This is a genomic window from Methylobacterium sp. SyP6R, assembly GCF_019216885.1.
Taxonomy (GTDB): Bacteria; Pseudomonadota; Alphaproteobacteria; order Rhizobiales; family Beijerinckiaceae; genus Methylobacterium.
Genome location: NZ_JAAQRC020000001.1, coordinates 2,883,556 through 2,994,957 on the forward strand (window position 1 = coordinate 2,883,556; position 111,402 = coordinate 2,994,957).

106 protein-coding genes and 1 other RNA gene (2 of these 107 cut by a window edge) are annotated in these 111,402 nt (G+C 70.4%); 50 read left to right on the forward strand and 57 right to left on the reverse strand.

The features are described from left to right. The 3 genes from HBB12_RS13260 to HBB12_RS13270 form a co-directional block, all read right to left on the reverse strand. On the reverse strand, positions 1-890 hold the 5' portion of the coding sequence (locus tag HBB12_RS13260; protein WP_236989769.1) for a TIGR01459 family HAD-type hydrolase. Its footprint begins 16 nt before the window's first position; only the first 890 of its 906 coding nucleotides appear in the window; its start codon is at positions 888-890; its stop codon lies beyond the left edge, outside the window. Between the two features lie 153 nt (positions 891-1,043). After that, positions 1,044-2,720: an adenine deaminase gene (gene ade / locus HBB12_RS13265; protein ID WP_236989770.1), complete on the reverse strand. Its 1,677-nt coding sequence runs from the start codon at positions 2,718-2,720 to the stop codon at positions 1,044-1,046. 74 nt (positions 2,721-2,794) lie between these two features. After that, positions 2,795-4,399 (reverse strand): EAL domain-containing protein, encoded by a 1,605-nt coding sequence (locus HBB12_RS13270; protein WP_236989771.1) that lies wholly within the window; start codon positions 4,397-4,399, stop codon positions 2,795-2,797. A gap of 197 nt (positions 4,400-4,596) precedes the next feature. On the opposite strand from HBB12_RS13270, the gene HBB12_RS13275 reads away from it, so the two are divergent. The 3 genes from HBB12_RS13275 (at position 4,597) to HBB12_RS13285 (ending at position 7,912) form a co-directional block, all read left to right on the forward strand. Beyond that, positions 4,597-4,827 (forward strand): heavy-metal-associated domain-containing protein, encoded by a 231-nt coding sequence (locus HBB12_RS13275; protein WP_236989772.1) that lies wholly within the window; start codon positions 4,597-4,599, stop codon positions 4,825-4,827. A 168-nt stretch (positions 4,828-4,995) separates the two neighbouring features. Then, positions 4,996-6,834, forward strand: coding sequence for a sensor histidine kinase (locus HBB12_RS13280; RefSeq protein WP_236989773.1), 1,839 nt, complete (start codon positions 4,996-4,998; stop codon positions 6,832-6,834). A 166-nt stretch (positions 6,835-7,000) separates the two neighbouring features. Then, positions 7,001-7,912 carry a peptidoglycan-binding domain-containing protein gene (locus tag HBB12_RS13285; protein WP_236989774.1) on the forward strand — a complete coding sequence of 304 codons (912 nt, stop codon included), beginning with the start codon at positions 7,001-7,003 and terminating at the stop codon, positions 7,910-7,912. Positions 7,913-7,953: 41 nt separating this feature from the next. On the opposite strand, the gene HBB12_RS13290 is transcribed toward HBB12_RS13285, so the two are convergent. The 3 genes from HBB12_RS13290 to HBB12_RS13300 all read right to left on the reverse strand — a co-directional run bounded on the left by HBB12_RS13290 (position 7,954) and on the right by HBB12_RS13300 (position 12,843). Next, entirely contained in the window at positions 7,954-9,246 is a 1,293-nt protein-coding gene (locus HBB12_RS13290) for an SAM-dependent methyltransferase (RefSeq protein ID WP_236989775.1), read from the reverse strand. A gap of 165 nt (positions 9,247-9,411) precedes the next feature. Beyond that, entirely contained in the window at positions 9,412-10,719 is a 1,308-nt protein-coding gene (gene purB, locus HBB12_RS13295) for an adenylosuccinate lyase (protein WP_236989776.1), read from the reverse strand. 186 nt (positions 10,720-10,905) lie between these two features. Beyond that, positions 10,906-12,843 (reverse strand): autotransporter domain-containing protein, encoded by a 1,938-nt coding sequence (locus HBB12_RS13300; RefSeq protein ID WP_236989777.1) that lies wholly within the window; start codon positions 12,841-12,843, stop codon positions 10,906-10,908. A 534-nt stretch (positions 12,844-13,377) separates the two neighbouring features. On the opposite strand from HBB12_RS13300, the gene HBB12_RS13305 reads away from it, so the two are divergent. After that, a complete protein-coding gene (locus HBB12_RS13305; RefSeq protein WP_236989778.1) occupies positions 13,378-15,378 on the forward strand; it encodes a methyl-accepting chemotaxis protein in 2,001 nt (666 codons plus the stop codon). An 18-nt stretch (positions 15,379-15,396) separates the two neighbouring features. Here the strand turns inward: HBB12_RS13305 and HBB12_RS13310 are convergent, their stop codons facing one another. Beyond that, positions 15,397-16,176, reverse strand: a complete 780-nt coding sequence (locus HBB12_RS13310) for a HesA/MoeB/ThiF family protein (protein ID WP_236989779.1) — start codon at positions 16,174-16,176, stop codon at positions 15,397-15,399. A gap of 121 nt (positions 16,177-16,297) precedes the next feature. On the opposite strand from HBB12_RS13310, the gene dapE reads away from it, so the two are divergent. Beyond that, a complete protein-coding gene (gene dapE, locus HBB12_RS13315) occupies positions 16,298-17,485 on the forward strand; it encodes a succinyl-diaminopimelate desuccinylase (RefSeq protein WP_236989780.1) in 1,188 nt (395 codons plus the stop codon). A gap of 53 nt (positions 17,486-17,538) precedes the next feature. Then, positions 17,539-18,108, forward strand: coding sequence for a hypothetical protein (locus HBB12_RS13320; RefSeq protein WP_236989781.1), 570 nt, complete (start codon positions 17,539-17,541; stop codon positions 18,106-18,108). A gap of 27 nt (positions 18,109-18,135) precedes the next feature. On the opposite strand, the gene HBB12_RS13325 is transcribed toward HBB12_RS13320, so the two are convergent. The 8 genes from HBB12_RS13325 to ffs form a co-directional block, all read right to left on the reverse strand. After that, on the reverse strand, positions 18,136-18,627 hold the full coding sequence (locus tag HBB12_RS13325; protein WP_236989782.1) for a coiled-coil domain-containing protein: 492 nt from the start codon (positions 18,625-18,627) through the stop codon (positions 18,136-18,138). Positions 18,628-18,703: 76 nt separating this feature from the next. After that, entirely contained in the window at positions 18,704-19,456 is a 753-nt protein-coding gene (gene truA / locus HBB12_RS13330; protein WP_236989783.1) for a tRNA pseudouridine(38-40) synthase TruA, read from the reverse strand. Further along, the gene (gene fmt, locus HBB12_RS13335) at positions 19,456-20,388 is read right to left on the reverse strand and encodes a methionyl-tRNA formyltransferase (RefSeq protein WP_236989784.1); all 933 of its coding nucleotides are present in this window, start codon (positions 20,386-20,388) and stop codon (positions 19,456-19,458) included. Before fmt ends, truA begins: the two co-directional genes overlap by 1 nt. A 1-nt stretch (position 20,389) precedes the next feature. Then, complete coding sequence (gene def, locus HBB12_RS13340; RefSeq protein WP_236989785.1) at positions 20,390-20,905, reverse strand: peptide deformylase; 516 nt, start codon at positions 20,903-20,905, stop codon at positions 20,390-20,392. 101 nt (positions 20,906-21,006) lie between these two features. Next, positions 21,007-21,612: a recombination mediator RecR gene (recR, locus tag HBB12_RS13345; RefSeq protein WP_236989786.1), complete on the reverse strand. Its 606-nt coding sequence runs from the start codon at positions 21,610-21,612 to the stop codon at positions 21,007-21,009. Positions 21,613-21,850: 238 nt separating this feature from the next. Beyond that, positions 21,851-22,171 carry a YbaB/EbfC family nucleoid-associated protein gene (locus HBB12_RS13350; RefSeq protein ID WP_236989787.1) on the reverse strand — a complete coding sequence of 107 codons (321 nt, stop codon included), beginning with the start codon at positions 22,169-22,171 and terminating at the stop codon, positions 21,851-21,853. Positions 22,172-22,237: 66 nt separating this feature from the next. Then, entirely contained in the window at positions 22,238-24,217 is a 1,980-nt protein-coding gene (locus tag HBB12_RS13355; RefSeq protein ID WP_236989788.1) for a DNA polymerase III subunit gamma/tau, read from the reverse strand. Positions 24,218-24,281: 64 nt separating this feature from the next. After that, positions 24,282-24,378: signal recognition particle sRNA small type (ffs, locus tag HBB12_RS13360), an RNA gene on the reverse strand. Between the two features lie 112 nt (positions 24,379-24,490). Between ffs and HBB12_RS13365 the strand changes: the two genes are divergently transcribed. Then, positions 24,491-25,480 (forward strand): alpha/beta fold hydrolase, encoded by a 990-nt coding sequence (locus HBB12_RS13365; RefSeq protein WP_236989789.1) that lies wholly within the window; start codon positions 24,491-24,493, stop codon positions 25,478-25,480. Between the two features lie 439 nt (positions 25,481-25,919). On the opposite strand, the gene HBB12_RS13370 is transcribed toward HBB12_RS13365, so the two are convergent. The 3 genes from HBB12_RS13370 to zapE all read right to left on the reverse strand — a co-directional run bounded on the left by HBB12_RS13370 (position 25,920) and on the right by zapE (position 29,026). After that, entirely contained in the window at positions 25,920-26,507 is a 588-nt protein-coding gene (locus HBB12_RS13370) for an NUDIX domain-containing protein (RefSeq protein WP_236989790.1), read from the reverse strand. An 88-nt stretch (positions 26,508-26,595) separates the two neighbouring features. Continuing rightward, positions 26,596-27,732: a M20 family metallopeptidase gene (locus tag HBB12_RS13375; RefSeq protein ID WP_236989791.1), complete on the reverse strand. Its 1,137-nt coding sequence runs from the start codon at positions 27,730-27,732 to the stop codon at positions 26,596-26,598. A 94-nt stretch (positions 27,733-27,826) separates the two neighbouring features. Continuing rightward, the gene (gene zapE, locus HBB12_RS13380) at positions 27,827-29,026 is read right to left on the reverse strand and encodes a cell division protein ZapE (protein ID WP_236989792.1); all 1,200 of its coding nucleotides are present in this window, start codon (positions 29,024-29,026) and stop codon (positions 27,827-27,829) included. A gap of 198 nt (positions 29,027-29,224) precedes the next feature. Between zapE and HBB12_RS13385 the strand changes: the two genes are divergently transcribed. Both HBB12_RS13385 and HBB12_RS13390 read left to right on the forward strand, forming a co-directional pair. Then, positions 29,225-29,809 (forward strand): GNAT family N-acetyltransferase, encoded by a 585-nt coding sequence (locus tag HBB12_RS13385; protein WP_236989793.1) that lies wholly within the window; start codon positions 29,225-29,227, stop codon positions 29,807-29,809. A 196-nt stretch (positions 29,810-30,005) separates the two neighbouring features. Continuing rightward, positions 30,006-30,206, forward strand: coding sequence for a hypothetical protein (locus tag HBB12_RS13390; RefSeq protein ID WP_236989794.1), 201 nt, complete (start codon positions 30,006-30,008; stop codon positions 30,204-30,206). Positions 30,207-30,237: 31 nt separating this feature from the next. On the opposite strand, the gene HBB12_RS13395 is transcribed toward HBB12_RS13390, so the two are convergent. After that, complete coding sequence (locus HBB12_RS13395) at positions 30,238-31,290, reverse strand: phosphotransferase family protein (protein ID WP_236989795.1); 1,053 nt, start codon at positions 31,288-31,290, stop codon at positions 30,238-30,240. Positions 31,291-31,467: 177 nt separating this feature from the next. Between HBB12_RS13395 and HBB12_RS13400 the strand changes: the two genes are divergently transcribed. From HBB12_RS13400 to HBB12_RS13415, 4 genes are all read left to right on the forward strand, one after another. Then, complete coding sequence (locus tag HBB12_RS13400) at positions 31,468-32,067, forward strand: invasion associated locus B family protein (protein WP_236989796.1); 600 nt, start codon at positions 31,468-31,470, stop codon at positions 32,065-32,067. A 463-nt stretch (positions 32,068-32,530) separates the two neighbouring features. Next, positions 32,531-33,838 carry a dual-specificity RNA methyltransferase RlmN gene (gene rlmN / locus HBB12_RS13405; RefSeq protein ID WP_236989797.1) on the forward strand — a complete coding sequence of 436 codons (1,308 nt, stop codon included), beginning with the start codon at positions 32,531-32,533 and terminating at the stop codon, positions 33,836-33,838. A gap of 10 nt (positions 33,839-33,848) precedes the next feature. Next, entirely contained in the window at positions 33,849-34,349 is a 501-nt protein-coding gene (locus HBB12_RS13410) for a hypothetical protein (protein WP_236989798.1), read from the forward strand. A 155-nt stretch (positions 34,350-34,504) separates the two neighbouring features. Next, positions 34,505-36,064 carry a sensor domain-containing diguanylate cyclase gene (locus HBB12_RS13415; RefSeq protein ID WP_236989799.1) on the forward strand — a complete coding sequence of 520 codons (1,560 nt, stop codon included), beginning with the start codon at positions 34,505-34,507 and terminating at the stop codon, positions 36,062-36,064. A 61-nt stretch (positions 36,065-36,125) separates the two neighbouring features. Here HBB12_RS13415 and HBB12_RS13420 read toward each other — a convergent pair whose 3' ends face one another. The 3 genes from HBB12_RS13420 to HBB12_RS13430 form a co-directional block, all read right to left on the reverse strand. Further along, positions 36,126-36,761: a LysE family translocator gene (locus tag HBB12_RS13420; protein ID WP_236989800.1), complete on the reverse strand. Its 636-nt coding sequence runs from the start codon at positions 36,759-36,761 to the stop codon at positions 36,126-36,128. Positions 36,762-36,933: 172 nt separating this feature from the next. Continuing rightward, positions 36,934-38,196, reverse strand: coding sequence for a porin (locus HBB12_RS13425; protein WP_236989801.1), 1,263 nt, complete (start codon positions 38,194-38,196; stop codon positions 36,934-36,936). Between the two features lie 316 nt (positions 38,197-38,512). Beyond that, positions 38,513-39,391, reverse strand: coding sequence for a LysR substrate-binding domain-containing protein (locus tag HBB12_RS13430; RefSeq protein ID WP_236989802.1), 879 nt, complete (start codon positions 39,389-39,391; stop codon positions 38,513-38,515). Positions 39,392-39,515: 124 nt separating this feature from the next. Here HBB12_RS13430 and HBB12_RS13435 point away from each other — a divergent pair, with 124 nt between their 5' ends. The 4 genes from HBB12_RS13435 (at position 39,516) to HBB12_RS13450 (ending at position 42,990) form a co-directional block, all read left to right on the forward strand. Next, positions 39,516-39,782, forward strand: coding sequence for a DUF1127 domain-containing protein (locus HBB12_RS13435; protein WP_236989803.1), 267 nt, complete (start codon positions 39,516-39,518; stop codon positions 39,780-39,782). Positions 39,783-39,874: 92 nt separating this feature from the next. Next, positions 39,875-41,005 carry a zinc-dependent alcohol dehydrogenase family protein gene (locus HBB12_RS13440; protein WP_236989804.1) on the forward strand — a complete coding sequence of 377 codons (1,131 nt, stop codon included), beginning with the start codon at positions 39,875-39,877 and terminating at the stop codon, positions 41,003-41,005. Between the two features lie 591 nt (positions 41,006-41,596). Then, positions 41,597-42,034: a tellurite resistance TerB family protein gene (locus HBB12_RS13445; RefSeq protein WP_236989805.1), complete on the forward strand. Its 438-nt coding sequence runs from the start codon at positions 41,597-41,599 to the stop codon at positions 42,032-42,034. A gap of 80 nt (positions 42,035-42,114) precedes the next feature. Continuing rightward, positions 42,115-42,990 carry an NAD(P)-dependent oxidoreductase gene (locus HBB12_RS13450; RefSeq protein WP_236989806.1) on the forward strand — a complete coding sequence of 292 codons (876 nt, stop codon included), beginning with the start codon at positions 42,115-42,117 and terminating at the stop codon, positions 42,988-42,990. A 19-nt stretch (positions 42,991-43,009) separates the two neighbouring features. Here HBB12_RS13450 and HBB12_RS13455 read toward each other — a convergent pair whose 3' ends face one another. Further along, positions 43,010-43,900 carry an N-formylglutamate amidohydrolase gene (locus HBB12_RS13455; RefSeq protein ID WP_236989807.1) on the reverse strand — a complete coding sequence of 297 codons (891 nt, stop codon included), beginning with the start codon at positions 43,898-43,900 and terminating at the stop codon, positions 43,010-43,012. A 246-nt stretch (positions 43,901-44,146) separates the two neighbouring features. Here HBB12_RS13455 and cpdR point away from each other — a divergent pair, with 246 nt between their 5' ends. From cpdR to HBB12_RS13475, 4 genes are all read left to right on the forward strand, one after another. After that, entirely contained in the window at positions 44,147-44,503 is a 357-nt protein-coding gene (cpdR, locus tag HBB12_RS13460) for a cell cycle two-component system response regulator CpdR (RefSeq protein ID WP_048427828.1), read from the forward strand. 113 nt (positions 44,504-44,616) lie between these two features. Further along, positions 44,617-44,874 carry a glutaredoxin 3 gene (gene grxC, locus HBB12_RS13465; RefSeq protein ID WP_236989808.1) on the forward strand — a complete coding sequence of 86 codons (258 nt, stop codon included), beginning with the start codon at positions 44,617-44,619 and terminating at the stop codon, positions 44,872-44,874. A 75-nt stretch (positions 44,875-44,949) separates the two neighbouring features. After that, the gene (locus HBB12_RS13470; RefSeq protein WP_236989809.1) at positions 44,950-45,789 is read left to right on the forward strand and encodes a carbon-nitrogen hydrolase family protein; all 840 of its coding nucleotides are present in this window, start codon (positions 44,950-44,952) and stop codon (positions 45,787-45,789) included. Between the two features lie 109 nt (positions 45,790-45,898). Continuing rightward, positions 45,899-46,372, forward strand: a complete 474-nt coding sequence (locus tag HBB12_RS13475) for a DUF1178 family protein (protein WP_236989810.1) — start codon at positions 45,899-45,901, stop codon at positions 46,370-46,372. 239 nt (positions 46,373-46,611) lie between these two features. Here HBB12_RS13475 and HBB12_RS13480 read toward each other — a convergent pair whose 3' ends face one another. Then, on the reverse strand, positions 46,612-48,825 hold the full coding sequence (locus HBB12_RS13480) for a cation:proton antiporter domain-containing protein (RefSeq protein WP_236989811.1): 2,214 nt from the start codon (positions 48,823-48,825) through the stop codon (positions 46,612-46,614). A gap of 245 nt (positions 48,826-49,070) precedes the next feature. Between HBB12_RS13480 and HBB12_RS13485 the strand changes: the two genes are divergently transcribed. Further along, on the forward strand, positions 49,071-50,144 hold the full coding sequence (locus HBB12_RS13485) for an alpha/beta fold hydrolase (protein WP_236989812.1): 1,074 nt from the start codon (positions 49,071-49,073) through the stop codon (positions 50,142-50,144). A 91-nt stretch (positions 50,145-50,235) separates the two neighbouring features. Here HBB12_RS13485 and HBB12_RS13490 read toward each other — a convergent pair whose 3' ends face one another. Continuing rightward, positions 50,236-50,424, reverse strand: coding sequence for a hypothetical protein (locus HBB12_RS13490; RefSeq protein WP_236989813.1), 189 nt, complete (start codon positions 50,422-50,424; stop codon positions 50,236-50,238). A 167-nt stretch (positions 50,425-50,591) separates the two neighbouring features. Here HBB12_RS13490 and HBB12_RS13495 point away from each other — a divergent pair, with 167 nt between their 5' ends. Continuing rightward, positions 50,592-50,930: a hypothetical protein gene (locus tag HBB12_RS13495; protein WP_236989814.1), complete on the forward strand. Its 339-nt coding sequence runs from the start codon at positions 50,592-50,594 to the stop codon at positions 50,928-50,930. A 7-nt stretch (positions 50,931-50,937) separates the two neighbouring features. Here the strand turns inward: HBB12_RS13495 and HBB12_RS13500 are convergent, their stop codons facing one another. After that, complete coding sequence (locus tag HBB12_RS13500) at positions 50,938-51,462, reverse strand: disulfide bond formation protein B (protein WP_236989815.1); 525 nt, start codon at positions 51,460-51,462, stop codon at positions 50,938-50,940. Between the two features lie 11 nt (positions 51,463-51,473). Further along, positions 51,474-52,055, reverse strand: coding sequence for a YqaA family protein (locus HBB12_RS13505; RefSeq protein ID WP_236989816.1), 582 nt, complete (start codon positions 52,053-52,055; stop codon positions 51,474-51,476). 293 nt (positions 52,056-52,348) lie between these two features. Here HBB12_RS13505 and HBB12_RS13510 point away from each other — a divergent pair, with 293 nt between their 5' ends. After that, positions 52,349-52,648, forward strand: a complete 300-nt coding sequence (locus HBB12_RS13510) for a hypothetical protein (protein WP_236989817.1) — start codon at positions 52,349-52,351, stop codon at positions 52,646-52,648. Between the two features lie 125 nt (positions 52,649-52,773). Here the strand turns inward: HBB12_RS13510 and HBB12_RS13515 are convergent, their stop codons facing one another. The 3 genes from HBB12_RS13515 to HBB12_RS13525 all read right to left on the reverse strand — a co-directional run bounded on the left by HBB12_RS13515 (position 52,774) and on the right by HBB12_RS13525 (position 57,219). Next, complete coding sequence (locus HBB12_RS13515; RefSeq protein ID WP_236989818.1) at positions 52,774-53,964, reverse strand: MFS transporter; 1,191 nt, start codon at positions 53,962-53,964, stop codon at positions 52,774-52,776. An 88-nt stretch (positions 53,965-54,052) separates the two neighbouring features. After that, positions 54,053-56,239, reverse strand: coding sequence for a protein-disulfide reductase DsbD family protein (locus tag HBB12_RS13520; protein WP_236989819.1), 2,187 nt, complete (start codon positions 56,237-56,239; stop codon positions 54,053-54,055). 68 nt (positions 56,240-56,307) lie between these two features. Further along, positions 56,308-57,219: a LysR family transcriptional regulator gene (locus HBB12_RS13525; RefSeq protein ID WP_236989820.1), complete on the reverse strand. Its 912-nt coding sequence runs from the start codon at positions 57,217-57,219 to the stop codon at positions 56,308-56,310. A gap of 105 nt (positions 57,220-57,324) precedes the next feature. Here HBB12_RS13525 and HBB12_RS13530 point away from each other — a divergent pair, with 105 nt between their 5' ends. Continuing rightward, entirely contained in the window at positions 57,325-58,464 is a 1,140-nt protein-coding gene (locus HBB12_RS13530; RefSeq protein ID WP_236989821.1) for a DSD1 family PLP-dependent enzyme, read from the forward strand. Positions 58,465-58,699: 235 nt separating this feature from the next. Here HBB12_RS13530 and HBB12_RS13535 read toward each other — a convergent pair whose 3' ends face one another. Next, on the reverse strand, positions 58,700-59,803 hold the full coding sequence (locus tag HBB12_RS13535) for an asparaginase (protein WP_236989822.1): 1,104 nt from the start codon (positions 59,801-59,803) through the stop codon (positions 58,700-58,702). A gap of 201 nt (positions 59,804-60,004) precedes the next feature. Between HBB12_RS13535 and HBB12_RS13540 the strand changes: the two genes are divergently transcribed. Then, positions 60,005-60,190, forward strand: a complete 186-nt coding sequence (locus HBB12_RS13540) for a DUF3606 domain-containing protein (protein ID WP_236989823.1) — start codon at positions 60,005-60,007, stop codon at positions 60,188-60,190. Positions 60,191-60,514: 324 nt separating this feature from the next. Here HBB12_RS13540 and HBB12_RS13545 read toward each other — a convergent pair whose 3' ends face one another. From HBB12_RS13545 to HBB12_RS13560, 4 genes are all read right to left on the reverse strand, one after another. Next, positions 60,515-61,804 carry an amidase gene (locus tag HBB12_RS13545; RefSeq protein WP_236989824.1) on the reverse strand — a complete coding sequence of 430 codons (1,290 nt, stop codon included), beginning with the start codon at positions 61,802-61,804 and terminating at the stop codon, positions 60,515-60,517. Between the two features lie 3 nt (positions 61,805-61,807). Next, positions 61,808-62,653 carry a hypothetical protein gene (locus HBB12_RS13550; protein WP_236989825.1) on the reverse strand — a complete coding sequence of 282 codons (846 nt, stop codon included), beginning with the start codon at positions 62,651-62,653 and terminating at the stop codon, positions 61,808-61,810. A 16-nt stretch (positions 62,654-62,669) separates the two neighbouring features. Beyond that, complete coding sequence (locus tag HBB12_RS13555) at positions 62,670-63,350, reverse strand: DUF2848 domain-containing protein (protein ID WP_236989826.1); 681 nt, start codon at positions 63,348-63,350, stop codon at positions 62,670-62,672. A 250-nt stretch (positions 63,351-63,600) separates the two neighbouring features. Next, positions 63,601-64,920, reverse strand: a complete 1,320-nt coding sequence (locus HBB12_RS13560; RefSeq protein WP_236989827.1) for an MFS transporter — start codon at positions 64,918-64,920, stop codon at positions 63,601-63,603. Between the two features lie 242 nt (positions 64,921-65,162). Between HBB12_RS13560 and HBB12_RS13565 the strand changes: the two genes are divergently transcribed. From HBB12_RS13565 to HBB12_RS13590, 6 genes are all read left to right on the forward strand, one after another. Continuing rightward, complete coding sequence (locus tag HBB12_RS13565; RefSeq protein WP_236989828.1) at positions 65,163-65,810, forward strand: GntR family transcriptional regulator; 648 nt, start codon at positions 65,163-65,165, stop codon at positions 65,808-65,810. A 54-nt stretch (positions 65,811-65,864) separates the two neighbouring features. Next, positions 65,865-66,515: an alpha/beta hydrolase gene (locus HBB12_RS13570; protein ID WP_236989829.1), complete on the forward strand. Its 651-nt coding sequence runs from the start codon at positions 65,865-65,867 to the stop codon at positions 66,513-66,515. 113 nt (positions 66,516-66,628) lie between these two features. Further along, the gene (locus HBB12_RS13575; RefSeq protein WP_236989830.1) at positions 66,629-67,498 is read left to right on the forward strand and encodes an aldolase/citrate lyase family protein; all 870 of its coding nucleotides are present in this window, start codon (positions 66,629-66,631) and stop codon (positions 67,496-67,498) included. Next, a complete protein-coding gene (gene dut, locus HBB12_RS13580) occupies positions 67,495-67,974 on the forward strand; it encodes a dUTP diphosphatase (RefSeq protein ID WP_236989831.1) in 480 nt (159 codons plus the stop codon). The genes HBB12_RS13575 and dut overlap by 4 nt, the downstream gene beginning before the upstream one ends. Positions 67,975-67,982: 8 nt before the next feature. Further along, on the forward strand, positions 67,983-68,474 hold the full coding sequence (locus tag HBB12_RS13585; RefSeq protein ID WP_272913268.1) for an RrF2 family transcriptional regulator: 492 nt from the start codon (positions 67,983-67,985) through the stop codon (positions 68,472-68,474). A gap of 174 nt (positions 68,475-68,648) precedes the next feature. Then, positions 68,649-69,698, forward strand: coding sequence for an HD-GYP domain-containing protein (locus HBB12_RS13590; RefSeq protein ID WP_236989832.1), 1,050 nt, complete (start codon positions 68,649-68,651; stop codon positions 69,696-69,698). A 30-nt stretch (positions 69,699-69,728) separates the two neighbouring features. On the opposite strand, the gene HBB12_RS13595 is transcribed toward HBB12_RS13590, so the two are convergent. Beyond that, positions 69,729-70,232 carry a DUF427 domain-containing protein gene (locus tag HBB12_RS13595; RefSeq protein WP_236989833.1) on the reverse strand — a complete coding sequence of 168 codons (504 nt, stop codon included), beginning with the start codon at positions 70,230-70,232 and terminating at the stop codon, positions 69,729-69,731. Between the two features lie 316 nt (positions 70,233-70,548). On the opposite strand from HBB12_RS13595, the gene HBB12_RS13600 reads away from it, so the two are divergent. Further along, positions 70,549-71,319 carry a hypothetical protein gene (locus tag HBB12_RS13600; RefSeq protein ID WP_236989834.1) on the forward strand — a complete coding sequence of 257 codons (771 nt, stop codon included), beginning with the start codon at positions 70,549-70,551 and terminating at the stop codon, positions 71,317-71,319. A 98-nt stretch (positions 71,320-71,417) separates the two neighbouring features. Here HBB12_RS13600 and fabI read toward each other — a convergent pair whose 3' ends face one another. The 3 genes from fabI to fabA all read right to left on the reverse strand — a co-directional run bounded on the left by fabI (position 71,418) and on the right by fabA (position 74,410). Beyond that, positions 71,418-72,245: an enoyl-ACP reductase FabI gene (gene fabI, locus HBB12_RS13605; RefSeq protein WP_272913269.1), complete on the reverse strand. Its 828-nt coding sequence runs from the start codon at positions 72,243-72,245 to the stop codon at positions 71,418-71,420. A gap of 178 nt (positions 72,246-72,423) precedes the next feature. Beyond that, entirely contained in the window at positions 72,424-73,650 is a 1,227-nt protein-coding gene (gene fabB / locus HBB12_RS13610; RefSeq protein ID WP_236989835.1) for a beta-ketoacyl-ACP synthase I, read from the reverse strand. 202 nt (positions 73,651-73,852) lie between these two features. After that, on the reverse strand, positions 73,853-74,410 hold the full coding sequence (gene fabA, locus HBB12_RS13615) for a 3-hydroxyacyl-[acyl-carrier-protein] dehydratase FabA (protein WP_236989836.1): 558 nt from the start codon (positions 74,408-74,410) through the stop codon (positions 73,853-73,855). A gap of 236 nt (positions 74,411-74,646) precedes the next feature. Between fabA and irrA the strand changes: the two genes are divergently transcribed. Continuing rightward, positions 74,647-75,147 (forward strand): iron response transcriptional regulator IrrA, encoded by a 501-nt coding sequence (gene irrA / locus HBB12_RS13620; RefSeq protein WP_165086928.1) that lies wholly within the window; start codon positions 74,647-74,649, stop codon positions 75,145-75,147. Between the two features lie 170 nt (positions 75,148-75,317). Here irrA and HBB12_RS13625 read toward each other — a convergent pair whose 3' ends face one another. Then, entirely contained in the window at positions 75,318-75,893 is a 576-nt protein-coding gene (locus tag HBB12_RS13625) for an SH3 domain-containing protein (RefSeq protein ID WP_442919259.1), read from the reverse strand. A 275-nt stretch (positions 75,894-76,168) separates the two neighbouring features. On the opposite strand from HBB12_RS13625, the gene HBB12_RS13630 reads away from it, so the two are divergent. Further along, positions 76,169-77,173: a 2-hydroxyacid dehydrogenase gene (locus tag HBB12_RS13630; RefSeq protein WP_442919358.1), complete on the forward strand. Its 1,005-nt coding sequence runs from the start codon at positions 76,169-76,171 to the stop codon at positions 77,171-77,173. Positions 77,174-77,214: 41 nt separating this feature from the next. Here HBB12_RS13630 and HBB12_RS13635 read toward each other — a convergent pair whose 3' ends face one another. Continuing rightward, entirely contained in the window at positions 77,215-77,640 is a 426-nt protein-coding gene (locus tag HBB12_RS13635; RefSeq protein WP_236989838.1) for an OsmC family protein, read from the reverse strand. Positions 77,641-77,705: 65 nt separating this feature from the next. Continuing rightward, positions 77,706-78,341: a regulatory protein RecX gene (locus tag HBB12_RS13640; RefSeq protein ID WP_442919260.1), complete on the reverse strand. Its 636-nt coding sequence runs from the start codon at positions 78,339-78,341 to the stop codon at positions 77,706-77,708. Between HBB12_RS13640 and HBB12_RS13645 the strand changes: the two genes are divergently transcribed. The 3 genes from HBB12_RS13645 to relB all read left to right on the forward strand — a co-directional run bounded on the left by HBB12_RS13645 (position 78,324) and on the right by relB (position 80,968). After that, entirely contained in the window at positions 78,324-79,745 is a 1,422-nt protein-coding gene (locus HBB12_RS13645; protein WP_236989839.1) for a TAXI family TRAP transporter solute-binding subunit, read from the forward strand. The two genes, HBB12_RS13640 and HBB12_RS13645, sit on opposite strands and share 18 nt — an antisense overlap. 69 nt (positions 79,746-79,814) lie before the next feature. Next, a complete protein-coding gene (locus HBB12_RS13650; protein WP_236989840.1) occupies positions 79,815-80,279 on the forward strand; it encodes a GNAT family N-acetyltransferase in 465 nt (154 codons plus the stop codon). A gap of 344 nt (positions 80,280-80,623) precedes the next feature. Next, positions 80,624-80,968, forward strand: coding sequence for a type II toxin-antitoxin system RelB family anti-toxin transcriptional regulator (gene relB, locus HBB12_RS13655; protein WP_236989841.1), 345 nt, complete (start codon positions 80,624-80,626; stop codon positions 80,966-80,968). 10 nt (positions 80,969-80,978) lie between these two features. On the opposite strand, the gene HBB12_RS13660 is transcribed toward relB, so the two are convergent. The 3 genes from HBB12_RS13660 to HBB12_RS13670 form a co-directional block, all read right to left on the reverse strand. Then, positions 80,979-82,205 carry an MFS transporter gene (locus tag HBB12_RS13660; RefSeq protein WP_236989842.1) on the reverse strand — a complete coding sequence of 409 codons (1,227 nt, stop codon included), beginning with the start codon at positions 82,203-82,205 and terminating at the stop codon, positions 80,979-80,981. 91 nt (positions 82,206-82,296) lie between these two features. Beyond that, the gene (locus tag HBB12_RS13665; RefSeq protein WP_236989843.1) at positions 82,297-83,538 is read right to left on the reverse strand and encodes a KpsE/RkpR family capsule polysaccharide export protein; all 1,242 of its coding nucleotides are present in this window, start codon (positions 83,536-83,538) and stop codon (positions 82,297-82,299) included. A 90-nt stretch (positions 83,539-83,628) separates the two neighbouring features. Continuing rightward, positions 83,629-84,282: an ABC transporter ATP-binding protein gene (locus tag HBB12_RS13670; RefSeq protein WP_236989844.1), complete on the reverse strand. Its 654-nt coding sequence runs from the start codon at positions 84,280-84,282 to the stop codon at positions 83,629-83,631. 319 nt (positions 84,283-84,601) lie between these two features. Between HBB12_RS13670 and efeU the strand changes: the two genes are divergently transcribed. The 3 genes from efeU (at position 84,602) to efeB (ending at position 87,933) form a co-directional block, all read left to right on the forward strand. Next, the gene (gene efeU, locus HBB12_RS13675; RefSeq protein ID WP_236989845.1) at positions 84,602-85,456 is read left to right on the forward strand and encodes an iron uptake transporter permease EfeU; all 855 of its coding nucleotides are present in this window, start codon (positions 84,602-84,604) and stop codon (positions 85,454-85,456) included. An 88-nt stretch (positions 85,457-85,544) separates the two neighbouring features. Further along, complete coding sequence (gene efeO, locus HBB12_RS13680; protein WP_236989846.1) at positions 85,545-86,657, forward strand: iron uptake system protein EfeO; 1,113 nt, start codon at positions 85,545-85,547, stop codon at positions 86,655-86,657. Positions 86,658-86,667: 10 nt separating this feature from the next. Further along, entirely contained in the window at positions 86,668-87,933 is a 1,266-nt protein-coding gene (gene efeB, locus HBB12_RS13685; RefSeq protein ID WP_236989847.1) for an iron uptake transporter deferrochelatase/peroxidase subunit, read from the forward strand. Positions 87,934-88,202: 269 nt separating this feature from the next. On the opposite strand, the gene HBB12_RS13690 is transcribed toward efeB, so the two are convergent. Both HBB12_RS13690 and HBB12_RS13695 read right to left on the reverse strand, forming a co-directional pair. Then, complete coding sequence (locus HBB12_RS13690; protein WP_236989848.1) at positions 88,203-89,102, reverse strand: polysaccharide deacetylase family protein; 900 nt, start codon at positions 89,100-89,102, stop codon at positions 88,203-88,205. Positions 89,103-89,139: 37 nt separating this feature from the next. Next, entirely contained in the window at positions 89,140-89,559 is a 420-nt protein-coding gene (locus HBB12_RS13695) for a hypothetical protein (protein ID WP_236989849.1), read from the reverse strand. Positions 89,560-89,957: 398 nt separating this feature from the next. Between HBB12_RS13695 and HBB12_RS13700 the strand changes: the two genes are divergently transcribed. The 3 genes from HBB12_RS13700 to HBB12_RS13710 all read left to right on the forward strand — a co-directional run bounded on the left by HBB12_RS13700 (position 89,958) and on the right by HBB12_RS13710 (position 92,829). Further along, entirely contained in the window at positions 89,958-92,087 is a 2,130-nt protein-coding gene (locus tag HBB12_RS13700) for an FUSC family protein (RefSeq protein ID WP_236989850.1), read from the forward strand. A gap of 125 nt (positions 92,088-92,212) precedes the next feature. Further along, positions 92,213-92,407, forward strand: a complete 195-nt coding sequence (locus HBB12_RS13705) for a type II toxin-antitoxin system HicA family toxin (RefSeq protein WP_236989851.1) — start codon at positions 92,213-92,215, stop codon at positions 92,405-92,407. Between the two features lie 11 nt (positions 92,408-92,418). Then, positions 92,419-92,829, forward strand: a complete 411-nt coding sequence (locus tag HBB12_RS13710) for a type II toxin-antitoxin system HicB family antitoxin (RefSeq protein ID WP_236989852.1) — start codon at positions 92,419-92,421, stop codon at positions 92,827-92,829. Positions 92,830-92,832: 3 nt separating this feature from the next. Here HBB12_RS13710 and metW read toward each other — a convergent pair whose 3' ends face one another. Beyond that, complete coding sequence (gene metW / locus HBB12_RS13715) at positions 92,833-93,489, reverse strand: methionine biosynthesis protein MetW (protein WP_236989853.1); 657 nt, start codon at positions 93,487-93,489, stop codon at positions 92,833-92,835. Beyond that, on the reverse strand, positions 93,486-94,658 hold the full coding sequence (metX, locus tag HBB12_RS13720; protein ID WP_236989854.1) for a homoserine O-acetyltransferase MetX: 1,173 nt from the start codon (positions 94,656-94,658) through the stop codon (positions 93,486-93,488). The genes metW and metX overlap by 4 nt, the downstream gene beginning before the upstream one ends. 259 nt (positions 94,659-94,917) lie before the next feature. Here metX and HBB12_RS13725 point away from each other — a divergent pair, with 259 nt between their 5' ends. After that, on the forward strand, positions 94,918-95,760 hold the full coding sequence (locus HBB12_RS13725; RefSeq protein ID WP_236989855.1) for a chorismate mutase: 843 nt from the start codon (positions 94,918-94,920) through the stop codon (positions 95,758-95,760). Positions 95,761-96,247: 487 nt separating this feature from the next. Here the strand turns inward: HBB12_RS13725 and HBB12_RS13730 are convergent, their stop codons facing one another. Further along, a complete protein-coding gene (locus HBB12_RS13730) occupies positions 96,248-97,594 on the reverse strand; it encodes an MFS transporter (RefSeq protein WP_236989856.1) in 1,347 nt (448 codons plus the stop codon). 205 nt (positions 97,595-97,799) lie between these two features. Here HBB12_RS13730 and cyoA point away from each other — a divergent pair, with 205 nt between their 5' ends. Genes cyoA through HBB12_RS13755 form a run of 5 tightly spaced genes read left to right on the forward strand, consistent with a single transcriptional unit; the run spans position 97,800 to position 102,693 of the window. Further along, the gene (gene cyoA, locus HBB12_RS13735; RefSeq protein ID WP_442919261.1) at positions 97,800-98,843 is read left to right on the forward strand and encodes a ubiquinol oxidase subunit II; all 1,044 of its coding nucleotides are present in this window, start codon (positions 97,800-97,802) and stop codon (positions 98,841-98,843) included. A 44-nt stretch (positions 98,844-98,887) separates the two neighbouring features. Continuing rightward, a complete protein-coding gene (cyoB, locus tag HBB12_RS13740) occupies positions 98,888-100,915 on the forward strand; it encodes a cytochrome o ubiquinol oxidase subunit I (RefSeq protein ID WP_236989858.1) in 2,028 nt (675 codons plus the stop codon). A 10-nt stretch (positions 100,916-100,925) separates the two neighbouring features. Next, on the forward strand, positions 100,926-101,558 hold the full coding sequence (gene cyoC / locus HBB12_RS13745) for a cytochrome o ubiquinol oxidase subunit III (protein ID WP_236989859.1): 633 nt from the start codon (positions 100,926-100,928) through the stop codon (positions 101,556-101,558). Next, entirely contained in the window at positions 101,555-101,950 is a 396-nt protein-coding gene (cyoD, locus tag HBB12_RS13750) for a cytochrome o ubiquinol oxidase subunit IV (RefSeq protein WP_236989860.1), read from the forward strand. Before cyoC ends, cyoD begins: the two co-directional genes overlap by 4 nt. Next, the gene (locus HBB12_RS13755) at positions 101,947-102,693 is read left to right on the forward strand and encodes an SURF1 family protein (RefSeq protein ID WP_442919262.1); all 747 of its coding nucleotides are present in this window, start codon (positions 101,947-101,949) and stop codon (positions 102,691-102,693) included. Before cyoD ends, HBB12_RS13755 begins: the two co-directional genes overlap by 4 nt. 418 nt (positions 102,694-103,111) lie before the next feature. Here the strand turns inward: HBB12_RS13755 and ugpA are convergent, their stop codons facing one another. From ugpA to HBB12_RS13790, 7 genes are all read right to left on the reverse strand, one after another. Then, positions 103,112-103,996: a sn-glycerol-3-phosphate ABC transporter permease UgpA gene (gene ugpA, locus HBB12_RS13760; protein ID WP_236989861.1), complete on the reverse strand. Its 885-nt coding sequence runs from the start codon at positions 103,994-103,996 to the stop codon at positions 103,112-103,114. 4 nt (positions 103,997-104,000) lie between these two features. Continuing rightward, the gene (gene ugpB, locus HBB12_RS13765; protein ID WP_236989862.1) at positions 104,001-105,320 is read right to left on the reverse strand and encodes a sn-glycerol-3-phosphate ABC transporter substrate-binding protein UgpB; all 1,320 of its coding nucleotides are present in this window, start codon (positions 105,318-105,320) and stop codon (positions 104,001-104,003) included. A 353-nt stretch (positions 105,321-105,673) separates the two neighbouring features. Continuing rightward, the gene (locus HBB12_RS13770) at positions 105,674-107,350 is read right to left on the reverse strand and encodes a thiamine pyrophosphate-binding protein (protein WP_236989863.1); all 1,677 of its coding nucleotides are present in this window, start codon (positions 107,348-107,350) and stop codon (positions 105,674-105,676) included. A 246-nt stretch (positions 107,351-107,596) separates the two neighbouring features. Beyond that, the gene (locus tag HBB12_RS13775) at positions 107,597-108,769 is read right to left on the reverse strand and encodes a CaiB/BaiF CoA transferase family protein (protein ID WP_236989864.1); all 1,173 of its coding nucleotides are present in this window, start codon (positions 108,767-108,769) and stop codon (positions 107,597-107,599) included. 127 nt (positions 108,770-108,896) lie between these two features. Beyond that, positions 108,897-109,949 carry an ABC transporter ATP-binding protein gene (locus HBB12_RS13780; protein WP_236989865.1) on the reverse strand — a complete coding sequence of 351 codons (1,053 nt, stop codon included), beginning with the start codon at positions 109,947-109,949 and terminating at the stop codon, positions 108,897-108,899. 28 nt (positions 109,950-109,977) lie between these two features. After that, positions 109,978-110,820 carry a sn-glycerol-3-phosphate ABC transporter permease UgpE gene (ugpE, locus tag HBB12_RS13785; protein WP_236989866.1) on the reverse strand — a complete coding sequence of 281 codons (843 nt, stop codon included), beginning with the start codon at positions 110,818-110,820 and terminating at the stop codon, positions 109,978-109,980. 117 nt (positions 110,821-110,937) lie between these two features. Continuing rightward, positions 110,938-111,402: the final stretch of an adenosine kinase gene (locus HBB12_RS13790; protein WP_236989867.1), read on the reverse strand. The gene runs 531 nt beyond the window's last position; only the last 465 of its 996 coding nucleotides appear in the window; its start codon lies off the right edge, out of view — the gene reads right to left on this strand; its stop codon occupies positions 110,938-110,940.

Here is a 111,402-nt window from a genome sequence, read left to right on the forward strand (position 1 = left end):
TCGATCACGCCGTCCGGGTGCACGGCCTGCGCCTCGAGCCAATGGGCGATGTCGCCGATCGGCGCGCCCGCCGCGACGCCGAGTTCCTCGGCGTGGATGCCGCGCGCCACCAGCAGCGAGGCGATGCCGAAGGCCCGCGCGCCGGCGATGTCGGTGCGGATCGCGTCGCCGACGGCAAGCACCCGGTCGCGGGGGAGGGGAGCGCCGTCGTCGAGGCTTTGCGCCGTCGCCAATGCCGCCTCGTAGACCGGGACGTGCGGCTTGCCGGCATAGACCACCGCACCGCCCATCTCCTCGTAGAGCGCCGCGACGGCGCCCGCGCAGGGGATCAGCCGGTCGCCGCGCTCGACCACGAGGTCGGGATTGGCGCAGATCAGGGTCACGCCGCGGGCGGCCCAGGGTTCGAGCACGCCGCGGTAATCCGCCGCCGTCTCGACCTCGTCGTCGAGGAGGCCGGTGACGACGACGTGGGCGGCCTCGTTCGGCCCGCCGCGGGCGAGGTCGAGGCCGTCGAAGATCGGCAGGTCGCGGTCGGGCCCGAGATGATGCATCGGTGCCGAGGCCCGCTCCGCCATCAGCCGGCGGGTGAGGTCGCCCGAGGTGACGATGGCGTCGTAGGCGGTGCGCGGCACGCCGAACGCGTCGAGCATCCCCTGCACGGACTGCCCCGGCCGCGGCGCGTTCGAGAGCAGTACCACCCGGCGGGGCCGCGCACCCGGCAGGGCGCGGAAGCGCGTCAGCGCCTCGCTCGCGCCGCGATGGGCATGGACGCCGTCGTGCAGCACGCCCCAGACGTCGCACAGGATCAGGTCGAAGCCGGATGCGACGTCGGCGATCCCGTCCAGGATCGCCACCTCGCCCGGATGCGTTGCGCGGATCATCTCGGCCATGCCTGCCCCCTGCCCGCCTCTCCCTTGCTGCATCGCAGCGGGAGGTCCGTTCGGGCTTAAAGGCGCTGCGTCCCGAACGCAACGTCTTCCGTGAAATCGATTACACCCTGCTCGAGCCTCTGCCCGTGGAATGGTTTCCGAACAGGACGGCGTTCACAGGATCATCATCCGGTCGACGTCGACGAGGCCGCGATCGGTGATCTTCAGGTGCGGGATCACCGGCAGCGGCAGGAAGGCGACCTGCAGGAACGGCTCGGGCAGGGTGCAGCCGAGCCGCCGGGCCGCCTCGCGCAGGGGCGGCAGCGCGTCGCGCACCGCCTCGAAGGTCCAGTCGCTCATCAGGCCGGCGATCGGCAGCGCCAATTCGGCCAGGATGCCGCTCTCGTCCGCGACCACGAAGCCGCCCTGCAGATCGATCAGGCGGTCGATCGCCCGCGCCATGGCGTCCGGGTCGGCGCCGACGACGCAGAGATTGTGGCTGTCATGCCCGACCGAGGAGGCGATGGCGCCGCGCCTGAGCCCGAAGCCCTGCACCAGGCCGCGGCCGATGCTGCGCGTGCCGTGGCGCGCCACCACCGCCACCATCGCCACATCCTGGGTGAGGTCCGGCACGCCGCCGAGGGTCAGGCGCCGGTGCTCGGTGATGATCCGGCCCGGCACCACGCCGATCACCGAGGTCTCGCCCATGGGCACCGGCACGGCGAGGTCGGCGGCGGTCACCGGTTCGGCCCGCACGCTGTTCCGGCCCGGGGGCGGCGTGACGGTGCGGGTGGCGAACAGGGCCTCGTCGACGAGGCGGCCGGCCGCGATCACGGCGGAGACCGCGCACGTCTCCAGATCGTCGAGGAGCACGATGTCGGCCCGCTTGCCCGGCGCGATCATGCCGCGGTCGCCGAGCCCGAAGGCGCTGGCCGCGCTGAGCGAGGCGGCGCGATAGGCCGCGAGCGGCGGCACGCCCAGCGAAATCGCGGTGCGGATCAGGTGGTCGAGATGGCCTTCCTCGGCGATGTCGAGGGGGTTGCGGTCGTCGGTGCAGAAGGCGAGGAACGGTGCCGTCCGCTCGGTGAGGAGGGGGCCGAGCGCGTGCAGGTCCTTCGAGACCGAGCCCTCGCGGATCAGCACCGTCATGCCCTTGCGGATCTTCTCCAGCGCCTCCTCGGCGCTCGTCGCCTCGTGGTCGGTGCGGATGCCGGCGGCGGCATAGGCGTTGAGCGCACGGCCCGACAGGAGCGGTGCGTGGCCGTCGACATGGCGGCCGGCGAAGGCCGCGAGCTTCGCCAGGCATCCGGGGTCGGCCGCGACCACGCCGGGGAAGTTCATGAACTCGGCCAGCCCCAGCGACCGGGGATGGTCGCGATAGGCCGCGAGGTCGGCGGCCTCGATCCGCGCGCCGGAGGTCTCGAGGTCGGTCGCCGGCACGCAGGAGGAGAGCTGGACCCGGATGTCCATGATCGTCTCGCCCGAGGCCGCGAGCGCATAGTCGAAGGCGGCCTTGCCGAGCACGTTGGCGAGTTCGTGCGGGTCCCAGATCGCCGTCGTGACCCCGTGCGGCAGCACGCAGCGGTCGAATTCATGCGGGGTGATGAGCGAGGATTCGATGTGGAGATGGGTGTCGATGAAGCCCGGGACGGCGATGCGCCCCTTGGCCTCGATCACCCGCGCGCCCTCGTAGCGGCCGTAGGTCCCCACCACCGTATCGCCGCAGACCGCGATGTCGGTCTCCACCAGATCGCCGGTGACGAGGTCGAGGAGGCGGGCGCCGCGGATCACCAGATCGGCGGGCTCGCGGCCCGCGCCTTGGGCGATCCGGCGGGCGATGGGGTCCGACATCGGGGGCCTTGTCTGCTGCGAGGGTCCCCGATGCTAGGCCCAACGCGGATGCGCCGCTACCGCTTCGTCAGCCGTCACACCGCTCTTCGCAGCACGTCCCGGAAGGCGCGGCGCACCGGGGGCTGCGGGTCGTCGGCCGGCGGGGTCGGCTCGGGCTCGGGGGCCGGCGGGGCGGGGGGCGAGAGCACCTCGGGCCGCACGATGCGGGGGGGCGAGAACACGATGCCCTGCGCCAGCGGCAGGTCGAGATCGATCAGGTCAGGCACGTCGGTCTCGCGCTCGACGCCCTCCGCCACCAGCCGGATCCCGGACCGGGCGAGCCCGAGGGCCATCGCCGCGCCGTGCTCGCTCAGCAGCATGTCGACGCCGATCTTGGCGTAGCTCGCCCCGCAGGAGGCCAACGCCGCGGCGTCGAGGCGCGGATCCGTCACCCGGTCGACCGCCAGCCCGATCCGCTCGCGTAAGGAGCGCAACGCGCTCGCCTGCTCGGCGTCGAGGCTGCGCCAGCTGCGCTGCGGCAGCGCCAGGATCAGCCGGCCGGCCAGTTCAGGGTGCAGGTCGATCAGGCGGCCGACCGCCCGCAGGAAGCCCGGCTCGAACAACGAGCCCGGCGACAGGGCGTAGGCCACCGGCGTCTCGCTGCCGCGGGAGGCGAGGTGCTGGCCGATCGCCGTCACGCGGGCGAGCATCAGCCGGTCGAGCTCGGTGGTGCGCCCATGCCGCTCGAGCACCCGCACGAATTCCGCCGGGGACAGGAGGGCATCGCCGACGCGCAGGCGCGCCAGCGCCTCGTAGAACGCGACCTTGCGCTGCGGCAGGCTGACGATCGGCTGCAGGTGGATCTCAAGGCCGTCGTTCAGGGCAGCGAGGATCTCGGCCTCCGGCCGGGCCTCGATCGCGGGCTCGGGCACGAAGGGCCGGCGCGGTGCCGGGACGGCCTCCCGCGGCAGGATCGGGTCGGAGGCCCAGGGGGCCGACGAAGACGCTGACGAAGGCACCGAGGCGGCAGCTGGCGGCGGGGGGGCGGACTCGGTTGGCCGGGACGGGGCGGCCTGCACGGGTTGGGGGGCCGACGGCGCGGGCGCGAAGGTGGGGGCCGCGCCATAGGCGTGCGGTGATGCCGCCGCCGGCATCGCCGCCGCCCCATAGGGTGGCGCCGACGGATACGGAACCGAGGCGGCCTGAACCGGGGGCGCCTGCATCGGCAGCGGAGCCTGGACGGGGGCTGACGCAGCGGGCGGAGCCCCGGCGGACGGCCTGGCCTTGAGGAGGCTCAGATCCTCGTCCTGGGTGGCCACCGCCATGGCGAGTTCGCGCACGATGCCGCCGAGCAGGCCGATCTCGGCCGTGACCTCGGACAGGCCGCTCTCCAGGTTCGCCACCGGCGCGGCCGGCGCCTCCCGCTGCTCCAGGGTCAGCAGGCGGCGCGACAATCCGTCGATCTCGCCCGACAGCGTCTCGACCTGGCGGGCGAGGCGGCCGGCGCGGCGCCAGGCCAGCGCGGTGGCCATCCCGCCGAGGGCGGCCGCCGCCAAAGCCGCTCCGGCCACGGCCCCGAGGAGGGGCGCGGACAGGAAGGCGACCGCGAGGCAGATCCCGCTCGCCAGGAGGACGGAGAGGCTGAGGGCAATCCGGCCCACCGACGACCCGCCGGCGCGCCGGCCGGTGATGAGGGCCATCGCGATTCCTCTTACGCGCCGAGGACAGGCCGGGTTCCGCGAAATCCAGCCTGCCCCGGTTGTCGCCGAGGTGCCGAATACTCGCAAGACTCCGCCTCGGGCTGCCCACGGTTTTCGCGGGACCCTTGTCCGGAATGCCGCTCTACCCGAGATGGCTTGCGCGGCCCTGGTGCGCCGCAGCGGAAGGGAGAGTCAAGATGACGGATCGGTCCGGCGAGCGGATGGAGCTGTTGATGAAGGTCGAGGGCATGACCTGCCAGGGCTGCGTCGCGGCGGTGACGAAGGCGGTCCAGCGCCTCGACCCGGCGGCGCGGGTGAGCGTGGACCTGGAGGCCGGCCGGGTCGCGATCGTCACCGACGCCCAGGCCCTCGACGTGGCCCAGGCGCTGGGCCGCGCCGGGTACGAGACGGAAGCCATGACCGGGTAGGGGCTGAGGTCGCGCCCGCGCAGATGCGACCGGGGCGACGCCACCGGTGGACAAGAATCCCGGCATCGGCGCGCTCTAACGTTCGTTTAAGCCGGCTCTGCGAGGGTTTGGACAGTTCGCAGTGTAGGGGCGCCGGGGCCGCGAGGTCTCCCGCGCTGGCGTGGCGGTGTGCGTATCAACAGTGCCTTTGCGTCCCTGATCGATGCCCGTCTGACGGGCCTCGTCCACGACTCGGTCGCGGGCGACCCGGCCGAGCGGGCCCGCCACGAGCGGTTCCTGATCTCCCGGCTCGCCACCGGCGCCGTGCTGATGGCGATGCTGCCGCCCTATCTCCTCTGGCGCGGCGTCCCGACGCTGGTCGAGGCGGCGGTGGCTTCCTGCCTGGTGCTTCCGGTGGTCGCAGCCCTGCTGCTGGCGCGCACCGGCAACCTCACGCTCGCCCACGGCCTGTCCTCGGCGGCGCTCACCGGGCTCGTGGTCTGCCTGGCGAGCCTCACCGGCGGGCCGACCTCCGCGGCTGCGATCTGGCTGGTGATGATCCCGGTCGAGGCTTTGCTCGCCGGCTCGCATCGCGCCGCCGTGGTGGCGGCCGTCTTCGCGGCTTTGGGGGCTTTGGCCGTGGCGGTGATCGAACCCGCCCCGGGCGTCGGCGTCTTCGCCTGGTCCGCGGCGCTCGCGATGCCGGTCTTCGCCATCACGGCGATCTGCCACGTGCTGGCGCTCTCCGTCGAGCATGTCCGCCGCGAGGGGCGCTGGAGCGACCGGCTGAACGCCGCCTCCCTGCGCGACGCGCTGCTCCTCGACGCCATCGACGACCTCGTGACCTGGCACGACCGCAACGGCAGCGTGCTGCAGGCGAGCCCGGCCGCCCGGTCGCTCGCCGGGACGGTGCCGGATGCGCTGGAAGGCCGCGGCCTGTTCAACCGCGTCCACGTCTCCGACCGGCCGGCCTTCCTGACCGCGCTCAGCGACGCCGCCGGCCAGGCCCAGCCGGTGACGGTGCAGTTCCGCCTGCACGCCGCCGGCGAGGCGGGGGAGGCCGGCCGGGTGATCTGGGCCGAGATGCGGGCCCACCGGGTGCCGGGCGCGATGCGGCCGGCCGCCGGCGAGGCCGCCGTGGTCGCGGTGACCCGCGACGTCTCGGAGCACAGGCGCCGGGCGGAGGAGCTCGACCAGGCCCGGGCCGCGGCCGAGCGCGCCGACGAGGTCAAGAGCCGCTTCCTCGCCACCGTGAGCCACGAGCTGCGCACACCGCTCAACGCCATCATCGGCTTCTCGGAGATGCTGGAGGCCGAATCGACCCTGGCGCTCGGGCCCGAGCGGCGGCGGGAATATGCCGGCATCATCCATTCCTCCGGCCAGCACCTGCTCGAGGTGGTGAACGGACTCCTCGACATGTCGCGGATCCAGAGCGGCAACTTCGACTACGCGCCCGAGCCGTTCGACCTCGGCGGCCTCGCCCGCGGCGTCTGCGACCTGATGCAGATCCGCGCCGACCAGGGCGGCGTGCGCCTGCGGCGCGAGGTCGCCGCCGACCTGCCGGAGGTCACGGCCGATGCCCGCGCCTGCCGGCAGATGCTGATCAACCTCCTGTCGAACGCCGTGAAGTTCACGCCGCGCGGCGGCGAGGTGGTGCTCTCGGTGCGCCGGGTGTTCGACCGGGTCGAGATGGCGGTGGTCGATACGGGCATCGGCATCGCCGAGGCCGACCTGCCGCGCCTCGGCGACCCGTTCTTCCAGGCCGGGCTCGGGGCCGGCGCGGCCTATGGCCGCCCGCACGAGGGCACGGGCCTGGGGCTCTCGGTGGTACGCGGCCTCGTCGGCCTGCATCACGGCGAGCTTGCCGTCGAGAGCAGCCCGGCTTGCGGCACCCGGGTCGTCGTCACCCTGCCGCTCGATTGCCGCGGCGGCCGTGGCGTCCCGGGCGCACCGGTGCCGATCCGGACCGGCGCCCTCGTGCGCAGCGTCGTCGACGAGATGCCCCCCACCCTGCGGCTGACGGGCTGACGTGTCCGATTCACCTCCGGCCCTTCCTTCCCTGGTCCGCGCCAAGGGGGGGCGATCGATGGCGGATCGAACGAAGGCGGACCGTTCCGGAACGGATGGTCCGAGAGCAGACGGCATCAAGGCAGACGGCATCAAGGCGGACCGATCGAAGCCGGAAGGAGAGGCGATGTCCGAGGCGCCGGCCCGGAAACCCGTCGAGGCGACAGCCCGGCGACACGATCCCGACCTGGCGCTGACGGCGGAGTCGCGTCCGGCGCCGCGCGCGCGGCCGGCTCCCCGGGCGCCGCGTGCGCCCCGCAGCGCCCCGCGCCCCGCCGGTCCCCTGGACCGCCTGCGGGTCCGGGCCGACCGGCTCATGCGCCACCCGGCCGGCATCGTCGGCGGGCTCCTCGCCCTCGGGGCGGTGGCGGCGGTGGCGGCGAACGCGCTGAGCTTCCAGACCGGGCGCCATCCGGCGCCGCTCTTCGCCAAGGCGCCGTCCCCCGTGCCTGCCGACAAGGCTTCCCCCACCGCCACGGCCCGGGCCGACGCCCCGCGCGCCGCGAGTGATGCGGCGCGCGCTCCGGACGAGACGGGGCCGCGCGCCTCGGGCGAAGCCGCCCCGCGGGCCGGAAAGCCGGACGGGATCGGCGCACTGATCCGGAGCGAGGACCACGCCACCGCCTCGGTCAGTCCGAAGGCGGCATCCGCGAGAACCGCCAAGCCGGCCCCGGCGAAGGAGGCGTCCGTCAGGGATGCCCCCGCGAAGGAGAAACCTGCCAGGGAGACGGCGACGAAGGTCGCTGCCGGGAAGAGTCCTCCTGCGCCGGTCCGGGAGGCGCGGGCGGAGGAGGCCGTCAAGGCGTCGGCGCTCCACACCGCACCGGCCCCCGGGGCGAAGCCCGACAAGGCGGTCGCCTACGCGCAGCGCGCCCTGGTCAAGCTCGGCTACGGCCCGCTCTCCGTCGACGGCATCGCCGGCCCGAGCACCCGCGCGGCGATCGCCCGCTTCGAGCGCGAGCGCCGCCTGCCCGGCGCCACCGTGGCGCGCCGGACCCTGCAGGAACTCGAGGCGCGCTCGGGGCTCAAGCCGGAATAGGGGGGAGAGCGGCTCCGCGCGAGCGACTGTCCGGGGCCGTTTCACCCCGTCGCGCGCGTCGGCTTTGCCTCCCATCCTGCCTCCCGTGCAGTCTCTCCCGTCGTCTCCTCCGCCCGCCGCAGCCGCGCCTCGGCATCCGCGATGTAGTCCCGCGTCAGCGGCACCACGTCGTTGCGGCGGGTGAGCTGGAGCTGGAACACGACCGCGTCCTCGTAGCGGAAGGCGGCCTCGGCGCTCGCCAGGTACCATTCCCACATCCGGCAGAATCGCTCGTCGTAGAGCGCGGCGGCTTCCGCCCGATGGGCGAGGAAGCGACTCCGCCAGGCGCTCAGGGTCTCGGCGTAGTGCAGCCGCAACACTTCGGCGTCGGCAAGCATCAGCCCGGCGCGCTCGATCGCCGGCATCATCTCCGACAGGGTCGGCAGGTGGCCGCCGGGGAAGATGTAGCGGGTGATCCACGGATTGGTCGGCCAGGGCACGCCGGTGCGGCCGATCGTGTGCAGGAGCATCACCCCGTCCTCGGCGAGGCGGTCATGCGCGGTGCGGAAGAAGGCGTCATAGTGGGCCGGGCCGACATGCTCGAACATGCCGACCGAGACGATGCGGTCGAAGGTGCCGTGGAGCCTCCGGTAATCCTCGAGGGCGAAGCGCACGCGGGCGGACAGGCCCCGCTCCGCGGCCCGGGCCTGCGCCACCCTGTGCTGCTCGGCCGAGAGGGTGATGCCGCGCACCGACGCGCATCCCGCCACCCCCGCGAGGTAGAGGGCGAGCGCGCCCCAGCCGCAGCCGATATCGAGCACCCGCTGGCCGGGACCGGTCAGGAGCTTCGCCGCGATGTGGCGCATCTTGGCGGTTTGCGCCTCCTCCAGGCTCATCCCGGGCCTCGCGTAATAGGCGCAGGAATAGAGACGGTCGGCATCGAGGAAGAGGGCGTAGAGCCGATCGTCGAGGTCGTAATGGCGTTCGACGTTGCGGCGGGCGCGCAACAAGGTGTTGCGGCCGGCGATGCGGCGACCGAGGCGGCGCAGGGCGGCGAGCGCACGCACCTGCCGCAGGGCCGGCTCGCCGCGGTTGCGCCCGAGCAGCACCGTCATCAGCTCCGGCAGGCTGCCGGATTCGAGCACCAGGCGCCCGTCGGTGTAGAGCTCGCCGAATTTCAGCTCGGGATCGAGGAGCAACTCGCGCGCGGCGGCCGCATCCGTGAACCGGATCGCCGCCGCGGGGCCGTCGCCGTCGCCAGCCCTGAAGCGGCGCCCGCCCGCCGTCGCCACCGTCAGGGTGCCGCTCAGGCCGCTGACGCAGAACGCCGTCTCCAGCAGATGATCGAGGACCACGCCGCCACCTCGCGAGACACGCCGATGCTCCCTCGGTGTAAGAGCTTGTCTCGCGGCATCGCGGCGTCAAGGTCGCCGGATCGGCGTCTTCCGTCCGGCCCGACCTGCACCTTTCGCAGGTCGGCCCTGTGGCCGGGCGCCGCCGCTCGGCGCCCGGCCTTCATCTTACGCCTCGCCGAACACCCGCCGGAAGATCGTGTCGACATGCTTGAGGTGGTAGCCGAGGTCGAAGCACTCGGCGATCGCCTCGGGCTTGAGCGCCGCGGTCACGTCCTTGTCGGCCTGGAGCAGGGTGAGGAAGTCGCCCTCGCCGCGCCAGACCGGCATCGCGTTGCGCTGCACCAGCCGATAGGCGTCCTCCCGCGACACGCCGGCTTGCGTGAGCGCCAGGAGCACCCGCTGCGAGTGGACGAGGCCGCCGAGCCGGTCGAGGTTGCGCTGCATCTGCTCGGGATAGACGAGCAGCTTGTCGACCACGCCGGTGAGGCGGGCGAGCGCGAAATCGAGGGTGACGGTGGCGTCCGGGCCGATCATCCGCTCGACCGAGGAATGCGAGATGTCGCGCTCGTGCCAGAGCGCCACGTTCTCCATCGCCGGGAGAGCATAGGCGCGGACCATGCGGGCGAGGCCGGTCAGGTTCTCGGTGAGCACCGGGTTGCGCTTGTGCGGCATCGCCGAGGAGCCCTTCTGGCCCTCGGAGAAGTATTCTTCGGCCTCCAGCACCTCGGTGCGCTGGAGGTGGCGCACCTCGATCGCCAGCCGCTCGATCGACGAGGCGACGACGCCGAGCACCGCGAAGAACATCGCATGGCGGTCGCGCGGGATGACCTGGGTCGAGACCGGCTCGACCGTCAGCCCCATCTGCGCGGCGACGTACTCTTCCACCCGCGGGTCGATATTGGCGAAGGTGCCGACCGCCCCCGAGATGGCGCAGGTCGCGACCTCGGCCTTCGCGGCGACGAGGCGGGCGCGGGCGCGCTCGAACTCGGCATAGGCCTGGGCGAGCTTGAGCCCGAAGGTCACCGGCTCGGCATGGATGCCGTGCGAGCGGCCGATGGTCGGGGTCAGCTTGTGCTCGAAGGCCCGGCGCTTGAGCGCGGCCAGCAGCCCGTCGATATCGGCGATGAGGAGATCCGCAGCGCGGGCGAGCTGCACGTTGAGGCAGGTATCGAGCACGTCCGACGAGGTCATGCCCTGGTGGACGAAGCGCGCCTCGGGCCCGACGATCTCGGCGAGATGGGTCAGGAACGCGATCACGTCGTGCTTGGTGACGCGCTCGATCTCGTCGATGCGCGCGACGTCGAATACCGCGTCGCGGCCCTTCTCCCACACCGTGGCGGCGGCCTCCTTCGGCACCACGCCGAGTTCGGCGAGCGCGGTCGTGGCATGGGCCTCGATCTCGAACCAGATCCGGAAACGCGTCTCCGGCGACCAGATCGCCGTCATCTCGGGCCGGCTGTAGCGGGGGATCATCGTCGGGGCTCCTGCTCACGGGGCGGGGGGTGATGCCGCGACGGCTATGGGATGCGGGCCGAGAAGGCAAGGAAGGGGAGGGCGGCGGCCACAGCGCCCTTGGCCTGCGGCCCGGGGCCGGGCCGCGCGGAGTCAGATCGAGGCCAGCCCTTTTCGGGCCCGAAACACGGTTCGCGGGCGGCCCGCTCAGAACCGCATCGTCAGCCCCCCATTCACCGCATACCCATCCCCACCCGTCCGGGCGAAGGTGGTCCCCCCGGTCAAGGTCAGGCTCACCCCCGGCGTCACGTCGGCGGAGAGACCCGCCTCGGCGAGGCCGTAGGTGCCGCGTGCCCCGCGGCCGAGCGGGGTGAGGATCGGCAGGAGCGGGGTCGAGGTCAGCGAGGTCACCAGCGTGCGGCCGCCGTCCAAAAATTCGTGCTCGGCGGTGACGTTGACGAAGGCGCGCACCGGCAGGCCGACCAGGCTGAACGGCGCGGCGCGGACCTGCAGGCCGGCGCGGCCGACGAGCGAGTCGAGGCCGGTGGTGCCGACCGATTGCGTCAGCACCGGGTCGCCGCGCTCGGTATAGGCGCCGACCCGGGTGGTGGCGTAGGTCAGGCCGACGATCGGGCCGAGGCGGACCGGGCCGACGGTGTCGAACAGGTAGCCGGCCTTCGCCGCCACCGCGACGCTGTCGCCGCCGGTGGCGCCGGTCAGCGGGTCGATCACGCCCGGGCGGGTCACGGAATAGTCGTGGCGGCCATAGGCCAGGACCGCGTCGGCGAAGAGGTTCCGACCCGTGAACGAGCCGTAGGCGGCAAAGCCGTAGCTGTCGATGTCGATCGAGCCGGCGCCGCCGCGCAAGGACGCGTGCGGGTTGGCGTAGTTGAAGGCGAAGCCGAAGCGCACGCCCGGGGTGGGGGTCGCTTCGAGGCCGATCGTGCCGCTCGGGCTGTCGTAATCGTAGCCGGTGGCGAAACCGTGGGTGGCCCGGCTGCCGCCGGCATAGCCCCCCTGGCCCCACACGATGAGCGGGCTCGCCGGTGCGCCGAGGGGCGCGACGCCGGAGGCCGACAAGGCGCCCGTTGTCGTGCCGGGACCGGGCGCGAAGAGCCGGTAGGCGTCGAGGCGCTGGAGCAGGGCGCCGGCGAAGCTCGTCGTGCCGATCTGGCCGAGTTCGGCCTGCGCGGCGATGCCGTTCGGCGCCGCCACGGCATTCGCCATGTAGCGCGACAGGACGAGGTAGCCGCCCTCGGTCAGGTGCACGCCGTCGAGGGAGAGGAAGGTGTTCTGCACCGCCTTCGGCGCCGTGATGCAGGCGGCGGCGAGGGCGCAGGGAGCCGTGGCGTTGGTGAAGCCGTAGCGGCCCGGATCGGTGATGATGCGCTGGAAGATCTGGCCGTTGTCGAGGAGGAAGATCCGGGTGCCGGCGGACGCGTACGGCGCGAGGCCGGCCTGCAACCCGTCGAAGTAGCTGCGCGCGAAGAGGTCGCCCGCGGCGGCGTTGCCGGATGCGGCCACCCGCGGCAGGCCGTTCAGGGTGGTGAAGCCGTTGAACACGATCGTCTGCGCGCCGGCGCCGACGAGTTGGCCGACGCTGCCGACGGCATTCGCCGCCGAGGCCCGGCCGAGGAACGGGGCCTGCGCCGGGGTGAGCCCCGAAAGCGTCGCCGCGATGCCGTCATTGCCGCCGATATTGACGGCGACGAGGTTGCCGGGGCCGAGGCGCTGGCCGCTCGCCAGGAACGCCGCCACTTCCTGGGTCAGGCCCGGCAGCAGGGGCGAGCTGACATTGCCGGTGCCGGTCTGGGCGCCGCCGACGGCGTAGTTGGTCACCGCACCGCTCGGCAGGCCGTAGATCGCCTGGAGTCCGTCGACGAAGTTGGCGCCGTTGGAGTAGCGGCCGTTCACGTAAGGGGCGGGGAGGGGGCGGCCGGTGAGGCGCACGATGTTGCCGGTATCGGCGTAGCTGTCGCCGAAGACCGTGAGCCCGGTCACGCCGGGTCCCGCCATGCCGAGTCCTGCCCCGCCGAGTCCTGCCATGCCTTGTGCAGCGGCGCCCTGCACGCCCGCGAGCGCCGTGCCGGCGAGCCACGCAGCCGCCCATCCCACCCGGCGCAGGCGCCCGAAACCCTTGCCCATCGTCGTTCCCCCACAACGCCCGCGGCGTTCTTGTTGCACCTGCGGTGACGCCATGGGGCAGGGCGGGGGCAGCCCGGTCAAGCTTTCGAACGGCCACGATACGAAGGCGAAAAGGAAACGGGCCGTCCTGTGGCCGCGCGGCGACAGGACGGGCTCTCATGCGGCCGTCGGAACGGATCGTCCGGACAATCGTCCCACGGGTCCGCGATGCGGCGGTGCCGGACTTTCGGGACCGCGCGAGGCGCCGCGCGCCGATCGTATCCCGTATCCGGGTGTGCCGCTCCGGTGCGCGAAAAGCTGAAAAATGAGGCGATTATGCTTCGAGTTGTTTGATGAAGAATCATGCGATATGAAAATTTACCATGGCGCGGACGCGTCGTCGGTTCGCGATATTGTCGGTTTCGCCGCATCATGACGTAAGTTCTTTGACGGGAATAAGGTCAATTATTGCGACAAAATCGGAAATATTTACGGAATTTTTTACAATATGACGCAACGTACGCTTCTGATATTCCCTGGGCGGGCAACCAATCCATGCGACTCCCCCTGCGTGCACGCTTGTTCGGCGGCTTCACGCTCCTGGCGCTCCTGGCAGCCGTGATGGGCGGGTTCGCCTATCGGCAGACCGACAGCCTCGACGACGCGTTCCGGACCAAGGCCCAGCTCGAGCGGGCCGCCCGCGAGCTCTACACGTTGAACGGCATGACCGACCGCTTCCTGGCCCAGAGCCTGAAGTACCGGACGACGCCGACGCCGGAGGCGGCGACCGGGATGCAGTCCAGCCTGTCGGACGTCATGCAGCTCGCCGACGGCCTGATGCAGCGGGCCCTGTCGGAGGAGCGGCGCGCACTCTATGCCGGCCTGCGCGACCAGGCGAACCGTCTCGCCGCGGACCTGCCGAAGCTGATCGCGCTCGGCACAGAGATCCGCGAGAACAAGGCCGGCGTCTACACCTCGGGCGACGACCTGACCAAGGCCTCCGGCGCACTCGTCACCCAGCTGCGGTCCGGCGGCGACGACGACGCGATCCTGGCCCAGGCGGTGGAGATCGAGCGGACGCTGCTGCTGTTCCGGGTCATGAACTGGCGCTTCCTGGCGACCACCGACCCGAAGACCCGCACCCTCTCGGCGGCGAACTTCACCCGGGCCGAGGCGACGATCGCGACGCTGAAGGCGCTGAACCTCACGCCGGCGCAGCGGCGGGACCTCGGCACCGTCGAGGAGGGCCTGCACCGCCTCAATCGCCACATCACGGCGGCCGCCTCGGCGATGCTCGAGAGCGAGGCCCTGTACGAGCAGAGCCTGAAGACCAAGGCGGAGGGGCTCGCCGCCTCGGGCGCGGAGGTGCGCGGCAAGCTCGATGCGGCGCTCCAGGACATGGCCGGCCGCAGCAGCGCCACGATGGCCTCGACGAAGCAGGGGCAGGTCGTTCTCCTGACCCTCATCCTGGCGATCAGCGCCGCCCTGGCCTTCCTGATCGGGCGCAGCATCACCCGTCCGATCGCCGGCATGACCCGGGCGATGAGCCGCCTGGCCGCGGGTGAGACCGACGTCGCGGTCCCGTCGCGGGACGCTACCGACGAGATGGGGGAGATGGCCCGCGCCGTGGAGGTCTTCCGCCGGAACGCGGTCGCGCGCATCGCGCTCGAGGCCGATCAGGCCGCGCAGGCTTCCGCCCGCCAGCGCCGCGCCGACCGGGTCGATACCCTGATCACCGCCTTCCAGCAGCGGGTCGCCGGCTCGCTCGAGATCGTCACCTCGGCCGCTTCCGAACTCGACGCCACCGCCCGCTCGATGACCCAGGTCGCCGACGGCACCAACGCCCAGGCGGTCGCCTCCAGCGGCGCCGCCGAGGAGACCTCGGCCAACGTCCAGACCGTCGCGGCGGCGGCCGAGGAGATGGTGGCCTCTTTGCGCGAGATCGAGCGCCAGGTGGTCCATTCGCGGGAGGTCGCCGGTCACGCCGCGACCGAGGCCGAGGCCACCAACGCCGCCATGGCGAGCCTCGGCACCGCCGCGACCCAGATCGGGGCCGCCGTCACCACGATCTCGGCCATCGCCAGCCAGACCAACCTGCTCGCGCTCAACGCCACGATCGAGGCGGCCCGCGCCGGGGCGGCGGGACGGGGCTTCGCGGTGGTGGCCGCCGAGGTGAAGGAGCTCGCCGGGCAGACGGCGCGGGCGACCGAGGAGATCGGTGGGCAGATCACGGCGATCCAGTCCGCCACCGACCGGGCCAGCACCGCCATCCGGCAGATCGGCGGCACGATCGCGGCGCTCAACGAGATCAGCGGCGCCATCGCCGCCACGGTGGTGGAGCAGACCGCCGCGACGGCGGAGATCTCCCGCAACGCCACGCAAGCCGCCCGCGGCACCCAGGACGTCTCGGCCAGCGTCGCCCGCGTACGCTCGCTGGCGGACGAGACCGGCGGCGCTGCCGCGCAGGTGCTCTCGGCCGCCGCCGACCTGGCGACGCAGTCGTTGACCGTCAAGCGGGAGGTCGACGGCTTCCTGGGCGAGATCCGGGCGGCCTGACTTGTCCCGGGGCGGGCCTTACCGGTCCGTCCCGCTCAGCGGGTTCCCCGAATCCCAGGCATAGGACAGCGTCTCGAAGCGCAAGGAGCGCGCATCGACCATCAGCAGGCGGCCGACCAGCGGCTCGCCGAAGCCCGCGACGGCGCGGATCACCTCGAGCGCCATCAGCGAGCCCATCAGGCCGGCGAGCGCCCCGAGCACGCCGGCCTCGGCGCAGGTCGGGACCGAGCCGGCCGGCGGCGGGCTCGGAAACAGGCAGCGATAGGTCGGGTTCGGCGTGCCGTCCGCCCCGGTCTCGTGGGCGCGGATCGTGGTGAGCGAGCCGTCGAACTGGCCGAGCGCCGCGGTCACCAGCGGCCGGCGGGCGCGGTAGCAGGCATCCGAGACGGCGTAGCGGGTGGCAAAGTTGTCCGAGCCGTCGGCGACGAGGTCATAAGTCCCGATCAGGTCTTCGGCGTTGTCCGGCGTCAGCCGGGTCGCGTGGGTCTCGATCCGGACGTGCGGGTTGAGCCGGGCGACGGCTTGCGCCGCGCTCTCGACCTTCAATCGTCCGATGTCGGGCGTGCCGTGGATCACCTGGCGCTGGAGGTTCGAGAGCGAGACCGTGTCGTCGTCGACGATGCCGATCGTGCCGATTCCAGCCGCCGCCAGGTACTGGATCAGCGGCGCCCCGAGACCGCCGGCGCCGATCACCAGCACGCGGGCCGCCTTGAGGCGGACCTGGCCGGGGCCGCCGACCTCCCGCAGCACGATGTGGCGGGCGTAGCGTTCGATCTCGTCGGGGCTGAGTGCGCTCATCCGGGACGATTTAAGCGAGCGGCGGTGCGCGGGGAAGGCCCTCGACGGCGGCGGTTCTCATCCGCGGCGTTCGGCGCTAGGGCTCCCGGTACTGCGTAGGCCCTCGAACCACCGGCTGCCCGTGACCGATTCCCATTCCCCCCTCAGCCTGGCCCAGGGGCTGATCCGCTGTCCCTCCGTGACGCCCCACGAGGGCGGGGCGCTCGCCTATCTCGCCGGGATTCTGACGGCGGCCGGCTTCGCGGTGGAGCGTCCGGTCTTCTCGGACACCGGCACGCCGGACATCGAGAACCTGTACGCCCGCATCGGCGAGGGGCCGTGCCTGCTGTTTGCCGGCCATACCGACGTGGTGCCGCCGGGCGATGCCGTGGCCTGGCGCCACGACCCGTTCGGCGCCGTGATCGAGGGCGGGGAGCTGTTCGGCCGCGGCGCCGTCGACATGAAGGGCGGCATCGCCTGCATGCTGGCGGCGGTCCTGGCCTTCCTCGACCGGCGCGGGCCGGATTTCGGCGGCGCCATCGCCTTCCTGATCACCGGCGACGAGGAGGGCCCGGCGGTGAACGGCACCGTCAAGCTCCTCGACTGGGCCCGGGCGAAGGGCGAACGGTTCAGCCATTGCCTGCTCGGCGAGCCCACGAACCCCGATACCCTCGGCGAGATGATCAAGATCGGCCGGCGCGGCTCGCTCACCGGCGACCTCGTCGTGCACGGCGTCCAGGGCCACGTCGCCTATCCGCACCGGGCCGAGAACCCGATCCCCGGCCTGCTGCGCTTGGCGCAGGGGCTGCTCGCCGCGCCGCTCGATGCCGGAACCGTTCATTTCGACGCCTCCAACCTCGAATTCACCACGATGGATGTCGGCAACCCGGCGACCAACGTGATCCCGGCCGAGGCGCGGGCGACCTTCAACATCCGCTTCAACGACCTTTGGACCCCCGAGACCCTGGCCGCCGAGCTGGAACGTCGCCTCGCCGCAGCCGCCGGCAATCGTGTGCGCTACAGCCTCGACCTGCGCCCGACCAATTCCGTCGCCTTCCTGACGAAGCCCGACGCCTTCGTGGAGCAGGTCGCGGATGCGATCGAGGCCGAGACCGGCCACCGGCCGGTCCTTTCGACCACCGGCGGCACCTCGGATGCCCGCTTCATCAAGGATGCCTGCCCGGTGATCGAGTTCGGCCTCGTCGGGCAGACGATGCATCAGATCGACGAGCGGGTGGCGGTGGCGGACCTCGACCGGCTGGCGGCGATCGTCGGCCGGGTGCTGGACGCGTATTTCCCCGAGGCCGCTGCGACGCAGCGTCAGGCTTGACCGGTCTTAGACGAAAGTTGAATCTGGTGGCCTCGATACCTGAGAGGCCGCCGATGTTCGTGAGCGCTGACGAGGTGACCCGCTCCCTTCGCGGTACCGCCGGGCTGATCGGCCGGCGGCCCGACGCTCTACGCCATTTCGACGTGAGCGAGCGCGGGTTCTGGCGCTCCTTCGGCGCGGTCTGGCTCACGGCGCCCACGGTGACGGTGGCCCTGTTCCTGGAGCGCGGGACTGGCACGGCGCCGTTCCAGCTCGACCACGTCACGGTGGCGCTGATCGCCGGGCTGGCGGCTGCATTCTTGGCCGTGCCCCTGCTGATGATCGCGCTCCTGCGCCGCCTCGGCCGGACCCGGGCCTACGTGCCGTTCGTGGTCGTGACCAACTGGCTCCTGGCGGCGGGCCTCGTCGCCCTGGCGCTGCCCGGCTTCCTGCTGCTGCTGGGCCTCGCGACGCCGGGCCTCGCGGCGCTGGAGGCCGCCGCCTTCGCGGTGGTGATGCTGTGGCTGCACGGCCGCGCCGCAAGGGCGATCCTCGGCCTGCCGGGGCCGGCGGCGGCCCTGGTCACGCTCGCCTGTTTCGGGCTGATCCTCGGCTTTGCGGGTGCGGCGCATGCGCTGGTGTGAGCGGGCGTCTGGTCGTCCCGGGAGCCCTCAATGGCCGGCGGGCGGCATGTAGCGGAAAGCCGCGATCATGATGCCGATGCCGGCGGCGACCAGGGCGCCGAGATTCACGGTCATCCGCTGTTCGAGGAGCTTCATCTCGGCCTGGGCACTCGCCGAGCTGAGATCCATGCGGTGGGATAGGTCTGTGACCTTGTGGGAAAGATCCGTGATTTTCGCGTCCAGGCGACTTTCGGTTTCCCGCAAATCCGTCTTCAGCGCAGAGAGACCCTCCCGCAAGTCTGCCTTCAGTGCGGCCTCGGTCTCTCGCAAGTCTGCCTTCAGCCTGACCTCGACCTCCCGCAAGTCCGTCCGCAGCGCGACCTCGGTCTCCCGCAAATCGGCCTTGGTCGCGAGCGAAGCCAGATCCGACTCGCGCCCGTCCCTCAGCGCACCCGTGATCGCTTCGGCCTGATCCTCCGACAGGCCGGATGCCTTGAGGCGGCGGACCATGGCATAGGTATCGAAGGCGACGGCGGTCATGGTCGGTGGTCCGGCTCCGGCATCGCCGACGATGTCAGAAACGCCCGAGACCGACAAGCGTCTCACTGACCCAAGGTCAGGCCAGCTCCGCCGGATAATCCACCCCGATCAGCGTCAGCCCGCCCGAGGGCGCGAGCGGCCCGCATCGGGTGCGGTCGCGGGAATCGAGCACGTCGCGCACGCCCTGCGGGGTGAGCCGGCCGCCGCCGGCGAGCATCAGGGTGCCGACCATGCCGCGGACCTGATGGTGCAGGAACGAGCGCGCCGCGGTGACGACCACGATCTCCTCGCCCTCCCGCGCCACGTCGAGCCGGTCGAGGGTGCGGACCGGGCTGTTGGCCTGGCACTCCGCCGCCCGGAAGGCCGAGAAGTCGTGCCGGCCGAGCATCAGCTGCGCGGCCTCGTGCATCGGCCCGGCATCGAGCGCCCAGGGGACGTGCCAGACGAAGCCGCGGGTCAGCGCAGGCGGGGAGCGGCGGTTGAGGATGCGGTAGCGGTAATGGCGCTTGATCGCCGAGTGGCGGGCGTCGAAATCCGGGCCCACCTCGACGGCCGAGATCACCGCCACCGGCTCGGGCCGCAGATGGGCATTGGCGGCATCGCGCACGGTGTCGGTGCGCCACGGCTTGTCGAGGTCGAGATGGACGACCTGATGCGTCGCGTGGACCCCGGCATCGGTGCGCCCGGCGCAGTGGACCCGCACCGGGCCGCCGACGAAGCGGGCGATCGCCTCTTCCAGCGCCTGCTGCACCGAGCGGTCGGCGGCCTGGCGCTGCCAGCCGGCGAAGGCGGTGCCGTCATACTCGACGACGAGCTTGTAGCGGGGCATCAGGCGAGGCGGGCGCCCGGCACGAGTTGCCGGCCGCGGGCGAAGTCCGCGAACGCCATCGCGCCCTTGCCGGCGGGCTGCACGGTGACGAGGCGTAAACAGCCCTCGCCGCAGGCGACCGTGCCGGCGGTATCCAACAGCGTGCCGGGCTCCCCCGAGCCTTCCGCAAGGCGGGCCCGCAGCACCTTCACCCGCTCCGTCCCGCGGCCGAGATCGGCCATCAGGTAGGCGCCCGGGAACGGCGACAGGCCGCGCACCCGGTCGTGGAGGGTCTGGGCGGGTTGCGACCAGTCGAGCCGCGCCTCCTCGTTGGTGATCTTGTGGGCGTAGACGACGCCCTCCGCGCTCTGCGCCCGGAATTGCAGGTTGCCGCGCTCCAGCGCGCCGAGCGCCCGCGCCATCAGGTCCGCGCCGAGCGGCATCAGCCGGTCGTGAAGCTCGCCGGAGGTCATGTCGGGGGTAATCCCCATCCGCTCGATCATGCCGACCGGGCCGGTATCGAGGCCCGGCTCCATCCGCATCACCGCGACGCCGGTCTCCGTGTCGCCCGCCATCACGGCGCGCTGGATCGGCGCGGCGCCGCGCCAGCGCGGCAGCAGCGAGGCATGCAGGTTGAGGCAGCCGAGGGACGGCGCGTCGAGGATCGCCGGCGGCAGGATCATCCCGTAGGCGACCACCACCGCGACGTCGGCCTCGTGAGACCGGAAGGTCTCGGCGGCCTCCTCGGTGCGCAAGCTCGTCGGGGTCAGGACGGGAAGCCCGAACTTTTCGGCGAGCGCCTGGACCGGCGAGGGCCGCAGGGCCATGCCGCGGCCCGCCGGCGCGGGCGCGCGGGTATAGACCGCCACGACCTCGTGGCCGCCGCCGACGATCTCGGCCAGGGTCGGCACCGCGAAATCCGGGGTGCCCATGAACACGACCTTGAGCGGCATCCTACGCGGCTTCGCGCTTGGCCGCCTTGGCGAACTTCTTCATCACCCGGTCGCGCTTGAGCTTCGACAGGTGGTCGATGAACAGGACGCCGTTGAGGTGATCGATCTCGTGCTGGAGGCAGGTGGCGAGCAGCCCATCGGCCTCCTGCTCCACGGTCTCGCCGTCGAGGGTGCGGAACCGCACCCGCACGCGGTCGGGCCGGATCACCTCGGCATAGTAATCGGGGATCGACAGGCAGCCCTCCTCGTAGGGACGGGTCTCCTGCGAGGTCCAGACGATCTCGGGATCGAGCAGGACGAGGGGCTTGCGCTCGTCCTTCTCCTTCGAGGTGTCGATGGTGACGATGCGCACCGGCTCGCCGATCTGGATGCCGGCGAGACCGACGCCGGGGGCGTCGTACATCGTCTCCAGCATGTCCTCCGCGAGCTTCCGCACGTCGCCGGTGATCGTGCCGACCGGGACCGAGATCTCGCGCAGGCGCGCGTCCGGCAGGATGACGAGGGGACGGATGCTCATTCGGGCGCCAGCAGGATCGGGGGACCGGGCGCCGCAGCGGCGCCCGCAAGTTTCCGGGAGATAAGGATTCGTGTCCCCGGGGTCAAACCCGATATCGAACGCTAGAACGCGGTGCGCTGGCGGATCGCCGCCGACAGCGTTCCCTCGTCGAGGTAGTCGAGCTCGCCGCCGACCGGCACGCCGTGGGCGAGCCGCGTCACCTTGATCGACAGGTGGGTCAGGAGCTCGGTGACGTAGTGGGCGGTGGTCTGGCCGTCGACGGTGGCGTTGAGGGCCAGGATCACCTCGCGCATCTCAGGCCGGCTCACCCGCTCGACCAGGCGGCTCAGGTTCAGGTTCTCCGGCCGCACCCCGTCCAGCGCCGAGAGCACGCCGCCGAGCACGTGGTAGCGCGCCGTCACGGCGCCCGAGCGCTCCAGCGCCCACAGGTCCGACACGTCCTCGACCACCACCAGCATCGAGGGGTCGCGGCTCTGGTCGCGGCAGATCGTGCAGGGATCCTGCGTGTCGACGTTGCCGCATTCGTGGCAGACCACGATCCGGTCGGAAGCGACCTTCATGGCATCGGCGAGGGGCGCCAGCAGCGTCTCGCGCTTCTTGATCAGCTGGAGGGCGGCCCGGCGGGCCGAGCGCGGCCCCAGGCCCGGCATGCGGGCCAGGAGCTGGATCAGCCGCTCGATCTCGGGGCCCGCGACGGCCTGGGGCATAAATGACTCGACTTTCGTGGTCGCCAAACGATCGAAGTAAATGGCGCGGGAACCCCCTCTCCCGTGTGGGAGAGGGGTAGGGGTGAGGGTGCTACGGTTCTGAGTCAGGCTCTAACCGTTCCGCTGCCAGCACGACGTTCATCGCTATAGGCTGAAGCGTGTCACCCTCACCCCCGACCCCTCTCCCACACGGGAGAGGGGGGAATGCCGCTGCGGCCGAACGGCGAGAGGTTGGAGGCTAGAACGGCAGCTTCATGCCCGGCGGCAGCGGCAGGCCCTTGGTCAGTTCCTGCATCCGCTCCTGGGCGGCCCGCTCGGCCTTGGCCTTGGCGTCGTTGAGTGCCGCGACGATCAGGTCCTCGAGGATCTCCTTCTCGTCCGGCACCAGCAGCGACGCGTCGAGGCTGAGCCCCTTCACGTCGCCCTTCGCGGTCATCGTCACCGAGACCGAGCCGCCGCCGGAGGCGCCCGTGACCAGCACGCCGTCGAGTTCGGTCTGAAGGTCGGCCGCCTTCTGCTGCATGGTCTGGACCTGCTTCATCAGTCCCATGATGTCCATGGCGGCGTCCTCGCGGTATGAGTGAGACAATCGTCAGGCGGATGTGGGGTGCCGGCGGGCCGTCGACTATAGATCCGGATCGTCGGAATCCGAGGGTGCCGCGTCGCCGGGATCGGGCGGATCGGGCGCCTTGTCGCGCACGTCGACGATCTGGGCGCCCGGAAAATTCTTCAGGACCGCCTGCACCAGCGGATGGCTCGCCGCGCCCTGGTGGCGGCTCTTGACCGCGGCCTTGGCCTGGGCGTCGAGCGTCGCCTCGCCGGTCTCCTGCGACAGGGCCACCACCCAGCGTCGGCCGGTCCAGGCATGGAGCGCGTTGGCGAGGTCGGTGGCGAGCGTCGCCCGCCCGCCCTCGGCGAGGCGGAGTTCGATCCGGCCGTCCTCGAACCGGACGAGGTGGGCATCGCGTTCCAGCGCCATCTTGAGGCCGATGTCGCGGCGCTCGTCGGCGAGCGCCACCACGTCCTCGAACCGGCGCAGGCGCGGGCCGGTCTCGGGCTTCGACGCTGCGGCGGCCTGCGGGGCAGGCTGGGGAGCCGGCGCCGACGGCACCAGGGTCGGGCGCGGCATCGCCGGGGAAGGGGCCGGTCCACGGGCCTGGGCGGCGGCGGGCGGCATCTCAGCATGCGCCTCCGGCAGGTCGCGCAGGGCCGGCGCTGCGCCGCTCACGGCCCGCATCGCGGTGACCGGTGCAGGCGCCGCCTGCACCGCGGGAGCCGCCGCCCGGGCGGGCGGGCTCGCCACCGCGGAGGCGCCGGACGGGGCGGCGTTCGGCGCCCGGGCCGGCAGGGCGAGGCTGCCGCCCTCGCGAACCTGGCGCAGGGCCTCGTCCGGCGTCGGCAGGTCGGCGGCGTAGATCAGGCGGACGAGCGCCATCTCGGCTGCCGCCAGCGGCCGGGTCGCGGCCTGGACCTCGGGGATCGCCTTGAGCAGGATCTGCCAGGCGCGGGACAGGGCCCGCACCGACAGCCGGTCGGCGAAATCTCCGCCGCGCACCCGCTCGACCTCGCTGAGGGAGGTGTCGCTGCGGGCCGAATCGGGCGCGAGCTTCAGCCGCGTGACGAGATGGGTGAACTCGGCGAGATCCGAGAGCACCACCGCCGGATCGGCGCCGGATTCGTGCTGCGCCCGCAGCTCCGAAAAGGTGGCCGGCACGTCGCCGCGCATCGCCGCCTCGAACAGGTCGACGACCCGGGCGCGGTCGGCGAGGCCAAGCATGTCGCGCACCGTCTCGGCGGTGACGTGGCCGGCGCCGTGGGCGATCGCCTGGTCGAGGAGCGACAGCGAATCGCGCACCGAGCCCTCGGCGGCGCGCGCGATGGCGGCGAGCGCCTCGGCCTCGGCCGAGACGCCCTCCGCGTCGCAGATCTTCTGGAGATGGGCGATGAGGGCGCCTGCCTCGACCCGGCGCAGGTCGAATCGCTGGCAGCGCGACAGGATGGTGACCGGAACCTTGCGGATCTCGGTGGTGGCGAAGACGAACTTCGCGTGCGGTGGCGGTTCCTCCAGCGTCTTCAGGAAGGCGTTGAACGCCTTCTCGGACAGCATGTGGACCTCGTCGACGATGTAGACCTTGTAGCGCGCCGAGACCGGCGAGTACCGGATGCCGTCGATGATCTGGCGGACGTCGTCGATGCCGGTATGCGAGGCGGCATCCATCTCCAGCACGTCGATGTGCCGGGATTCCATGATGGCGGCGCAGTGCAGGCCGAGCGCGGGCAGCCGGATCGTCGGCCCGGCATTCGGATCGTCGGGGAGCGCGTAGTTGAGGCCGCGGGCGAGGATGCGGGCGGTGGTAGTCTTGCCGACGCCGCGCACGCCGGTCAGCATCCAGGCCTGCGGGATGCGGCCGGCCTCGAAGGCGTTCGCCAGGGTCCGCACCATGGCGCCCTGGCCGATCAGGTCGTCGAAATCCTTCGGGCGGTACTTGCGCGCCAGGACCCGGTAGGCGGGGGCCGGCTGCCGGCTGGGCTGCTGGTTCGGGACCGCACCGAACCCGGGGAGACCCGGCTCGTCGATCGAGGGCGTGCCGGAGGTCTCGTCCATGCGCTCGCAGGGTCGTGAGGCAGGCCCCCGGAGCGGGGGCGCACGCGCTCCTGAAAGGGAAAAGGGTGGGAGGCTGGACGAAAACCCGCTCGGTCTCGTTAGGGCTGCTTCCTTCCGGACCTGACCCGGTTGGCGAGTGAAACGTCCCTCGCCAACCTCCCGAGGCCTATATGGCGGGACCGGTCCCGAAACGCAAGCGCGGGTCGGGCCCCGCGCATGACTCTGCGCGGGCGGCGCGTTGTAAGAGCCTCCCCGTCACCGGAGACCCGCCCCATGCGTCTGCCGCTCCTCGCCCTCCTGCTCCTCTCCACGACCGCCGCCGTGGCCGCCCCCTCCTACGGGCCGGAGCTCGAAGGGTTCGACTATCCCTACCCGGTCAGGCGCCACGCCTTCGCGTCGCAGGGCCAGGAGCTGTCGATGGCCTACATGGACATCACGCCGGAGCGTCCGAACGGCCGCACCGTGGTGCTGCTCCACGGCAAGAACTTCTGCGCCGCGACCTGGGGCGACACCGCCTCCGTGCTGGCGCGGGCCGGCTACCGGGTGCTCGCCCTCGACCAGGTCGGATTCTGCAAGTCGACGAAGCCCGCCGGCTACCAGTTCAGTTTCAGCCAACTCGCCACCAACACGCACGAACTCCTCGCGGCTTTGGGCATCGAGCGGGCGACCATCGTCGGGCATTCGATGGGCGGCATGCTGGCGGCCCGCTACGCCCTGATGTTCCCGGACGCGGTCGATCGACTGGTGATGGTCGATCCCCTCGGGCTCGAGGACTGGCAGGCCAAGGGCGTGCCCTACCAGACGATCGACGCGGCCTATGCCGCCGAGCGCAAGACCGGTGCGGCCGGCATCAAGGCCTACCAGCTCAAGTTCTACTACGATGGCCAGTGGAAGCCGGCCTACGACCGCTGGGTCGACATGCAGGCCGGCCTCTATGCCGGTCCCGGCGCCGAGCGCGTGGCCTGGAACCAGGCCCAGACCTCGGACATGGTGTTCACCCAGCCGGTGGTGCACGAGTTCGACCGGCTGCGCGTGCCGACCGTGCTGATGGTCGGGACCAAGGACCGCACCGCCCCGGGCGCCAACCGCGCCGCGCCGGCCCTGGCCGAGACGCTCGGGCGCTACGATAAGCTCGGGCCGGAGGTCGCGGCGCGGATCGAGGGGGCGCGGCTGGTGACGTTCGAGGGCCTGGGCCACGCGCCGCAGGTCGAGGCGCCGGACCGGTTCCATGAGGCGCTGCTGCGGGAATTGGCTGCGCGGTGAGGTGGTCTCTCGCCTTGCCCATGCGAGGCTGTTTTCGGGGAAGATGAGGCGCAGGTTCTCTCCTCTCCCGCCCGAGCAGGGCTGTTTGGGGAAATCTTCGAGACAAGAACAGCGCGGGTTTCTCTCTCCCCCCTGCGCAGGGCTGTCCGGAGATAGGAAAAGGCGCGGGTTTCTCCTCTCCCCGCGGGCGGGGAGAGGGCCGTGCCGCCGTTCAGGAGGCACGGCGAGCCCGAAGGGCGAGGGTGAGGGGGGCTCGACGCGTGAGGCTCCTCCGGAAACACCCCCTCACCCTCGCTCCGGCTTTCGCCTTCGCTAGCCGTGTTCCCTGAACGGGAACACGGCCCTCTCCCCGCCCGCGGGGAGAGGGGAAACCCGCGCCTTTTCCTTTCTCCGGACAGCCCTGCCGCAGAGGGGGGAGGGGGCTTCCCGCGCCCAGCCGCTACCTCCGCAGCAACTCCAGAAGATCCCCGGGCAAATCCCCCCGTCGGGCCCGCTCGGCCAGGCACAGGAGCAAAGCCACGCTCGGCCCGTCGGTGATCGCGCCCGACAGGGCCTCGCCGACCGCCGCGGCGAAGGGCAGGCGGCGGATGCGCAGGCTCTCCTGCGGGTCGGGATGGGCCGGGCCGCGCGTCAGGTTCCAGGCGACGAAGCCCGGCACCCGCTCGCTCGAGATGCCCGGCGAGGCGTCGAGGCGCAGCAATTCGAGCCAGGATTCCGCCTCGTCGCCGGTTTCCTCTTTCAGTTCGCGCCGGGCGGTGGCGAGCGCGTCGTCGGCGACCGGGCCGGAGCCGCGGGGCAATTCCCAGGTGAAGCGGTCGAGCACGTAGCGGTACTGGCCGATCAGGCTGACGCGGCCTTGCGGATCGACCGGCAGCACCGCGACCCCGAACACCTTGAAGCGGAGCGCAACGTGGGGATGCTCGCGGCCGGATTCGTGGCGCAACCGGTCGAGGTCGAGCCCGAGATAGCGGTCCTCGTAGCGGCGCTCGCGCGAGAGCGTCACCCAGGGGTTGTGGCGGTCGGTCATGCGCGCCTGTCATCCGTGGCGGTCCCGCATCCGTGCAGGATGCGGGCCGGCAACGCGGGGCGGGGGCGAAAGATCGCTCCGCCCCTCCTTACAGCGTCTCCAGCAGCCGCTGCATCAGCCGCATCCGCGGGGCGATCGAGGAGATCAGGCCGTATTCCTGAAGCGTATGCGCCCCGTCGCCGTCGATGCCGAGCCCGTCGAGGGTCGGGATGCCGAGAGCCGCGGTGAAGTTGCCGTCCGAGCCGCCGCCGGTGAGGGGCACCTCGCCGAGATCGAGCCCGAGCTCGTCGCGGGCGAGCGCCTTGGCGTGGGCATAGAGGGCGGCCCCCGCCTGCGAGGCGTAGGGCGGCCGGTTCATGCCGCCGGTCACCGTCACGCGAAAATCCTGGCTGGCGCGCAAGCCCAGGATCCGGCCGGCATAATCCTCGCCGTCGGCGGCGGTGACGACCCGCAAATCGACGGCGAAGCGGCAATGCTGCGGCACCACGTTCTCGGCGGTGCCGCCGCTGATCGTCCCGACCGTGGTGGTGACGCCGCGTGCGTAATCGGTCAGCCCCTCGATCTCCAGGATCAAACGGGCGGCCTCCCGGATGGCATTGCGGCCGTCGGCGTGGCGGGTGCCGGCATGCGAGGGCCGGCCCTCGACATGGACGTCGAAGCGCCCGACGCCTTTTCGCCCGGTCACCACCTTGCCGCCGTCGCGGCCGGGCTCCGTCACCAGTACGGCGGCACTCGATCGGCCCAGATCCTCGATCAGCCCGCGGGTCGAGACCGAGCCGGTCTCCTCGTCGCTGCTGAACAGGAAGGTGAGGGGACGCCGGGCGAGGCCGGAGCGGGAGGCCGCGGCAAAGCCCTGGAGCGCCAGCCAGGCGCCGCCCTTCATGTCGTAGACGCCCGGGCCGTAGAGGCGGTCGCCCTCGACCCGAATCGGCAGATCGTTCGCGAGAGTGCCGATCGGATGCACGGTGTCGAGGTGGGACAGGACCAGGATGCCGGGCTCACCCGTCCGCGGCCCCGCCCGCAGGATCAGGTTGTCGCCGAAGCCGTCGCGGCCCGGCACCCGCTCGGCGGCGAGGCCCAAGCCGGCGGCCTCCCCGGCGACGAGGTCCATCATCCGGTTGACGCCGTCAGCCGAGTCCGTCGGGCTCTCCACCGCCAGCCAGCGCGAGATCGCCGCGACGGCGCGTTCCGGCGAAAAGTCGGTCGGACTGAGGGAGGGGGTCATCGGAGGCCTCGGTGATAAAGATCTAACAGCGCGGATGCGCCGCCGCTTCGGCGCGCGAAATGCGGCGCAATCAAGAAGCGCGCCGGGCGGGCGGTCAGGTCTCCACCAGCCCCGTCGTGCTGCCCGAGGCCCCGGAATCCGGCCGTCCGTGCGGCAGGGCGAGGTATTCCTCCGAGCGCATCTCGATCAGGCGCGAGACCGTGCGCTCGAACTCGAACGCCTCGCGGCCGGAATCGGCGAGATACAGCCCGGTCGGCTCGGCGGCGGCGGAAGCCAGCAGCTTGGTGCGGGTGTCGTAGAGCGCATCGACCAGGATGATGAAGCGCTTGGCCTCGTTGCGCTGGGGCATGTCCATGACCGGGATGTCTTCCACGATCACGGTGTGGAAGCGCTCGGCGAGCGCCAGGTAGTCGGCCGCACCCAGCGGCCGGGCGCAGAGATCCGGGAAGGTGAAGCGGGCGACGCCGCCGGCCGCTTCGGGAATCGCCACCTCGTGGCCCTTGACGGTGATCGTCGTCGGCCGGCCCTGCGCCTCGCCCGACAGGGCCCGGAACGCCCCCGTGAGCGCCGTGGCCGCCGCCTCGTCGGCCGGCACGTGGTAGACCGGGCTGCCGCCGAGCTTCTCCAGGCGGAAGTCGGTGCGCGAATCGAGCCGCACCACCGCGACCCGCTCCTTCAATTGCTCGATGAAGGGCAGGAACAGGGCGCGGTTCAATCCGCCCTCGTAGAGCCGGTCGGGCTCGACGTTCGAGGTCGCCACCATCACCACGCCGCGGGCGAAGAGCGCGGTGAACAGGCGCCCGAGGATCATCGCGTCGGCGATGTCGGTGACGGTGAACTCGTCGAAGCAGAGCAGGCGGGCGTCGGCCGCGAGCGCCTCGGCCACCGGCTGGATCGGGTCGTCGCCCTTCACTGTCCCCTGCTTCACCGCCTGGCGGTGGCGGTGGATGCGCTCGTGCACGTCGCCCATGAAGGCGTGGAAATGCACCCGGCGCTTCGGGTTCGGGGCCGCCTCGTGGAAGAGGTCCATCAGCATGGTCTTGCCGCGCCCGACCAGGCCCCAGACGTAGAGGCCGCGGGGACCCGCCACCGGCTCCGGCTGGCGCCCGAACAGCCGGCCGAGGAGGCCGGGCTTGTCCGGAGGCGGCACCTCGGCGAGGTCGCGGATCAATGCGTCGAGGCGGGCGACGAGGTCGGTCTGGGCGGAATCGCGCTCGATCGCCCCCGACTCGATCAGGGCGTCGTAGCGGGTGGCGACAGGGCCACGGGCGGCGGAAGCGGAGCTTTGCGTCACGCGGAGGGGATTATCCCGGCGCGCGGGCCTGTGCAATGCGGTGGGATCATGGCGGCGTCATGCGCCGAGGGCACGGCCGTCGTGCCCTGCAACCCCGGAACGGCGTCCCCATCTGCTGCATTGCACAATCCCGGTCGCCGACCGGGGTGAGGAAACGCTCGAGATCGTGCCGTCCCCCGTCCGGAGTGCACCTCGAGAATGCCAGAAACCCCACTGCCCGCCGGTACCGACATTCGGCTTCCTGCCGACCTCCAGATCCGGCGCCTCTGGTCGACCGACCGCGACGCGGTCGTCACCCTGTTCCGCGGTCTCGACCCCGACTCCCGCTTCGACCGCTTCATGGGCGCGGTGAGCGAGGCCGCCGCGGCGGCCTACGCGGTCCATGCCGTCTCCGCCGAGGGCCTGGTCTTCGGTGCCTTCGCGGAGGGCGCCCTGCGGGGCGTCGGCGAGTTGCGTCCCGCCGGGACGGCGGCCGAGGCCGAGATCGCCTTCGCGGTGGCGCCGAGCCATCGCGGGCGCGGGCTCGGCGCCGCCCTCGGCGCGCGCCTCGCGCAAGCCGCCCGCAACGGCGGCACGCGCCGGCTCCACCTGCGCTGCCTCGCCGGCAATCGCCCGATGCGGGCGCTCGCCAAACGCCTCGGCGCCGAGCTGCGTCCCGGCCGCCGGGAGATCCACGCCGTCCTGGCGCTCAGCCCGCCCACCCTGTTCTCGCTCTGGCGCGAGGGTGTGGAGGGCGTGTTCGACGTGGCTGTGGCCGCGTCGGCGGCCTGGCCGGTCCTCTGATCGCCCGAACGAGGCGCCGCCGTCCCGGCGGCATGCAGGCCCCGGGACGGCGAACGAGCGAAGACACCCTGTTGAATCATGAAGAAAGTCTTGATCGCGGCCTGGACTTGCCACGATCTGGCCCCGCCCGCGCCGGATTGTCCGCGTCAAACCGAAGGCGCGTCAGCAGAGCAAGACAGCAGGAGGGGACATCCCGATGCAGCCCGTCCGTATCACCAGCGGCGACGACACCGCGGCTCTGGAGCGCTCCGTCGCGGCGGCGCTCCGCACCATCGCGGCGGTGCAGGCCGAGCGTAGTGCTCCCCCGGTCCGCTCCGCCCGCCTGCGGCTCGCGACGATCTACGGCGTCACCCGCCTGCGGCGGCGGCGCGAGCGCGAGGATGCCGCCCGGGCGTGACGGGCCGTCGGGCGACGGCTCAGCCCTGCCGTCACCCCTGCGCCAGTTCCCAGCCCCGCTCGGCGAGCGCGATGCCGAGCGCGCCCTTCTGGCTCGCCTCGTCGCTCGACGCGTTGCCGGCCTTGGAGCGGGCGAGCACGCCCTCGAGGATCACCGCCAGGCGAAAGAGCGCGAAGGCGACGTGGAACGGCGTGATCCCGTCCTTGCGCCCGGTGCGCTCGCAATAACGGCGCACGTACTCGTCCTGGGTGGGGATGCCCAGGGCGGCAAGGTCGCGCCCGAGCATGCCGCGATAGGCGGACGGGTCGGTGTTGTAGGCGATGCAGTTATAGCCGAGATCGGCCAGCGGATGGCCGAGCGTCGCCAGCTCCCAGTCGATGATGCCGATCACCCGCGGCTCGGTCTTGTGGAAGATCATGTTGTCGAGGCGGAAATCGCCGTGGACGATCCGGGTCTCGTCGCTGTCCGACGGGACATGGGCCGGCAGCCACTCGGCGAGGCGGTCGATCGCCGCGTTCTCGCGGGTCTTCGAGGCGGTCCACTGCTTCGACCAGCGCTCGATCTGGCGCTGGAAGTAGTTGCCGGCGCGGCCGAAATCGGAAAGCCCGATCGCCGCAGGGTCGACGAGGTGGAGGCGCGCCAGGGCCTCGTTCATGCCGTCATAGATGCCCGCCCGCTCCTCGCGCGGCAATTCGGGCAGCATCGGGTCCCAGAACACCCGGCCGTGCAGCCGCTCCATCAGGTAGAACGGCGTGCCGATGACGGCGGGATCGGCGCAATAGGCCACCGCCTGCGGCACCGGCACGTCGGTGCGCGACAGGGCCTGCAGCACCCGGAACTCCCGGTCGACCGCGTGGGCCGAGGGCAGGAGCTTGCCCGGCGGCTGTTTCCTCAGGACGTATTCGCCGGCCTCGGCCATGACCAGGAAGGTCGGGTTCGACTGGCCGCCGCGCATCTGGCGCAGCTCGCGCAGGCGCCCCAGCCCCTGCTCGGCGAGGAAGGCCTCCAGCGCCTCGGTCGGGAAGCGGTGCGCCTCGCGCACCGGGATGGTCTCGGGCAGGTCCGACGGGGATGGGGCAGTCATGCGACCTTCGCGGCCTCTCGGCATACGTTTCCGTAAGGCCGGACCATGCCCCACCGGGGGCCGCGGGTCATTCCTGCACCGCAGCAATTCGTCGGGACGTGTGTGTAGCCCACTGATTCCGCCGCATTTTCCGGCAATCGGGTGGGCAAGCGTACCCCCCGCGACTAGAGTGCCCGCATGATTCGCGCATCCCTCCTCGCCGCCGCCGGCCTGTCCCTCCTCGTCCTGCCCGCCGAAGCCCGGCCGAAGCCCAAGGCGGAGGCCGCGCCCCCGAGCCTCCAGGCCAGCCCGATCGGCACCTTCGGCGACTGGAACGTCTTCGCCGCCGGCGAGGGCAAGTCGCGCATCTGCTACGCCATCAGCCAGCCGCAGGTGCGGCTCCCGAAGAGCCTCAAGCGCGATCCGGCCTATCTCTTCGTCACCGTGCGCAAGGGCGAAAAGGTCAACAACGAGGTCGCGGTGATGCTCGGCTTCGCGCCCAAGCCGGGCAGCAGCCAGGCGACGACCGCGGCGGCGAACGGCGCGGTGCCGGCGCCGTCCTCCAGCGCCTCCGATCCGAGCCTGGCGATCGGCTCGGCCCGCTACGCGCTGGTGGTGAAGGGCGCCAATGCCTGGGTGCAGAACCCGGCCGACGAGGGCAAGGTCGTCGCCGAGATGGCCCGGGGCAAGAAGGTCGTCGTCAAGGCCGTCTCGCAGCGCGGCAACACCTCGACCGACGAATACGCCCTCGACGGCTTCGGCGAGGCGATGAAGCGTACGCGGGAAGAGTGCAAGTAGGCGGACGATATTTTGAGAATCGCTTGAAAGGAGGGGCGCGGGAATACTCCTCTCCCCGCGGGCGGCTATCGCATTCACACATCTCGGTTCGAGCGTTCTCCCTCTCGAAGGTAGCGCGCCTCTCCTCCCCAGGCGATCCCGGGCTTGCCCGAGATCGCTCAAGCTTGTGGGGAGGAGTTGGAGGTGGGGGTGGTGCCGCGTAGAGCGCGAGGCACTTCCGGCACCACCCCCACCCCTAGCCCCTCCCCACAAGGGGGAGGGGAAAGCGCGAACATTTACAAAGAGTTGGCTCTTAGAGGAGTTGTGTGAATCCGCTAGCCGCGGGCGGGGAAAGGGGGAACCCGCGCCTCTTCTTTTCGTCGGCATTCCCGGTTCCCACTGGATTCGGCCCCGCCCATCGCGTTTTGGCCCGAATACCCCTATATGCGGCCCTCATCAGTTTCATTCGAAGGTTCGTAAGATCATGGCGACGGCGTCGTTCGACACCGCCCGGCGCGGGGATGGCGCCGTTTCAGCAGCACACCCCCCGGCGATCGAGAAGACGCCCGAGATCCGCCCCGAGGCGCTGGAGACCACCGGCCCGACCTCCCTCGTCGGCCTGACCCGCGAGGCGCTGAAGGGGCGGCTCGCCGCCATCGGCGTGCCCGAGCGCGAGCAGCGCATGCGCGCCGGCCAGCTCTGGCACTGGATCAACGTGCGGGGGGCCGCCTCCTTCGACGAGATGACCAACGTCAGCAAGGTGCTCAAAGGGCAGCTCGCCGGCATCCACACCCTCGACCGGCCCGAGGTGGTGAGCGAGCAGGTGTCGCGCGACGGCACCCGCAAGTGGCTCATCCGCATGCCGCCGACCGGTAAGCACGACCACAATCGCGGCGCCGAGATCGAGTGCGTCTACATCCCGGCCAACGACCGCGGCACGCTCTGCGTCTCGTCGCAGGTCGGCTGCACGCTGACCTGCTCGTTCTGCCATACCGGCACGCAGCGCCTGGTGCGCAACCTGTCGTGCCAGGAGATCGTCTCGCAGCTGGTGGTGGCCCGCGACCGCCTCGGCGACTGGCCCGGCAAGACCCCGCCGAAGGGCGCCTTCGTGCCGGTGGACGGCTCGCGCTTCGTCTCGAACATCGTCTTCATGGGCATGGGCGAGCCGCTCTACAACGTGGACAGCGTCATCGACGCGGTCGGCGTGATGAGCGACCACGAGGGCTTAGGCCTGTCGCGCCGGCGCATCACCGTCTCGACCTCCGGCGTGGTGCCGCAATTCGAGCGGCTCGGCCTCGAGGCCAACGCCATGCTGGCGATCTCGCTGCATGCCGTGCGCGACGACCTGCGCAACGAACTCGTCCCGCTCAACCGCAAATACCCGATCCGTGACCTGCTCCAGGCCTGCCGCGACTATCCGGGCGTGTCGAATGCCCGCCGCATCACCTTCGAGTACGTGATGCTGAAGGGCGTCAACGATTCCGACGCCGAGGCGCGGGAACTGGTGCGGCTGCTCAAGGGCATCCCGGCCAAGATCAACCTGATCCCGTTCAACCCCTGGCCCGGCTCCAAGTACGAGTGCTCGGACTGGGAGCGGATCGAGCGCTTCTCCGAGATCGTGTTCAATGCCGGCTACGCCTCGCCGGTGCGCACCCCCCGCGGCCGCGACATCCTGGCGGCCTGCGGCCAGCTCAAGAGCGAGACCGAGAAGCTGCGCGCCCGCGCCCGGATGATGCTGGAGGAGGGCATCGGCGCCGAGGGCGTCTATGCCGTGGGCCACGACGACGACTGAGGAACGAGCCATGTCGCTGGGCCGTCTCCTCGCCGTCGCGACCGCGCTCCTGATGGCGATCGCCTGCGGCGCGCTCGCCCTCGGGATCGGCATCGTGATGGATCCGACCTTGCGCGACCTCCTGGGCCATCTCGGCCTGTCGGGGCTGGAGGCCGTGCTGTCGGATCTTTCGGAGGGCTACGCGCCCGATCCCGGCATGGTCGAGGGCGCGGTGAGCTTAGGCCGCGCGATCCTGCTCCTCGTCGCGGTGCCGCCGGCCCTCAACGCGGTCGTCGGCGAGGTGCTGGGCTGGCGCGCGCTCGCCTGGTACGGCGGTGCCACCGGCCTCCTCACGGCTTTGCTGCCCTGGCTGATGCGCGGCGCCGGCGGCCCGGCCGGGAGCGGGGAGGGGCGGGTGACGGCGCTCCTGTTCTGCACCGGCGGGATCGCCGGGCTGGTCTACTGGCTCGCTGCCGGGCGCTTCGCCGGGCGCGGGCCGGCGACGATGTGGGCCGGGCCGCCGCGGCGATGAGCCGGCGCCTGTCAATCATCTCACATGTTATCGCAGGTGCGGGCACGGTCCGGTTGTGGAAGAGGCCGGTATCGGCCGGTCCGTGAAAGTCTTGTTTAGAGTCGCGGGCGCGGGGTAGGCCTCCAATCGAAGTCGTTCCCGAGAGATCCGTCCCGATGCCGTCGCCGCGCCGCCTTCTTGCCGGGCTCCAGACCGTCAGGGTCTGGGTCGTGCTCGGCGTGCTGGCCCCCCTCGGCATGCTCCTCGTCTCCGGCCTGATGCTCTACGAGCTGCGACAGGAGATGTGGACCCGGGCCGAGGAGACCTCGAACAGCCTGCTCCAGGTGATCGAGAGCGACATCGTGCGCAACGTCGAGATCATGGACCTCGCGCTGCAGGGCATGGCCGCCAAGATCGAGAACCCCGTCGTTGCCGCGGCCCCGGAGGGCCTGCGGCACCTGATCCTGTTCGACCGGGTGGTGACCGCCGAGGGCATGGGCATCCTGGTCCTGTTCGACGAGCACGGCAACGGCGTCCTGAACTCGCGCTACCCGTCGGGCGTCGGCGGGAGCTTCGCCGACCGCGACTACTTTCAGGTCCATCTGCGGAATCCGGAGGCCGGGCTCTACATCAGCAAGCCGTTCCAGTCGCGGATGTCGGGTGCCTACACGGTCGCGTTCAGCCGGCGGGTGTCGAAGCCGGACGGGTCGTTCGGCGGCGTCGTGGTCGCCACCATGAAGCTGTCGCACTTAACCCAGATGCTGGCCAAGATCGGCCTCGGGCCGGACAGCAGCATCAACCTGGCCCGCCAGGACGGCATCCGGATCGTGCGTTTTCCCTACGACGTGCGGGACGTCGGCATGGACCTCTCCGGGATGCCGACGTTCCGGCGCGCCGTCCAGGAGCGCAACGGCAGCTTCGCCGACCGCGCCGCCCGCGACGGCGTGCACCGGCTCTTCACCTTCACGCAGGTCGGAGACCTGCCGCTCATTCTGGCGATCGGGCTCAGCACGGAGGAGATCGAGGCCGGCTGGCGCGCCAAGGCGTTGATGATCGGCGCCACGCTGCTCGCCCTGTTCGGCCTCGCGGTGTGGCTCGCTCTGCTTTGCGCGCGGGAGCTGCGGCGTCGCGAGGCGGTCGAAGCCGAGCTCGCCCGCCTGTCGCTGACCGACGGGCTGACCGGGCTGCCGAACCGCCGCCGCTTCGACGAGGCCCTGCGGCAGGCGCTGGCGACGGCCCGCAGCGACCGGCCCGTCGCCCTGCTGATCGTCGACGCCGACCACTTCAAGCGCTTCAACGACCGCTACGGCCACGCCGTCGGCGACGAGATCCTGCGCGGGCTGGCGCGCTGCCTGTCGGCCGGCCTCCACCGGCCGGGCGACCTCCTCTGCCGGATCGGCGGCGAGGAATTCGGCGTGATCCTGGCCGGAACCGACGAGGAGGGGGCGATGCGGGTCGCCGAGCGCCTGCACGCGGCGGTGACGACGCTGGCGGTGGCCTCGATCGGCCTTCCGGCCGGCGCGGTGACGGTGAGCATCGGGCTCGCGGAGGCCGCCGGCGGCGCGCAAGGAGAACTCTACCGGGCGGCCGATGCGGCGCTCTACGCGGCGAAGAGTGCGGGCCGCAACCGCACCTGCCGGGCCGAGGCGCGCCCGGCAATCCCCCATCTGCGGCTGGTGGCGGGCGCGGGCGTCGTCAGAGCGTTTTCCGGCGAAGCCGATGCCGGTTCGTCGTAGAAAATGCGGAAAAATCAACGATCTGGAGAGCTTCGCGATTGCAGCGCGATCGTGAGGTGCCCTAGCGCACCGTGAGCAGGATGCGGGCTGCGAAGGTGCCGAACAGCCCGGCGAACAGCCAGTCGATCCCCCGCATCAGCCGCGGCCGGGCCTGGAGTGCGCCGGTGACCCGGGCGGCGCCCAGCACCATCAGGACGCCCAGCGGCAGCGACAGTCCGATGAAAGTGAGCCCCAGGAAGGCGAGCTGGCCGGTCGGGTCGGGGGCGTCGGCGTGCACGAATTGCGGCAGGAAGGTCAGGAAGAACAGCACCACCTTGGGGTTGGTGAGGTTCACGCCGAGCCCGAGCCAGAAGGTGCGCCGCAGGCCGCCCCGCATCGTCTCGGCCCGGACGTTCAGGGCCGAGCCGCGCCGCAGGGCGTCGATGGCGAGCCAGCCGAGGTAGAGCGCGCCCACCACCTTCAGCACCGTGAAGGCAGTGGCCGAGGCGGCGATGAGCGCCGAGAGGCCGAGCACGGCGGCGAGCGTATGGATCAGGGTGCCGAGGCTCGTGCCCAGCACCGTCACGATTCCCGCCCGCCGTCCCGACCCGATGGTGCGGGCGAGCGTCAGGCTCATGTCGGGCCCGGGCGTGACGAACAGCACCAGGCAGGCGGCGAGATAGGCGAGCAGCGTCGGGGTGTCGGGGAGGAAGCTCATCGGCGGCTCCGGGAGGCGCCCGTGGGTCTGTCATCGCGCCTCCGGCCGGCGCAAGCCAGAAAAGCTCCGGCGTCGGCAGAGAAAAGCTCCGACGCACGTCCGTCCCGACACGCGAAGCGCCCGCCCGGGGGAAGCCGGGCGGGCGCGAATGACGCCGATGATCGGGGAAGCGTCAGAAGGTGATGCCGCCCTCGATCATGTAGCGGTCCTGCGAGGTGCGGTTGCCGGTGCGGCCGAAGCCGGTTCCGAGCGTGCCGAAGGCCAGGTCGCCGCGGGTGATGTCGTAGAGCTGGACCCGCGAATACTCGCCGCGGACGAAGAAGCGGTCGAACGTGAAGGTCGGGGTGACGGTGAAGGACAGGGCCGAGCTGCCCGGGCCGTAGAGCAGGCTGGTGAAGCCGGCATTCCGCACGCCGGTCTGGGTGATGTACTCGACGCGGCCGGCCAACGCGAAGTTGTCGTTGAAGGAATAGGCCGCCAGGACCGCGCCGCCATAGGTCGAGGCGCCCTCGACGATGCCGATCCGGTTGTCGCGCGCGACGTTCGTGTACTGGAAGTAGGGCGTGATCGTCCACGGCCCGTTCGAATAGGTGTAGTTGACCGACAGGATACCGCTGTTCTGCTGGAACAGCGGGGTCGCGTAGGCGTAGCGGATGCTGCGCGACAGCACGTCGGTGCGGTCGAGGTTGAGGCCGCCGTTGATGCCGAAGGTGTTGTTGTCGTCGAGCTTGTAGGTGATGGCGCCGGTGAGCCAGCTGATGTTGCCGGAGAAGAACCCGTCGGTGCCGGCGACCGAGGCCGACCACGGGCCGTCGGCGTAGTTCACCTGCACGCCGTGGTTGATGATGTTCTCCTGGTTGAACAGGAGGCCGCGGGAGATGTTCAGGTTCTGGAAGGTGAACGGAGCCTCGGTGCCGATCAGGGTCGGCATGCGGCCGCCCTGGATCGACCACTGGTCGTTGAACACGTACTTGCCGAAGGCGACCGGCAGGGGCGTGAACAGCAGGTCGGTCTGGTCGAGGGCGCTGTAATTGGCAAAGCCCAGGGCCGGGATCGCGTAGGCGCCGGCCTGGACGTAGAACTGGAACGGCCCGTCGGCCTTCTGGATCCAGCCCTGGATGTTGGTGAAGTCGACCCGCGCCGCCCGGTCGCTCGGCAGCGGTGCGGCCGAGAACGGGAAGGGGTTGCTCTGGGTGTAGGCGTAGCCGGTGATCGCGCCGCCGACATAGATGTCGCCGAAGCCGCCGAGGGTGAAGCAGGACGGGTTCGGGTTCGGCTTGATGACGCCGCCATAGGCCGGCAGCGACAGGGTCGCCTTGCAGTGCTCGACCACCGCCACAGGGGCCGGGGCCGGGGCGGCCAGGTCGGCGGCGTGAGCGAAGCCGGACGACAGCAGGGCGACGGTCAGGCTGCTGAGGGTGAAGCGCATTGCCACGGTCGGGGAGTCCATCTGGGGCCGGGTGAGGCCGGGGCCAACTGCGGCCAAGCTGGCAGTGTGGCGGCAACGTGGCAAAACCATTTGTTGAGCTTTTGCTCAAAAATTGGGCAACCAAGCCTCTGTTGCGAAGGTGTATCCGGCGCCGTGTCTTTCGCGCAACGCGGGTGGATACTTGGCCGACGTAACACGGGACCTGTCGCGGCACGCGATGGCCTTGGGGAAGGCCGGCATGATCACGCCGGATTTCGGCGCCCGATGCCGCTGCGGTCGCGAATCGGCCGACCCGCCGCCGTGGCGGCGCGGGACGCGCCGGTCAGCCCTCCTCCGCCAGCATCCGCCGCAGCCAATCGACGAAGGCCGAGGCGGCGGGCGAGAGCGGGCGGTCCGCCGCCGGCACGGCCGCGAAGCCGTCGGCGAAACGGTGGAAGCCGCAGGGCGCGACGAGGCGGCCGGCCGCCAGGTCGTCGCGCACCAGCACCTGCTCCACCAGGGCGATGCCGAGTCCCGACAGGGCGGCCTCGATGCACAGGCCGTTATGCGGGAAGGCGGTGTCCCGCTCCGCCGCGACGCGCCGTCCCGTCGCCGCCTCCCAGGCCGGCCAGGAATGCGGCGTGTATTCGTGCAGGATCCGGGTCTCGGCGGCGAGGTCTCCGCCCTCCATCCGGACTCGGTAGCCGGGAGCGCAGACCACCCCGAAGGCGACGTCGCCGAGGCGGATCGCCCGTGCCTCGTCGCGGATCGGATGGGCGAGGCGGTCCCAGCTCAGCACCAGGTCGGCGCCGTCGTCGCGGATTTCCCTGGCCGAGGTCATCGACAGGCGCACCTGCACCGTCGGCCGCTCGCGGTAGAACCCCGCGAGGCGCGGCACCAGCCAGCGCATCGCGAAGGTCGCCCCGCAGGCGAGATGAACGTTGGTGCCTGCCCCGGCATCGCGCAGGCGCCGGTAGCCCCGCTCCAGGTCGTCCAGCACCCCTGCCACCACGCTCCGAAAGGCCTCGCCGGCGGGGGTGAGACGCAGGCCCGTGCCGGCCTTCTCGAACAGGGCGGTGCCGGCCTGGTCCTGCAGCGCCCGCACCTGGCGCGACACCGCCCCGTGGGTGCGCCCGAGCTCCTCGGCGGCCTTCGTCACCGAGCCGAGGCGCGCCGCGGCCTCGAAGGCGCGCAAGGAGGAGAGGGGCGGCAGCTGGCGCATGGCGGCATCTGTGAGTTTCGCGCACGAAGCGCGCTGAAGAACTCAATATACGGCCGCGCTCGTCCCGGGTAGCAGGACGGGGCCCGAGACGTGAAGGAGACTCGGGACAGGAAGGAGATCTGCCGTGGCCGCGACCGTCATCCCGTTCCCGTTGCACCGCGTCGCCGGCGCCCCGCGGGCGCCGACCGTGAGCCGCGCGCACGAACCGCGCCTCGCCGGCGTGGCGATCCTGAAGGGCTGGTTCCGGCGCTGGTCCGCCCGCCGCAATCTGGCCCGCGACCTGCCGTTCATGACCGACGAGACGCTCGCCGATATCGGGCTCACTCGCGCGGAGGCCTGCGCCGAGGCGCGCCGCCCGTTCTGGCGGGTGGGTGCAGACGACGCGGCCTGAGCCTGCATCCGCGGCCGGTTGACCGGCCGGTGGCCCGCTGCCAGCCTGTTTCCGCCGGGGCCGGGAAGACGCCCCGCCGGGAGGATCCACCTGTGTCCCTACGCGTTCGCGCCGCCATCCTGCACCATGCCCCCGTCGCGCGGCCCTATGCCAAGACGCGGCCCCTGCGCATCGAGACGATCGAGCTCGACCCGCCGGGGCCGGACGAGGTGCTGGTGAAGATCGCCGGTGCCGGCCTGTGCCATTCCGACCTCTCGGTCATCAACGGCGATCGGATCCGGCCGGTGCCGGTGGCCCTCGGGCACGAGGCCTCCGGCATCGTCGAGGAACTGGGAGCCGGCGTCACCGACCTGAAGCGCGGCGACCACGTGGTGATGTCCTTCGTGCCGACCTGCGGCGGCTGCGCGCCCTGCCGCGAGGGGCGCGGCGCCCTGTGCGAGCCGGGCAACGCCGCCAACGGCCGCGGCACGCTGCTGTCGGGCGCGAAACGCATCCGGTGCGACGGGGTCGAGGTGAGCCATCACAGCGGCGTCTCGGCCTTCGGCGAATACGCGGTGATCTCCCGCCGCTCGATCGTGAAGATCGATTCCGACATCCCCCTCGTCGAGGCGGCCCTGTTCGGCTGCGCGGTGATGACCGGCGTCGGCGCGGTGGTGAATACCTGCCGGGTGCAGATGGGCCAGAGCGTCGCCGTGGTGGGTCTCGGCGGCGTCGGCCTCTCGGCGCTGATCGGGGCGGTGGCGAGCGGAGCGGGCCGCGTCGTCGCGGTCGATCTGTCGGAGGACAAGCTCAGGGTCGCGCGCGAGCTCGGCGCCACCGACACGTTCCTCGCCTCCGATCCCGACGCCGTCGCGGCGATCCGCGATGCCACCGACGGCGGCGTCGATTACGCCCTGGAGATGGCCGGCTCGGTCAAGGCCTTCGACACCGCCTACCGCATCACCCGCCGCGGCGGCACCACGGCGACCGCGGGCTTGGCCAACCCGAATCACAGCTTCACCCTGCCGCCGGTCGGCCTCGTCGGCGAGGAGCGGGTGGTGCGCGGCAGCTACATGGGCTCCTGCGTCCCGGCCCGCGACATCCCGCGCTACATCGCCATGTATCGCCAGGGCCGCCTGCCGGTGGACAAGCTGATGACCGGCACCCTCACCCTTGACCAGATCAACGAAGGCTTCGACCGGCTCGACCGCGGCGAGGCGATCCGGCAAGTGATCGCGATGTAAGAGGTCGATTCTCCGACGCGATGAACCCGATGCGAAATCCGGGAGATCACTTCCGGATTTCGTATCATCAGCCCGCGCGGTGAAGCCGTAGGCTTCACACGCCTGAGCGAAGCCACTTTCCGCATCGCGACGCATTCAATCGGAAAGCGTATGACACCCTCCGGGTCATTCCGGGGCCGCGAAAGCGGAGCCCGGAATCCATAACCGCCGACGATGCCGGACAAAGCGGGCAGCGTTCCGCTTCATCTTGCATCATCAGTGGTCATGGATCCCGGTTTTTCGCTTCGCGGCCCCAGGATGACGATGGAAGGTTGGCAGTTTCGGCGAGAGAACCGAAAGGGCTTCCGTTGTCACGGCGCCAGTCGCATCACGATCCTCGGACGGCCGCACGGCGGCGTTCGCGATCGAGGCGAGCGTGTCGGCGAGGGCACGCCCGGGGTTTTTCTTCGGCAAACCGCGACGCTCGACCGCGTTCGTCGCGCGGCGCGGCGGCGCTGCACTTGTCGGGCCCGCGCGCCCATGCCTCGATGGGCGACCGCGACGACGGGGCCGCCGCTGCCGGCCCGAGGGATCTTCTTTCAAGGACGTGCCATGGGGCTGTTTCAGGATGCCTTCTCCCGGTTCGGCCGGGTCGTCATGTCCTATGCCGGCGACACCGCCTTCCTCCACGCCGCCTGCTCGGCGGCCGCCACGGTGATCCTGGCCGACCAGGAGATCGACGAGGAGGAGATCGAGACGGCGCTCGCGGACCTGAGCAACAACCCGATCCTGCACAAGTCCTACGGCGTGCTGAAGCTCGAGCAGGAGCTGCACGAGGCGATCGCCCGGGCGAAGAGCCGGGCCGGGCGGCTGGAGAACCTGCGCTTCGTCGGCGCCATCGCCGACCGTCCGCTGGAGCAGCGCCAGGACGTCTTCCTCATCGCCGCCGACGTCGCCGACCAGGGCGGCATCAGCGAACTGGAGCACAAGGCCCTCGACGAGATCGCCGAGGTTCTCGGCGTCGAGAAGGCGGTCCTGCTGGGCGTGTGACGTCCAGGCGTGCCAGGGCCTGACACGGCGCCAAGCCGCCATATCTCCCTCCCCACCCGATGGATGGGGAGTACGGGACGATGGATGTCGGATTTCTCGGGCTCGGCCGGATGGGCCGGGGCATGGCCCTCAACCTGGTGAAGGCGGGTCATCGGGTCCGGGTGTGGAACCGCTCGGCCGAAGCGGCGGAATCCCTGCGCGTCCACGGCGCCGTGCCGGTGGCGACGCCCGCCGAGGCGTTCCGGGGCGATGCCGCCGTGACGATGCTGGCCGACGACGCCGCGCTCCGCGCCGTCGTCGTCGAGGGTGGCCTCCTCGACCAGGCCGACAAGCCCAAGGTCCATCTCGGCGCCAGCACCATCTCGGTCGCGCTGGCCGAGGAACTGGCGGCCGTTCACGGCCGAGCCGGTGTCGCTTACGTCTCGGCGCCGGTCTTCGGCCGGCCCGACGTTGCGGAAGCCGGCAAGCTCAACATCCTGGCGGCCGGCCCGGACGCGGCGATCGCGGCGGCGCAGCCGCTCCTCGAGGCGATGGGGGCGAAGACCTGGCGCTTCGGCGAGGCGCCGGCCCGGGCCAACGCCGTCAAGCTTGCCGGCAACATGATGATCGTCGCGGCGATCGAGGCGATGGGCGAGGCCTCGGCGCTCGCCGAGGCGCACGGGGTCGCGGCCGCCGATCTCCTCGACCTCCTGACGAACACGATCTTCGCCGCCCCGGTCTACAAGAACTACGGCGCCTCGATCGCCGCCGGCCGCTACGAGCCCCCGGGCTTCGGGCTGGCGCTCGGCGCCAAGGACGTGCGCCTGGCGCTCGCCGCGGGAGAAGCCGCACGGGTGCCGATGCCGCTCGCCAGCGTGCTGCGCGACGGCCTGCTCGATGCGCTCGCCCATGGCGACGGCGGGAAGGATCTGGCGGCGCTCGCCACCGTCTCGATGCGACGGGCGGGCAGGGGCTGAACCCCGCCCTCGGCGGCGCCTACTCGGCGGCGATGCGCCGGGGGGCGAGATCGAGGGAGGCATGTCCCAATGTCTCCGCCACCGCCGTCAGGATCCGCGACAGGGCGTCGAAGCCGGGGCGGGGCAGGAGCTTGCGCTCGTCCATGTAGAGGGCGCGGTTGATCTCGATCTGCAGGGCGTGGCGGCCGAAGGCCGGCTCGCCGTAATGCTCGGTGATGAAGCCGCCGGCATAGGGCTTGTTGCGCACCACCCGCAGGCCGTGGCCGCGGAAGGCGGCCTCGGCGCAGTCGATCAGGTCGGGCGCGCAAGCCGTGCCGAAGCGGTCGCCGAGCACCACGTCGATCGCCGGCCCCTCGTCGCGCCCGAGGCTCGTCGAGGGCATCGAGTGGCAGTCGATCAGGACCGCATGGCCGAAGGTCCGGGCGGTGCGCGCCACCAGCTCCTTCAGGGTGCGGTGATAGGGCTTGTACAGCTCCTCGATCCGCGCGATCGCCTCCTCGACCGGCAGGCGGCCGCGGTAGATCTCCTGGCCGTCCGCCACCACCCGCGGCACCGTGCCGAGGCCGCCCGCCACCCGCATCGAGCGCACGTTGACGAAGGGCGGCAGCCGCCCGTCGAACATCCGCGGGTCGAGCTCGTAGGGCTCGCGGTTCACGTCGAGATAGGCCCGCGGGAAGGCGGCCTGCATCAGCGGCGCGCCGAGACCGACGACGGGGGCGTAGAGCCGGTCGACGAAGGCATCCTCCGAGCGGCGCAGGGCCACCGCATCGAGCCGCGAGGCGTCCACGAAGGAGGCCGGATAGACGGCTCCCGAATGGCCGGTGTTGTAGACGAACGGCAGGGTCTGCCGCTCCGGCTCGTCGACCCGGAAGGGCGGCGTGAACAGGCTGGCGGGAGGAACCCGGCTCATCCGGTCGTCCGGAAGCGGAGGGGAGGAGGCATGGGACGCGGTCGCACCTTCATCCGGCTAATCTGGCGCTCCGGCCCGGCCCTGTCCACTGCCGCGAGGGTGTCGCGCGCCCGCAAGTCCGGCCCGGATTCCGCCCGACGAATCCCGTGGGGAACCCGCTCCGAGGAGCGGCGCGTCAACACTCTGTTTACCACGCGGCCGCTTTATGGAATGAACACAGCGAATCGGTATCCGGGACTCCCGTTCATGAAGATCCTCCTCGCGGAAGACGACAACGACATGCGTCGCTTCCTCGCCAAGGCGCTCCAGAACGCGGGCTACGACGTGGCCTCGTTCGACAACGGCCTCTCGGCCTATAACCGCCTGCGCGAGGAGCCGTTCGAGCTCCTGCTCACCGACATCGTGATGCCCGAGATGGACGGCATCGAGCTGGCGCGCCGCGCCACCGAGCTCGATCCCGACATCAAGGTGATGTTCATCACGGGCTTCGCCGCGGTGGCGCTCAACCCCGACTCGAAGGCCCCGAAGGACGCCAAGGTCCTGTCGAAGCCGTTCCACCTGCGCGAGCTCGTCACCGAGGTCGAAAAGCTGATGGCGGCCTGACGGCCGCTTCCCCGCCTCGATCATGGCCTGAACGCGGCTGGCGCGCTCCGTTGCGGGCGCCTATATCGGGCATAGCCCGATCATGGGCCCTCCCGAGCAGCGCGAGCCGACGGATGCAGCCGGTCACGATCTACACCACCAGCTGGTGCCCCTATTGCTCGGCGGCCAAGTCGCTGCTGCAGGAGAAGGGCGCCGCCTTCACCGAGATCGACGTCGAGGCCAAGGCGGGCGCCCGGCGCGAGATGACCGACAAGGCCGGCGGCCGCACCAGCGTGCCGCAGATCTTCGTCGGCGAGACCCATGTCGGCGGCTGCGACGACCTCTACGCCCTCGACCGCTCCGGCCGCCTCGACCCGCTGCTCGCCGGCTGAGCCCGTTGCGCTGAAGCCTTTGCGGCGTCTGGCATGCCGTCGTAAGCTGGCCGGGTCTTCCCGGAGTTGCAGCCCATGACCGCTCCCCGCTTCGTCGCCGCCTGCGTGCAGATGCGCTCCGGCCGCGACCCCGCGCAGAACCGCGACGCCGCGGTGGCGGGCATCCGCGAGGCGGCGGAACGCGGCGCGCATTACGTCCAGACGCCGGAGATGACTTCGCTCCTCGAGCGCGACCGGCCGAGCCTTTTCGAGAAGATCCGCGAGCCCGAGCACGATTCGACCCTCGGGGCGCTGCGCGACGTCGCCCGCGAGCGGGGCGTCGTGGTCCATGTCGGATCGCTCGCGGTGAAGAACGGCGACAAGGTCGCCAACCGCGCCTTCGTGATCGACCGCGAGGGCGCGATCACCGCCGCGTACGACAAGCTCCACCTCTACGACGTCGATCTGCCGAACGGCGAGAGCTACCGCGAATCGGCCACCTATACCGGCGGCGCCCGGGCCGTTGTCACCGACCTGCCCTGGGGCCGGCTCGGCGTCGCGATCTGCTACGACGTGCGTTTCCCCGCCCTCTACCGGGCGCTCGCCGAGGCCGGAGCCGAGATCCTGTCGGCGCCCGCTGCCTTCACCCGCCAGACCGGCGAGGCGCATTGGCACGTGCTCCAGCGCGCCCGGGCGATCGAGACCGGCTCGTTCATGATCTCGGCGGCGCAAGGCGGCCGGCACGAGGACGGGCGCGAGACCTACGGCCACTCGCTCATCGTCGATCCCTGGGGCAGGGTCCTGGCCGAGGCCGACGGCAACGAACCCGGCGTGATCCTGGCCGAGATCGACATGGCGCTCGTGGCCGATGCGCGCGCCCGCATCCCGGCCCTGCGCCACGCCCGTCCGATCGTGATCGAGACCGCCGGCGCCTGACCGGCGTCACGGCCGACAGGCTTCCCTTGCGGCCGGATTTCCGCCACACGGAGGGTTCGCAGCGTCGCAGCCCCTCGCAGCCGCTGGCCCGGTCACCGATATCCTCCTCATGATCCGCTACGCCCTGTCCTGCGATTCCGGCCACAGCTTCGAGAGCTGGTTCCCGTCGAGCGAGTCCTACGACGAGCAGGCGCGGGCCGGCTTCGTGACCTGTCCGTTCTGCAACAGCCCGAAGGTGGCCAAGCAGATCATGGCGCCGTCGCTCGGCCGCACGGCGAACCTTCCCGCTCCGGTCGAGGCGCCGAACGTGCCCGCGGCGCCGGCCTCCGCCGAGGCGCCGGTCAGCCTGGTCGCCGAGCCCGAGCGGCAGCTGCGCGCGATGATCCGCGCCCTGCACGAGCACGTCGCCCGCACCGCCGACCATGTCGGCGAGAACTTCGCGACGGAAGCCCGGAAGATGCATTACGGCGAGACCGAGCAGCGGGCGATCTACGGCGAGGCGAGCCTGACCGAGGCGCGCTCGCTCCTGGAGGAAGGGATCGCGGTGCAGCCGCTGCCGTCCTTGCCGGATGACCGGAATTGAGTTGATCGGGTCGTTGGTCTGTCAGAGCTTATTTGACTCACTCGGACTGCATCGGCGGGTACATTTCTGTCCATGCCACAACCTCATCCTGAGGTGCCGCGTAACGGCCTCGAAGGAGGGCTCCAGAAATCTCAGCGAGACCTGGAGCCCTCCTTCGAGGTCAGTCGATCTTCGATCGACTAACACCTCAGGATGAGGTCGCGGAGCGGATAAAATCTGCCGATCGGTCAAACAAGTTTTCAGCTCGCCAAGAACAGCACCGAGCGGTCCGAGGCCTCCAGCACCGTCTCGGCCAGCGGCCCGAACGCCGCACCCTCGCCGGAGCGGCGGGTGACGCCCATCACGATCAGATCGTGATCGCCGGCCCGGGCTTGGCGCAGGATCTCGTGCTCGGGCGCCCGCGTGGCGCGGACCTGGGCGTGCGCCTGCAGACCCGCCTGTTCGGCGAGGTCGAGCACGTCGCGAAGCGCCTGGGACTCCCCCGTGCCCAAGCCGGTGAGGCGCCGCGTCCCGGCGGCCTCCGATAGGAATAGGACCGTCAAGGGTGCGCCCGCGCCGCGGGCCAGGGTGACGGCGATCTCGGCACCGCGCCGGGCGGCCCGGGTGCCGTCGATCACCGCCAGGACCGAGAGGGCGGCGCGCTCCGGATCGTCGCGGTGGGACCCCCGCGCCGCCGCGATGGCGAGCGGCCCGTCGAACCGCTCCGCGGCTCCCGCCACCGCGTCGGCGAGGCCGCCATCCGGCGCCACCGTGGGGTCGATGCCGACGATCAGGAGGTCGTAGCCCTTGGCGGCCTCCTCGCCGACGGCCTCCGCGGCGGGCGCCTCGCGGACGAGTTCCGTCACCTCGACCGCCCCGGATTCGTCGTTCTCGTCTCCCTGCCGCGCGCCCCGCGCCGCCTCCGTCACCGCGCCGGCCAGGACGGCCTCGTCCGTCGCCGCGCCGAGCCGCACCACCGTCACCGGCATCCCGCGGGAGCCGGCCACCAGGCCGGCGAGCCGGGCGGCGAAGCGCCCCTTCGGGCCGTCATCGGCGGCGACGAGCAGGCGTTCGAGGTTGGCGACGAAGCCGCTTTCCTCCGCCGCCTCGCGTTCCAGCCGTTCCTTCTCCTCGCCCTTCAGCGGCAGGCGGTGGAGCGCCCAGCGCAAGGTCGGCGGCATCGCCAGGGTGGTGATGAGCGCCATGGCGACGATCATGGTGAACAGGTCCTGGCTCAGCGCCCCCATGCCGAGCCCGATCGAGGCGACGATCACCTCGGTCGAGCCGCGGGCATTCATGCCGCAGGCGAGCGCCAGGGATTCCGACCGCCGCAGGCCCCCCATCAGCCCGCCCGCGAAGGCGCCGGCGAACTTGCCGAGGCTCGCGATGGCGATGAGCCCGAGGGTGAGGAGCAGGAGGCGCGGGTCGCGCAGGATGGTGAGGTCGGCGCTCAGGCCCGCGAGCCCGAAGAAGATCGGCGCGAACAGGGCGGTGACGATGCCGCGCAGCTGCCCGTCGATGCGCTTGGTCAGGATCGGCGACTGGCCGACGAGGAGGCCGGCCACGAAGGCGCCGAGCACCGTGTGCACGCCGATGGCTTGCGTGATGAGCGCCATCACCCCCATCAGCACCAGGATCGCGGTGATCACCGCGGCCTCGCTCCGCAGCGAATCGTTGGCCCAGCGGATCAGCCTGAAGACGAGGCGGCGCCCGACCGTGAGGCTGATCCCGAGGAAGACCAGCGTGCCGGCGAGGCTGCGACCGATCTCCCACGGGTCGATCGTGCCGGCTTGGGCCAGGCTGAAGATGACCGCGATGATGACCCAGCCGATCGTGTCGTCGATGATCGCCGAGGCGACGATGACCTGGCCGACGTTGCGGCGCAGGAAATTCATCTCGCGCACCACCATGGCGACGATCTTGACCGACGAGATCGCGAGCGCGGTGCCGAGGAAGAGCGCGGTGACGAGGCGGAGTTCCGGATGCGGCAGCATCGCCTCGGGCAGGAACCAGCCGAGCAGGAAGCCGCAGCCGAACGGCACCGCAACGCCGGTGACCGAGACGCTCAGCGCGGCCCGCCGGACCCGGCGCACCAGGGCGAGGTCGGTCTCCATGCCGGTCATGAGCAGAAGGAGCAGGATGCCGAGCTGGGCGATGCCGTCGAGGAGCGCCTTCTGGTCGCGCCCGGGCGGAAACAGCCAGTGTTGCGCCTCCGGCCACAGCGCCCCGAGGAAGGAGGGACCGAGCAGGATGCCGGCGAGCAGCTGGCCCATCACCGCCGGCTGCCCGATCCGCAGCATCGCCTCGCCGAGCAGGCGCCCGACGGTGAGGAGCAGCACGATCTGGACGACGAGCACCACCTCGGACGGGCCGCCGCCCGAGCCGATCCCGGCTCCTTGAGCGGTGCCGGCGGTAAGGATCGCCGAGAGGGTCGCGGGGACGAAGAGCGCCGTGCTCGCTCGGGCAAATCTCACGCGGCCAAATCTCGCTCGGGCAAATCTCGGCCGGGCGAGCCCGCCGGGAAGGGAGGGCGGAGGGGCGCTGGTCTCTCGCACGCGGGTCTCTCGTGTCCTCTCGCTTCGAGCGAGCGACAACCTGGGGGCGTTTGACCGGTTCCGCTTGCCCGGCGCCGGTTGCCCGCGTGGGTCGGGAACGCGATACTCGCCGGGCTCGTCCAACAAAACTCTTCCAACAAGGACGATGCTGCGGAGGAAACCCGATGCGAGCCTTGAGGCTGCTGCGAACCGCGACCGCGGGCGCGGCCCTGTCGTTGATCGCCCTCGCGGCGATCGCCGCCGATTACCCGGCGCCCAAGGAGGGTGACTGGACGATCAAGGACTTCACGTTCCACACCGGGGACGTCCTGCCGGAGTTGCGCCTGCACTACACTACGATCGGGGATCCGAAGGGAGAGCCGGTGGTCGTCCTGCACGGCACCACCGGCTCGGCCGCCAGCATGCTGACGCCCGGTTTCGCCGGCGAGCTGTTCGGCCCCGGTCAGCCGCTCGACGCGGCCAAGTACTACATCGTCCTGCCCGACGCGATCGGCCACGGCCGATCGTCGAAGCCGTCGGATGGATTGAAGGCGAAATTTCCGCGCTACAATTACGACGACATGGCGGAGGCGCAGTACCGGCTGCTCAAGGAGCATCTCGGCCTCAATCACGTCCGCCTCGTCATCGGCAACTCGATGGGCGGCATGCACACCTGGATCCTGGGCGTGAAACATCCCGGGTTCATGGATGCCCTCGTTCCCATGGCCTCGCAGCCGAGCGAGATGGGAAGCCGCAACTGGATGCTGCGCCGGCTCCTCACCGAGACCATCCGGCGCGACCCGGCCTATGCGGGTGGCGAGTACACGACCCAGCCGCCCACGCTGCGGGTCGCCAACGTCTTCTTCGCCCTCGCCACCAGCGGCGGCACGCTGGCGCTGCAGAAGCAGGCGCCGACCGGCGCTCTGGCCGACAAGCTCGTGGATGCCCGCCTGGCGCAGCCGTTCAACGCGGATGCCAACGACTACATCTACCAGTGGGATTCGTCGCGCGGCTACAATCCCTCTCCGGGCCTCGAGCGGATCGAGGCCTCCGTGCTGGCGATCAACTCCGCCGACGACGAGCGCAACCCGCCCGAGACGGGGATCATGGAGCGCGAGATGAAGCGGCTGAAGAACGGGCGCCTGTACCTGATCCCGGCCAGCCCCGAGACGTCCGGCCACGGCACCACGGGTTTCGCCCGTTTCTACAAGCAGCAGCTCCAGGATTTTCTGCAATCCGCGCCGAAGCGAGCGATGTAGGTCATCCGCCGCGGACGCATGGCTCCTGCCGCGGCGGGGCGCACCGCACGCGACGCGGGCGCCTCAGGCGCGGGAGATCGACGGGCCGGAATTACGTGCCGGCCTCCGGCTCGATCGCATGCCCGCGGCGATCGAGCCGGATCATCACGAGGGAGGCCGCGGCGGCGCTCGCCAGGCCGGCCGCCCCGGCGGCGAGGCCCGCGACCGTCAGGCCGCCGTCGATCGACCAGACGGCCGCGGTCATCGCCGCGCCGATCGCCGCCGTCATGGTAAAGAACATCCATCGTCCTCCAGCTTCCGGAGGCAAGTCGTCAAGCTCTGCTAGGTTCGTTCGGCGCTGCCGGTGTGGTGTGCGAATCCTGAACGGCTTCGCCGAGGGCCCGAGGAGATCGTTAAGGGATCGGCGCCTAGGCTCGCCGATGGTCAACCGTTCCTGAGTAACCGACCGTGTCCTTGCGTTCCAACCTCACCCTCGCGACGATGGCCGGCCTCGGCTTCGCCACGGTGTGCGCCGTCTGCTCGGCGCAACTCGACCGGGAGCCGCCGCGCCCGCCCCAGCTCGTGGCCGCGGCCAAGCCGATGCCCCTCGACGAGCCGGTCACCACCGGCTCGATCGTGCCGGCACCGCCCGCCGCGAAGGTGGCCCGGCTGGCCAAGATCGAGCCCAGGATCGAGCCCAAGCCCGAGCCGAAGAAGGTCGCGAAGCCGAAGCCCGAGCCGGCCCTCGATTCCGAGCGCCTGGCCGCGCTGCTGGCCGAGCCGACGGTGATGAAGCCGAAGCGCTGACTGCCCGTCAGGCGCGGCGCAGCGCCCGCCCTGCGGCGGTGCCTGCGAGCGCCGCCAGCGCCAGCGCGATCAGGGCGTTGTAGCCGGCGAGCGAGATCCCGATGAAGCGCCAGGCCGCCGCGGTGCAATCGACCGGGTGGGTGGCCTCGAGGGACTTGAGGAAGTCGTTCACGCCGGCCGGCGCCGGGCCGGCGCCGCCGCCGCAATCGCTCGGGCCGGGCCAGAAGCCCCACTCGGCCCCGGCGTGGTAGGCGCCGAGCCCGGCCCCGACCAGGAGGATCACCGCCACCAGTCCCAGCAGCAGGCCCGCGATGCGTCGCGGCAGCAGCAGGGCGGCGGCGAGCAGCGGCAGGGCGAGGTAGTAGGGCTGGCGCTCGGTCAGGCAGAGCTTGCACGGCACGTAGCCGAGGCCGTGCTGGAAGATCAGCGCGCCGCCGACGGTCGCGGCGGCGCCGACGAGAACCAGCAGGGCCGCCGGCCGGGGGGCGGTGAGCCGCGCGGCGAGGGCGGGCGCCGGAATCGCTTGGGCCATGGCGAAAAGCCTCAGAACAGGTAGCGGAAGCCGACGAAGCCGAGGATGCAGACCGCCCCGAAGACCGCCGCCACGGCGTTCAGGTGCCGGTCGAGCACGGTGCGGATGCCGACGCCGTAGCGGCCGACCAGTCCGGCCAGGATGAAGAACCGCAAGCCCCGGGTGATCAGCGACAGGACGATGAACCAGAACAGGTCGTAGCCGGCGAAGCCCGACGTGATGGTGACGAGCTTGTAGGGGATCGGGGTGAGACCCTTGAGCAGGATCACCCAGTGCCCGTAATGCGCGTAGGCCTCCCGGAAGGCGTCGGCGCCCTTGTCGAGCCCGTAGAGGTGGAACAGCCAGGCGCCGATCGAATCGTAGAGCAGCGCCCCGATGGCGTAGCCGGCGATCCCGCCGAGCACCGAGGTGAGCGTCGCGATCAGCGCGTAGGTCCAGGCCTTCTCGGGCCGGGTCACCGCCATCGGCACCAGCATCACGTCCGGCGGGATCGGGAAGAACGAGCTCTCCGCGAAGGAGACCGCGCCGAGCGCGTAGGGGGCCGAGGGGCGAGCGGCGAGCGCGAGGATCCACTCGTAGAGGCGGCGCAGCATCGTGGGAAACACCCGTCCGGGATGAGGTCGCGGCCCTTTGAGCACAGGATTGCGGCGCTGGCGAGGGCATCGGCGATAACCCCCGACGGGAGGGCGGCGAGGCAGAGGAGAGGCGTCGATCCGCATCGTCCGGCCAGGACAGTGCGGCCGGGATACGCCGGGTCTCCCGACCGAAAGGATTAAGCCTGATGTCGAGGGTGCGTATTTTCTTGACGGGATTGTGCGAGTCCGTCCGATCACCGCCACGATCGACACTCATCGATCGTCCCGTCCTCCACCGAAGGCCCTGCGTGATGTCGCCCCTGCGTTCGCTCCTCGTCCTCGCCCTGCTGGTCGCTGGCGCCGCTCCCGCCCTGGCGGCGGAGGATACCGTCGCGCGCTGGCAGCGGGCCGATGCCGCCTGCGGCCTGCCGGCCTCGCCGCTCGCCGAGCAGGCCTGCGAGGATCGCGACCGCTACGCCACCGCCCTGCGCCGCCAGGGCTGGTGCGAGGCCCGTGCCACGACCGAGTACGATCATTGGGGCTGGCGGCGCTGTGCGCCGGCCGCGACGGCGCGGGCGATGCCGCGGCGACGGCCCCGCCCGCATGCCTGATCCGTCCCGCAAACGGAGGATGCGCCGGCCCTCCCGACGGCGTTAGGCTCCGTGTCTCTGGACCTCGACTTCGCGCCCCGCCCGGCCCCCGCCGGCGGGGCTTCTCTCGTCGGGAGGTGCCTCGCTCACCGGTCCAGCCGATGCGCCACCACGCCGGTTCCGGCGACCGCGAGCGCCAGCACCGCTCCGATCACCGGGAGGTGGCCGTACGGAACGCCCGCGGTGATCGCGATCCCGCCGAGCCAGGCCCCGATGGCGTTGCCGAGGTTGAAGGCGCCCTGGTTCACCGTCGAGGCGAGGTTGCGGGCGCCGTCGGCGGCGGTGAGCACCCGCATCTGCAGCGGCGCCACCAGGGCGAAGGCGAGGATGCCCCACAGGCCGATGAGCGCGGTGGCGGGCAGGAGCGCGGCGCTTCCCGGCACCAGGGCCATGAGCACCACGGCGAGGGCGAACCCCAGACCGATCACCGAGGGCATCAGCCGCCAGTCGCCGAGGCGGCCGCCGAGCCCGTTGCCAAGGGTGAGCCCGACGCCGAACAGCAGCAGCACGCCGGTGATCGCCGAGGGACCGGCGCCCGCCGTGGCGGCGAGCAAAGGCGCCACGTAGGTGAAGACGCTGAACAGGCTCGCCGAGGCCAGTACGCTCAGGAGCATCGCGAGCACGACCTGCGTGCGGCGCAAGACCCGCATCTCCGACAGGAGGCTGCCCCCGTCCCGGGCGAGGTCGCGCGGCAGCCAGGCCACCAGGGCGGCGGCCGCCACGAAGCCGATGCCGACGACGGCCCAGAACGTCGCCCGCCAGCCCAGCGCGTGGCCGAGCGCCGTGCCGAACGGGACACCCAGCACGTTGGCCAGCGTCAGACCGGTGAACATGATCGCGATGGCGCTGGCCTTGCGGTGCGGCGGCACGAGATCGGCGGCCACCACTGCGCCGAGGCCGAAGAAGGCGCCGTGGCAGAGCGCCGTGACGATGCGGGCGAGCATCAGCAGGCGGTAATCGGGCGCGAGCGCGCAGAGCGCGTTACCGAGGATGAACAGGCCGACCAGCACCAGCAGCGCCCGGCGCCGGTCGAGGCGCGACAAGGCCACCGCCACCAGGGGCGAGCCGAAAGTGACGCTGAGCGCGTACCCTGAGACGAGCAGGCCGGCCTTCGGGATGCCGACGCCGAGATCGGCGGCCATCTCGGGCAGGAGCCCCATGATGACGAACTCGGTGGTGCCGATCCCGAACGAGGCCGCGGCGAGCGCCAGGAGCGCGAGGGCCGTGGAACGCCCGGTGGCCGCGGCGGGGACCGCCCGTTCGATCGTCTGCTGCATCGCCGTCCTCATTGCCGCATCGCAGCATAAGGCGGGAGGCCGTGCCGGGTTCAGGCCGTTTCGCGCATGGCTGGCCTGAACCGGGGCCTCACGGCAGGGCCGCCCGCGGCCCGGTGCCGGCGGGGAGCGCCGCCAGGGCGTCGCGCAAGATCGCCTCGGTCAGGATCTGCGGCAGCACCGCGACGCCGCCCCGGCCGTCGTAGAGCAGGTAGAGCGGCACGCCGGAGCGGCCGTTGGCCTCGAGCACCCGGGTGATCTCCGGATTCTGGTTGGTCCAGTCTCCCTTGAGCTGCGCCACCTCGTGGGCCTTGAAGGCGTCCTGCACCGAGGCCGCCTGCAGGGTGGCGCGGTCGTTGACCTGGCAGGTGATGCACCAGGCCGCCGTCATGTTGACGAAGACCGGCCGGCGCGCGGCGAGGAGCGCGTCGAGCCGGGCTTGGGCGAACGGCTCGATCCCGTCGGCGCTCGCGACCGTGACCGGGCCGGCACGGTCGCGGTCGAGCACCGCGACGAGGCCGGCGAGCCCGAGAAGGGCGAGGAGTGCCGCCACTTGTGCCCCGCGCCGGGCGAGGGGGCCGGCCACCCGGCCGCGCTCGATCGCCCAGGCGCAGAAGCCCACCAGCACGAGGCCGGTCAGCCCGGCCATGAGCCCGGCGGAGCCGACCTGCTGGCTCAGTACCCAGACGAGCCACGCCACCGTGAGGTAGAGCGGGAAGGCGAGAAGACCTTTGAGCGTCTCCATCCAGGCGCCGGGCCGCGGCAGGCGCCGGAGCAGGGCGGGCCAGGCCGCCAGCAGCGTGAAGGGGAGGGCGAGGCCGAGGCCGAGCGCCGCGAAGACCGTCAGCGCCACCGGGGCCCCCTGCGTCAGGCCGTAGCCGACCGCCGCGCCCATGAACGGCGCGGTGCAGGGCGTGGCGACCACGGTCGCCAGCACGCCGGTGAAGAACGAGCCTTCGAGCCCGGCCCGTCGGGTCAGGCCGTCGCCGAGGGCGGCCGCCCGGCCGCCGAGATGCCAGACGCCCGACAGGCTCAGGCCCATGGCGAAGAGCCCGTAGGCGAGGCCGGCCACCACCAGGGGCGATTGCAGCTGGAAGCCCCAGCCGATCTGCGCGCCGCCGGACCGGAGTGCGATCAGCAGGCCGGCGAGGCCGAGGAAACTCGCCAGCACTCCGGCCGCGTAGACGAGGCCGTGCAGCCGCACCCGGCCCGGGCTCTCGCCGGAATGGCGCACCAGGCTCAGCACCTTGATCGACAGGACCGGGAAGACGCAGGGCATCAGGTTGAGCAGGAGCCCGCCCAGGAAGGCGAGGAAGGCCGCCTGCCACAGGCCCTCGGCCCCCCCCGGCCCGGAGCCGGGCACGACCGGGACCGGCACCGCCGAGGACGCGACCGGGGGGGCCGCGACGGCGCTCGGTGCGGGCGTCGCCGTGCCGAGCGCATAGGCGCGCCGGATCGGGCCCGATCCGGTCTCCTCCGTGAAGGTCAGGACACCGTCGGCTTGCGGAGCGGGCGCGTCGGCTGCGGCCTGGCTGCTGCGCTGGAGCCGCAGGTGCAGGCCGGTCGCGTCGCTCGTCGCGCCCTGCGCGGCGGCGTGTTCCAGGGCGGTCTCGGAATAGGGGAAGAACGCGACGTCGCGGGCCTGGAGGCCGGGCGCGTCGACGTCGAGCACCGGCGTGCCGCCATCGTCCCGCATCCGGACCGGCCAGGGGGCCGGCTCGGGTAGCCGCGCGCGGCCTTGCGCGAACAGGGCGGCGTTGCGCGGGTCGGGCCGCGGGCTGCTCCCGGCGGGCGCCACCGGCAGGCTCGCCGACAGGGTCGCCTCGCCCGGCACGCATTCGCGCTCGCAGACGAGATACGAGACCTTGGCCTTCAGCGGGACCGGCCCGGTGCCGAGCGTCTCCGGCGCGGTGAGCGGCACCGTCAGCAGCACCTCGCCCTCGTAGCCGAAATTCATCAGGTCGCCGACCGGGATCCGCTCCGGCGCCGGCCAGGCGATGCTGCCGGCGGAAAAGCCCGCGGGCAGGGTCCAGGCGATCTCCGGCGGCAGGCCGGAATCACCCGGATTGCGCCAGTAGACGTGCCAGCCCGGCTTCATCGTGAGTTTCACGCCGGCGGTGAGGGGGGCGCCCGGCGCGACGGCGCTCTCCTGCGTCACCAGCTCGGCCCGGACGAGGTCGGCGTATTTCGACGGCCGCGGCACCTGCGCCTCGGCGGCGCCGAGGGTGAAGCAGGCGGCGAACAGGGGGAGGAGGAGGGCGAGGCGGCGGAGCGGCATACGTCCGGGTTAGCCGGACTCTGCGGCGCTGGCGAGGCCGGCCGGATCGCGTTCGCGTGATGCGGCCCTCACACCCGCCAGGGAGCGGGGTCGAGGGCGGCGGCGAGCGCGTCGAGGAAGCGCTTGGTGCGGGCGGCGCGGGCGCGGCGGGGTGCGCCGAGGAGCGCCATCACCGGGGCCTCGGGCAGGGCGTGGTCGGCCAGCAGCCGGACGAGGCGCCCCGCCCGCAGGTCGGCGGCGACGTCCCATTCCGAGCGCAGGATGATGCCCCGGCCGGCGAGCGCCCAGCCGCGCACCACCTCGCCGTCGTTGCTGGCCAGCCGCGGCTCGATGCGGATCCGCGCCTCGGCGCCGCCGCGCCGGAAGCGCCACAGGGTCACGTCCTCGTCGTTCTCGCGCAGCGCGATGCAGGCATGGGCGTGCAGGTCTTGCGGGCTCGCCGGTTCGCCCCGATCCGCGAGATAGGCCGGCGCGGCGCAGACCACCCGGTCGTTGGAGGCGAGGCGCCGGGCGATCAGGCCGGGCGCCGCCTGGGCGATCGTGCCGACATGGACCGCGAGGTCGAAGGTGCCCTCCGGCACGCCGCCGAGGCGGTCGGACAGCATGAGGTCGATCGCGACCTGCGGATGCGCCGCCTGGAACGCCGCCGCGACCGGGGCGACGTGGCGGCGGCCGAAGCCGAGGGGCGCCACGATCCGCAGGTGCCCCACCACCTGCCCGCGCCGGGCCGCCAGGGCCTCGTCGAGCTCGCCGAGCGAGGCCAGGATATGCCGCCCGCGCTCGGCGATCAGCTCGCCCTCGTCGGTGAGCGCGAGATGACGCCCGGCCCGGTCGACGAGGTGCACCCCCAGCCGTTCCTCGAGGGCGCGCAGGCGCTGGGTGACCGCCGGCGGCGACACGTCGAGAGTCCGCGAGGCGGCGGCCAGCGAGGGCGCCTCGGCGATGGCGAGGAAGAAGCGGAGGTCGTCGGGTCCGAGCATTAAGGTTCTCGTTAACGCAGGAGGCAGGTGGCGTTAATGGCACAAGGCGCCCGTTCCGTGCTTCCTGCGAACCGGACTCGTCGCGACCGGAGGATGCACGCGATCATGCCTGAGCCGCTCGACACCCTGCAGACCCCCAGCCTGCTCCTCGACGAGGCGCGCCTGCGCGCCAATGCCGAGCGGATGCGCGCCCATCTCGCCGGCCTCGGGGTGCGCTTGCGCCCCCATCTGAAGACCGCGAAGTCCCTCGAGGTCGGCCGCATCGCCATGGCCTCCCCGGAGGGGCCGGCCATCGTCTCGACCCTGAGGGAGGCCGAATACTTCGCCGAGGGCGGCGTGCGCGACATGATCTACGGCGTCGGCATCGCACCGGCGAAGCTGCCCCGGGTCGCGGCGATCCGGGCCGGCGGCACCGACCTCGCGATCATCCTCGACAGCCTGGAGCAGGCGCAGGCCGTGGCGGCCCATGCCCGCTCCACCGGCGACGCGATCCCGGTCCTGATCGAGGTCGATGCCGACGGCCACCGCTCCGGCGTCGCGCCCCATGACGGCGACACCCTGGTGGCGATCGGCCGGACGCTCGTTGCGGGCGGCGCCGAGTTGCGCGGGGTGTTGCTGCATGCCGGCGACAGCTATGCCTTGCGCGATCCCGAAGCCCTGGCGGCAGCCGCCGAGAACGAGCGGGTCGCCGCGGTGACGGCGGCCGACGCCTTGCGGGCGGTGGGCCTGCCTTGCCCGATGGTCAGCGTCGGCTCGACCCCGACGGCGCGATTCGCCCGCGACCTCACCGGCATCACCGAGGTCCGGGCCGGCGTCTACATGCTCGGCGACCTGTTCCAGGCCGGGGTCGGCTCGGTGGCGGTCGAGGACATCGCCGTCTCGGTGCTCGCCGCCGTGATCGGCCACCAGCGGGCGAAGGGCTGGATCATCGTCGATGCCGGCTGGATGGCGATGTCGCGCGACCGCGGTACGGCGCGGCAAGCCGTGGACCAGGGCTACGGCATCGTCTGCGATACGGCCGGCCGACCCTATCCCGACCTCATCGTCGCCGATGCCAACCAGGAGCACGGCATCGTCGCCCTGCGGAAGGGCGCAAGGGGCACACTGCCGGACCTGCCGATCGGTGCGCAAATCCGCATCCTGCCGAACCACGCCTGCGCGACGGGGGCGCAGTACGATCGCTACCACGTCATCGATCGCGAGAACCGCGTGACGGCGGTGTGGCCGCGCATCAACGGTTGGTAGAAGGCCGGCGGCGCTCGGCCTTGGTTGACCGATCGCGGACTCGATCCCACCCGCAACCTCATCCTGAGGTGCAACCAACGGGAGCCTCGAAGGAGGGCTCCAGAAATCTCGGCGATCTCTGAAAGCCCTCCTTCGAGGTTAGTCGATCTCCGGATCGACTAACACCTCAGGATGAGGTGGAGGGTATGATATCTGAAAATTTCCTGCAGGTTGCGTCTCGCAACTCGGCAGACGCTCAATACTCCCAGAAGATCCGCTGCAGCTCCTTGGTGTCGCCGGTCTTGGTCAGCGCGACCGCGGCCAGGATCTTGGCCTTCTGCGGGTTCAGGTCGTGGGCCACGACCCAGTCGTACTGGTCGTCGGGCTGCTCGGCGTTGCGCAGCACGAAGCCGTCGCCGACGCGCGAGGAACGGATGACGACCGTGCCCTTGGCCCGCAGGTCCTTGAGGGTATCGACGGCGTAGCCCGCCACCGAGCCGTTGCCGGTGCCGGCATGGACGATCGCCTTGGCGCCACCCTGCACGGCGGCCGTGTAGGCGGCCGGGTTCATGTTGCCCGAGCCGTAGACGATCGCGACCTCCGGCAGGGTGTCGATCGCGTCGATGTCGAACTCGGACGCCGTGCCGTGGCGCTTGACCGGCGCGCGGAACCAGTAGGTCTTGCCCTCGACCACCATGCCGAGCGGGCCCCACTGGCTGGTGAAGGCGCTCGGCTTGATGTTGACGCGCTTGGTCACGTCGCGCCCGGCCTGGATCTCGTCGTTCATCGTCACCAGCACGCCCTTCCCCTTCGAGGCGGGGCTCGCCGCGGTGGCGACCGCATCGGCGAGGTTGAGGGCGCCGTCGGCCGAGATCGCCGTCGAGGGCCGCATCGAGCCGACGACCACGATCGGCTTGTCGCTCTTCACCACGAGATCGAGGAAATACGCCGTCTCCTCGAGGGTGTCGGTGCCGTGGGTGATCACCACGCCGTCGACGTCGTCCTGCTTCAACAGGGCCGAGACGCGCTTGGCGAGCTGCACCAGCTGCGCGTTGGTGAAGCTCTCCGAGGCGATCTGGAACACCTGCTCGCCGCGCACGTTGGCGAGCCCGCTCAAGGACGGCACCGCGGCGATCAGCTTGTCCACCGGCACCTTGGCGGCCTGGTAGGTGGCGCTGTTGCTGGCATCGGCGCCGGCCCCCGCGATGGTGCCGCCGGTGGCGAGGATCACCACGTTGGCCTTGGCGGGAGTGGCCGGCGCGGTCGTCGCCGTTCCCGGCATTTCGCGGGCGAGGGCGGGGCCGGCAAGCGGCAGGCCTGCGAGCATCAGGGCCGCGAGGGCGGGGCGGAGACGGTGCATGGGTCGGATCCTGGCAAGGAGGAATCGAAGGCCCGAGCGGGTACCAGCCTCGTGCCGTTCCCGCCAGCGTTGCGCGCGATGCCGCAGCGGCCCGAAGGTCGAGCCGGCAACTTTTCCAGGAATCGAGCGTTCTTCCGATACAAGACGCGGTGCGTCCCGTGCCAGCGGTGACTGGCTCACTCGACAGTTCAGGATTCGACCATGTCCGTTTCCCAGGACGCTCTCAAGCCGCGTTTCGCGCAGCATATCGACATACATTGCCCGGATGACCGTGCCTATTGGGCCGGGCACTTCGGTGTGAGCGGAGAGGAACTGCGGAGTGCCGTCAAGCTGGTCGGCCCGCGGGTCACGACCGTGGCGGCGCATCTGGGCCGTCAGGCGGCCTGATCTGTCGGAAGTTGGGCGCCGTGGGTCGTAATCGGTCCGCGGCGTTTTTTATTGGATTTTTTAGGCAACATCCGGCCCGTGATTGCCTCGACAGATTTTTGAGGCGATCCATTCCAGGGGTTTTCTCACGGTTTTCATACCCTCATTGTCATTCCGGGGCCGCGAAAGCGGAGCCCGGAATCCAGACCCTCGGTTGATCGAGAATGAAGCGGAACGGGGGCCGCACTTTCCTGAATATGCCGCGGTTCTGGATTCCGGGCTCCGCTTTCGCGGCCCCGGAATGACGAGGAGGGTGAGAGGATCGTCGAGCGCGTAACGGAAGACTTACCCCTTCAACGCCGCCTCGACACCCGCCGCGATCTCCAGGAGTCGCCGGTCCTGGCCATGGCGCGCCAGCAGCATCAGGCCGACGGGCTTCGCCTGGCCCGGCAACGGTAGCGAGACGCCGGTGAGGTCGAACAGGTTCCCCACCATCGTGTTGCGCAGCATCAGGAGGTTGAGCCGCGAGAATGCCGCGTCGTCCTCCGCCACCGCGGCGATGCTCGGTGCGGTGATCGCGGTCGCCGGCAGGGCCAGCACGTCGAGGGGCTTGAGCCGCTCGTCGCCGGCCTCGATCAGCGCGGCGCGGGTCCGCATCATCCGGATATAGGCAGCGGCCGTCACGGTGCGGCCGCGGGTGATGCGGGCATGGACCCGCGGATCGAAGGCGGCTTCTTCCGCATCGAGCCAGTCGGCGTGGATTTCCGCCGCTTCCACCGCGGCGATCGGGCCCGCCGCGGTCGCCTCGGCCATGCGGGCGAGGAGATCGTCGAATTCGGTGTCGTGGATCCGGGCGCCGGTCGCGCTCAAGCGCGACAGGGCGGCCTCGAAGGCCTGCGCCACCACCGGCTCGGTTTCGGTGAACAGGAGGCCGCGGGGCACGCCGATCCGCAGGTCGCGCAACGCCGCCGCCCGCAAGGGACGAACTTCCTCGCCGGCCATCACGGCGTCGGCCGCCGCGCAGGCCTCGACCGAGCGGGCGAGCGGGCCGATCGAATCGAGCGAGGGCGAGAGCGGGAAGGCGCCGGCGAGGGGCACTCGCTTGGCCGTCGGCTTGAACCCGACCACGCCGTTGAGCGAAGCCGGGATGCGGATCGAGCCGCCGGTATCGGTGCCGATGGCGATGTCGGAGGTGCCGAGCGCCGCCGAGACGCCGGCGCCCGAGGAGGAGCCGCCCGGCACCAGGCTCGGGTCGGTCGCGTTGCCCGGATTGCCCCAATGCGGGTTGAGGCCCAAGCCCGAGAAGGCGAATTCGGACATGTTGGTCTTGCCGACGATCACCGCGCCGGCCCGGCGCAGGCGGGCGACGATCGGTGCGTCCTGGAGTGCCGCTTGCGCCTTGCGCCGGAGCGACGAGCCGGCGGTGGTCGCCTCGCCCTGCACGTCGAACAGGTCCTTGATCGACACGATGGCGCCGTCCAGCGCCCCGAGCGACAGGCCGGCCTTGCGCCGGGCGTCGGCGGCGTCGGCGGCGGCGCGGGCGGCCTCCGGGTAGAGCCGGGTGAAGACGTGCCGGCTCGCCGGCGCCTCGATCAGGGCGAGGCGGCGTTCGAGGTCGTCGCGGATCGTGCTCATCACTTACGTCTCCAGGGAGGCAGGAAGGGGCGCAGGTCCTCGGCGGCTCACCAGCAGGATTCCGCCGTTCCAGATCAAGGTCGTCAGAAGGGCGAGCGACAGGGCCGGGACCGGCCCCAGCCGTTCGACCGTGAGGGCGAGGGCGAACAGGGCCGCCACGAAGCCGAGGAGCCCCGGCAGGCTCAAGACCAGCACCGTCGCGACCGCCGTCCCGCCGATGCGCGGATGCAGGATCACCGCCAGGCTCACCATCACGACGGGCGCGAAGGCGAGGATGCCCGCGGCGCCCGGCCCGGCGAGACGCCCGGCCAGCACCACGGCGACGACGAGGGCCATCACGATGCCGGCCCGGACCAGCACGTCGCTCGCCCGCTTGCGCCGCGCTGGCGGCGGGCCTCCTCGACGCCAGCGGTAACAGGCACCGATGCAAGCCAGGATCACCAGGATGGCGGCGAGACCGCCGCTCGCCAGACCGTCACCCATGAGACGGCCCAGCAGCAGCACCGCGGCGAGCCAGATCGCCAAAGCCGCGGTCAGCGAGGCCGCGACGCCGTGCCGGCGGGCCAGACCCGCATAGGCGGCGATGAACAGGGCGGTAGCGGCGATGGCCGGCAGGCTCGCCACCGCGCTGTCGCGCAGGAACCCCGCATCGTGGTCGAGGGCGAGGAACACGTAGGCCGGCCCGGCCGAGACCGGCAGGGTCGCGATCATCGCTCCGACGAGAGGCCCGGTCCGCTCGACCGCGAGCGAGGCGAGCACCACGATCGCGGCGCTCGCCAGCATCTTGGCCAGCAGCGCCGCCCAGAAGGCGGCACCGATACCGGCAAGGATTCCCGCGAGCGTCGTCACGGCCTCCATCGCGGGGTCAGGCCACCACGGGCAGCACGACGATGTCGTAGGCGTGGGTCAGGCTGCGGCCGAGCACGGGATCCTCCAGTTCCATCTCGAAGCGGTCGGCCGGGCGGATGCCGCCGATCGCCCCGAGGGTCCCGCCGAACATCACCGTGCCGGGCGGCAGATCCGGACCGCCGGGACGGCGCGCAATGAGATCGCCCGGGGTGCGCAACGCCGTCAAGCGGCCCTCCTGGTACAGCACACGCTCGCCGCCGATGGTGGCGTAGGCGCGCAGGATCATCTCGTCCCAATGCGGCTCGATCTCGTCGAGGCGCCACAGGCCGGTGCCGACCGGCTTGCCGCAGAGCTGCTTGGAGAGCGCGATGCCGACCGTCTCGGCCTTGCGGTCGGTGTGGTCGGAGCCGAGCCCGAGCCAGAGCCCGTCTGCCAGCGACACGATCACCGGCTCGGCCTCGCCGGAGGAATCCGGTCCCAGCACCTCGAGGCGGGGACTTTGCGTGAGGGTCGCGGCGGCGGCCCGGTAATAGACCGGGACCGAGGAGGGCGGCGGCACGCCGATCGCCGCCAGTTCGTCGATGTGGTGGCGGATCGCCGCCTCGTCCCGCCCGGCCCAGCCGGCGATCACCAGGGATTCGGGGGAAAGGGCGATCACGTCCCGGCGGCCGGCGGCCTCGCGATGGAAGGTCAGCATGGTGTGGAAATCCTTTTATGTAATTTTTGTCTGAGAGCCTGTTTGACCCACTCGACAGTCCTGGCACCCACCGCCTCATCCCGGGCTCCGCTGCGCGGCCCCGGCATGACGCGGTGGATGTGAGATCCGTAGAGGTCGGTCAAAGAGGCTCTGATCCGTTCCGAAATCAGTAAAGCGTGAGATTCCCTCTCGTGTATGTGCGTGCGAGACGGGCTCTACATCTCTTCGGACAGGTCGAGTGAAGACCCTGTCACTCCGCCGGCGCCAGATCGGCCGAACTGTCCTCGCGCCAGCGGGCGAAGCCCAGCACCAGAAGGCCCGCCAGCAACTCGAATCCGGCGACGACGTAGAGCCCGTTGCTCGACGTGCCGGTGAGCGTGTTCGACAACCCGACCACGTAGGGGGCGACGAAGCCCGCGAGGTTGCCGATCGAGTTGATCGCCGCGATGCCGCCGGCCGCCGCGGTGCCGGCGAGGAACGTCTGCGGCAGCGACCAGAAGACCGGGAAGGCCGCGAGGATACCGATCGCCGCGACCGTCAGCGCCACGAAGGCCAAGACCGCGTGGCCGATGAGCGCGCCCGTGGCGGCAAGGCCCGCCGCGGCGATCAGGCTGGCAACCGCACAGTGCAGCCGGCGCTCGCCGGTGCGGTCGGAATGCGCGCCGGTCCAGACCATCGCGATGGTGCCGGCGATGAACGGCACTGCCGCCAGGAAGCCGATGGCGATGGCGCCCGAGACGCCGATCTCCTTGATGATCGACGGCGTCCAGAACGCGATCGTGGCGTTGCCGCTGACGATGCAGAAATAGATCAGGGCGCAGAGCCACACCCGGCCGTCGCGGAGCGCAACCTTGAAGCTCGCCTCCTTGCCGGCGGCCCGGCCCTCGGCCTCGACGATGGCCGTCATCGTGGCGGCGACCTTCGGGGACAGCCAGCGCGCGTCCTTCGGCCGGTCGGGCAGGAAGGCCAGCACCGCGGCGCCCGCGATCAGCGACGGGATGCCTTCGAGGATGAACAGCCACTGCCAGTTGGCGAGACCCGAGACCCCGCCCATCGTGCCCATGATCAGCCCGGCGAGCGGGCCGCCGACCACGCCCGCGATGGCGAACGAGGTCATGAACAGGCCGTTGATGCGCGAGCGCTTCGCGCTCGGGAACCAGTAGGTCAGGTAGAGCACCACGCCGGGGAAGAACCCGGCCTCGAACACGCCGAGCAGGAAGCGGATGGCGTAGAAGGCCCATTCCGACTGCACGAAGGCGAGGCTCATCGAGGCGAGCCCCCACAGGATGGTGATGCGCGCCAGCGTCTTGCGGGCGCCGATGCGCTCCAGCAGCAGGTTGCTCGGCACCTCGAACAGGAAATAGCCGATGAAGAAGATGCCGGCGCCGAAGCCGTAGACCGCCTCGCTGAATTTCAGGTCCGACAGCATCTGGAGCTTGGCGAAGCCGACGTTCACCCGGTCGATCCAGGCCAGGATGAACAGGAAGACCAGGAACGGGATCAGCCGGAGCGTCGCCCGGCGATAGCCCTCGTCCAATTCGTGCGCACTCACGGCATCCACCCTCGACATCGCTCTTCTCCCGCGGTCCGCGAACCGGCCGCCCGGCGTGTGGTACTGCAAGTACCATGCCTGTGATATTTCACAAGCCGGTCCAAGTTGGCCGTACCCCGTGGTAGGGGGGGCGATGATCCGGCTCCCGGGAGGTATCTTCCGGGAGCCGGATCACGAGCCCGCGCGGCGCTTGAGCGGAGCCGACTTCCGCATCGCGAAGCGAGCGATCGGAAGTCGTAAGAGTGAGCGGAGCGGTGTCGGTGGCCAAAGCGCGTGCAGGTTCGTGCCCAACTGTGTCGCAGAACGAGCGCGCCTATCGGCGGCTGAAGGACGATATCGTCTCGCTGCGGCTGAAGCCCGGCGACGCGCTGAACGAGGCCGGCCTGTGCGCCGAGCTGGGGCTGGGCCGCACGCCGGTGAACCAGGCCCTGCACCGGCTGATGCACGAGGGGCTGGTGCGGATCCTGCCCCGCAAGGGCGTGCTGGTGCAGCCGCTCTCGATGGACGAGTTCGCCCACCTGATCGAGGTGCGCCGCCTCACCGAGCCGCCCTGCGCGGCCCTGGCCGCCGGGCGGATCGGCGAGGCGGCCTTGGCGCAGCTCGACGCCATCCTGGCGGCGCGACCCGACGACCTCGACGCGATCCTCGAATCGGACCGGCTTTTCCACGCCGTGATCGCCGAGGCTTCCGGCAACCGGGTGCTCGCCGAGGTGCTGGCCGGGCTGCATGGCCGCTCGGTCCGGTTCTGGGCCCTGTCGCTCGCCACCGGCCACCACCTGGCGGAAGTGGCGGAGGAGCACGCTGCGATCCGCGACGCCCTGCGCCGGCGCGACCCCGATGCCGCCGCGGCGGCGATGACCGCGCATATCGATTCCTTCGCCCGCACCCTGGCATCGCGGCTGGCTTGAGCCGTCGTTCAAGGCTGCCGGTGCCGGACCGGCTTCGGGCGCCCGGAGACGGGCATGATGGAGACGGGCATGATGGAGACAGGCATGGCGGAGACGGCAGGATTCCACGTCGTGCGGTCCGGCGATGCCGCGCAAGGCCGCGCTCCCCTCGTCCTGCTCCACGGCAGCGGCGGATCCGAAAGGTCGCTGATCGGTTTCGGACGCCGCGTCGCCGGCGGCCGCGCCTGCCTCTTCGTGCGCGGCCGGGTGCCGTGGGAGGAGGGGTACGCCTTCTTCCGACGCCATCCGGATCGGACCCTCGATCAGGCCGATCTCGCGCAACGATGCGCGGAGTTCTGCGGTGTCCTCCGCCACCTCGGGGCGATCGGCGGCAGGCCGCCCGTCCTCGTCGGCTTCTCCAACGGCGCCATCATGGCGGTCGCCGCCCTTCTGGCGGCCCCGGCTCTGTCGTCCGGCGCCGTCCTCCTCCGGCCGCTCTCTCCGTGCCCGGGAGAGCGGTTTCCGGCGCTCGACGGCTATCCCGTCCTGCTGCTCGGCGCCGCCGCCGATGCGCGACGGCACCCGTCCGACACTCCCGCCCTTGCCGAACAGTTCCGGCAGGCGGGAGCCGACGTCGCCGCGCGGATCCTCCCCGTCGGCCACGGCCTGGACGAGGCGGGGGAGGATACCCGCCTGACGCAGGACTGGCTGGCAGGCCGCGCCTGACGACCGGTGGCTCGCCCGGAGGGGATCCCGGGTTCGCACCGGCCCGTGCCCTATAGCCATCCCGCCCTTCCCCGGGGCATAGATGCGCCGCCATTCGGGGAGTCACGCGACCGATGACCGACATCCGCCCCCGCCGCAGCGCCCTCCTGGTGCCGGCCACCGCGACCGCCCTCGCGGCGGCGCGATCCGAGCCCGCCGACGCGCTGATCCTCGACCTCGCCGATTCGCTGCCCCCCGCCGACAAGGAAGCGGGGCGGCACCACCTCGCCGCTTCCCTTGCGGAAGGCGGGTTTGCCGCCGCCGAGCTGGTCGTGCGGGTCAACGGCCTCGACACGCCCTGGGGCGAGGCCGACCTCGCGGCGGTGGCGCAAGCCGGGCCCGATGCGGTGCTGGTGCCGCGGATCGAGGAGCCGGAAGACCTCGCCGGTCTCGGCAGCCGCCTGCGCCGCCTCCATGCCCCGGAGCGGGTGCGGGTCTGGGCCTGCCTCGACACGCCGCTCGGCATCCTCGCCGCGGAAGCCGTGGCGAGCGCGGTGCGCGACGTCGATGCGCGGCTCGCCTGCCTCGTCGTCGATGCCGGGGCGCTCGCCCGCGAGGGCCGGCTGCCGCCCGGCGCGCCGGAGGCCGGCCCGCTCCTCAATTGGCTCGCCACCGCGCTCGCCGCCGCCCGCGCCCACGACCTCGACGTGCTGCTCGACCCCGCCGACCGCCTCGACATCGGCCGCGCCCGCGGGCTCGGCTTCGACGGGGCGGTGGTGACCGCGCCCGCCGGCGCCCGCCGGGCCGAATCGGCCTTCGCGCCCGATCCGGAGGCGCTTGCCGGCGCGAGAGCCCTCGTCGCCGCCTTCGACGCGCCGCAGGCGCGGGGACAGGCCGGCATCGCCCATCTCGGCCGCACGGTGCTGCGGCGCGAGGCGGACGAGGCGCGCCGGCTCGTCGCCCTCGCCGAGGCGGTGGCGGCCCGCGCAGGAAGCAGGGCATGAGCGGCCTCGACGTCGCGGTCCGGATCCTCGATCCGCGCCTGCACGATTGGGGGTTTCCGCGATGGGGCTCGGCGCTCGCCGCCGGGCTCGACCTCCATGCCTGCCTCGACGCCCCCGTCACCCTGGAACCGCAGGGCCCGCCCGCCCTGATCCCGGCCGGCTTCGCCCTGTCGATTCGCGATCCCGACTGGTGCGCGATGATCCATCCGCGCTCCGGCCTCGGCCATCGCGACGGGCTGGTGCTCGGCAACACCGTCGGGGTGATCGATGCCGATTACGAGGGCCCGCTGATGATCTCGGCCTGGAACCGCAACCCGCCGGGCACCGCCCCCCTCACGGTGCGGCCGGGCGAGCGCATCGCGCAAGCAGTCTTCACCCGGGTGGTTCGGCCGTCCCTGCGGGTCGTCGACGCCTTCCCGGAAGCCGAGGTCGGCGCGCGAGGCGCCGGCGGCTTCGGCTCCACCGGCCGCGGCTGAGGCTGCTTTTGGACGCGGTCGTCCATCCCCCGCGACTCGCGACGGGCTCGGCTCTGGCCCCGCCGCGGCTGAGCCTCGCGCTCGCCGCGATGGTCGACATCGCGCTCCATGCCCGGCCGCAGCCGGTCAGCGCCAAGGCGCTGGCGGCGCGTCACGCCCTGCCGCCCCGGCACCTGGAGGCAGTGCTGCAGGCCCTGGTGCATCACGGCCTGCTCAAGGGCCTGCGCGGGCCGCATGGCGGCTACGAGCTCGCCCGCGAGCGCCGCCGCATCAGCGCCGGCGACATCGCCCGGGCGGTGCTGGGGCAGGACCGGGAGGCGGCCGCGGGCCTTGCCGTCCCCGGCAACGACGTGACCGGCCTCGTCGTCGCCCCCCTGGTGGCGGAGGCGGCTGGAGCGTACCTTGCGGTGCTCGATTCGGTGACCGTGGAGGATCTCTGTGGGCGAGCCGAGGCCGCGAAGGTCGCCGGCCCGCGGGCGGGGGCGGATTTCACCATCTAAGCAGTTTTTCCCGGAGGGCCGAATGCCGTCGGGGAAAGGACGCCGGATCAATGTTTTGCGTCAGTTCGGCCTCGGGCCTTCCGCCGACCGGCAGGGTGCGGAAGCTTAAAGAACGCTTTATCAAGTCGCGGTAGTTTGGGACCATATCCGGTGCGGAAAGGATTCTCCGGGGCCATGACCAATGCAGCCGATCCCGCCGTCGTGGTCGTCACGGCCCGGCCCGATCCCGGTGGGCTGACACGGCTGTTCGCGGCGGGCATCCCGACCCTGGTGGTGCCCGAGCCCGGCGCGGCGCTCGCCGCGCTGACGACCAAGACCGCCGATCTCGTGCTGATCGAGTCCTGGCCCGACCTCGACGCTCCGGCGCTGATCCGCGCGCTTCGCCTGAAGCCGCATCTCGCCCATACCTCGATCCTGCTCATCGCCGAGGGCGACCCGGCCGAGACCCGCCGCCGGGGCCTGGAGGCCGGCGCCACCGACGTGGTGCTGCCGCCCCTCGACGCCTCGGACCTGGCGCTCCGCGGCCGCAACCTGATCGCGCTGGCCCGCGCGCAGGGGGCGGTGGAGAGCCAGGCCATCGCGCTGTCCCGCGAGGTCGAGCGGGCGGCGGCCGAGAGCCAGGAGCGCGAGCGCGAGATCATCCGCCGCCTGATGCTCGCCGCCGAGTTCCGCGACGACCAGGCCGGCGACCACCTGACCCGCGTCGCCGGCTGCGTGCTCGCCATCGCCGACGGGCTCGGCCTGTCGGAGGAGGAGGGCAACGACATCGCGCTCGCCTCGACCATGCACGACATCGGCAAGATCGGCGTCGCCGATTCGATCCTGCGCAAGCCGGGCCCGCTCACCGAGCCGGAGCGGTTCGAGATGATGCAGCACGCGCTTCGCGGCTACCGCATGCTGCACGACAGCCCGTCCAGCCTCCTGCGGCTCGCCGCCGAGATCGCGCTCACCCACCACGAGCGCTGGGACGGCGCCGGCTACCCCCAGGGCCTCAAGGGCATCGAGATCCCGCTGCCCGGCCGCATCACCGCGGTGGCCGACGTGTTCGACGCCCTGATCTCGGCCCGGGTCTACAAGCCCGGCTGGCCGCTGGAGCGGGCCCGGCGCTTCCTGGAGGAGCAATCGGGCGCGCATTTCGATCCGGATTGCGTCGCGGCGTTCCTGTCGCGGTGGGAGGATGTGGTGGCGTTGGTCGAGGAGCGGCCGGCGGATCGGGCGGCGTGAGGGCAAGGGACGATTTCAGGGTGGTGGTGTTCACCACCCCATCGTGCCGGGCTCGCCCTTGAACGGACCGACGATTCTTTTGGTGATCCACCCGCCGTAGAAGCCGCCCGGCTGCGGCGTGACCCGCTCGTCGCCGACGAAGCACCCGTCCATCGGCCCGGCATAGAACGCGACGTGCCCGGCGAGCGGCGCGAAGGCCTTTGTCGGATTCGGATAGGCCCAGGCCACGCGCTCCGCCCGCTTGTGCGGCCCGACCACGTCGAAATACAGCGCCCGGCCCTTCCACTCGCAGACGGAACCGCCGCCGGCCGGGACCAGCGCGCCTGACTGGATGTCGTCGGGATGCAGGTAGTAGGTCGGTGGGTGGGACGTCTCCAGCACCCGCCAGCCGCGAAGGGTGTCGGCGATGGTGAGGCCGTCGAAGATCACGCGCAGGCGTTCGGGCACGGGTTCCAGCCGGGGTGGGCGGGGGTAGTCCCAGACGCTTTCCTGGCCGGCATCGATTGGATTGGGTTTAGGATGGCCGCGCTGCATGATGGATTTTCCGTGCCTGTCTAGGTTCGTAACAACGCATGGCCAAGCGAGGCGTTACGCTGCTTTAGTTGTGAATCGCCGCGCGACACCACTGATTATTGCGCGACGTGCGTTCTTGCGCCCTTGCGTACCAAATTTATGATTTAAATAAGAAAGTAACTGCTATTATGTGAAACTAACACAATAAAAATAGTTTAATTAAGGAAAAACGATTATTTATATCCGCCAGCTTCTTGAATTAAATCCCTTGAAAAAAAATGAGTGTATATTTTTAAAGTGAATGATCGTGATGTGCTGTAAATAAAGGAGATTAAAAATGAAATCCTCAGGCAGATATATTTTGCCGTCGGACGATCACGGATTTATTGGTAGAGTATACAATTTGAGTATTGTTTTCTACAATTTTGACAGTTTCGAAGAAATGGAAAAGCACGCTGATTGTAAATATGTTTATGAAGTCAACGAGCGCATCTCAATAAACGCCCGACGAGTAGAATCTTTGAATTTGGTTGGAGACATGTTGTGGCCGGAATCGCCTATAAAAGCAGAAAATATCCCAATAAGTCTATATGAATGGCTAACAATTTCTATAGATGTTTTTCTTATGCGTTTTATTTCCGTTATTGATTGTTCTCTGCAATTAGTGAATTCCGTATATGAAGCTGGTCTTCCCGCATCGGAATGTAAAATGAAAAAACTAAAACAGGCGGGAGTGTCTGCTCTCGTTATTGAACATCTCGGGGTAATGCTTGATGAACAGGCCCGCTTGAGGAAAGAGCGCAATGAGCGAGTGCATGAGGGTATAGAGCGCAGCTTTACAGAGGACGATGTCACGTTCCGGCTTGCCGCAAAACTTGCATTTATAGGGACTGATCGCAATGGTCGTCAAATTGACGTAAATCGTTCGTTCCAAGAAGGTACATTTAAATTACAAAGCGAGTTCAATAATGCGACATCTATTCTTATAAATCAACTTAATGCTCTTTATGACGAGCTGGAGAAGGAATTTGAAATCCGCTTTGCGGAGAAAATTTCTACCGCTACTCATGGATTAAACGCCGGCGCACAACAAGATAAAATATCTTGATAGTATTTTATGGTAGATTATAGAAATAAACACCAGAATTATTTTTTTGGCTAGCTATAATGGGCTGAGGCGCATAGCGCCTCAGCCCATCCTCGGCCTCAAGCGTCCGTCACCCCCGCCGCATCCTGCGCCTTCAGCACGTCCGGTCGCGGCATCGAGATGATGTTGTAGCCCGAATCGACGTAGTGGATCTCGCCGGTGACGCTGCCCGAGAGCGGCGAGAGCAGGTAGAGCCCCGAGCCGCCGATATCCTCCAGCGTCGCAGTACGCCGCAGGGGAGCATGCGCCGCCTGGTGGTTGAACATCAGGCGGGCATCGGCGATGCCGGCGCCGGCGAGCGTCCGCACCGGGCCGGCCGACAGGGCGTTGACCCGGATCCCCTGCGGGCCGAGATCGGCCGCGAGGTAGCGCACCGAGGCTTCCAAGGCCGCCTTGGCGACGCCCATCACGTTGTAGTTCGGCATCACCCGGGTCGAGCCGCCATAGGTGAGCGTGAGCAGCGAGCCGCCGGGACGCATGCGCTTGGCCGCCCGCTGGGCCACTTCCGTGAAGGAGAAGCACGAGATCACCATCGTGCGGGAAAAGTTCTCCCGGGTGGTGACGTCGACGTAGCGGCCCTTGAGCTGCGCCTTGTCGGAGAAGCCGATGGCGTGGACGACGAAGTCGAAGCCCTCGGGCCAGGCCTCGTCGAGGGACGCGAAGGTCGCGTCCACGCTTCCCAGATCCTCCACGTCGCAGGGGAAGACCAGGGAGGAGCCGAGCGTCCCGGCCAGCGGCCCGACCCGGCGGCCCAAAGCCTCGCCCTGGTAGGTGAAGGCCAGCTCGGCGCCTTGGGCGCGTAAGGCCCGGGCGATGCCCCAGGCGATGGAGTGGTCGTTCGCGACGCCCATCACGAGCCCGCGCTTGCCTGCCATCAATCCTGCCACGCCCGATCCTCCGCTCAAGCATTTTCCGACGACGTGGAGACCGGTTCGTCGAGAGAAAATGCGGCAACCTCAAAAAACGAGAGCATCGCCCGATCGATCACGCGATCGGGCGATGCTCTCATGTCGGTGATCGGGCGTTTACGCGGCGGGCGGGCTCCTGTCCACGCCGCGCGGGATATCAGGCGTCGACGTGCTTGAGCACCAGCGTGGCGTTGGTGCCGCCGAAGCCGAAGGAGTTGCTGAGCACGTGGCCGAGTTGCGCCTCGTCCTTGCGGGCGCGCAGGATCGGCATGTCGGCGAAGGCGGGATCGAGCTCGTCGATATGCGCGCTCTCGCAGATGAAGCCGTTATTCATCATCAGGAGCGAGTAGATCGCCTCCTGCACGCCGGTGGCGCCGAGCGAGTGGCCGGTCAGCGATTTCGTGGCGGCGATCGGCGGGCAATTGTCGCCGGCGCCGAACACCTCGCGGATCGCCTCGATCTCCTTGTCGTCGCCGACCGGGGTCGAGGTGGCGTGGGGGTTGATGTAGTCGATCTTCGCGCCCTTCAGGCCCTCGATCGCCTGGCGCATGCAGCGCACAGCGCCCTCGCCGGACGGGGCCACCATGTCGTGGCCGTCCGAGGTGGCGCCGTAGCCCGCGACCTCGCCGTAGATGCGCGCGCCGCGGGCGCGGGCATGCTCCAGTTCCTCCAGGACCAGCACGCCGGCGCCGCCCGCGATGACGAAGCCGTCCCGCGACCGGTCATAGGCGCGCGAGGCCCGCGACGGGGTGTCGTTGTACTTCGAGGACATCGCCCCCATGGCGTCGAACAGGACCGACAGGGTCCAGTCCAGCTCCTCGCAGCCGCCGGCGAAGATGATGTCCTGGCGCCCGCCCTGGATGATCTCGGCGGCGTTGCCGATGCAGTGGTTCGAGGTCGCGCAGGCCGAGGAGATCGAGTAGTTCACGCCCCGGATCTTGAACCAGGTCGCGAGCGTCGCCGACGCCGTCGAGGACATCGCCTTCGGTACCGCGAACGGCCCGACGCGCTTCGGCCCCTTGGCGCGGGCGATGTCGGCGGCTTCCACCAGGGCGCGGGTCGAGGGACCGCCGGAGCCCATGATGATGCCGGTGCGCTCGTGCGAGATCTCGGCCTGCTCGAGGCCCGCGTCGCGGATCGCCTGCTCCATCGCGACGTGGTTCCAGGCGGTGCCGCCGCCGTGGAAGCGCATCGCGCGGCGGTCGACCACCGTCTCGGCGTCGAGGGTCGGCGCGCCCGCGACCTGGCTGCGGAAGCCGTGGGCGGAAAAATCCTCGGCGCGGGAAATGCCCGAGCGCGCCTCGCGGAGGGACGCCAGAACCTCCTGGGTGGAATTGCCGATGGACGAGACGATGCCCATCCCGGTGATTGCCACGCGCCTCATGATCGTCGGAACCCTCTGGAACGGCGCCGTGGGCGCCCGCGGGCGTACTCGCCACGCGGATGTCACCTAGGCGCCCGATGCCGTAATCTCAACCGCCCGTCGGGGGGAAAGGGTCCCGGCGGGCTCGAACCGGCCCGCTTTTCGAGCGGGCCCCGCATGGCCCGCCGAAGACGAGCCTTCGCGACGGACCTTGGTGACGGGCTCAGCCGCCGGCGGCGGGAGTCGCGGCCTGAAACAGGCCGACGCGCAGGTCCTGCACCTCGTACACGCGCTCGCCATCGGCCTCGAGCCAGCCGTCGGCGATGCCGAGCACCAGCCGGCCCTGGCGCACCCGCTTGATGTCGACGCCGTAGACGACCTTCTTCATGGTCGGCAGAACCTGACCGGAGAGCTTCACCTCGCCGACGCCGAGGGCCCGGCCACGCCCCGCGGAGCCGAGCCAGCCGAGGTGGAAGCCCACCATCTGCCACAGGGCGTCGAGGCCGAGGCAGCCCGGCATCACGGGATCGCCCTGGAAGTGGCAGGGGAAGAACCAGAGGTCGGGCCGTACGTCGAGTTCGGCCAGGACGTGGCCCTTGCCGTGCGCGCCGCCGTCGCGGCCGATCGAGGTGATGCGGTCGAACATCAGCATCGGCGGCAGCGGCAGCTGGGCGTTGCCGGCGCCGAACATCTCGCCGCGGCCGCAGGCCAGCAGGTCCTCGTAGGAGAAGTGCGAGGGCCGGCTCGGGGCGTCGGGGGCGGAGGTCTGGTCGGCGGACATGTGCGGGGCGAATTCCTCAAGTCGGGGGCCGCTGACGCTCCGGCGCAAGGCCGGAGGCGCGGCGGGTGGCGCCTCGTTAACACAGGGTCCGGGACTGTTCAAAGCCGGCCGAAGGCCCTACTCTGTAACGCTTCTGATCTTCTCCGGCATGGCCGCGGTCGGGTTGCGGCGGGGGGATGGGCGGCCTATAACGTTCGGTATCATTGTCGCCGCTCAACGAGTCGATAGCTCCGCTGATGAACGACCTGTCGCCCCTGCGCGCCGTCCTCGGCGCCCGCGTCCCGGCCCTCGAGACCGGCGCCGCCGGCCAGCGGCGCGGTTGCCCGCTCTCGGATCTCCGCGACCGCCTGCGCCGCGCCGGCCTGCGCCCGACCCGGCAGCGCCTGTCCCTCGGCTGGCTGCTGTTCGGCAAGGGCGACCGGCACCTCACCGCCGAGATGCTGTACGACGAGGCGATGCGGGCCAAGGTCCCGGTGTCGCTGGCCACGGTCTACAATACCCTGCACCAGTTCACCGAGGCCGGCCTCCTGCGCCAGCTCGCGCTGGACGGGTCCAAGGCCTATTTCGACACCAACCCGAGCGAGCACCACCACTTCTTCCTGGAGGAGGAGGGCCAGGTGCTCGACATGCCGGATTGCGGCATCACCGTCGACTCGCTGCCCCAGGCCCCCGAGGGCATGGAGATCGCCGGCGTCGAGGTGATCGTGCGCCTGCGGCGGCGGACCGGCCGGGCCTGAACCGAGCCGCATCGTCGGATTTCGCGAGGGCCGCGCTCCTGGACAGGGGCGCGGCCCTCGCCGTTTCATACGATTTCCGACTGATCGCTTCGCGATGCGGAAATCGGCTTCGCTCACGCGCCGCGCGGGCGGGTGATACGAAATCCGGAAGTGATCTTCCGGATTTCGTATCACTCCACTTTCTCGTCCGGATAGACGCCCCAAAGCCGGTCCTGGCGCATGTAGCCGTCGACGTCGCCGCGCTTCTGCGGCAGCGCCACGACGAGGCGGCACCAGGTCTTGTCGCAGGTCTTGACGCTGCCGATCACCCCGGCCTGGAGCTGGGCCACCACGCCGCTCGTCGCATCGGCCCGGTCGTAGAGCGGCACCGGCGCGCCCTTGTCGGCGCCGCGGCTCAGCACCACCGCAGTGCGCCGGCCCGACAGCAGCGAGTGCAGCACCCAGCCCTCGGTGCCCTCGGAATCGCGGATGCGGCGCCAGGTCTCGAACTCGGCGATGATCTCCACCGGCAGGCCGGCGCGCTGGAACACCCACAGGGTGCGGTGATCCTTGGAGGGCCCCTCGCGCAGGTTGACCCGATCGGTCTTCAGGCTGACGTAGCGCGGCAGCGGCAGCTTCGTCGCCGGGCCGATGGTGACGCCGATCTCGCCGGGGGCGGGATTGACGGCCGGCGTCGGCGGCGCCGCGGCGGCGGGCATGCCCAGGGCGGCGAGGAGCAGGGCGGCGAGAAGGCGCGGATGGAGCATCGGCGGTCGGTCTCCCATCGAGGAAGCGGCGCGGATTGTCTTCCGGGTCACCTCTGCTAGAGAGGCCCCCGGGCGTCGCGCCCCGGCCGGATCGAGGGGCGTAACCGCCCCTATCGCCGGAGCGTGGTTAACGGGGCGTAACGACGCTTGTGGCCCGCACCAAGGCGGGGCTTTTCGCCGGGCAAACGTGTCGCATATCGTATGGTGCGAGCGCCCATATCGCGTGATGGGGCCGCACGGGCAGGCCGGGAGGCCCGCCCGGGGGCAGGGGAGGGATCATGTCGTTGAAGCGCAAGCCGCTCGTGGTGGTCACCCGGCGCCTGCCGGACGTCGTGGAGACGCGGATGCGCGAATTGTTCGACGCACGCCTCAACCACGAGGACACGCCGCTCACAGGCGCCGCCCTGGCGCAGGCCCTGCAGGAGGCCGACGTCCTGGTGCCGACGGTGACGGACGAGATCGATGCCTCGCTCCTCGCCCAGGCGGGGCCGAACCTGCGCCTGATCGCCAATTTCGGCAACGGCGTCGACCATATCGACGTCGGCGTGGCGCTCCAGCGCGGCATCACGGTCACCAACACGCCCGGCGTGCTGACCGAGGACACCGCCGACATGACCATGGCGCTGATCCTCGCGGTGGCGCGCCGGGTCACCGAGGGCGCCCGGATCATCCCGGACGACGCCTGGTCCGGCGGCTGGTCGCCGACCTGGATGCTGGGGCGGCGCATCACCGGCAAGCGCCTCGGCATCGTCGGCATGGGCCGCATCGGCCAGGCGCTCGCCCGCCGCGCCAAGGCCTTCGGCCTGTCGATCCACTACCACAACCGCCGCCGGGTCGGCGCCCGGATCGAGAGCGACCTCGAGGCGACCTACTGGGAATCCCTCGACCAGATGCTGGCGCGGGTCGACATCGTGTCGGTCAACTGCCCGCACACGCCCGCGACCTACCACCTGCTCTCGGCCCGGCGCCTGAAGCTGCTCAAGCCCGAGGCGGTGGTGGTGAACACCGCCCGCGGCGAGGTGATCGACGAGACGGCGCTCGCCCGCCTGATCGAGGTCGGCGACATCGCGGGTGCGGGCCTCGACGTGTTCGAGCAGGAGCCGGCCGTGAGCCCGCGCCTCGTCAAGCTCGCGAAGGCCGGCAAGGTGGTGCTGCTGCCTCACATGGGCTCGGCCACCCACGAGAGCCGCGTCGACATGGGCGAGAAGGTCATCATCAACATCAAGACCTTCCTCGACGGCCACCGGCCGCCGGACCGGATCCTGCCCAGCATGCTGTGAGGCCGGCATGCGCCCGGCCACCGGCCGGGCGCCTCTCGCGATCAGCCCTGGAGCGTCGCCTTCAGGCTGATCTTGGCGTTCAGCACCTTCGAGACCGGGCAGTTCTTCTCGGCGATGCCGGCGAGTTCGTCGAACTTCTGCTGGTCGATGCCCGGTATCTTCGCCGTCAGGGTCAGGGCCGAGGCGGTGATGGTGAAGCCGTCGCCATCCTTCTCCAGGGTCACGACCGATTCGGTGCGCAGCTCGTCTGCGGTGAAGCCGGCGCCCTGGAGCTGGAAGGCCAGCGCCATGGTGAAGCAGCCGGCATGGGCTGCGGCGATCAGCTCCTCGGGATTGGTACCCGGCTCGTTCTCGAAGCGGGTGTTGAAGCCGTAGGGGTTGTCCGACAGCACACCCGACTGGGTGGTCAGCTGGCCCTTGCCGTCCTTGCCGCTACCCTGCCAAACGGCGCTCGCCTTGCGGTTCATGCTCGTCTCCCGTGGATTGGAACGCGGCGGAGCCGTTCCGGCGCCCGCTCACGCCCACAGGTAGGTCAAAGGTCCGCCAGGTCACCCTCCGGCTCCGCGTCGATCACCCGGCGGGCGAGGGAGAAGGCGAATCCGGCCCGTGCCATCGCGGCGAGGTCGCGCTCGCGCGCAGCGGCCCGGGCGGAGGGCTGCCGGAACGGCCCGAGGCGCCGCCTCCTGGCGTAGGCGAAGGCCGCTTCATCCTCGCCGCCCTCCTGCTCTTCGGAGAGCGCCGCCCCGACGATCTCGCGGTCGACCCCCTTGGCGGCGAGCTTGGCGCCGATCGTCCGGGCCGAGCCGCCGCGGCGGCGCAAGGAGCGCACCTTGGCGGCCGCGAAGGCGGCATCGTCGACGAGCCCGGCACCCAGCGCCCGGGCCACCACCGCGTCGACCATCTCCGAAAAGTCCTCCGGCGCCTCGCCGCGCAGGCGGCAGCGAGTCTCGACCCGGCGCTTGAGCACCCGGCGCAGCATTTCGGCGGAGGCGCCGTAGCGCTCCAGGTAGTACAAGGCGGCCCGCTCCAGGTAGGCCGGCGTGATCGGCCGCGCCGCCCTCAATCCGCCATCGCCGCCGGGTTCATCGGCCTCGTCCCGGATCGCCTCCGTCCCGGCGGGGGCCTCCGTCCCGGGCTCGCGCGAGGGGTGATGCCGGCGTTTCTGCACAGACGTGAATCCTTCTTCCTCCTGGTCGCCCTCGCCCTCGGGGCGGTGGCCGGCGCGGTGCTCTACCTGTCGCGGCCGACTACCCTGCGGGTCGCGGTCGGCCCGCGGGACCGCGTCGAGACCCACCTGATCCAGGCCTATGCCGACGCGCTTGCCCGCGCCCGCGAGGATATACGCCTCGTGGTCGTTCCGTACGACGACGTGCGCGACAGCGCCGCGGCGCTCCAGAGCGGCCGGGCCGACCTCGCGGTGGTCCGGCCCGACGTGCGCCTGCCGGAGAACGGCTTGACGCTCGCCGTGCTGCACGACGAGGCCCTGGTGGTCGCCGCGCCCCCGGATTCCGGCATCCAGACGTTTTCCGATCTCGCCGGCAAGCGGCTCGGCCTCGTCGCCCATCACGGTGCCGACCAGCCCCTGGTCACGAGCCTGCTCGCCTATTACGCGCTGACGCCGGCGCCGGCGGGCGCCGCGCCGGCCCCGGCCGATCCGGGGGGCGCACTCCCGGCCGCCGCCGGCAGCGTCGCCCTGGTGCCGATGCGGGCCTCCGAGGTGGCGGCGGCCTTGGCCGAACACCGGATCGACGCCGCCGCGGTGATCGCCGCTCCTTCCGACAAATCCGCCGCCCGGGTGGTGCAGGCGGTGGAGGCGGCCTCGGCCAGTCACGGCGCGACGATCGTGGCGATCCCCGACGGCGAGGCGATCGTGCAGCGCCTGCCGGAATTGCAGGCCGTCACCATCGCCGCCGGCACCTTCGGGGGCCGCCCGAAGCGGCCGGACGACGAGGTGAAGACCGTCGGCGCCTCCTACCGGCTGATGGCCCGCGCCTCCTTGAGCCGCGACACCGCCGCCAGCGTCACCCAGCACCTGTTCGAATTGCGCTCGCGGCTCGCCGCGATGGTGCCGACCGCCAACCTGATGAAGGCGCCCGACTTCGACAGCGCCGCCGAGGCGACCAGCGCCCGCCTGCCGATCCATCCCGGCGCGGTCGACTATTACGAGCGCGAGCAGCAGACGTTCCTGCAGCGCTACGAGGATTGGGTGTACCTGGTGGCGTTCTTCGGCGGCGGCCTCGGCTCGGCGGTGGCGTGGCTCGGCCAGCGATTCGCCCGCGAGCAGCGCGCCCGCATCGACGCCGTCCTCGACCGGCTGCTCGCCATCCTGATCGAGGCGCGGGGAACGCAGGACCCGGCCGCCCTGGAGGCCCTGGCGGTCGAGATCGACGGCCTCGTCATCGACGTCGTGCGCCACGCCCGCGCCCACGATACCGATATCCGCACGATGAGCGCGCTGATCCTGGCGGTGGACGCGGCTCGCGCCGCGGTGGCGGATTGCCGGCGGGACGGGGCGCCGGTGCGGGAGAGGGCGGGGCGGGTGCTGTCGCTGCATCCGGTGAGCGGGGCGTGACGTCGACGGGCTGTTGGGGGTAGGAAGCCTTCACTCCGCTGCTATACTGACCAGATGGCATATGTTCTCGTGCGCATCGCCAATGATGCCGATTGGCGAGCCTACCACGACATCCGGCGCTTAGTTCTGTGGGAAGAGCGCGGCCTCAGCGGCTACGACGCAAACCGTCCAGAAGAGCGGCTGCCCGATCATCATCTCCTGTTGCTGAGGTTCAATGCGCAAGCGTGCGGCACGACAAGGCTCGATGATCTGCGCGACGGAACAGGCATTGTCAGGCTCGTTGCCGTCTCCGCTAACCTTCGTAGATCGGGACATGGTCGCGTCCTCGATGCAAGGGTAGCCGCTTATGCGGGAAAGCTTGGCATTCATACCCTGTTCGTCAACTCCGCCCCGGATGCCGTGGGGTTCTACACTGCGACAGGATGGGAACGTTCCGAGAGCTATCGGCCGCAGGCGTTGGAACGTACTGACGAGTGCGTACCAATGCGCAAGACTATATTGCCCGATAGAAAATACAAGCAGCCCCCTGGATAGCCGGGGGAGTCGGCTTCGACAACGATTCTGGTTTTGCCTCAGCGCCTGTTTGAGCAGGATTTTCTACCCAACACTTGAGGCAGGCAGGATCGTCCTACCCTCTAACCTCATCCTGAGGTGTTAGCCGATTGAAAATCGGCTGACCTCGAAGGAGGGCTCCAGAGATCGCCGAGGCTTCTGGAGCCCTCCTTCGAGGCTCCTCTCAGTCGCACCTCAGGATGAGGTCCTGGGTTGGACAGAATGATATTCTGCAAAGTCGGCTGTATGTATCGAGCAGGCGCCGGGCGCGGCTCCGTCTGCTGGATCATTTCCGCGCGCCGCGCCAACAGGAAGGAGTGCCGGCAATGGCTCGCATCTCTCTCGACCAGTTGAGGGCCAACCGCCCGACCGTCAATCGCGCAAAAATCGACGCGACGACGGAAGAGGACATTCGCCGCCATATGATCGAGGATGGCGAAGATGCCGACGCGGAGCCGGTTGGCTATCGCCTCGTCTTGTCCGTCACGGCCATCCGGGAGCGTCTGGGCATGACCCAGATCGCCTTCGCGAAGGCCATCGGTGTCCCAGTCGCGACGGTCCGCAACTGGGAGCAGGGACGCAAGCAGCCGGATCCGGCAGCCCACTCGCTGCTCAGGATCGTGGCGGCTGAGCCGGAGGCGGCGTTTCGGGCGCTCGGCGTCGCCCGGTAGGCCCTCGGTTTCAAGTGATGAGATGGTCCCGCCGCCTCAGCGCCGGAAACAGCCGGCCCCACAGAGCCGCCACCGCCAGCGTCGCGACCCCACCCACCACCACCGCCGGCACCGCCCCGATGAAGGCCGCGAGCGTGCCGGATTCGAACTCGCCGAGCTCGTTCGAGGCGCCGATGAACACGGTGTTGACCGCCGCGACCCGGCCGCGCATCGCGTCCGGCGTCTCGCCCTGGACCAGGCTCTGGCGCACGTAGACGCTGACCATGTCGGCCGCCCCCGTGATGAACAGGCAGGCCATCGAGAGCGGCAGCGAGGTCGAGAGGCCGAAGCCGATTGTGGCGAGGCCGAATACCCCGACGGCGATGAGGAGCCGCGGGCCGACCCCGCGGGTCAGGGGCCGGTGGGCGAGGAGGATCGCCATCAGGACCGAGCCGAGGGCCGGCATGCTGCGCAGGAGCCCGAGGCCGAGGGGGCCGACGAACAAGACCTCCTGGGCGAAGATCGGCAGGAGCGCGGTGGCACCGCCGAGCAGCACCGCCACGAGATCCAGCGTGATGGCCCCCAACACCACCGGCTGCGAGCGGATATAGGTGAGGCCGGCGAGCAGGGTGCCCCAGGTCACCGCCGGCCGGGTGGTGACGGCGGCAGGGCGCGGCCGGATGCCGATGATGCTGACAGCCGCCAGCGCGAAGCAGGCGGCCGCGAGGCCGAACACCACGGCCGGGCCGAGGGCGTAGAGCAGGCCGCCGAAGGCCGGTCCGGTGACCGACGCGCTCTGCCACAGCGAGGAGTTGAGCGCGATGGCGCTGCCGAACTGCTCGCGCGGCACCAGGGTCGGCAGGAGGGCCTGGCTCGCCGGGTTGGCGAAGGCGCGGGCGATGCCGACCAGCACCATCAGGGCGTAGACCGGCCAGACCGGCGTCGAAGGGGAGGCCGCCAGGCCCATCAGGCCCAAGCCCGCCAGCGCCAGCAATCCGTAGGAGAGGGCAGCGACCCGGCGCCGATCGTAGGTGTCGGCGACGTGGCCGGTGACGAGCGCGCCCAGCATCGCCGGCGCGAAGCTCGCGAGACCGACGAAGCCCAGGGCCAATGCGCTGCGGGTGAGGTCGTAGACGAACCACCCCACGGCCACCGCCTGCATCTGGTAGGCCAGCCCGGTGAGGAAGCGGGCGCCGCCGAAGAGCCGGAAGTCGCGGTTGCGAAAGAGCGTCCAGCCGGACGGCGCGGGGGAGAGCATGGTGGTTCCAAACCCCGCCCGGGCGGCGGGGATTCGAGGTCGGCGCAGCCCGCCCCGAGGCGGGCCAGTGTCCAGAAGCGGTTGGAGAGGATCAGGCGAGGAGCTTGCGCATCAGCACCGAGAGGCCGAAGGCCAGGGCCGAGACGGCGATCGAGATGGTGATGTAGAGCATGCGCCGCGGCTGCTGGGACGATTCCGCCCGCACCGGCTCGACGATCATGCTGAAGAACTCGATCTGCCGGTCGGCGATCATCCGCGAGCGCTCCCGCGCCGCGATCGTCGCGGAGTAGTATTTCTCGGCGCTCTTGCGCTCGGCATCGAGCTCCTCGAACCGGGTCAGCGTGGCCGAGAGCACCCGGCGCTGCTCCGGATCCTGGTTGGCCGCCTCGCGCTCGATGCGGGAGATGGTCTCGTCGAGCTGGCCGATCTGCGCCTTGAGGTCCTGGATGCTGCGGCTGTCGTCGCGCAGGTCGCGCTGGAGCAGGCTGAGCTTGACCGCCAGGTTGATCCGCTGGGTGCGGATCTCGGCGATCATCTTCAGGTTGGTGTCGTTGGACTTCTGGGCGTCGAGCACGCCGTCGCGGTTGCGCAGGTCGCGCACCGCGAGCATCACCTTGGTCAGGCGCGCCTCGGCGCGCTTCATCTCGCGCTCGCTCTCCGCCAGGGCGTCGTTGCGGGCCCGCTCCGTGAGCTGGTTCACCAGCCGCTCGCTCTCGGCCAGCACCGCCCGGTTCAGCTTCAGGGAATCGTCCGGATCGAAGGCGTTCACCGTCACCTCGACCAGGCCGGACGTCTCGACACCGACCTTCACCCGGTCGCCCCAGTAGCGGACGAGCTTCTCGATCGGCTTCTCGGGATCGAAGCGCGAGTAATGGTCGATGTCGTCGCGGGAGAACATCTGCCGCAGCGGCAGGGTGCGCTCGAGCGTCTCGACCATCGTCCGGCTCTTGATGTACTCGCCGACGATCATCGAGTCCTGGGCGATCATCTGCGACGGGATGCTCGAGGTGGTGCCGACCGCATCCGGCGTCGCCTTCTCCGCGCCGCCGATCGCCGGCCGCAGGGCGAAGCGCGCCTCGGTCACGTAGCGGTCAGACAGGTAGAGGCCGAAGAACACGGCGCTGCTCACCGACGGGATCACGAACAGGAACAGGAACAGCAGCGGGGTGACGATGTCCCGGCGCCGGTGCGCCCGGATCGTCCGGATGCTCGACTTGTTCGGGTTCGAGAAGCGCGACACCCGGGCCGCCTGCCGCAGGGCCTCGCCGATCAGCCGGGAGCGGTCGGCGGGGCTGAGCGCCTTGCCGTCCGGGTTGCGGGCATCGATCGTCATGACAGGAGGTTCCGGCTGCGGGCGGGACCGGGGCGCGGGACGCGCCGGCCGGCAGGGATGTCGGGAGGGATATCGGAGAAGGCGCGGCGCTCACTGGTTGAGGCGCTGATAGACCTCGATCGCGTCGTTGATGTCGGGATAGATCACGGCGCGGCCGTTCGCCAGCACGATCCCCTGCTGGGCGTAGTCCCGGATCGTGTCCATCGAGTGGGAGCACATGATGATGTCGGCATTGGCCCGCCGCTTGCCCCAGACCTCCTCGCAGCGCTTGGCGAAGCGCGCGTCGCCGACGCCGGTGATCTCGTCGACGATGTAGCAGTCGAACGGGATCGCCATGCTCATGCCGAAGGCGAGCCGGGCGTTCATGCCCGAGGAGTAGTTGCGGATCGGCACGTTCATGTAGTCGCCGAGCTCGGCGAAATCCTCCACGAACGCCAGCACCCGGCGCGGGTCCTCGCCGTGGATGCGGGCGACGAAGATCACGTTCTCGCGGCCGGTCATCAGCGGGTGGAAGCCGCCGCCGAAGCCGAGCGGCCAGGAGATCCGCGTGGTGCGGATCACGCGGCCCTTGGTGGGCATCTCGCACCCGGCGAGCAGCCGCAGGGTGGTGGACTTGCCGGCGCCGTTGATACCCAGGATGCCGTAGCTCACCCCCGGCTTCAGGGTCATCGACGCCTGGTCGAGGATGGTGCGGCGGTATCCGTCCGTCTTGTAGATCTTGGTGACGTTGTCGAGGCGGATCATCGTCGGGGCAGCACGCTCGAGAGGAGTGCGGCCGCCCGTCCAGACATGCGGCGGGCGGGCCGGGGGCCTGTCCGATCATGCGCCGAGCCGGCATCCGCACGGTTAACGAGACCGACCGTCGCGGCCGGCAGTGTCGGTCTCTAGGCGGAAAAAGCGGCGAATCTGAGAAAGCCGGCCCCCGGACGCCCCGCCGCAGCCTTTCGACGATCGGACGCCAGTTTCAAGTTATTATAAAGAAGAAGCGCGCGGCGGCGCTAGGAGGCGACGGGTTTTTGGATTAAATACCGGCCTTTCTCGTATCGTTTCCGGAAAGACGCCCGTGCTGATTGCGTTCCTGATCATGCTGCGCGAGGGACTCGAGGCGGCCCTGATCGTCGGCATCATCGCCGGCTACCTCGCCCAGACCGGGCGACGGGCCTGGATGCCGGCCGTTTGGGGCGGCGTCGTGCTGGCCGCCGCGCTCTGCCTCGCCCTCGGGCTCGGGCTGCAGGCGATCGGCGCCGAGTTCCCGCAGAAGCAGCAGGAACTGGCGGAAGGGCTGATCGCGCTCATGGCCGCCGGCATGCTGTGCACGATGGTGTTCTGGATGCGCAAGGCCGCCCGCTCGGTGCGGGCCGAGCTCCACGGCGCCGTCGACCACGCGCTCGAGCGGAACGGCAAGGCCAAGGATGGCAAGGTCAGGGGAGGGCTGGCGCTCGCCGTGATGGCCTTCCTGGCGGTCGGTCGCGAGGGCCTCGAATCGGTCTTCTTCCTCCTCGCGACCGTGCAGCAGGATGTCGGCTGGGGCGTGCCGGTCGGCGCGCTGCTCGGCATCGCCCTCTCGGTCGGCATCGGCATCGCGCTCGCCAAGGGCGCGGTGCGGATCGACCTGCGCCGCTTCTTCCGCTGGACCGGGGTGTTCATCCTGTTCGTCACCGCGGGCCTGCTCGCCAGCGCCCTGAAGGCCTTCCACGAGGCGGGGCTGTGGAACCACCTCCAGGCCACCGCCTTCGACCTCGGCCACGTCCTGCCCGCCGACACGGTGCTGGGCACCCTGCTCACCGGCATCTTCGGCTACCAGGAGGCGCCGGCCTGGGGCGAGGTGCTGGTCTATCTCGGCTTCCTGGTTCCGGCCCTGTGGGCCTTCCTGGCGGGCGCCCGGCCGGCCCCCGCCGTGCAGCCCCGCCACGCCTGACGCTCCCAGGGCATCGACCCAAGGGAATCGACCCAAGGAAATCGACCCCAGCGAATCGCCCCCTGGACATCGACCAAGGACATTTCCGATGACCGCCCGCTGGCCGGCCCTCGTCGCCGCGTTCCTCCTCTCCGCCGGATCCGCCTCGGCGCAAAGTCCCGAACCCGTCGCCGTGACGGTGACCGACAGGGGCTGCGAGCCCGCCGCGCTCACGGTTCCGGCCGGCAAGTCGGTGTTCAAGATCAGCAACAAGAGCCGCCGCGTCCTGGAATGGGAGATCCTCCAGGGTACGATGATCGTCGAGGAGCGGGAGAACATCATCCCGGGCTTCGTGCAGTCGCTCTCGGCGACGCTCCAGCCCGGGTCCTACGAGATGACCTGCGGGCTCCTCAGCAACCCGAAGGGCACTCTGACGGTGACGGCGGCCTCCGCCGCCGCGCCCGGCGCCCCCGATCCGATGGCCCTCGTCGGCCCGCTCGCCGCCTACAAGCTCTACGTGATGGGCGAGGTCGAGGCGTTCCACAGCCGGACCGCCGCCTTCGTGGCGGCGGTGAAGGCGGGCAGGATCGCCGAGGCCAAGACCCTCTACCCGCAGGCGCGCCGCCATTACGAGCGGATCGAGCCGGTGGCGTCGCTGTTCAACGACCTCGACAAGAGCATGGACGTGCGGGCCGACGATTTCGAGAAGAAGGACGCCGATCCGGGCTTCATCGGCTTCCATCGCCTCGAGAAGGGGCTGTGGGCCGACAACAGCACCGAAGGCCTGAGCGCCCACGCCGACCGGCTGCTGGCCGACGCCACCGAGCTGAAGCGGCGCATCGCCGACCTCACCATCCCGCCGGCCCGGATGGTGGGCGGCGCCGCCGGCCTGATCGAGGAGGTCGCGGCGACCAAGATCTCCGGCGAGGAGGACCGCTACAGCCGGACCGACCTGTGGGACTTCCACGCCAATGTCGAGGGCTCGCGCAAGATCTTCGACCTCCTGCGCCCGCTGGTGGCGTCCCGCGATCCCGACTTCGTCGCCCGCACCGAGAAGAACTTTTCGCGGGTCGAGACGCTGCTGGCGAAGTACCGGACCGAGGATGGCGGATTCGCCCCCTACGACTCTTTAAGCGACCGCGACCGCAACGCCCTGAAGGGGCCGATCACCGTGCTGGCCGAGGATCTCTCGACGTTGCGCGGCAAGCTCGGCCTGGATTGAGGCAAGTCTTATGGCCTCCTGCCCGTTCTCGACCTCCCGCCGCTTCCTGCTGCGCGGGCTCGTCGCCGGCACCGGCGCGGCCGCCACCGGCACGTTGGCCCTGGCGCCGGCCCGCGCCGCCGACGCCACGCCCTCGGCCGCCAGCGACGGCACCCTCGACCGCCAGCCGTTCCTTGGGCCCCACCAGGCCGGCATCGTCACGGCCCAGCCGGCCGCCGCCCTGTTCGTCGCTCTCGACGTGCTGGCCGAGGATCGCGGCGAACTCGCCAAGCTGTTTCGGATCCTGACCGAGCGCTTCGCCTTCCTGACCGAGGGCGGGCCGGTGCCGTCCCTCGATCCGCGCCTGCCGCCGGCCGATTCCGGCATCCTCGGGCCGCGGGTGCTGCCCGACAACTTCACCGCCACGCTCAGCGTCGGCGCGAGCCTGTTCGACGACCGCTACGGCCTGGAGGCCGCGAAGCCGCGGCACTTGCGGCCGATGGACCGCTTCCCCAACGATTCCCTCGACGGCAAGCTCTGCCACGGCGACCTGCTGCTGCAATTCTGCGCCAACACCGCCGAGACCAACCTGCATGCCCTGCGCGACGTGATCCGCCACACACCGGGCCTCGTCGCCTTGCGCTGGAAACTGGAGGGCATGCTGCCGCCCCACGTGGTCAAGCGCCAGGGGCAGGACACGGTGCGCAATTTCCTCGGCTTCAAGGACGGCACCGCCAACCTCGACACACGCGACGACGCGCTGATGCGCCGTCAGGTCTGGGTGCAGCCGGGAAGCGCGGAGCCGAGTTGGGCGGCGGGCGGCTCGTACCAGGTGGTGCGGATCATCCGGAACTTCGTCGAGCGTTGGGACCGCACGCCCCTGCGCGAGCAGGAGCGGATCTTCGGCCGCCACAAGGACAGCGGCGCGCCCCTGGGCGCGACCGACGAGCACACCCTGCCGGACTACGCCTCCGACCCGGCCGGCACCCGCACGCCGATGGACGCGCATATCCGTCTCGCCAACCCGCGCAACGGCGACACCGCCTCCAGCCTGATCCTGCGCCGCGGCTACAACTACTCGGCCGGGATCACCCCGTCGGGCCAGCTCGACATGGGTCTGCTGTTCTGCTGCTTCCAATCCGACCTCGAGGCCGGCTTCGTGGCGGTGCAGAACCGGCTCAACGGCGAGCCGCTGGAGGAATACATCAAGCCCGTCGGCGGCGGGTACTTCTATGCCCTGCCGGGCGTGCCGGAGCCGGGCGGGTTCCTGGGGCAGGGTTTGCTGGTCGGTGCGTGAGCGCCCGCTGTCGGCACATCGTCGGTTGCACCCTCATCCTGCCCGCGACCTCGGAGCCCGTTCGACCGGTCGCGGATATCGATCTGACGCACACACCGACATTTCCCCACGTCATCGCGGGGCTCAGCGAAGGCGAGAACCCGGGATCGATAAACGCTGACGAGTCCTGAAAAGGCTGACGGCGTTCCGCTTCATCCTGCACCGTCAGCGGTCAAGGATCCCGGGTTCCGCCTTCGCGGCCCCGGGATGACATCGAGGGTTTCGGTTCGTCAGCCTGCCACCAGACCCTCCGGCAGCGCCCCCGCGCAATCTGCGATGTCCCCGGCCCGGGTAATCCACACCTCGTCCCGGTGTTGCGCGATATGCGCCAGTGCCCGGCGCAGGGGCCGCAAGCGGTGCGGCTGACCGACGAGGTAGGGGTGGAGCGCGATGCCCATCACCAGCGGCGCCGCCTCGGCGCATTTCTTCATCTCCTCGAAGGTATCGACGATCATCTCGGCGAACTGTGCGCCCGAATCCTTGCGCCCGACGATGGACGGGATGTCGTTCAGCTCCTGCGGATAGGGCACCGAGAGGATGCGCCCGCCGTCGCGGGTGGCGAACCAGGTCGGCTGGTCGTCATGGCACCAGTCGAGGAGGTAGCGGTAACCGGCTTCCGCCAGCAGGTCGGGGGTCGTGCGGCTCTGCGAGATCCAGGGGCCGAGCCAGCCCGCCGGAGCTCGGCCCTCCTCCCGCGTCAGGATCGCCGTGGCCTCGGCGATCAGCGCCCGCTCCTCGTCCTCCGGCAGCGTGCCCTGGCGCTCGGCATTGGTGCGGCCATGCCCCACCACCTCGTCGCCGCGGGCGCGAAAGACGTCCATCAGGCCCGGGCACTCGGCGTAGATGCGGCTGTTCACCAGCACCGAGGCCGGCAGGGACAGCTCGTCGAACAGGTCGGCGAGGCGAAACACCCCGACGCGGTTGCCCCAGTCGCGCCAGGCGTAGTTCAGCACGTCCGGCTGCGGGCCGCCCGGCGCCAGCTCCGCCCCGAGTCCCCCGCCGAAATCGAAGCACTCGACGTTGAGGGCGACGTAGACCGCGAGCCGCTTCCCCCCGGGCCAGTCGTAGGCGGAACGGCGCGGCAGGGGGCTGTAGGCGTAGCGCCCGTGCGGGCGGGTCTCGTCGCTCATCCGTGTCTCCGTACGATCAAGGCCGAGTCCTGCGTGCTCAGGGCTGCTTGGCGGGCGGGGGCGCCTCTGCGGGTGCGGCCGGCAGGAGGATGCCCGGAACGATGGTGCCCTCCGGGCCGTACTCGCCCGCCACCGCCCGGCAGGCGGCGTCGCGGTTCTGCATCATCTGGTTCGACATCAGGGTGAAGATCGTCTGCACCTTGGCGCCGAACGGGCCGCGGGGCGGGCGCACGTCGTCGATCGTCACCTGGTAGCGCGCGAGCAGCGCCTCGAACGGCGCCGTGCCGATGCGGTAGCCGCAGACATTGGCCGCCGCGAAGATGTAGGCCGCCGTCTCCAGCGCCCGGGGCGGCGGGGCGTTGCGGATGCCCTGCGCGCCGGCTGGGCTGCAGACTTGGCCGCAGACTTGGCCGCAGAGGAGCGCGCCCATCAGGGCGAGGAGCGGGGTCGGACGCATGGCGGGGATCCTCCGGACGGTGCCGCGCGGTCTGGGGCCGGGCTTCGGCACGGTCCCGAACGTAGCGCGGCCGCGCCTGGGCGCCAGGGTGAGGGGGCTGGACCATCGTCCGGGCGGGTTGCGCCACCATGCGGCCCGCAAATCCCCGGAAACGACCCTCCGGGCTCCAATCCGCCCATGGTTGCCTCCTCGGGCCCGGGCCTCTCAGGCTTGCCGACGGCGATGGGCTGGAGGCGCTTGACCACGGTCCGCTTCCCGCTGCGGCACTCCGCCCACGCCCGCCGGCCCGGGCGGTACACGGGGCGGCCCCGCCTCCTATAACGGATGAGGGTCACGCGGCTTGCCACGCTCGCAGGGCCCCTTCGAGGACCCGCACGCCCCGTGACCTCTCCCGTCCGATGAAGCCCTTCCCCCTCCGTCGCGGCACCCTGCGCGAGCCGGGCCCCGACCTCGCCCGGCTGCCGGTGGCGCCGGACCTCACCGGCATCAACGTCGCCGAGGGCCTGCGGGCGGCGGTCGCCTTCGCGAGCATCATCCTGCTCGAATGGTGGCTGGCCTGGCCTCCGCTCCTCACCATGGCGCTCGCCGCCAACCTCACCTGTTTCTGCGACATCGGCGGGCCGATCCGGCCGCGCCTGCGGGCGCTCCTTGCCTTTGCGGGGTTGGGCGGCGTGGCCTGGGGCGCCTTCGGGGTGATGGAGGGCTACGGGCCCGCCCTGGTGCTGCCGGTGGCGCTCGTCGTCATCTTCGCTTGCACCTTCGCGCGGGTCTGGGGCGTGCCGGCCCAGACCGTCGGCAACGTGCTGGTGGTGGTGCTCTGCCTCGCCCTCGACCGGGCCCTGACGGTGCATCAGGGCGTCGTCGTCGCCGGGATGTTCTGGGCCGGCGGGCTCTGGGCCGCCTTCCTGGCCCTGGTGGTGTGGCGGCTCCATCCCTACCGTCCGGCCCATCTGGCGATCGGCGGCGTCTGGCGCGGCCTGTCGCGCCTCGCCCGCGACCTGCGCCGGCTCTCGGCCGATCCGGAGGGCACCGATCCCGCCGTGTGGGAAGCCCATGCCCGGGGCCATCGCCGGGCGGTGCGCGACGCGATCGAGACCGCCCGCACCCTGGTCCTGGACCTCGCCCGCAGCCGTGCCCGGCTCTCCGAGCGCAACGCCCGGGCGCTGATCCGGCTGGAGGCGGCCGAGCAGCTGTTCGGGGTGATGATCGCCCTGTCGGATTACCTGGAGCGCGCCACCCCGGCGCAGCGGGCGCAAGCCGCCGGCCTCCTGCGCCTGCTGCCGCCGATGCTGAAGATCTTGAGCCGAGCGATCCGCCGCGACCGGCCGGTGGACCTCCGGCGCATCGAGCGGGCGCTCGCCCGGGCCAAGCCCGCCGCGGATGCCGATCCGGCCTATCGCCGGATGGCCGAGCGCATCCTCGACCGGGTGCGGATCGGCGCCAAGCTGTCGGGGCCGGAGGACCTGGCCGGCGGCGGCGGGCTTGCCGGGACGCCGGCCCCGCCCTGGCGCGAGATCGTGATGCAGCCGTTGCGCGCCAACCTCACCTGGTCCTCGGCCAACCTGCGCCACGCCGTGCGGGCGACCGTGGTGGCGCTGCCGGCGCTCGCCGTCACCTTCTGGTGGCCCGGCCCCTTCACCCACTGGCTCACCATCACGGTGGTGCTGACGATGCAGCCCTTCTACGCCGCCACCTGGCAGCGGGCGCTGGAGCGCATCGGCGGCACGGTGCTGGGCGGGGTGATCGGGGCGGTGCTCGCCTTCTACGCCACCTCGCCGCCGATCCTCGCCGCCATGATGGTGCCGCTCAGCGTCATCGGCTTCGCGGCCCGGGGCGTGAGCTACGGTACCTTCATCGCCTGTCTGACGCCGCTCGTCGTGGTGCTGGTGGAGCTCGTCGAGCCCGGGCACTCGTCCTGGGAGATCGTCGGGATGCGGGCCCTGTTCACGGTGCTCGGCGGCGCGGTGGCGGTGCTGGCCGGCCTGCTGCTGTGGCCGCTCTGGGAGCCCGGCCGCGTGCGCGATGCGCTGCGCACCGCCCTCCAGACCCATGCCCGCTACGCCGAGGCGGTCGTCGCCGAGCGGCTCGGGGAGGGCACGCCCGGTGCCGCCGAGGTCGCGGCCCGGGCGGCGGGGCTCGCCAGCAACAACCTCGAAGCCGCGCTCTCGCGTGCCCTCCAGGAACCGATGCGCCGCGGCCGTTCCCGGATCGAGGCCGCGATGGTCGCCGACGCCACGCTCCGCCGCATGGCCGGGCGCCTTTCGATCCTGCGCCACGAGCCCGAGCCGGCGGGAGCGGAGGCCGCTTCATGGCGCACCTGGCGCGACTGGCTCTCGCAGGCCCTCGCGGCGACGGCAGCCGGCGACAGGCCGCCGCCCAAGCCCGAGGGAGCGGACTCGGCGGCCTTCGGGCGCATCGCCGCGCAGGTCGAGCTCTTGGCCGGGACGTTGCGGCGGGCGGGGATCGGTGCGCGGGAGGCGGGCGTGCCGCCGGGCGAGGAGGCGCCCTTCAAGCCTGGCGCGTCGTGAGTGGAGACGCAGGTACGCCTGCGGCGCTGCGTATCCTGGCGACCCGGTGCCGTGCCCTCGGAGCCGAGGAAGGGTCTTTCATGCGTCGAGTTTTCATGCATAAATAAATACACACGGAACGTGCGATGCCCAAGGTCGAGACGGATGCTCGGGCGATCGTCGCTCGCCTGCTGGCAGAAGGCTGGTTCAGCGAAGGCGGGGCGAAGCATGAAAAGTTCGCTCATCCGCAGCGGCCCGGCGTGAAGATCATGGTGCCCCGTCATCGGGTGCTGACGCCCGGCGTCGCCCGGGTCATCGCCAAGGCTGCCGGCTGGATCTGAGTGAGGACGAGATGCCCCGCTACATCGCCCTGATCGATGGCGAGCCCGGCGGCTATGGAGCTGCCTTTCCGGATTGCCCCGGCTGCACCGCCATGGGAGCGACGATCGACGAGGCCATCGCCCATGCCGGGGAAGCGTTGCGCGAATGGATCGGCGACCGCCTGGTCGCCGGCCTCGCCGCGCCGGAGCCGCGCAGCGCCGACGCCCTCCTGGCCGACCCGCAGGAGGCGGAGGCCGTGGCGGAGGCGATCCTGGTCGCGACCGTGCCGCTCGTCCTCGACGAGGGCCGGTCCGTCCGGGTGAACCTCTCGCTCGATGCCGGCGCCCTCGCGATGATCGACCAGGCCGCCCGCGAGCGCGGCGTGACGCGCTCGGCGTTCCTCGTGTCGGCGGCGCGAGACAAGATCATGGCCGACGGATAATCCTCACCGCCGCCGCAGCAGGAACACCCCCTGCGTGCCGACGAGGTTCCACACCCACCACGGCAAGGCGAAGCGCATCGGGTGTCCCGAGGCGTCGAGCGCCGAGGCGCGCTCGATCCGGGCGCCGACGAGGCGGCACAACCCGACGAAGTCGCGGATGGTGCAGTGGTGGATGTTCGGGGTCGCGTACCAGGGATCGGGCAGGGTGTCGGTCATCGGCATCCGGCCGCGGAGCAGCAATTCGCTGCGCACCCGCCAATGGCCGAAATTCGGGAACGACACGATCGCGTGGCGACCGATCCGCAAGAGGTGCTCCAGCACCTCCTTGGGCTGGCGCGTCGCCTGGATCGTCTGCGACAGGATCACGTAGTCGAAGGCGTCGTCCGGGTAGGCCGCGAGGTCGGTGTCGGCGTCGCCCTGGATCACCGGCAGGCCGTGGGCGAGGCAGGCATTCACGCCCTCGCGCGACAATTCGATGCCGCGGCCGTCGACGCCGCGCCGGTCGCGCAGGAGCGCGAGCAGCGAGCCATCGCCGCAGCCGACGTCGAGCACCCGGGAGCCGGGCTCGACGAGGTTCAGCATCACCAGGTGGTCGATGCGCGAGGAGCCGGTGGCGTCCTGGGGCAGGATCGCCGGGGCGAGGGGGGCGGAGGCGTTCACAGGCCGCGCTCCCGGGCTGCCGCCGCGATGAAGCCCTTGGCCGCCGAGATCATCGCCGGCTCGTCGAGCAGGAAGGCGTCGTGGCCCTTGTCGCTCTCGACCTCGACGAAGGCGACCGGGGCCGCGGCGGCGTTCAACGCATGGACGATCGCCCGCGAATCGGCGGTCGGGAACAGCCAGTCGGAGGTGAAGGACATGATGCAGAATCGGGTCCGGGTGCCCCGGAAGGCGTTGGCCAGCACGCCGCCATGGTCGGCGGCGAGGTCGAAATAGTCCATCGCCCGGGTGAGATAGAGATAGGCGTTGGCGTCGAAGCGCTCGACGAAGGTGATGCCCTGGTGGCGCAGGTAGCTCTCGATCTGGAAGTCGGCGTCGAACGAGAAGGTCGGGGCGTCCCGGTCCTGGAGCCGGCGGCCGAACTTGCGGTGGAGCGCGGGCTCGGACAGGTAGGTGATGTGGGCGCCCATCCGGGCGACGCCGAGCCCCTTGGCGGGGCGCGTGCCGACATCGAGGTAGCGCCCGCCATGCCAGTTCGGATCGGCCAGGATCGCCTGCCTTCCGACCTCGTGGAAGGCGATGTTCTGGGCCGAGTGGCGGGCGCCGGTGGCGATCGGCATCGCCGAAAAGACCCGCTCGGGGTAGCTCGCCGCCCATTGCAGCACCTGCATCCCGCCCATCGAGCCGCCGATGCACAGGAAGAGGTCCTCGATGCCGAGCCGGTCGAGCAGCATCGCCTGGCCGCGGACCATGTCGCGGATCGTCACCAGCGGGAAATCGAGCCCGTAGGCCCGGCCAGTCGCCGGATCGAGCGAGGCCGGGCCTGTCGTGCCCATGCACGACCCGACCACGTTGGCGCAGATCACGAAGTAGCGGTCGGTATCGACCGGCTTGCCGGGCCCGACCAGGCGATCCCACCAGCCGCCCTTGCCGGTCACCGGATGGGTGTTGGCGACGTGCTGGTCGCCGGTCAGCGCGTGGCAGACCAGTACCGCGTTGCTGCGCGCCTCGTTGAGGGTACCGGCGGTCTGGTAGGCGATCTGCCACGGCGCCAGGTCCACGCCCGCATCCATCGCCAGCGGCGCATCGGCTCCGAACCGGGCGACGGGGCTCGTCGGCTCGACCGCCTGGGACGCGGGATCGATGCCGGGCTTGAGGAGTGGTGTGGCCATGCTTCTCACGGGGCTGTCGCCGGGCGGCGGGCTTGAGACGAGGCTTTGGCAAAATCCGGAAGCGGCTCGTTCTCCAAACCGGACCGGCCGTTAAAGCGTCCAAAAATTCCGCTTCAACGGACGAAAGAGGTAGGGCTTCGCTGTCGCGCCGTCAATCGACGGGAGGGCTTTCTCCGGAAGGGCCGTGCCCTGCGGGCCCTGGCCCGCGGGCGCGGGCGGTCGTAAGACGGATCTTCCCGCCGCTTCTCCCCGTAAAGCCATGACGTCGACCCCGCCCGCCGACCTCGCCGCCCTTCGGGCCGACATCGACCGCATCGATTCGGCCATGCACGACCTCCTGATGGAGCGCGGCCGGATCATCGACCGGCTGATCGCCGTCAAGAAGACCTCGGCCTCCGGCTCAGCCTTCCGGCCCGGCCGCGAGGCCTCGATGATGCGGATGATCGCCGAGCGTCATACAGGCCTCCTGCCTCTCGACACCGTGGAGGGGATCTGGCGCGTCATCATCGCCACCTTCACCTACGTCCAGGCGCCGTTCGCGGTCCATGCCGACGTCTCGGGCGGCGATGCGCCGATGCGCGATTCGGCCCGGTTCCATTTCGGCTTCACGGTGCCCTACCGGCCGCATCCGAGCGCCGCCGCGGTGATCGCAGCGGTCGCCGCCTCCCGCGGCGATCTCGGGGTGTTCCGCCTCGACCAGGGGGTGACGGCGGGCGCTTGGTGGCGCCAACTCGTGGGCCCGGGCCGCCCGAAGGTGATCGCGCGCCTGCCCTTCATCGAGCGGCCCGGCCACCCGGCCGGCACGCCCGTCTTCTGCGTTGCCAAGCCCCTCGACGATCCGGCTGCGGCCCAGCGCGACTGGGTGCTCTACGCAGCCCGGTTCGAGCGCTGGCGCGACGATGCGGCCGACGCGGTGGCGGAACTGGGGGGCGAGGTGGTGGCGAGCGCCGGCAATGGCGGCGGCTTGAGCCAGCTCCTGGCGCTCCCGGGCAGCGTGAGCCCGGAGGAGGCGCGGACGGCGCTCGCGGAGGCGGGTGCGACGCCGGGGGAATTCGAGGAGATCGGCAGCCACGCGGCGCGGTTCCGCGTGGGGGAGGGGTAGACCAAAATCAGGTCTTGAATCAACGTTTCAAGAAAAAGCGCGATCCCCTCTCCCGTGTGGGAGAGGGGTCAGGGGTGAGGGTGATACGCTTCCGTATAAAGCTGTGACCGTCGTGCTGGCAGCTCGACTGTTCAGGGTCATTGTGGAAGCCCAGCCACCCTCACCCCTACCCCTCTCCCACTCGGGCTACTGCATTCACACATCTCGGTCTGGGTGCTTTCCCCTTGGAAAGTAGCGCGCCTCTCCTCCCCAGGCGATCTCGGGCTTGCCCGAGATCGCTCAAGCTTGTGGGGAGGAGCTGGAGGTGGGGGTGGTGCCGGATAGAGCGCAGCGGTGCCTCCTGCACCACCCCCCACCCCTAACCCCTCCCCACAAGGGGGAGGGGAAAGCGCGCACATTTACAGAGGCTTAGCTCTCAGAGGAGAAGTGTGAATCCGCTAGCCCACTCGAGAGAGGGGATCCCGCGCTTCGATTGACGTGCCTTGCGTTACGCCGTCGTACCCAGCCGCCGGTTGAGCCCGAGCGCCGCCAGCGTGCAGACCGCACCCGAGAGCAGGTACACCCCGACCCACGGCAGCCCGAGATGGCTCGACGCGTAGAGCGCGACGAGCGGCGCGAAGCCGGCGCCGACGAGCCAGGCGAGGTCCGAGGTCAGCGCCGAGCCGGTATAGCGGTACTTGGTGCCGAAATTCTCCGCGATGGCGCCCGAGCTCTGGCCGTAGGCGAGGCCGAGCAGCGCGAAGCCGACCACCACGAAGATCGTCTGGCCGGGCATGCTGTCGCCGAACAGCAGCGGGGCGATGATGCTGCCGAGCGCGAACAGGCCGATCAAGGCGGCGGCGAGCGCGATGGTCGAGCGACGCCCGATCTGGTCGGCGATGAGGCCCGACATGACGATCGTCATCGTGCAGATGACGGCGCCGGCGAACTGCACCATCAGGAACTCGCCGACCGAGCGGCCGGTGAACAGGTTGATCCAGCTGACCGGGAACACGGTCACGAGGTGGAACAGGGCGTAGCAGGCCAGCGGCACGAAGGCGCCGACCAGGATGTTGCGGCCGGTGGCCCGTACCGTGTCGACGACCGGCTCGGGCTCGAGCTCGTCGGCCTCGAGCAGGCGGCGGAACTCTTCCGTCGCGACCAAGCGAAGCCGCGCGAACAGGGCCACGACGTTGATCGTGAAGGCGACGAAGAACGGGTAGCGCCAGCCGAAGCCCATGAAGTCGGCATCCGACAGCTGGAGCTGGAAGAACGCGAACAGCCCGCTCGCCAGCATGAAGCCGACCGGCGCGCCGAGCTGCGGCAGCATCGCGTACCAGCCGCGGCGGTTCGCCGGCGCGTTGAGGGCAAGCAGCGAGGCGAGCCCGTCCCAGGCGCCGCCGAGCGCAAGGCCCTGGCCGATCCGGCACGCCGCCAGAAGCACGGCCGACCAGTGACCGATCGTCTCGTAGCCCGGCAGGAACGCGATGAGGCAGGTCGACAGCCCGAGCAGGAACAGCGCGATGGTGAGCTTGGTGGCCCGGCCGTAGCGCCGGTCGACCGCCATGAACAGCACCGAGCCGACCGGCCGGGCCACGAAGGCGAGGGCGAACAGGCCGAAGGAATACAGCGTGCCGGTCACCGGCTCGGCCCACGGGAAGACCAGGCGCGGGAAGACCAGCACGCAGGCGAGGCCGAACACGAAGAAATCGAAGAACTCGGAGGTGCGGCCGATGATGACCCCGAGGGCGATCTCGCCGGGGGCGACGCGGCCCGGCTCCGACGAGACCAGGCGCGCATCCCGTTCCGGCTTGGAGGAGTTGGCGGCGGCGTCGTCCGCCGTGATCGTGGCCATATCGGAATCCTGCTTCGTCACTCTACGAAGGTCCCTTCCTTAGAGGAGAACCGGTCCTTTGGGGGCCTGGACAAAACGTCCAATCCCGCGGCGCCCGCGGCAGGCGTACAGGACGGGAGCCGTATGCTGACCGTCCGGGCTGCCCGTGAAACACTTGCGCCTCCTCCTCGTCCTTCCGTTCATCCTCCTCACCGGAGGATGCAATATGGTGCTGCTCTCGCCGTCCGGCGACGTGGCGCTGCAACAGCGTAACCTGCTGATCGCCTCCACGGTGCTGATGCTCCTCATCATCGTGCCGGTGATGGCGCTGACCATCGCCTTCGCCTGGCACTATCGCGAGGGCAACAAGAAGGCCGTCTACGATCCCGATTTCCATCACTCGACCGGGCTCGAGGTGGTGATCTGGTCGGCGCCCTTGCTGATCATCGTTGCGCTCGGCGCGCTGACCTGGCTCGGCACCCACTTGCTCGATCCCTACCGGCCGGTGACGCGCATCAGCGCCGCAAAGCCGATCGTGTCGAGTGTCGGCGACCCGATGGTCTCGGGCAAGCCCCTGGTGATCCAGGTCGTCGCCCTCGACTGGAAGTGGCTGTTCCTCTACCCCGAGCAGGGAGTCGCCTCGCTCAACGAGGTCGCCGCGCCCGTCGACCGGCCGATCGAGTTCCGCATCACCTCCTCCTCGGTGATGAACTCGCTCTTCATCCCGGCTCTGGCCGGCCAGATCTACGCCATGCCGGGCATGCAGACGCGGCTGAACGCCGTCATCAACAAGGCCGGCGACTACGAGGGCTTCTCCGCCAATTACAGCGGCGCCGGGTTCTCGCACATGCGCTTCACCTTCAAGGGCGTCGACGAGGGCGCGTTCAGCGCCTGGGTCGACAAGGTCAAGCAGGAGGGCGGCGGCCTCACCCGGGCCGACTACCTGAAGCTCGAGCGCCCGAGCGAGAAGGAGCCGGTGCGCTACTACAAGGCCGTCGATGCCGACCTCTACGACGCGATCCTCAACATGTGCGTCGACCGCGCCAAGATGTGCATGCACGACATGGCGGCGATCGACGCCCGCGGCGGCGGCGGCCGCGAGGGCCTGCACAGCGTGATGAGCCTGACCTACGACAAGGCCGTCCGCCGCGGCACCGGGGCGACCCAGCAGGCGACCTTCGTCACCGCGCTCTGCACGCCGGCCGACGCCTACGGACTGGGCGCCTCCTCGGCCTCCAAGGCCGCCGCCGCGACGCCGCGCGTGAACTGAACGAGCCCGGACCCCGACCGATACTCCGCAATCCAGGCTGAGCCATGAATTCCGAACCCAACCCGATCGACACCTACCCGCATTGGTGGCGGCTGCTGTTCGGCCGCTTCACCCTCGAATCCCTGCCGCTCCACGAGCCGATCGTGGTGGTGACCTTCCTGGCGGTCGCCGTCGGCGGCCTCGCCGTCCTCGGCCTCATCACCCGCTACAAGCTGTGGGGCGTGCTCTGGCGCGACTGGTTCACCAGCGTCGACCACAAGAAGATCGGGATCATGTACATGGTCCTGGGCCTCGTCATGCTGCTGCGGGGCTTCGCCGACGCGGTGCTGATGCGCTCGCAGCAGGCGATCGCCCATGGCGGCTCCGACGGCTTCCTGCCGCCGCATCACTACGACCAGATCTTCACCGCCCACGGCGTGATCATGATCTTCTTCGTGGCGATGCCGCTGGTCACCGGGCTGATGAACTACGTCGTGCCGCTCCAGATCGGCGCCCGTGACGTCGCCTTCCCGTTCCTGAACAACTTCAGCTTCTGGATGACCACCGGCGGCGTCGTGCTGACGATGATGTCGCTGTTCATCGGCGAGTTCGCGGCCACCGGCTGGCTCGCCTATCCGCCGCTCTCGAACATCGCCTACTCGCCGAGTGTGGGCGTCGACTACTACATCTGGGCGCTGCAGATCGCCGGCATCGGCACGACGCTGTCCGGCGTCAACCTGATCGCCACCATCGTCAAGATGCGGGCGCCCGGCATGTCGATGATGAAGATGCCGGTCTTCACCTGGACCTCGCTCTGCACCAACATCCTGATCGTCGCCTCCTTCCCGGTGCTCGGCGCCGTGCTGGCGCTGCTCACCCTCGACCGCTACGTCGGCACCAACTTCTTCACGAACGATCTCGGCGGCAACCCGATGATGTACGTGAACCTGATCTGGATCTGGGGCCACCCCGAGGTCTACATCCTGGTGCTGCCGGCCTTCGGCATCTTCTCCGAGGTGACCTCGACCTTCTCCGGCAAGCGCCTATTCGGCTACGCCTCGATGGTCTACGCCACGGTCGTCATCACCATCCTGTCCTACCTGGTCTGGCTGCACCACTTCTTCACCATGGGGTCGGGGGCGAGCGTCAACTCGTTCTTCGGCATCACCACGATGATCATCTCGATCCCCACGGGCGCGAAGATCTTCAACTGGCTGTTCACGATGTATCGCGGCCGGATCCGCTTCGATCTGCCGATGATGTGGACGGTGGCCTTCATGCTGACCTTCGTCATCGGCGGCATGACCGGCGTTCTGCTCGCGGTGCCTCCGGCCGACTTCGTGCTGCACAACTCGCTGTTCCTGGTCGCGCACTTCCACAACGTGATCATCGGCGGCGTGCTGTTCGGGCTGTTTGCCGGCATCTACTACTGGTGGCCGAAGGCCTTCGGGTTCCGGCTCGACCCGTTCTGGGGCAAGGTCTCGTTCTGGTGCTGGGTGGTCGGCTTCTGGGTCGCCTTCATGCCGCTGTACATCCTCGGCCTGATGGGCGTGACCCGGCGGATGAGCTCCTTCCCGGGACACGAGTACCAGCCGTTCTTCATCGTCGCCGCCATCGGCGCGGCGCTGATCGCCTGCGGCATCGCCGCGATGCTCGTTCAGTTCGCCGTCAGCATCCTGCGCCGCGAGCAGCTGCGCGACCTCACCGGCGACCCCTGGGGCGGCCGTACCCTGGAATGGGCGACCTCCTCGCCGCCGCCCGACTACAACTTCGCCTTCACGCCGCTGGTGCATGACGGCGACGCCTGGTCGGACATGAAAAGCCGCGGCTACAAGCGTCCGCTGGACGGCTACAAGGCCATCCACATGCCCAAGAGCACCGGCGCGGGCGTGATCATCTCCGCCATCGCCACGGTCTTCGGCATCGCCATGGTCTGGCACGTCTGGTGGCTCGCGGTGATCTCGTTCTTCGGCGCGATCGCGGCGGTCATCATCCACACCTTCAACTACGACCGCGACTTCTACATCCCCGCCGACGAGGTCGCGCGGACCGAGGCCGAGCGCACCCGCACGCTCGCCCTCGTGAAGGCCTGAGGAACCCGCCATGGCCCACGCACACAACGCCGCAGCGGACGACGGCGAGCTGCACTTCTACGTCGCCGACGACGAGCACGGTCACGCCGAGGGCGGGACCATGCTCGGGTTCTGGCTCTACCTGATGAGCGACTGCCTCATCTTCGCGATCCTGTTCGCGACGTACGGCGTCCTCGGGCGGAACTACGCGGCAGGCCCGTCCGGTGCGGACCTGTTCGACCTCAAGCTCGTGGCGGTGAACACCTCCATGCTGCTGTTCTCCTCCATCACCTACGGCTTCGCCATGCTGGAGATGGAGAAGGGCGACCAGCGGATGACCCAGCGATGGCTGGCGATCACCGGGGCCTTCGGCCTCTGCTTCATCGGCCTCGAACTGTTTGAGTTCGCCCACCTGATCCACGAGGGCGCCACGCCCCAGCGCAGCGCCTTCCTGTCCTCGTTCTTCACCCTGGTCGGGACGCACGGCCTGCACGTCACCTTCGGCTTGATCTGGCTCGTGACCCTGATGGTGCAGGTGCACCAGCGCGGCCTGATCCCGGCCAACCGCCGCCGGCTGATGTGCCTGAGCATGTTCTGGCACTTCCTCGACGTGATCTGGATCGGCGTCTTCACCTTCGTCTACCTGATGGGGTCCCTGAAATGAGCGCCCGCGCTCCCGTCTCCGACGACGTGCACGTCGAGGTCGTCCACGACCACCACGAGGCCGGCCACGGCAGCCGGAGGGAATACATCACCGGCTTCGTCCTGTCGGTGATCCTCACGGCGATCCCGTTCTGGCTGGTGATGGCCGAGGTCTTCACCGATCCGCGGGTGACCTCCTTCGTCATCATGGCCTTCGCGGTGGCGCAGATCGTGGTCCACATGGTCTACTTCCTGCACATGAACGCGCGCTCGGAAGGCGGCTGGACCATGATGGCGCTGATCTTCACCATCGTGCTGGTGGTGATCGCGCTCTCGGGCTCGCTCTGGGTGATGTACCACCTCAACGCCAACATGATGCCGATGTCGCCGGGCGACATGCGCGCCATGCCGTGACGACGCGCAGCGATCCGTCACCACCGGCCGGGGCGTCCGCGCCCCGGTTCGGGCCCAAGCGCCTCCTCCTGCTCGGGCTCTCGCTCCTGGCGACGGCCCTGTTCCTCGCCCTCGGGATCTGGCAGGTCGAGCGCCGGGCCTGGAAGCTCGATCTCATCGCCCGGGTCGAGGCGCGGCTCGCCGCCGCCCCGGTTCCGGCGCCCGGCCGGGCCGAATGGCCGAAACTCTCCCGCGATGCCGACGAGTACCGCCGTGTCACGGCGACCGGCCGCTTCCTGCCCGACCGCGCCGTCCGCACGATGGCGGTGACCGAGAAGGGCGCCGGCTCCTGGCTCCTCGTGCCCCTCGTCACCGCATCCGGCGACACGATCCTGATCAATCGCGGCTTCGTGCCGTCCGACTGGCAGGGCTCGGCCGGGGACGGGGAGGGGAGCGTGACGGTGACGGGCCTGCTGCGGCTTCCTGAGCCCGGCGGCGGCTTCCTGCGCAGCAACGATCCGGCCCATGACCGCTGGTATTCCCGCGATGTCGCCGCGATCGCGGCGGCGCGGAACTTGGGCCCGGTGGCACCCTACTTCATCGACGCGGATGCCTCCGGCAACGGGCCGAGCCAGCCGGTCGGCGGGCTGACCGTGGTGGTGTTCCACAACAACCACCTGATCTATGCCCTGACCTGGTTCGGGCTCGCCTTGCTGTCGGGCTACGCCGTGTACCGGCTGGTGAGAGAGCCGGGGGTGGGGTGAGGCGCGGTTCGTTTTGACAGGGGCGATTCGGGACGGAGCTTACGCTCGTCCACTCGCTCCCGAGTACCGTGAGCCCGTTCCCGGAAGCCCTGATGAAAAGTGGAGCGCGGGTTTCCTCCTCTCCCCGCGGGCGGGGAGAGGGCTGTGTCTCCGTTCAGGAGACGCAGCAAGCGGAGGCGTAGCCGGAGCGAGGGTGAGGGGGTCTCGACGAGTGAGACTCCTCCGGAAACACCCCCTCACCCTCGCCCTACGGGCTTGCCGAACCCTCTGAACGAGGGTTCGGCCCTCTCCCCGCCCGCGGGGAGAGAAGAAGACCCGCGCCTCTTTTTTCCTAGACAGGTCTCTGCGGGGCCCGCGAAATAGCTGAGCAGTCGAATTTGATCGAAGTGCTTCCGGGGGTCAGACTCCCCCAGCCCCCTCAATACGCCACCCGCTTCTCGACATACCGGAACTGGATCGCCGTCAGGCCGATCACGATCGCCATCAGCACCACCGACTGCGCCGCCGATCCGCCGAGATCGGCACCGATGCGGCCGTCCTGGTAGACCTTGTAGACCAGGGTCTGGGTCGCCCGGCCGGGGCCGCCATGGGTGAGTACGTCGATGACGCCGAACGTCTCGCAGAAGGCGTAGACGACGTTGACGACCATGAGGAAGAACGTGGTCGGCGAGAGCAGCGGGAAGACGATGGTCCAGAACCGCCGGGCCGGGCCGGCGCCGTCGATCGCCGCCGCCTCGATCACGCTGCCGGGAATCGCCTGGAGCCCGGCGAGGAAGAACAGGAAGTTGTAGGAGACCTGCTTCCAGGCCGCCGCCATCACCACCAGGATCATCGCGTGGTTCCCGTCGAGCAGCGGGTTCCACGGGATGCCGATCTGGTTGAGACCCCGGGCGATCAGCCCGAGGCCGGGCTGGAACAGGAAGCCGAACAGCACGCCGGCCACGGCGGGAGCGACCGCGTAGGGCCAGATCAACAGGGTCCGGTAGATGCCGGAGCCCCGGATCTCCCGGTCGGCCATCGCGGCGAGCAGCAGCGCGAAGCCGAGCGACAGCCCCGCCACCGCCGCGGCGAAGACCAGCGTGGTGACGAGAGCCTGGTAATACCCTGCGTCCGTGAACAGGGCCCGGTAATTCTCGAACCAGACGAACTCCGTCGAGAGCCCGAACGCATCCTGCATCTGGAACGACTGCCAGACCGCCTGGACTGCCGGCCAGTAGAAGAACAGGCCGACGATCAGGAGCTGCGGCGCGATCAGCGCCGCCGGCAGCAGCCGGCCTCCGAAGGTGATGCGTTCGGGGCTCATGAGGTTACCGCCCGGCCTGCTTCTCGAACTGGCGCAGCATCGCGTTGCCGCGGGCCGCCGCCTCGTCGAGGGCCTGCTTCGGCGTTTTCTTGCCGGCCAGCGTGCCCTCGATCTCCTCGGCCCATAGGTCGCGCATCTGCGGCAGGTTGCCGAGACGTAAGCCCCGGGAATTCTCGGTCGGCGGCTTGTTGGTCAGTTCCTTGATCGGCGTCTCGAGGGCCGGGTTCTTGTCGTAGAAGCCGTCCGCCTTGGACTTCTCGTAGGCGGCTTTGGTGATCGGCATGTAGCCGGTGGTCTGATGGAGCTTCGCCTGCCGGTCGGTGTCGGACAGGAAGGTGAAGAACTTCGCCACGCCCTTGTACTCGTCGGGCTTCTTGCCGCCCATCACCCACAGCGAGGCGCCGCCGATGATGCTGTTCTGCGGCGCGCCCGGCACGTCGGGATAATAGGGCATCGGCGCCGAGGCCCAGGCGAACTTCGCCGCGCCCTTGACGTTGCCGTAGGAGCCGGACGAGCCGAACATGATCGGGCACTCGCCGGCGGTGAAGCGGCCGAAGCCGCTGTCGTAGCGGCCGGAATAGTCGAAGGACTTGTCCTTCTGCGCCTCGGCGAGGTTGGCGAGGTGCTTGACCTGGAGCGGCCCGTTGATCTCGAGGGTGGTGTCGAGGCCGTCCATGCCGTTGGCCTTGGTGGCGACCGGCAGGTTGTGCCAGGCCGAGAGCTGCTCGATGTTGAGCCAGGTGACCCAGGTGGTCGAGAAGCCGCAATTCGGGAAGCCGTTCTGTGTCAGCTTCTTGGCCGCGGCGAACAGGTCCGGCCAGGTCTTCGGCGGCTCGGAGAGGCCGATCGACTTCAGCGCGTCGGTATTGACCCACATCACCATCGACGACGAGTTGAACGGGAACGAGAGCATCTCGCCCTTGGTCGTCGAGTAGTAGCCGGTGATCGCCGGCAGATAGGCGTTCGGGTCGAACGGCTCGCCGGCATCCTTCATCAGCTGGTAGACCGGCTTGATCGCGCCCTTGGCCGACATCATCGTGGCAGTGCCGACCTCGAACACCTGCATGATGTGCGGCGCGGTGCCGGCGCGGAAGGCCGCGATGCCGGCATTCAGCGTCTCGCCGTAATTGCCCTTGTAGGTCGGCACCACCTTGTAGTCGCTCTGGCTCGCGTTGAACTCGTCGGCGAGGCGGTTGACGGCGTCGTTGTTGGCGCCGGTCATCGCGTGCCACCATTGCAGCTCGGTCACGGCGAGCGCCGGGGTGGCGGCGAGCGCCAGGCCTAAGCCCGCGAGCGCGATGCGGATGGTCGTGGTGGGGGCCATCGGGGTGTCGTCTCCTCGTGTGCGGCCCCTCATGCGGGGCCCGCGTGACACTCCGACGACAGGGCGCCGGGGGGTGACGCGGCCCGCACCGTCTCCAGCGGCGGGCAGCTTGTTAGTAGCTGGCTAAGCACAGCCGCGACCGGGGGACAAGGGAGGGTCGTGAAGAGTGTGGCCCCGTCGGCGCAGTTCTCCGGATCATCCTACTCACGACCTCATCCTGAGGTGCGACCGCAGAGAGCCTCGAAGGAGGGCTCCAGAGACCACCGAGACTTCTGGAGCCCTCCTTCGAGGCTCCCTGCGGTCGCACCTCAGGATGAGGTTGCAGGTGGGATGAAAGCTTCGAACTCGAAGCTTCAGGCCCGCTTCCGGTCCCGCAGGGCCTGGATCGTCGTGGTCGGGGTGATCGCCTCGGGATCGATCGGGCAGTGCAGGATCGCCGGCAGGCCGGAATCCCGCGCCCGCGCCAGGGCCGCCGGGAAGTCCTCGGTGCGCTCGACCCGCTCGCCGTAGCCGCCGAAGGCCGTGGCATAGGCGGCGAAATCGGGATTCTTCAGCGCGGTGCCGGAGACGCGGCCGGGATATTCCCGCTCCTGATGCATCCGGATCGTGCCGTACATGCCGTTATCGACCAGGATCACGATGATCGGCAGCCCGTACTGGACGGCGGTGGCGAATTCCTGCCCGTTCATCAGGAAGTCGCCGTCGCCCGACACCACCACGACCGTGCGCTCGGGCAGCAGGCGCTTGGCGCCGACGGCGGCGGGGACGCCGTAGCCCATCGAGCCCGAGGTCGGGGCGAGCTGGCCGTCATGGGCCCGGAACGGCCAGAACCGGTGGACCCAGGTGGCGAAGTTGCCCGCGCCGTTGCACAGGATCGCGTCGGCCGGCAGCGTCTCGCGCAAGTGGGCCATCACGCCACCCATCTGGAGCGTGCCCGGGGTGGTGATCCGGGTCGGATCGCTCCAGGCGAGGTAATCGGCGTGTAAGGCCTCGGTGCCGGCGGCCCAGGGCAAGGTCCGGGGCGGCTGCACCGTCTCGATCGCCGCCGCGAAGGCGGTCGGGCTCGCGTTGATGGCGAGCGCCGGGCTGTAGACGCGGCCCAGCTCCTCCGGATCGGGATGGATGTGGACGAGGCGCTGGCGCGGGCCGGGTATATCCAGCAAAGTGTAGCCCTGGGACGGGATCTCCGACAGCCGCCCGCCGACGACGAGAAGCAGATCCGACTCCTTGATCCGGGCCAGCAGCTTCGGGTTGACGCCGAGGCCGAGATCGCCGGCATAGCAGCGGTGATCGGCCGGGAAATGGCCCTGGCGCCGGAACGAGCAGGCGACGGGGAGCGAGAACAGGTCGGCGAAGCGCGTGAAGCGCCGCACGGCCTCCGCCGACCAGCGGCTGCCGCCGAGGATCGCGAAGGGTTTTTCCGCCTGCGCCAGGAGGTTCTGCAAAGCGACCATCTGGGACAGGGCCGGATGGGTCTCGACCGGCCGGAAGGCGGGAGCATCCGCGACCGTCGCGGTCTCGACCAGCATGTCCTCGGGCAGCGCGATCACCACCGGTCCGGGCCGGCCGGCGGTGGCGACGTGGAAGGCGCGGGCGATCAGTTCCGGCAGCCGGTCGGCGCTGTCGATCTCGGTCACCCACTTGGCGATGGTGCCGAACACCGCCCGGTAATCGAGTTCCTGGAACGCCTCGCGCTCCCGCGCCGCCCGCTCGATCTGGCCGACGAACAGGATCATCGGGGTCGAATCCTGCTTGGCGATGTGCAGGCCGGGCGAGGCGTTGGTGGCGCCGGGCCCGCGGGTGACGAAGCAGATCCCGGGCTTGCCCGTCAGCTTGCCGTGCGCCTCCGCCATCATGGCGGCGCCGCCCTCCTGCCGGCAGACGGTGAGGCGGATCTGCGCGTCGTGCAGCGCGTCGAGCACCGCGAGATAGCTCTCGCCGGGGACGCAGAAGATGTCGCCGACGCCGTGGCGGGCGAGCTGGTCCACCAGGATCTGCCCGCCGGTGCGGGGGCGGGGGGCGTCGGTCATGGGTGTGTCCTCCGGTGGTCTCTCAAGGCCCGGCTCAGTGTTGGTGGCGGCCCGTCCTGCTCGCAACCTCATCCTGAGGTGCGAGTGAAACGAGCCTCGAAGGAGGGCTCCAGATGACCCTGACATCTCTGGAGCCCTCCTTCGAGGTCAGCCGATCTCTGATCGACTGACACCTTAGGATGAGGTCAAGGGTGGGAGAGAGAGCAGCATCACGCGCGCGGCCCGTTTTTTGGAATCGGGACGGGTTCACCCGCCCCAGGCCGGATCCGCCAGCACGCTCTGCGTATGGTCCCCCACCTGCGGCGAGGCGGTCTGGGCGGCCATCGGCACGCCGTCGATGACGATCGGCGAGCGCACGCTCGGGATCGTGCCGCCCTTCGCCCGGGGATCGGGCAGGTCGAGGCGCATCCCGCGATGGACCACCTGCGGGTCGGAGAAGACCTCGGCGAGGTCGTTGATCGGGCCCACCGGGACGTTGACGGCGCCGAGCCGGGCCAGCAGATCGGCCTTGGTGTGGCGGCCGGTCTCGGCTGCGATGAGCGGGATCAGCACGTCGCGGCGGGTGACGCGGCCCGGATTGGTGGAATAGTCCGGATCGAGGTGCCAGGTCGTGCCGAGGACACCACAGAACTTCTGGAACTGCCCGTCATTGCCGCAGGCGACGATGATGTGGCCGTCCGACGTCGGGAAGACCTGATAGGGGACGATGCTGGTATGCTCGTTGCCCATCCGGGGCGGCAGCATGCCCGACACGAGGTAGACCAGCGCCTGGTTACCGAGCACCGAGACCTGGGTGTCGAGGAGTGCCATGTCGATGTGGCAGCCCTTGCCGGTGGCGTGCCGGCCCTGGAGCGCGGCGAGGATCGCCACCGTGCCGTAGACCCCGGTGAACACGTCCGCGAAGGCGACCGCGGTCTTGACCGGCTCGCCCTCGGGCTCGCCGGTGAGCGACATGATCCCGCCCAGCCCCTGGACCATGAAGTCGTAGCCGGCCCGCGGCGCGTAGGGCCCGTTCTGGCCGAAGCCGGTGACCGAGCAGGTGATCAGCCGCGGGTTGAGGGCGCTCAGAGCCTCGTGGTCGAGGCCGTACTTCTTCAGGCCGCCGACCTTGAAGTTCTCGATCACCACGTCGGCATGGGCGGCGAGCTTGCGCACCACGGCCTGGCCGTCTTCGGTCTCGAAATCGGCCGCGACCGAGCGCTTGCCGCGGTTCGTCGAGTGGAAGTACGAGGCCGAGAGCGTTTCGCCGTCCGCGCCCTCGACGAAGGGCGGGCCCCAGGTCCGGGTGTCGTCGCCGACGACCGGCCGCTCGACCTTGACCACGTCGGCGCCGAGATCCGCCAGGAGCTGGCCGATCCAGGGACCGGCCAGGATGCGGGCGAGTTCGAGCACCTTGATGCCGGCGAGGGGTTTGTGCACGAAGACCGAGCCTCCCAGTCACGCGTCTCCCGTTTGCGGGATGACGCCTCAGATCCCGCTTCTGCGGGATCGCGTTCCGCCTGCATACGCCGAGGCTTAGGCAGCGGGAAAGGCCGCCGGCCTCCGGTCAGCCCTGCGTCAATCGCCGCCCGGAGGCGGGGTCGAACAGGTGGAGCGCGCTTCCGTCGATCGCGAGGCGCACCGTGTCGCCCTCCTGCGTGGCGGAGCCGGCGGGCACCTGCACCGCCACGTCGGTGCCGGCGAGCGGCCCGTGCAGCAGGCGGGTGGCGCCGAGCTCCTCGACGAAGGCGACACGGAAGGGCAGCCCGTCCTCGGCGATTTGCAGGTCCTCGGGCCGGATGCCGGCCTCGACCGCGGTGCCGGCTTTCATGCCGGTCACCGGGATCACCGTCCCGTCGATCCGCACGCCCCCCGCCACGGCCTCGGCGGGCAGGATGTTCATCGGCGGCGAGCCCATGAAGGTCGCGACGTAGCGGGTGGCCGGGCGGCGATAGATCTCGATCGGGCTACCGACCTGCTCGATCTGTCCGCCATTCATCACCACCAGCCGGTCGGCCATGGTCATCGCCTCGACCTGGTCGTGGGTGACGTAGACCGTGGTGACGCCGAGCTGGCGTTGCAGGCGGCGGATCTCGACCCGCATCTGCACCCGGAGCTTGGCATCGAGGTTCGACAAAGGCTCGTCGAACAGGAAGACCTGGGGCTTCCGCACGATCGCCCGCCCCATGGCGACGCGTTGGCGCTGGCCGCCCGAGAGCTGGCGCGGATAGCGCGTCAGCATCGCCTCGAGGCCGAGCAGCCGCGCGGCCTCGGTCACCCGGGTCTCGATCTCGTCTTTACGCGTGCCGCGGTTGCGCAAGCCGTAGGCCAGGTTGTCGTAGACGCGCATATGCGGATAGAGCGCGTAGTTCTGGAACACCATCGCGATGTCGCGGTCGGCGGGCTCGACGTCGTTGACGGTGCGGCCGCCGATGGTGATCGCCCCCGAGGTCACGGTCTCGAGGCCGGCGATCATCCGCAGCACGGTGGACTTGCCGCAGCCCGAGGGGCCGACGAGGACGCAGAAGGCGCCGTCCGGCACGTCGAGCGAGACGCCGCGCACCGCCTCGACGCCGCCGGAATAGGTTTTTCGGAGTTGGTCGAGGGCGAGGCCGGCCATCAGAGGCACCCGATCATACGGAAAGCGATCACTTCTCGGTCTCCACGAGGCCGCGCACGAACAGCTTCTGCATCGCGAACACGACCACGACCGGCGGCAGCATCGCCAGCACGGCGGTCGCCATGACGATCTGCCACTCGGTGAGCTGGTCGGTGATCGAGGTCATCTTGCGCAGGCCGATCACCACAGTCTGCATGTCGTCGCGGGTGGTGACCAGCAGCGGCCAGAGATACTGGTTCCAGCCATACAGGAACTGGATCACGAACAGGGCCGCCATCGTGGTGCGCGAGAGCGGCAGCAGGGTGTCGAGGAAGAACCGCACCGGCCCGGCCCCGTCGATGCGGGAGGCCTCGACGAGCTCGTTCGGCACCGTGAGGAAGAACTGGCGAAACAGCAGCGTCGCCGTCGCCGAGGCGATCAGCGGCAGGGCGAGGCCGGCATAGGTATCGAGCAGGCCGAGATCGGCCGCGACCTTGTAGGTCGGGTAGATGCGCACCTCGACCGGCAGCATCAGGGTGACGAAAATCGCCCAGAAGGCCGTCTGCCGGAGCGGAAACTTGAAGTAGATCAGCGCATAGGCCGAGAGCAGGGAGATGAAGATCTTGCCCAGTGCGATGGCGAGCGCCATGATCGTGCTGTTCAGCAGCATCACCCCGACGGGGACGCCGGCCATGCCGGATTCGGTCAGCGCCCGCCGGTAGGTCTCGAAGCCGTGGCCCCCCGGCCAGAGCGGCATCTGGCCGTTGGCGATGGTGGCGGCATCGTGCGTCGAGCCGATCAGCGCGAGATAGACCGGGAAGACGACGATCCCGACCCCGAGGCAGAGCACGAGATGCGGGATCAGGTTGCCGAAGCGGCGGTTCTCGACCAACGGGGCCGCTCCCTGGCGGGTGGTGTCTTGAGTGCCGTGCCGCACCGCCGTGACGGGCGTGCGACGCTCCCTATCATCGCCTAAGCTCTGACGGAAGCGCCGCCCGTCTGAAGACCTTTACAGGCCCGCCTGCTCCGCCAAGGCCTTGAGGTCTCCTTGCGGCCGGGCGCCGAGATGCGAGATGATCTCCGCCGCCGCCACCGCACCGAGGCGGGCGCAATCGGCGTGGTCGAGGCCGCGGGCGAGGCCGGCGAGGAAGCCCGCCGCGAACAGGTCGCCGGCACCGGTGGTGTCGACCACCTCGCGCACGGGCGAGGCCGGCACGGACCGGGTCTCAGCCCCCGAGACGACCAGGGCGCCCTCTTCCGAGCGGGTGACGACCCCGAGGAGCCCCGCCTCCTGGCGGAGCGCGGCCAAAGCCGTCTCGGCGTCGGCGGTCTGGTACAGGCTCTTCAGCTCGTGGATGTTGGCAAACAGGATGTCGAGGCTGCCGTCGCGGATCAGCCCCAGGAACTCGTCGCGGTAGCGGTCGACGCAGAAGGCGTCCGACAGGGTCAGCGCGACCTTGTTGCCGGCACCATG

Excerpts from the sequence above, each read along its gene's own strand:
- HBB12_RS13445 (WP_236989805.1), top strand. The coding sequence starts at position 41,597 with ATGGGGCTGTTTCAGGATGCCTTCTCCCGGTTCGGCCGGGTCGTCATG.
- fabB (WP_236989835.1), bottom strand. The coding sequence starts at position 73,650 with ATGAGGCGCGTGGCAATCACCGGGATGGGCATCGTCTCGTCCATCGGC.
- HBB12_RS13415 (WP_236989799.1), top strand. The coding sequence starts at position 34,505 with ATGCCGTCGCCGCGCCGCCTTCTTGCCGGGCTCCAGACCGTCAGGGTC.
- HBB12_RS13510 (WP_236989817.1), top strand. The coding sequence starts at position 52,349 with ATGTCGCCCCTGCGTTCGCTCCTCGTCCTCGCCCTGCTGGTCGCTGGC.
- ugpA (WP_236989861.1), bottom strand. The coding sequence starts at position 103,996 with ATGAGCCCCGAACGCATCACCTTCGGAGGCCGGCTGCTGCCGGCGGCG.
- HBB12_RS13660 (WP_236989842.1), bottom strand. The coding sequence starts at position 82,205 with ATGCTCTCCCCCGCGCCGTCCGGCTGGACGCTCTTTCGCAACCGCGAC.
- HBB12_RS13525 (WP_236989820.1), bottom strand. The coding sequence starts at position 57,219 with ATGCTCGGACCCGACGACCTCCGCTTCTTCCTCGCCATCGCCGAGGCG.
- HBB12_RS13430 (WP_236989802.1), bottom strand. The coding sequence starts at position 39,391 with ATGCGCCAGCTGCCGCCCCTCTCCTCCTTGCGCGCCTTCGAGGCCGCG.
- rlmN (WP_236989797.1), top strand. The coding sequence starts at position 32,531 with ATGGCGACGGCGTCGTTCGACACCGCCCGGCGCGGGGATGGCGCCGTT.
- HBB12_RS13285 (WP_236989774.1), top strand. The coding sequence starts at position 7,001 with ATGTCCGAGGCGCCGGCCCGGAAACCCGTCGAGGCGACAGCCCGGCGA.
- HBB12_RS13690 (WP_236989848.1), bottom strand. The coding sequence starts at position 89,102 with ATGAGCGACGAGACCCGCCCGCACGGGCGCTACGCCTACAGCCCCCTG.
- dut (WP_236989831.1), top strand. The coding sequence starts at position 67,495 with ATGAGCGGCCTCGACGTCGCGGTCCGGATCCTCGATCCGCGCCTGCAC.
- HBB12_RS13270 (WP_236989771.1), bottom strand. The coding sequence starts at position 4,399 with ATGGCCCTCATCACCGGCCGGCGCGCCGGCGGGTCGTCGGTGGGCCGG.
- cyoB (WP_236989858.1), top strand. The coding sequence starts at position 98,888 with ATGAATTCCGAACCCAACCCGATCGACACCTACCCGCATTGGTGGCGG.
- HBB12_RS13595 (WP_236989833.1), bottom strand. The coding sequence starts at position 70,232 with ATGCAGCGCGGCCATCCTAAACCCAATCCAATCGATGCCGGCCAGGAA.
- HBB12_RS13325 (WP_236989782.1), bottom strand. The coding sequence starts at position 18,627 with ATGACCGCCGTCGCCTTCGATACCTATGCCATGGTCCGCCGCCTCAAG.
- HBB12_RS13555 (WP_236989826.1), bottom strand. The coding sequence starts at position 63,350 with ATGCTGACCTTCCATCGCGAGGCCGCCGGCCGCCGGGACGTGATCGCC.
- efeB (WP_236989847.1), top strand. The coding sequence starts at position 86,668 with ATGGCCTCCTGCCCGTTCTCGACCTCCCGCCGCTTCCTGCTGCGCGGG.
- cpdR (WP_048427828.1), top strand. The coding sequence starts at position 44,147 with ATGAAGATCCTCCTCGCGGAAGACGACAACGACATGCGTCGCTTCCTC.
- HBB12_RS13410 (WP_236989798.1), top strand. The coding sequence starts at position 33,849 with ATGTCGCTGGGCCGTCTCCTCGCCGTCGCGACCGCGCTCCTGATGGCG.
- HBB12_RS13665 (WP_236989843.1), bottom strand. The coding sequence starts at position 83,538 with ATGACGATCGATGCCCGCAACCCGGACGGCAAGGCGCTCAGCCCCGCC.
- metX (WP_236989854.1), bottom strand. The coding sequence starts at position 94,658 with ATGGCCACACCACTCCTCAAGCCCGGCATCGATCCCGCGTCCCAGGCG.
- HBB12_RS13560 (WP_236989827.1), bottom strand. The coding sequence starts at position 64,920 with ATGTCGAGGGTGGATGCCGTGAGTGCGCACGAATTGGACGAGGGCTAT.
- HBB12_RS13320 (WP_236989781.1), top strand. The coding sequence starts at position 17,539 with ATGTTCGTGAGCGCTGACGAGGTGACCCGCTCCCTTCGCGGTACCGCC.
- HBB12_RS13515 (WP_236989818.1), bottom strand. The coding sequence starts at position 53,964 with ATGCAGCAGACGATCGAACGGGCGGTCCCCGCCGCGGCCACCGGGCGT.
- cyoA (WP_442919261.1), top strand. The coding sequence starts at position 97,800 with ATGGTGCTGCTCTCGCCGTCCGGCGACGTGGCGCTGCAACAGCGTAAC.
- HBB12_RS13780 (WP_236989865.1), bottom strand. The coding sequence starts at position 109,949 with ATGGCCGGCCTCGCCCTCGACCAACTCCGAAAAACCTATTCCGGCGGC.
- relB (WP_236989841.1), top strand. The coding sequence starts at position 80,624 with ATGGCTCGCATCTCTCTCGACCAGTTGAGGGCCAACCGCCCGACCGTC.
- HBB12_RS13535 (WP_236989822.1), bottom strand. The coding sequence starts at position 59,803 with ATGCACCGTCTCCGCCCCGCCCTCGCGGCCCTGATGCTCGCAGGCCTG.
- HBB12_RS13470 (WP_236989809.1), top strand. The coding sequence starts at position 44,950 with ATGACCGCTCCCCGCTTCGTCGCCGCCTGCGTGCAGATGCGCTCCGGC.
- HBB12_RS13625 (WP_442919259.1), bottom strand. The coding sequence starts at position 75,893 with ATGCTCCATCCGCGCCTTCTCGCCGCCCTGCTCCTCGCCGCCCTGGGC.
- HBB12_RS13310 (WP_236989779.1), bottom strand. The coding sequence starts at position 16,176 with ATGAGCGCACTCAGCCCCGACGAGATCGAACGCTACGCCCGCCACATC.
- HBB12_RS13370 (WP_236989790.1), bottom strand. The coding sequence starts at position 26,507 with ATGACCGACCGCCACAACCCCTGGGTGACGCTCTCGCGCGAGCGCCGC.
- ugpB (WP_236989862.1), bottom strand. The coding sequence starts at position 105,320 with ATGGCCCCCACCACGACCATCCGCATCGCGCTCGCGGGCTTAGGCCTG.
- HBB12_RS13450 (WP_236989806.1), top strand. The coding sequence starts at position 42,115 with ATGGATGTCGGATTTCTCGGGCTCGGCCGGATGGGCCGGGGCATGGCC.
- HBB12_RS13300 (WP_236989777.1), bottom strand. The coding sequence starts at position 12,843 with ATGGGCAAGGGTTTCGGGCGCCTGCGCCGGGTGGGATGGGCGGCTGCG.
- HBB12_RS13635 (WP_236989838.1), bottom strand. The coding sequence starts at position 77,640 with ATGAACCGCAAGGCGAGCGCCGTTTGGCAGGGTAGCGGCAAGGACGGC.
- HBB12_RS13455 (WP_236989807.1), bottom strand. The coding sequence starts at position 43,900 with ATGAGCCGGGTTCCTCCCGCCAGCCTGTTCACGCCGCCCTTCCGGGTC.
- HBB12_RS13365 (WP_236989789.1), top strand. The coding sequence starts at position 24,491 with ATGCGTCTGCCGCTCCTCGCCCTCCTGCTCCTCTCCACGACCGCCGCC.
- HBB12_RS13505 (WP_236989816.1), bottom strand. The coding sequence starts at position 52,055 with ATGCTGCGCCGCCTCTACGAGTGGATCCTCGCGCTCGCCGCTCGCCCC.
- HBB12_RS13400 (WP_236989796.1), top strand. The coding sequence starts at position 31,468 with ATGATTCGCGCATCCCTCCTCGCCGCCGCCGGCCTGTCCCTCCTCGTC.
- HBB12_RS13530 (WP_236989821.1), top strand. The coding sequence starts at position 57,325 with ATGCCTGAGCCGCTCGACACCCTGCAGACCCCCAGCCTGCTCCTCGAC.
- def (WP_236989785.1), bottom strand. The coding sequence starts at position 20,905 with ATGAGCATCCGTCCCCTCGTCATCCTGCCGGACGCGCGCCTGCGCGAG.
- HBB12_RS13730 (WP_236989856.1), bottom strand. The coding sequence starts at position 97,594 with ATGGCCACGATCACGGCGGACGACGCCGCCGCCAACTCCTCCAAGCCG.
- HBB12_RS13575 (WP_236989830.1), top strand. The coding sequence starts at position 66,629 with ATGACCGACATCCGCCCCCGCCGCAGCGCCCTCCTGGTGCCGGCCACC.
- HBB12_RS13710 (WP_236989852.1), top strand. The coding sequence starts at position 92,419 with ATGCCCCGCTACATCGCCCTGATCGATGGCGAGCCCGGCGGCTATGGA.
- efeO (WP_236989846.1), top strand. The coding sequence starts at position 85,545 with ATGACCGCCCGCTGGCCGGCCCTCGTCGCCGCGTTCCTCCTCTCCGCC.
- HBB12_RS13645 (WP_236989839.1), top strand. The coding sequence starts at position 78,324 with ATGCCGGCGTTTCTGCACAGACGTGAATCCTTCTTCCTCCTGGTCGCC.
- fabA (WP_236989836.1), bottom strand. The coding sequence starts at position 74,410 with ATGTCCGCCGACCAGACCTCCGCCCCCGACGCCCCGAGCCGGCCCTCG.
- HBB12_RS13570 (WP_236989829.1), top strand. The coding sequence starts at position 65,865 with ATGATGGAGACGGGCATGATGGAGACAGGCATGGCGGAGACGGCAGGA.
- cyoD (WP_236989860.1), top strand. The coding sequence starts at position 101,555 with ATGAGCGCCCGCGCTCCCGTCTCCGACGACGTGCACGTCGAGGTCGTC.
- truA (WP_236989783.1), bottom strand. The coding sequence starts at position 19,456 with ATGCCCCGCTACAAGCTCGTCGTCGAGTATGACGGCACCGCCTTCGCC.
- fmt (WP_236989784.1), bottom strand. The coding sequence starts at position 20,388 with ATGCCGCTCAAGGTCGTGTTCATGGGCACCCCGGATTTCGCGGTGCCG.
- HBB12_RS13490 (WP_236989813.1), bottom strand. The coding sequence starts at position 50,424 with ATGTTCTTTACCATGACGGCGGCGATCGGCGCGGCGATGACCGCGGCC.
- HBB12_RS13545 (WP_236989824.1), bottom strand. The coding sequence starts at position 61,804 with ATGAGCACGATCCGCGACGACCTCGAACGCCGCCTCGCCCTGATCGAG.
- irrA (WP_165086928.1), top strand. The coding sequence starts at position 74,647 with ATGAACGACCTGTCGCCCCTGCGCGCCGTCCTCGGCGCCCGCGTCCCG.
- HBB12_RS13385 (WP_236989793.1), top strand. The coding sequence starts at position 29,225 with ATGCCAGAAACCCCACTGCCCGCCGGTACCGACATTCGGCTTCCTGCC.
- HBB12_RS13420 (WP_236989800.1), bottom strand. The coding sequence starts at position 36,761 with ATGAGCTTCCTCCCCGACACCCCGACGCTGCTCGCCTATCTCGCCGCC.
- ade (WP_236989770.1), bottom strand. The coding sequence starts at position 2,720 with ATGTCGGACCCCATCGCCCGCCGGATCGCCCAAGGCGCGGGCCGCGAG.
- HBB12_RS13600 (WP_236989834.1), top strand. The coding sequence starts at position 70,549 with ATGAAATCCTCAGGCAGATATATTTTGCCGTCGGACGATCACGGATTT.
- HBB12_RS13670 (WP_236989844.1), bottom strand. The coding sequence starts at position 84,282 with ATGATCCGCCTCGACAACGTCACCAAGATCTACAAGACGGACGGATAC.
- HBB12_RS13275 (WP_236989772.1), top strand. The coding sequence starts at position 4,597 with ATGACGGATCGGTCCGGCGAGCGGATGGAGCTGTTGATGAAGGTCGAG.
- cyoC (WP_236989859.1), top strand. The coding sequence starts at position 100,926 with ATGGCCCACGCACACAACGCCGCAGCGGACGACGGCGAGCTGCACTTC.
- HBB12_RS13700 (WP_236989850.1), top strand. The coding sequence starts at position 89,958 with ATGAAGCCCTTCCCCCTCCGTCGCGGCACCCTGCGCGAGCCGGGCCCC.
- grxC (WP_236989808.1), top strand. The coding sequence starts at position 44,617 with ATGCAGCCGGTCACGATCTACACCACCAGCTGGTGCCCCTATTGCTCG.
- HBB12_RS13770 (WP_236989863.1), bottom strand. The coding sequence starts at position 107,350 with ATGACCGACGCCCCCCGCCCCCGCACCGGCGGGCAGATCCTGGTGGAC.
- HBB12_RS13375 (WP_236989791.1), bottom strand. The coding sequence starts at position 27,732 with ATGACCCCCTCCCTCAGTCCGACCGACTTTTCGCCGGAACGCGCCGTC.
- HBB12_RS13485 (WP_236989812.1), top strand. The coding sequence starts at position 49,071 with ATGCGAGCCTTGAGGCTGCTGCGAACCGCGACCGCGGGCGCGGCCCTG.
- HBB12_RS13590 (WP_236989832.1), top strand. The coding sequence starts at position 68,649 with ATGACCAATGCAGCCGATCCCGCCGTCGTGGTCGTCACGGCCCGGCCC.
- purB (WP_236989776.1), bottom strand. The coding sequence starts at position 10,719 with ATGATCCCCCGCTACAGCCGGCCCGAGATGACGGCGATCTGGTCGCCG.
- HBB12_RS13390 (WP_236989794.1), top strand. The coding sequence starts at position 30,006 with ATGCAGCCCGTCCGTATCACCAGCGGCGACGACACCGCGGCTCTGGAG.
- HBB12_RS13520 (WP_236989819.1), bottom strand. The coding sequence starts at position 56,239 with ATGCCGCTCCGCCGCCTCGCCCTCCTCCTCCCCCTGTTCGCCGCCTGC.
- HBB12_RS13350 (WP_236989787.1), bottom strand. The coding sequence starts at position 22,171 with ATGGACATCATGGGACTGATGAAGCAGGTCCAGACCATGCAGCAGAAG.
- HBB12_RS13355 (WP_236989788.1), bottom strand. The coding sequence starts at position 24,217 with ATGGACGAGACCTCCGGCACGCCCTCGATCGACGAGCCGGGTCTCCCC.
- HBB12_RS13540 (WP_236989823.1), top strand. The coding sequence starts at position 60,005 with ATGTCCGTTTCCCAGGACGCTCTCAAGCCGCGTTTCGCGCAGCATATC.
- HBB12_RS13695 (WP_236989849.1), bottom strand. The coding sequence starts at position 89,559 with ATGCGTCCGACCCCGCTCCTCGCCCTGATGGGCGCGCTCCTCTGCGGC.
- HBB12_RS13725 (WP_236989855.1), top strand. The coding sequence starts at position 94,918 with ATGACGTCGACCCCGCCCGCCGACCTCGCCGCCCTTCGGGCCGACATC.
- recR (WP_236989786.1), bottom strand. The coding sequence starts at position 21,612 with ATGCCCCAGGCCGTCGCGGGCCCCGAGATCGAGCGGCTGATCCAGCTC.
- HBB12_RS13500 (WP_236989815.1), bottom strand. The coding sequence starts at position 51,462 with ATGGCCCAAGCGATTCCGGCGCCCGCCCTCGCCGCGCGGCTCACCGCC.
- HBB12_RS13705 (WP_236989851.1), top strand. The coding sequence starts at position 92,213 with ATGCCCAAGGTCGAGACGGATGCTCGGGCGATCGTCGCTCGCCTGCTG.
- HBB12_RS13305 (WP_236989778.1), top strand. The coding sequence starts at position 13,378 with ATGCGACTCCCCCTGCGTGCACGCTTGTTCGGCGGCTTCACGCTCCTG.
- HBB12_RS13475 (WP_236989810.1), top strand. The coding sequence starts at position 45,899 with ATGATCCGCTACGCCCTGTCCTGCGATTCCGGCCACAGCTTCGAGAGC.
- HBB12_RS13395 (WP_236989795.1), bottom strand. The coding sequence starts at position 31,290 with ATGACTGCCCCATCCCCGTCGGACCTGCCCGAGACCATCCCGGTGCGC.